Genomic DNA, 114066 nt, shown 5'->3' on the forward strand with positions numbered 1-114066 from the left:
AGCGGCAATCAAGAGCTTTCGTCCGCAAGCGGCCGAGTTACTTTCTTTTGGCAGCGCGCCAAAAGAAAGTAACCAAAGAAAAACGCTTGTTTAAGGTCACTAGCCACTAAGTCCAGCACCGGGCGCCGGGATGCGCCGTAAGGGGCCTCCTGCCCCTACGGCGCACGCGCGCATCCATGCGCGCGCCCTCCGGGTCTTCGGGGCACGGGCTTCGCGTGGGGTTGCGTCAAAGCGAATGGCAACGGCAACGACAACGACAACAGCAAAAGCAAAATCGTTTCCGCTTTCGCTGGAACGCCGAACGGGAAAATTCGCGACTTTTCCCTCCTCCATAAAAAAGCCCCTCGCCACTATCCCTGTGGCGAGAGGCCAAATCCTGAATCCCCTGGCGCAGGCAAGGCCCGCGCCGGCCGCGCGCTTACAACGCCGCCCCGCCAAACTTGTGCGTGTACTGCACGAACACCTGACGCCCCAGCGCATCGAACCAGGACACGTCGTAATACGGATAGCTGGTGTAGGTCGCGTCCTTCGGCGGCATCTTGTCGAACAGGTTGGTCACCGACACCGACAGCTGGTTGTGGTCGGTGAAGCGGTACTGCAGCGACAGGTTGTAGCGATAGGTCGCGCCGATCCACGGGCTGCCGCCCTCTTCGGGATCGTAGGCCTCGTTGTAGGAGTCGTAGTTGGGCAGCTTGCCCAGGCGCTCGCCGTGCACGGTCGCGGTCCAGCGGTCGCGCTCCCAGCTCACGCTCGCGCTGGCCTTGCTGCGCGGCAGGTCGAAGCCGCTGTTGATCGCGAACTGGTCCTCGACCCGGTCGCCGGCGTACTGCTGGCTCTCGTGCTCGCGCACCCAGCTGTAGTTGCCGCTGAAGCGGAACACGCCGACCGCGGTCTCCCAGCGCCAGCGCGCGGTGAAGTCGACGCCGTTGGTGCGCTCGCGGGCGATATTGATCGGGTTGACGTAGGTGCCGTACAGGCGGCCGTCGGCGCTGCGCACCACCCGCGCCAGCGCATCCACGCAGGTCGGCGAATTCGCGCTGACCGGGGTGCCGTCGGGGCGCTGGCCCAGGCGGCAGTCGGCTTCGTCCTGCAGCACGCTGTCGGCGCGCAGGTCCTGGACCTGGTGGCGCAGGTCGATGTCGTAGTAGTCCAGCGAGAAGTCCAGGTTCGCCAGCGGCGACCAGACCACGCCGGCGGTCCACGAGGTGCTGGTTTCCGGATCGAGCTTGCGGTTGCCGCGCCGGGTGACGATCAGGTTCTCGTCGGAATAGCCGCAGTCGGCGTAGTCGACGCCCGGCTCTTCGCTGCGGCAGCGGTAGTAGTCGATCGCCGCCGATTCGCTGTTGCCTTCGCCGGCGAACACGTAGTGCAGGTCCGGCGCGCGGAACGCGGTGCCGTAGGAGCCGCGCAGCAGCAGCGTGTCCAGCGGCCGCCATTCCAGGCCGGCGCTGTAGGTGAACTTGTCGATGCTGCCGCCGCCGTAACGGTATTGGTCGTAGCGGCCGGCGACGCTGAGGTTCAGGCGCTCCAGCAACGGCAGGCGCAGTTCGCCGGCGGCGGCCCAGCGGTCGCGGCTGCCGCGGCCGTCGGAGTCGCGCCAGCTGTAGTAGTAGTACTGCGTGGCCAGCGGGTCCGGGCGCAGGTTGTAGCTCTGGTTGCCCGCCTCGATGGTGCCGGCGAAACCGGCCGCGCCGGCCGGCATCTGGAACAGCTCGGTGTTGGTGAAGGTCAGCGACAGCGTGTCGGTGCGCGACTTGGGCTGGTACACGGTACGCGCGGCGATCGAGTCGTACTCGGCGCGGCTCAGCGGCCGGTACAGGCGCGCGGGATCGGCGTCGAAGATCGGGTAGCCGTCCTCGTCGCTGCCCAGCTGCGGGCCGAGGAACAGCGCGTTGGCCTTGGACGCGACGATCTGCGGCCAGCTGATCGTGGACTGGTACTGCGAATGGCTCAGCGCGGTTTCCCAGTCCCAGTTCGCGCCCAGCCGGCCCTTGAAGCCGGTGGTCAGGCTGAAGGTCTTCTGCCGGGTGCGGATGTCGCCGTTGTTCAGCCCGCCCATTTCCTCGGGCGTGAACTGGCGCTGCCAGTATTCGAGCTGGTCGGTGGCGCGGTTGAAGAAATAGCCGCTCTCGTCGCCGTCGGGCCGCTGGTAGACCCATTGGGTCACGTCGCGGAACATCGACAGTTCGTGGTAGCCCAGCTGCAGGTCGGCGAACCATTCCACGTCGTTGTCGAAGCGGTAGCTCAGCGAACCGTAGGCGTTGAGCCCGCGGCGCTTGCTGAGGATGGTGCCGTAGCCGATCGAGCGGTCGCTGCCGCAGTAGTAGCCGTCCTCGCCGTCGACGCCGTAGCCGGGGCGCGAGGCGCGGTAGGTGTTGCCGCCGTTGAGCGCGGCGACGCCGTCGCAGGCGCCTTCCGGGTCGAGGTACTCGTCGTACCAGTTGGTGCGCAGGAAGGTCCGGCGCGGCGCGCGGCTGCCCGCGGTCGGGCCGTCCAGGGTCGAGTCCTGGCGCGCGCGATCGAAGGCCCACAGCGGGTTCTGCACCACGATCTCGGCGCCGTAGATCGCGGTGAAGCGGTCGTTGCTGTAGCCGCTGGAGACGCTCAGGTCGAACGACTCGGCGCCGCCGCGGGTGGCGTCGCCCATGCGCACGTCGACGGTGGTGCCGTCGGCCTGCTTCTTGAGGATGAAGTTGACCACGCCGGAGATCGCGTCGGAGCCGTAGATGGCCGAGGCGCTGCCGGTCAGGATCTCGATCCGCTCGACCATGCCCAGCGGGATGTTGGAGATGTCGGTGAAGTTGCTGCGGCCCTTGAACGGCATCGGGAAGTCGGCGATGCGGCGGCCGTTGACCAGCACCAGGGTGTGGTTGGGGCCGAGGCCGCGCAGGTCGACCTGCTGCGCGCCGGGCGAGAAGTCGGCGCCGCTGGCGGACTGCTGGCTCTGGGTCTCGCCGCCGTTCTGGGTCATCGCCCGCAGCACGTCGGGCACGGTGGTGAAGCCGTTGGCCTTGATCTCCTGCGCGGTCATCACCGTGACCGGCGCCGGGCCCTCGATCTGCGCGCGCGGGATGCGCGAGCCGGTGACCTGGATGGTCTCCAGGTCGGTCGCCACCGGCGGTTCCGGCGAGGCGCCGCCGCTGGTGGCCTGCGCCCGCGGCGCGGTCGCCGCGGGCGCGGCCGCGGCGGCGTCGCGGACGATGACCAGGCCGCCGGACGGGTCGCGGCGGGCGACGAAGCCGCTGCCGCGCAGCAGCCGGTCGAGCGCGTCGCCGGCCGACAGGGTGCCGCTGACGCCGCCGGTGCGCAGGCCGCGCACCTGGTCGGCGGAGTAGACGAACTGGGCGCCGGACTGGCGCGCCAGCGCGTCCAGCGCGGCCGACAGGTCGCCGGCGGGAATGTCGACCCGCGCCGGCGCCCCCTGCGCCTGGGCGGACAAGGCGGCCGAACAGGCCAGCGCCAACAGCAGCACACGCACACCACGCACAGCTCGCACCATTGGATTCCCCTCTCCCCATCGACGCTCGTACGGCGCCGTTGTGTATGTCAGACGAACGAAGTCGGCAAATCCCGCACGCGGCGGCGGATGGACCGGGGCTGCGGGGCCGCGTAGTCTGCCCGGCTTTTTGTGGGAGGGCCTTCAGGCCCGAAGCTTTTCGCTCCGACGCAGCGATCCGGCCGCAGGCGCCGGGCCGTCAGGCCTGAGGCTTTCGGGTGGCTCGGCCGCGAGCCGGCGCAAGAGCGTGGGCCTGAAGGCCCTCCCACCACGGCCGGTCCACGACTGCGGCCGCCGGGCCCCGCCTCAGCGGCTGTGCAGCACGATCCGGTCCGGCAACCGCTCCGCCCGCACCGGCATCGCCTGTTCCAGCAAGCCGACGAACATCTCCGCGTTCGACCAGCGGAAATTCCCGCCCACGCGCAGCTCGCCCGCGGCGGTGTCGGCGATCACCAGCTTGCGCGCGCTGTAGCGGTTGAACTCGGCCGCCGCCTGCGCCAGCGGGGTGTCGCGGAACACCAGGAAACCGTGGCGCCAGTCGACGTAGCGCTCGGCCTCCTCGACCGCCACGCTGCGCACCAGCACGCCGTTGGGCCCGGCCAGGGCGATGCTGCCGGCCGGCAGCAGCGTGGTCGGCTGCGGGTGGCCGCCGACCGGCTCGGACTCCAGCCGGACCGTGCCCTCGGTGACCACCACGCGCAGCTCGGCGCCGTCGCGGCGGACCGCGAAATGGGTGCCCACCGCGACCACCCGGCGCGCGCCGGCCTCGACCGCGAACGGGCGGCTTGGGTCCTTGGCGACATCGAAGAAGGCCTCGCCCTGGGCCAGCTCGACCCGGCGCCGCGCGCCCGACAGCGCCACCTCGATCCGGCTGTCGCTGCTGAGGGTCGCGCGCGAGCCATCGGCCAGCGCCACTTCGTCGGTGCGGCCCAGCGCGGTGCGGTAGCTGGCGCGCTCGGTCGCGCCGTAATGCAGCCAGCCCCAGCCCAGCCCGACCGCCAACGCGGCGACTGCGGCGGCGGCGGCGAACGGCCAGCGCGACGCCCGCGCCGGTTCGCGCCGCGGCTGGAACCTCAGCGCCTGCGCGCGCAGCGGCGCTACGGCGGCGCGCTCGCGCTGCGCATCGTCCTCGTCGTCCGCGCCATCGCCCGCGGTCGCCGCGCGCGGCGGCGCGACCCGGTCCCACGCGGCGCGCGCGGGCACGCCGCCTTCGCCCGCGGCCAGGGCCTGCAGGCGCCCGGCCTGCCGCCACGCGGCCTGCAGGCGCACGAACGCGACCCGGTGCGCGGTCGCGCGCGCCAGCCAGGCGTCGAGTTCGGCCTGCGCGGCCGCCGGCCAATCGCCGCTGTCGCGACGGGCCAGCCACTGCGCGGCGGTGTGTTCAATCTCCCTGCTTCCTGCCATGTCCGTCCTGTCCGTGCGTACCCTCGTCCGTCGCGGCCGGCCGCGCCGCCTCGCGCCGCGCCCGGCCTTGCGCACCCGCCCCGTCCGCCTGCGCCTCGCCGCCGAAGTAGTGCTCGGCCAGCAGGCGCATGCCCTTGGCGATCTGCTTCTCCACGGTCTTCTCGGTAATGCCCATGCGCTGCGCCACCTGTTTCTGCGGCAGTTCCTCGACCCGGCGCAGCCATACCGCCTCGCGGCAACGCTGCGGCAGGCGGTCGAAGGCCTCGGCCAGGCGGCGCAGGTTCTGGCGCGCGCCCAGCCGGCGCTCGGGCGAGCACTCGTCTATTAGGACGTTCAAGGACTCGAAATCACCCACCGGCTCGATCGACACCACCCGGCCGCGGCGCAGCCGGTCGGTCATCAGGTGGCGCGCGGTGGCGAACAGGAACGGCTTGGGCTGGTGCGGGCGGGCCTTGCCGGCCGCCTCGTAGACGCGCACGTAGACTTCCTGGCGCAGGTCGTGGATCTCGTCCGGATGCGGCCACACCCGCCGCAGGTACTGCACCAGCGCCGCCTCGTGCACCAGGATGTCGGCGGCGAACCACGCGTCCAGATCGGTGTCCATGCGCGGACATTAGCCCAGCCCCGCGCGCGGCGCACCCGTCGCGCCCACGGCGATCGTCGATGGGGGATCGCGCCGCCCTGCTTCGTCGTGATGTAAAGATCCCGATTCGGAGAGCGTGCGATGCGCAGTTCGTCGATGTGGTCCCTGTCCGCGTTGCGGCGCAAGACGCTGGCGGGGCTGTGGCTGGCCGTGGGCCTGGCCTGCGCCAGCCTGGGCGCGCACGCGCAGGCGCCCGCCGCCGGCGCCGATCCGGCCCAGCGCGACGGCTATCGCTATTACCAGATCGGCCGACTCGACGCGCCGCGCCCGCAGCCGACCCGCGCCGGGCTGATGCTGGTCGGCGGCGGCGACTGGCCGCGCGAGGCGTTCGCCTGGATGGTCGAGCGCGCCGGCCACGGCCGCATCGTGATCCTGCGCGCCTCCGGCACGGTCGAGGCGCAGAACGAATTCTTCGACGACATCGGCGGCATCACCGGCGCGCAGACCCTGGTGTTCCAGGACCGCCGCGCCGCCAGCGACCCGCAGGTGCTGGAGATCGTCCGCCAGGCCGACGGCATCTTCATCGCCGGCGGCGACCAGTCGCGCTACGTGCGCTTCTGGAAGGACACGCCGCTGGCGCGCGCGCTCGACGCGCACGTGCGCGCGGGCAAGCCGATCGGCGGCACCAGCGCGGGGCTGGCGATTCTGGGCGCGTATGCCTACGGCGCGATGGACGGCGGCAGCGTGGTCTCGCAGACCGCGCTCGACGATCCGGCCGGGCCGAAGCTGACCATGGTCGACGACTTCCTGCACCTGCCGTACCTGCACAACGTCGTCACCGACAGCCACTTCGGCAAGCGCCAGCGCCTGGGCCGGCTGATCGCGTTCCTGGCGCGGCTGTCGAAGGAACACGGCCGCGACGACCTGGTCGGCCTGGGCGTGGACGAATACACCGCGCTGTGCATCGACGCGCACGGCGAAGGCAGCGTGTTCAGCGGCAACGGCGGCAAGGTCTGGCTGGTCAAGCCGCGCCAGCCGGCGCGGGTGTTCGCGCAGGGCGAGCCGCTGAGCCAGCGCGCGGTGCCGGTGATCGGCATCGGCGAGGGCAGCGCCTTGCGCATGCGCGATTTCAAGGTCGAGCGGCCGGCGTTCGTCGAGCTTTATGATGTCGAATCCGGGCAGCTGATCCTGCGCGAGGACCCCGCCGACGGCGACGCCGCGCGCGAGGGCCTGCGGCTGCCGAACCTGTCCTATGGAGCCGATGATGACGAACTCGTTGCGCCGTAAGCTGCACCTGCAATTGCGCCGCGCCTGCGGCGCGGCGCTGCTCGGAACGATGGCGCTGGCGCCCGCCTGGGCCGCCGAGGCGGCCAAGCCCGCCGCGCCCCGGCCGGTGCTGGTGATCCACGGCGGCGCCGGGGTCGAGCGCGCCGGCCTCAGCGAACAGGACCAGAAAGACGCGCGCGCGGCGCTGGAAAGCGCGCTGCGCGCCGGCCACGCCGCGCTCGCCGCCGGCAAGCCGGCGCTGGATGCGGTGACCGCGGCGATCGTGGTGCTGGAAGACGCGCCGATGTTCAACGCCGGGCGCGGCGCGGTGTTCACCCACGACGGCAAGAACGAACTCGACTCGGCGGTGATGGACGGCGCCAGCGGCCGCGCCGGCGCGGTCGCCGGCGTGCACCGGGTCAAGAACCCGATCGCGCTGGCGCGGGCGGTGATGGAGAAGTCCAAGCACGTGATGCTGGTCGGCGACGGCGCCGAAGTCTTCGCCAAGCAGGCCGGCGTGACCCTGGTCGATCCGTCCTACTTCCGCACCGACAAGCGCTGGCAGCAGTTGCAGAAGGCGCTCAAGGAAGAAGCGTCCGGCCAGGCCCATGAAGACCTCGAAACCGCCAAGCACTTCGGTACCGTCGGCGCGGTCGCGCTCGACGCCCAGGGCCGTCTCGCCGCCGGCACCTCCACCGGCGGCATGACCAACAAGCGCTACGGCCGGGTCGGCGACTCGCCTATCATCGGCGCCGGCACCTACGCCGACGCGCGCTGCGCGGTGTCGGGCACCGGCTGGGGCGAGTACTACATCCGCGCGGTGGCCGCGCACGAGATCTGCGCGCGCATGCGCTACGCCGGCCAGAGCGTGCGCGAGGCCGCCTCCGGGGTGATCGACCGCGACATCCCCGCCGCCGGCGGCGACGGCGGCGCGATCGTGCTCGGCGCCAACGGCGACTTCGCCCTGCCGTTCAACACCGAAGGCATGTACCGCGGCTGGATCGGCGCCGACGGCGTGCCGCACGTGGCGCTGTTCAAGGACGAAAAGCTGACCGAGCCGGCGGCGCGCTGAGCCGCGACGCCGCGGATGCGACGCGACCGGCTGTTCCGCGGTCGCGGCTCGCGGCGCTCCCGCAGGCAGTGCGCGCGACTCGCGTCGCTGCTGGCGAGCGTCTCGCCCGTTTCGACACAGCCGCGATTCCCGCTGCAGGAGCGACGCAAGTCGCGACCGCGACACCGCGGATGCGACCCGACCGGCCACCCCGCGGTCGCGGCTCGCGCCGCTCCTACAGGGAGCATCCGCCGCTTGCATCGCAGCCGGAAAACGCACCGCGCGCGGTGACGCAACCGCGATCCCCACGGTAGGAGCTGCGCAAGCCGCGACCGCGACGCCGCAGCTACGACGCAACCCCGACAGCCTCAGCGATTGGCCATGCGCAACTGGTTGACCATCACCTGCAGCTTGTCGCGCGGCATCTCGTTGATGTAGTCGATCGCCGCCTGACCTTCCAGCGGACGGCCCGCGCCGATGCGGTCGTCGCGCGCGGCCTGCATGATCAACGGCACGGTCGGGATCGACAGGTAGTACTCGTCCTCGCCCTGGTCGCTGAGCACCGCCGCGGCGTCGGCGTCGAAGCCGGCGTTCTGCAGGAACTTCATCGAGCCCTCGACCTTGCCCTGCTTGTCGCGGTAGTCGCCGAGCGCGGACTGGCCGAACACCGACACGCCGATCATCACCGAGCCGACCAGCGCGCCGACCGGGCCGGTCGACACCGCCATGATCACGGTGCCGGTCGCGCCCAGGCCGTACAGGCCGGCTTCCACGCCCTTGAGCGGGCGATCCGACAGCAGCGCGTCGACCAGCTTGGCCACGTCGCCCACCGCCGAAACCACGCCGAGCACCTTGTTGACGTTCTCGAAGCGCTTGAGCCCGCTTTCCAGCGCTTCCATCGCCGCCGGCGAGTTGCGGTCGACCGCCTGCGCGGCCGGGTTGGTCAGCAGGTCGCGCGCGTCCTTGACCAGGCCGGCGGCGTCGCCGAACGCGGCGATCTGGTTGGCCCAGGTCGGATCGTCGATGGCGTCGGCGGTGGACTTGCCGAAGGCCAGGCCGGCCGCGGCCACGCCGAGCGCGCGGAAGGTGATGCCGGCCGGCTGCTTGGCGCCGAAGCCTTCGATGCCCTGCAATTCGGTGTGGAACTTGTTGAGCTGGCTCGCCATCGCCTGCGTGTCGCCGGCCGGCACGTCGAGCAGCTTCTCCAACTCGCCGATCGCGCGGCGGTATTGTTCGGCGTCGGCGCCGAGCGCGCCGGAGTACTGCCGGCTCATCGCCTCCAGCCGGGTCTTGCCGTCGGCGACGCTGGCCGGGTTGTCCGGATCGACGCCGGCGAACACGTTCATCGCGTTCTGGTTGATCGCCTGGCTGGCGAGCCGCTTGAGGTACTCGGCGCCTTCCTTGGAGACCTTGGTCGCATCGAACAGCGCCGCGGTCGAGTCGGCGTTCTCGCCGACCAGGAAGCGATCGTCGCTGCCGGCGGCCAAGCCGAAGGCCTGCAGGGTGTCGTCGTCGTTGGCGATGGACTTGATCTTGTCCATCAGCTCCGGACGGGTCGCCTTGACCTGCGCCGGCAGCGCGTTCAAGCCGCCCAGCGTTTCCTGCAGCAGGCGCCCGTCGGCGGCGAGATCCTTCTCCAGCTTCTGGTACTTGGCCAGCCAGTCCGGATCGTCCTTGCCCTTGGCGGCGAGGTAGTCGTTGACTGCCTTGTTCAACTTGTCCGGCGGCAGGCCTTCGGAATACTTCAGCAGGCGCGCCAGTTCGCCCATCATCTCCTTGTACTGGCCCAGGTTGCCCTCGATGCGCTGCTGCAGCAGCTCCGCGCCGTGGCTCACGCCGCCCAGGAAGACCCCGGCCAGTTCGTTCTCGCCCTTGCCCTGCAACTGCCGGGCCATCTCCAGCGCCAATCCGGGACCGACGCCGTCGCGTATCGCATTGGAGATGTTCTCGGAGAACGGATACCCCTGCCCGCGCCAGTCGCCGGAATGGCCGACGTAACTGGCGGCGAGGTCCGAACGCAGCCGCGGGCCGTCGCCGGTGTCGCCGAGCGATTCGTACACCCGCGCCATGTTGGCGTAGGAGGTGGCTTCGCCGAACTTGTTGCCGCCGGCGTACATCGGCTTGACCTCGGTGATGCGCAGCACCGTATCGATGTTCTGGGTGACCACGGCCTGCGCCAGCGCCGGCGGCAAGCCGTCGGTCAGTTCGGCCAGGCGCCGCGAGGACTCGTTGGCCGGGCCCATCAGCGCCTTGGGATCGCCGCCGGAGTCCACGCCCTTGAACGGCTCGGCCACGTACGGCTCGATCTTCTCGTTGATCAGCTTGCCCAGCTCGACGCTGGTCGACAGCCGCTGCTGCGCCTCGGGCGAGATCTTCGACCACTGGTCCTTGAGGATGCTGACCACCGCCTTCGGATCGCCGGCGTTGGCCACCATCACCGTGAACTCGACTTCGTGATCGATGCGGATGTCCTTGCTGACCGCCTCGATGCCGGCGCGCGCGGCCGGGTTGTCGGCGTAGCGCCCGGCGATGCTGAGGCCGTAGCCGTCGATGGTCTTGGCGTCGTAGACCGCGCCGGTCGGGCGGGCGGCGAACTCGGCCTGGTAGCGCGACTGCATCTCGGCCTGGACCGCGGCCTTGAGCTCGGCGCGGGTCTGCGGCGTGGAGTGCGCGGCGTCGGCCTGCGCCGCGGTATCGACCCGTTGCACCTCGGGCGACTTGTCGGTCTTGGCGGGCGCCTGCTGGGTGTAGGCGACGGTCTGCGCCTGGGCGCCGTCGTGCTCGGCCGGCGGCAGCTCGATCTGAGTGTCGGGGTACAACGCCTCCCAGTTGAGCACCTGCGGGTTGGCGTCCTTGATCTGCTGCTCGTAAATCTCCTGCGGCACCGCGCCGCGATACTGCGCGGCGATCTGCGGCAGGGTCTCGTCGCGGGCGATGGTGTGCACCGGCGGGACCGGCTTGGGCTGCGTGGCCAGTTGCTGGACGGTGCGCGCGACCGAATCGATGAAGCTGAAAAGGGACATGGCGGGGGCCTTGGGATTCAACCCGCAGACCGTAGCACCGCGGCCGTCGGGGCGATGCCTGGGGGCGGCCCCAGGGGACGGAAAACGCGGGCGCAAACGGTCCTGAACGCGGCCGGCGGTCGCACCGAAAACCTCGCCATGGCGCGCGCTTGGCGTCGCGCGCAACGCAGCGATGGGGAATCGCAGGATCGGCACAAGCGGCCAGTGTCGGGCGTATGTGCGCGGCGCGGGTTCGCGGTCGGGGCGAGGGCGGGCGCGACTCGGCGGCGGCGAGCGAGCGGGTGCGTGCGGGGCGATCGCGTGCGCGCGGTTGCGCGGCGGTGTGCGGTGTCGCGGCGCGGCTTGCGCCGCTCCTACAGGGGCTTCGGGTGGGCGGTCAGGGCTTGCGCGACAGGCGGCGCGCGGTGGCGGGGCCGTTCAATTCGCGCAACGCGTTCTTGCCGTTCCAGCGCGGCGCGGCCTGCGCGGACGCGGCCAGCCGCGTCGCCGTGCGCAGCCCGGCGGCGTGCAGCGCGGCATTGCGCTTGCCGATCGAACGCAGCGCCCAGTTGACCGCTTTCTTGACGAAGTTGCGCTCGTCGAAGGCATAGGCCTCGACCAGTTCCAGGCCATGCAGGAACTCGGCGTCGCTGGCCTGTTTGTCGTGCACGCTCTTGCTCGCCAGCAGCGCGAACGCGGCGCGACGCACGAACTCGTCCTCGCGTCGCGCCCATTGCTCGATCTTGCGCCAGGCCAGCGGGCTGCGGTCGAACAGGGCGAAGCAGACCGTGTCGCACACCGCCCAGTTGTCGAAATCGCGCGCCCAGCGGTCCATCTGCGCGGCGCTCACCGCGGCCGGGTCGTCGAGGTAGGCGGCCAGCAGGCGCGCTTCGTACCAGGCGCTGTTCCACAAGGCGTCGGCCAGCGCGTGGTCGCGCCCCAGGCGCTTGGCGACGGCCTGGATCTTGACCATCGGCACGCCGAAGGCGCGCTCGTTGGGAATCGCGAAACGGGCCATGCCGTCGCGGTAGTCGGCGCTGGCGTCGGCGCGCAGCGCGTCCAAGGCCTGGGCCAGCCGCTGCGGCAAGGGCAAGGCGGCGAATGCGGCTTGCGCGGCCTTGCGTTCGCTGGCCGGGGCGAGCGGCTTGGTCGCAGCTTTCTTCGCAGCGGCTTTCTTGGCGACGGTTTTCTTCGCCGCCGCCTTCTTGCCCGCGGTGCGCGTTATCGCATCGGTGGTAGCGGTTCGGGCCACGGCGGCCTCCCGGTGGGGCACGGCCGCAACGAGGAGCCGCGGCGCCAATGTATCCATCGGCGCCGCGGCCCGCTATCGATTACCGCTTATGCGTTGCGGATCAGGCCTTCGCGCCCGGCTCCGGCTTGGGCGGCAGCATCAGGCTGGCCGCGATCGAGCTGCCGATGATGACCGCCACGCCCAACAGCGAGACCAGGATCGGGATCTTGTACAGGTCGATCAGCAGCATCTTCGCGCCGATGAACACCAGTACCGCGGCCAGACCGTACGGCAGCAGGTGGAAGCGGTCGGCCATGCCCTGCAGCAGGAAGAACATCGCGCGCAGGCCCAGCACCGCGAACACGTTCGAGGTCAGCACGATGAACGGATCGGCGGTGATGGCGAAGATCGCCGGGATCGAGTCGACCGCGAAGATCACGTCGGTCACGCCGATCAGCGCGATCACCGCGAACAGCGGGGTGAACCAGCGCTTGCCGTCGCGCATGATCGACAGCTTGCTGTCGTGGTAGTCGTCGGTCAGGCGCAGGTGGCCGCGCATCCACTTGAGCATCGGGTTCTGCTCCAGGTCCGGACTCTTGCCGGCGGCCATCAGCATCTTGATGCCGGTGAACACCAGGAACGCGCCGAACACGTACAGCACCCAGTGGAACTTGGCCAGCAGCAGCGCGCCGGCGAAGATCAGCACCGAGCGCAGCACGATCGCGCCGAGGATGCCGATCACCAGCACGCGCTGGCGCTGCTCCTCGGGCACGGCGAAGTAAGAGAACAGCATCAGGAACACGAAGATGTTGTCGACCGCGAGCGATTTCTCGACCAAGTAGCCGGTCAGGAATTCCAGGCCGATGCGGTTGCCGACTTCGGCGCCGGATTCGCGGCTCACGTACCACCACAGCGCCGCATTGAACGCCAGCGCCAGGGCGATCCAGCCCACGCTCCACCACGCCGCTTCCTTGAACGTGACCTTGTGCGGCCCGCCGTGGCGCATCAGCACCAGATCGACGAGCAGCGCGACGACGACGAAGGCGGCGAACGCGCCCCACAGCATCGGACTGCCGATGGTTTCCATTTGATTCTCCCGCAAGACGTTGGGGGCGCAAGCGCGCCGGTTTCGAGGCCGCGGGCCGCGAAGCGTCGTCCGGAGGGAATTCGGGAGACGTGCCTTCGCCGCTACGGCGAAGGTCTTGCTCGTATCCGGCCGACCGTTCGGCGGTCCGGACACCTGTCGCACCGGGGCGGTGAGCCCGTAATGACGGCGACGACAGCGGGAGCTACTCCCCTTCTGGCGGGGAAGATACCACGCTTGCCGCTGAACTGCCGTTCAGGCGGGCTGTTGGTGGGAGGGCCTTCAGGCCCGAGGCTTTTGTCTCAGGTCACGCTGATCTGAAACAAGAGCCTCAGGCCTGAAGGCCCTGCCACAAGCGCTCAGCCGCCGCGGTACACCGCCACCGTCGCGATCCGCGCCGGCGCATAGCTGTGTTCGACCACCAGCCGCAGCCGCCGCGCCCGCACCGGGTCGAACCGTTCCAGGCGCTTGCAGCCGATGGTCGTGCCCCAGGCCACGGTCTTCCAGCCGCCGTCGCGCCAGGCCTCGAAGCGATGGTTGGCGACGTGCTGGCCTTCGGCCACGGCTTCCTGCAGGCACAGCAGGTCGAACTCGATCGCATCGTCGAGTTCGAACTCCAGCCAGGCCTCGCCCGCGTCGGCCTGCCAGTACGAATCCGCGTCGCCGTCGAGCACGCGCGCGGGCGCCGCGCCGCCGCTGGCGCGCACGCGCGCGCCGGCCAGCCGGTTGCCGCCGGCGAACAGCGCCGCGCGCTTGCGGCCGAACTCGGCGAGGCGGGCGACGTCGGTCTCGTGGAAGCGCCCCGCGCGCGTCGGCGGCACGTTGAGCAACAGCTTGCTGTTGCGCCCCACCGAACTGCAGTACAGGTCGATGAGGTTGTCGGCGCTGCGCACCTTGGCGTCCTCGGCCGCGTGCCAGAACCAGCCGGGCCGGATCGACACGTCGGTTTCGCCCGGCCGCCACGTGCTGCCGTGCGGATCGCCCTGTTGCAGCGCTTCGCCGACCCAGGGCCGGTCGAAACCCGGATACGGCACCCGCGCCGGGTCCACCGTCGCCCAGCAGGTGCTGCCGGCGACGCCGCGCTCGTTGCCGATCCAGCGCACGTCGGGGCCGGCGTCGGAGAAGATCACCGCGTCGGGCTGCAGCGCGCGCACGGTGCGATGGATGCGCGGCCAGTCGTAGGCCTGGCGCCGCCCGTTCGGGCCTTCGCCGTTGGCGCCGTCGAACCACACCTCTACCACCGGGCCGTAATCGGTCAGCAATTCGGTGAGCTGGGCGATATAGACATCGTCGTAGGCGCGGCCGCTGCCGTAGCGCGGCTCGTGCCGGTCCCACGGCGACAGATAGAAGCCCACGCCGAGGCCTTCGCCGCGGCAGGCCTCGACGAACTCGCGCACCACGTCGCCGCGGCCGTCGCGCCACGGGCTGCTGCGCACGCTGTGCGCGGTGGTCGCGCTCGGCCACAGGCAGAAGCCGTCGTGGTGCTTGGCGGTGAGGATCAGGCTGCGGAAACCGCCGGCCTTGGCCGCGCGCGCCCACTGCCGCGCGTCGAGATCGGTCGGCGCGAACACGCGCGGGTCTTCGTCGCCCTCGCCCCATTCGCGGTCGGTGTAGGTGTTGACGGTGTAGTGCACGAACAGCGCGAGTTCCTCGCGCTGCCACGCCAGTTGCTGCGGCGTCGGCCGCGGCCGCGCGGCGGCCGGCGTTGCGGCGTCGGCGGCGGGCGCGCCCAGCGCGAGTGCCGGACTGGAAAGCGCGCAGGCGGAACTGGCGAGCAGGAAGCGGCGACGGTCCATGGCGATGCGAAGGCGGCGGCGACCTCGGCAGTCTAGTGGCGATCGCCGGCCGCGCCACGCTGCGCCGCGATTGTCGCGCTTTGGATTTGTTTGGACATTTCGCACGCGCATCGCGCCGCGCGCAATCCGAAAGCAGCGCCGGGCGCGTCGCGCCGAAACGAAAGCGCGCGACGCCGCCGCAGTTGACCGCATCGCACGCGGTCTGCTGGGATGCGCTGGCCCGCTTCGAGGAGAACGTCGATGACGCCGCCGCACGCCGCACCTCCTGCCCGCCCGATCGCCGCGCGCGCGCTCCTCGCGGGCCTGGCTTTCGCCTGCCTGACCGCGCTCGCCGGCCTCGCCCACGCCGCCACGCCGGCCGCGTCCGTGCCCAAGCCCGCGGTCGCCGCGCCGACCGAATCGCAGGCCGCGTTCGACGCGCGCATGCAGTGGTGGCGCGAAGCGCGCTTCGGTTTGTTCGTGCACTGGGGCCTGTACTCCGGCGCGGCCGGGCGCTGGAACGGCGAGCCGGTGAAGGGCTCGGCCGAATGGATCCAGCGCAACGCGCACGTGCCCACCGACGAATACGCGCGGCAGATGCTGCCGCTGTTCAAGCCCAAGCCCGGCTTCGCCCGCGAATGGGCGAAGCTGGCCAAACAGGCCGGCGCCAAGTACCTGGTGTTCACCAGCAAGCATCACGAAGGCTTCGCCCTGCACGACAGCGCGGTCAGCGACTTCGACGCCAAGGACGCCACCGGCCGCGACCTGGTGCGTGAGATCGTCGATGCCGCGCGCGCCGAAGGCCTCAAGGTCGGGCTGTACCACTCGGTCATCGACTGGCATCACCCCGCCTATCCGTACCGCGACTTCGCCCGCCTCGAACATCCGCTGCCGCATCCGCTGGAAAAGGCCGGCGACAAGCAGGACCCGGACTACGCCCAACGCGCGAACCTGCGCCAATACCAGGACTTCCTGCAGGCGCAGGTGCGCGAACTGGTCGAGCGTTACGGCCCGATCGACGTGCTGTGGTGGGACTATTCCAATCCCGGCGCCGAAGGCGAAACCTGGCGCGCGCAGGAACTGATGGCGATGGTGCGCAAGGACCAGCCCGGCATCGTCATGAACAACCGTCTGTACCGTTCGCTCGGCTACGACGATCCGCAGGGCAGCCTGCAATGGTTCGACCGCGCCCACGGCGACTTCACCACGCCCGAGCAGGCCATCCCCGCGCGCGGCGTGCCCGGCGTGGACTGGGAAGCGTGCATGACCATGAACGGCACCTGGGGCTACAGCGCGCTGGACACCCAGTGGAAGTCCACGCGCGAGTTGCTGCGCGACCTGGTCGACACCGCGAGCAAGGGCGGCAACCTGCTGCTCAACATCGGCCCGATGGCCGACGGCAGCGTGCCGCAGGCCAGCGTCGAACGGCTGCGGCAGATCGGCGCGTGGCTGCAGCGCAACGGCGCATCGATCTACGCCACCGGCGCCAACCCGTTCGGCGAAGTGGCCTGGGGCCGCATCACCGCCAAGCGCACGCCCGCCGGCGAGCGGCTGTACCTGCACGTATTCGAACGACCGTCCGACGGCGCGCTGCGGCTGCGCGCGCCGGGGCGATGGACGGCGCGCCTGCTCGACGGCGGCGCGGCCGTGCGCGTGCGCCGCGACGGCGAGGAACTGGTCGTCGCAGCGCCGCAGACCCCGGCCGATACGATCGACACGGTGATCGAACTGGTTCCGGCGAAATCCTGAGGGCGGCCGGGCCAAAACCCGTTCATCAAACTGATCGGCGCCGGCCGAGGCGGCTGCCGCAACGGGTAATGCTTCTGCCGCGCCGGGTCAGTTTGTCATGCCGCGTCACGGGTATACCGGTGCGCATCACAGTTCATGTGGACCGAATCGAAAAAATACCCTTGTTTTTTCGCTATTTTTCGTGATTTTTCATCACGTCGTCTTTACGTAATGCCCTCGTAAATAGCAAGGACGTCAGGGGGCGTCATTCATGAAGAACATCGAGGTATTCAGCATCGCCACCGCGCGCATCTGCGCGACGGCGCTCGAGCAGCATCCCGTCGTAGCCCGTTTCAACGCCGAGGAATCGGCGCGTCATCTGCCGGGCCTGGACCCGTCCAACCGCGAAGCCATGGCCCAGGCGGTGCTCGCCTGCGGCGCGACCTTCGAATGGCTGCTCGACGAGGGCTACGTGCGCAGCACCGCCTGCGTCAAGGAATCGTTGAACGGAGTCGCGTTCGTGCACGTGGCGCTGCGCTACCGCCTCACCGAGAAGGGCCTGGCCATCCTCGGCGCGCACGCCAGCAGCAGCGACGAAGCCAAGACCATCGGCGAGCGCCTGATCGCCGCGGTCAAGCTCGGCGGCGCCGAGCGCATCAAGGAATCGGTCAAGCTGATGATCGGCGCCGGTGCGGGCACCCATGCCGCGCGTCCGGCGTTGCAGGCCGCCGGCTGATCCAGGCCCGCTGATGCGAGGCGCTTGCCGGCGCCTCGCGACCGCCGTCGACGAAGACGCCCGCGCGATGCGCGGGCGTCTTCGTCTGCCTGTGCGCCGCAGTGCCGGCGCCGATCGCGGCGACGGCGCGGCGGAAGATTACGGCGTGTAAGTCAGGATCAGCTGCGGCGCGTTCGCGCCCTCGCGCGAGGACCAGTCCACGCCGTCGCTGGAGCTCGACGCCAGTACCACGCCGTTGTTGGCGACCGCACCGGAGGCCCAGTTCTTGACCAACTGCAGGCCGGCGGCGTTGAGCGCGATGGACTGCGCGCCGGTCGCGTTGGGCACCACCGAACCGATCTTGGCGCCCAGGCCCACGCCGCTGTAGCTGGCGTTGGCTTCGGTCCACGCCGCGCCGGCGGCGTACAAGTCGTAGGTGCCGGCGGAGCGGTCGCTGACCTGCAGCTTCACCTGCGCGCCGGTGAGGGTCTTGCCGGCCGCGGCGGACACGTCCCAGCCCATCAGCCCGCGCAGCACCTGGCCGCCGTCGCTGCCGTCGGCGTAGAGGGTGGCGCTGTTGTCGCGGCTGCCGCCGGACTTCACCGTCACGTCGCGCACGCTGTTGAGGGTCAGCGTCTGGCTCGGCGGATTGCCGTTGCCCTTGTTGCAGGTGCCGGTGAAGTGGTCGCTGTAGCTGCTGCCGGCGCGCGGCACGAAGTCGCCGGTGTAGCCGCTCGCGGTGAGGGTCAGCTTGAGCACGCCGAAGGTGCTGTCGTTGCTGGCTTCCAGCAGCGCGTGGCTGCCGCTGATGCCGTAGAACGCGCGGCCGCCGGTGCCGACCAGCACCTGGCGGATGCCGTCGCTGGCCGCGGCCTTGTCGGGATTCATCTTGCCGTAGCGCTGGTAGTTGTGGTCGTGGCCGACCAGCACCAGGTCGGCCTTGGCCGCATACAGCGCGTCCCAGAACGGCTTGACCTGGCTGTAGCCGGAGTAGCTGCCGCGGCTGAGCAGCGGATGGTGGAAATAGGCCGCGGTGCAGGGCTTGGTGTTGGCGGCGAGGTCGGACTTGAGCCAGTCGATCTGGGTCTGCGCGACGGTGCCGCCGCTCATGGTGTTGAGGGCGATGAAGTGCCAGTCGCCGACGTCCCAGCTGTAGTAGCCCTTGCTGCGGTCGCCGGCCGGGCCGGTCTGGTTGCCGCTGCCGTTGAAGTAGTCGAAGTAACCCTTGGCGCCGGTGGTGCTGTAGTCGTGGTTGCCCGGCGACGGGCTGGTCAGCGCCTTGAAGCGGCCCCAGGTCGGCGCGTAGCGGTTGTTGTATTCGCTCAGGGTGCCGCTGTTGTAGGCGTTGTCGCCGGCGGTGAACACCGCGGTGGGGTTGATCGAGACGATCAGGTCCGAGGTGCCCTGGCAGGCGTTGCCGCTGGTGTCGCAGATGTCGCCGGCGCCGGCCACCACCACCGTGGCCTTGTCCAGCGCGACGGCGCTGTAGTCGTAGCGGTCGAGCTGGAAGGCGCTGTCGGGCTGGCTGAAGTAGGGCTGGATGTCGACGCATTCGCCGCGCAGCGCGCGGGTGGTGAAGCTGCGCTGGTTCCAGTGCTTGCCTTCGAACACCAGCTTGTCGCCGCCGCTGCTGGTCAGCACCAGCGAGTCGTAGCCCGCCAGCTTGAGCTGCTTGAAGCCGACCCGCAGCCACTTGGCCCCGGCCTCGCAGACGCGGTCGGCGGCGCCGGCCTTGGCCAGCGGCGTGCCGCGCAGCGCGGAGGCAGCCACCGGCTTGCTGTAGGTGGCGTCTTCCGACAGCTGCAGGGTGCGCTGGGCGGCGTGCGCCGGCGCCAGCGCGGCGGCGCCGAGCAGGGCGGTGGCGAGGGCGGCGCACAACGGCGCGCGCGGGGCGATGAGGGTCACTGGCTGTCTCCGGCGGTGGAGTTGGCTGAAGGCGGGCATCGCGGTCGATGACCGCGATGGCTGCGGAGTTTGGCCGGAAAACTGCTACACGATTGCGACGCAATGCGCGGCTGTGCGGCGGTTGTCGCGGTGTGCGTCACAACTTTCGTACTTGTACCAAGCAGCGATGGCGCGGTGGGCGGAGCGAAGAGCGTCGGGACTGAAGTCCCTCCCACAACGGCAACGTTTGCTTATCGATGTCACCCGCAGCGGCTCATGCCGGCCCTTGTGGGAGGGCTTCAGTCCCGACGCTCTTCGTCCACCGGGCTGCGTCCTCACTCGTCGTGCGTCGGCGTCCCCTGCTCCGCGATCTCCAGCAGTTCCACCTCGAACGCCAACACCGAATTCGGCTCGATCTGCCCGGCCAGGCCGCGCTCGCCATAGGCCAGCGCCGGCGGCATCCAGAACCGGTACTTCGCGCCGGGCGCCATCAGCTGCACGCCTTCGGTCCAGCCCGGCATCACCTGGGCGAGCACGAACTCGGCGGGGTGGTCGGTGTCGTAGGTGCTCTCGAACTTGCGCCCGTCGACCAGGCTGCCGACGTAGTTCACCCGCACCGTGTCGCTGGCCTTCGGATGCTCGCCCTTGCCTTGCCTGACCACTTGGTATTGCAGGCCCGATGCGGTGGTCTTCACCCCTTCGGCCTTCGCGTTGCGGGCCAGGAACGCCCGGCCCGCGTCGAGGTTGCGCGCGGCCACGGCCTTGACTTCCTCATCGTGCTTGTCGCGCAGGTGCGCGCTGAAGCCGTCGCGGATGCGCTTGGTTTCGCTCTCGTCGAACAGCGAGGCGCGGCCGGCCTGGGCGTCGCGGATCGCGCGCAGCACCAGGTCGGGATCGAGTTCGCCGCGGATCGGTTCGACGCTGCGGGCGAAGTCGCGGCCGACCACGTAGCTGATCTTCGCCCGCTCGCTGGCCACGTCCGCCGCCGCCAGCGGCGCCGGCGCGGCGGCGCCGGGCTTCGGCCCGCCGCTGGGCGTGCAGGCGACCAGGGCGGCGGCGAGCGCGAGCGACAGCGCGGACAGGACGAGCAGGGAACGCGGCATGGCGGAACTCCGGAAGTGCGGAAGAATGAGGCGGACGGTGCGCAAGGATCAGTCGGCGACGGCGAAGGTCAGCATCATCCCCATGTCCTCGTGCTCGAGGTTGTGGCAATGGAGCATGTAGCGCTGCACGCCCTGGAACGGCTGCGAGAAGTCGATGGCCAGGCGCACGATCTCGCCGGGCCACACCACCACGGTGTCGCTCCAGCCCAGGTCCTGCGCGGTCAAGCCGTTGGGCGCGACCTGGCGGCCGCGGATGTCCGGCGGGCTGATCGCGCGCGAGACCACGCGGAACTGGAAACCGTGCAGGTGCATCGGGTGCGGCATGCTGGTCATGCTGTTGCGGATCTCCCACACCTCGCGGGTGCCGCGCTTCACCGTGAACGCCGGTTCGTGGCCGCTGAGATGGAAGTTCCAGTCGTTGATGAACCAGCGGCCCTGTTCGTCCATGCGCAGGCGCAGCGCGCGCACCGGCCAGCCGGCGGTGTCCGGCGGCGCCGGCACGGACGACATCGCATCGAGCGAAGGCAATTGGGCCGGCGGGCGCTCGGTCGCGCACTCGATCACCCGCAGCTCCATCAGCTCCAGCGGCTCGCCCATCGCCACCGCGCCGGGATGGTCGCCCATCGGATCGGGCGCGAACGCGCCGGACTCGTCCTCGTTCTCCATCGCCACATAGTCCAGGCTGCGCAGCACCGCCTTGGCGCCGGGCGCGAGCGCGCCGAAGTCGACCAGCACGTCGGCGCGCTGGGCCGGCGCCAGGAACAGGTCGTCGATCGGCCAGGCGCGTTCGAGCAGGCCGCCGTCGCTGCCGACCAGCAGCATCGGCAGCGGCTTGTCGTCGTGCAGGAAGCACGGCCGCAGCATCCGCGCGTTGCACACGTTGGCGAGGCGGAAGCGATACCAGGCCGGGATCACGTCGAGGTACGGCTCCGGCGTCCAGTTGACCAGCACGCGGTTGCCGATCCAGTCGTCGGCGCCGTCCTTGTAGACGATGGCGTTGCGCGTATCGACCTGCTTGTCGGCGATCATCAGCGGCAGGTCGCGCTCGCCCCAGCGCAGGCCCAGGCGCTGGCGCAGCGCGAGTTCTTCCTCGTCCTCGACCAACAGCAACCCGGCCAGCCCGCGCTGCAGCTGCGCGCCGGTGCGGCCGTGCGGATGGGCGTGGTACCAGTACAAACCGGCGCGGTTGTCCACGCGCAGGCGATAGCGGCGGCTGGCGCCGGCGGCGACCGGATGCAGGCCGCTGCCGTCGTTGGCCTCGTCCACGTGCAGGCCGTGCCAGTGCACGGTGGTGTCTTCCTCCAGGCGGTTGCGCAGGCCGACGTCGATGCTGTCGCCGCGGCGCACGCGCAGCAGCGGGTTGACGGTCGCTTCGCCCGCGGCGGTGCGCGCCGCATAGGCCCACAGCGCGGTGGCGGCGCCGGGGAACAGGTTCAACCGGGTCGCCTGCGCGCTCAGCTCCAGCGGCGCGCGCAGGTCGATCTCGGCCATCGGGCCGGCGCTGCCGGGCAGGCGCAGCGGCTGCACGAAGCGCGCATCCGGCGGCAGCGATTGCAGGTCCGGCAGCGGCGCGAGGCTGTGGCCGTGGCCGCCGGTGTAGCGCCACATCGCGATCGGCCCGGCCACGGTCGCGGCGCCGCCGACGGTCAAACCGATGAGGAAGCGGCGGCGTTGCGGATCGGTCATCGGCGGCGGGCGTCGGCGGGCGGGAGTCGGTGCCGCCCGCGGCGGCGGGCGACCCGCCATGATGTTCGCGGCCCGTGGCAATTGCTTTGCGCAACGCCAGGATTTTGTGCGATACCGATCATGGTTCGGCGATGCCGTCGCGCCGCGCGCACGCCGGATGCAGGCCCGGTGCGGGCGACGCCGCCCGCGCGGGCCGATCGCTCAGATCGAATCGTCCAGCCGCGCCTGCCAGACGCGGTCGCCCATTTCGTGTTCTTCCACCCCGGCGAAGAAGTCCTCGCCGAGACGGCCGTAGTCGGGTTCCTGCTCGCCGCGCCAGTCCAGGAACTTGGGCCGGTGCACGGCGAAGCCGAGCGGATGGGCGGCGTTGCGGTAGGGCACGGCCAACGTCAGCGCGCCCTCGCCGGCGAAATCGCGCACGCTCAGGATCAGCGCGTCGGTGCGGCCCGAGGGCAGGGTCAGGAAACCGTCGTGGACCAGCACCGCATGCCGCGCGCCGTCGGGGTTTTCCGCCAGCCGCGCGCGCGCTTCGGCCACCGCGTCTTCCATCTGCTCGCCGGCGTAGCGCACCATCTTGCGCTCGCCGTCGGGGTCCTCGAAGGCGTAGAGGGGGATCAGGTCCTCGCCATCGGCCACGCACCACACGCCATGGGCGGCGAAGAAGCCGGCCAGTCGGATTGCTTGCTGCACTTGCGTCCCCTCGGTGCGTCTCGGCAGCCCCCTGCGGCGCCAATGTAGCAGGAGCGAGCGGCGAACAAAGCGCCGCGCGACGAGGACGAAGCGCCGCCCTGCGCGCTACGTTCGCTCACCCTTGCGCAGCGGTTTCGCGCCGCGCCACCAAGGTCCCCGCCTCGCGCAACCGACGCAGGAAATAGCCCGGTTCGATCAACAGGTCCGGCGTGTACAACCCCGGCGCCGGCGCCGCGGCGCCGTCCAGGCCGAGCAGGCGCTCAGCGCCCAGGGCGATGCCGAGCGCGGTCAGCGGCGCCTGGCCCTGCGGGTGCACCAGTTCGTGGCGGATGCGCACGCGACGGCCGTGCATGTCCTCGCCCTCCAGTTCGATCGCGATCTCGGTCGAGAACGCCTCGCCGCGGCGGCGGCTGGCGGTTTCGCCCAGGGCCAGGTCGAGCCGGATCGAATGCGCGCCGGTGGCCGCGGCCAGGCTGACCACGTCCATCGGCGAATAGGCCTGCGCCGGCACCGGCGTGCCGTCGACGCTGACGCCGACGCTGGCGGCGTCCTCGCCGCGCACCCAGCGCCAGCGGCCGCGTTCGAGGATCTGCGCGGCGGCGGCGCTGGTCAGGCGTTCGTAATCGGCGGCCGCGGCCGGACCGCCCATGTCGTGTTCGTCGAGCAGGGCGAACAGGCCGATGCGATCGACCCGGCGCCAGCCCGCGGCGAAATGCAGCGCCGGCAGGGTGGCCGCGCCGGCGAGCCAGTGGCTGGCCAGCAGCACCGGCGAGCGGCCGGGATGGCGCAGGTGCAAGCTGACTTCCGGCGCGATCTCGAACGAGCCGCTGGAGGTGCTGAGGTAAGGCAGGCGGCGATCCAACGCGTACTTCAGGGTGTTGAGCGTGTCGTCCTTGACGAATACCACCACCGCGCTGAAGCGCGCGTCGGCCGGCAGGCCGAGGTCTTCGCGCTGCAGGTCCACCGTCAGCGCGCCGGCGCCGCCGACCTGGGCGGCGACCGCCTCGGCGCGCGCGCGGTCGCGGCCGGCGATCGCCAGCGGCAGGCGCGGATGCAGCCGGCGCAGCGCCTGCGCACCCTGCGCGCCGACCACGCCGGAGCCGCCGACGATCAGCACCGGCGCGAGCGCCGCCGCATCGGAAGCAACGGGAGACGGAACGGAAGCAGCAGAAGAAACCGTGGCAACGTTCATGATCGCGATCCGGTGATCATCGCGCCCGCGCCGCGCCCCGATGGCGCCGACACAAGCTACGATTGGTAAGTTACCTATAGTAAGATACAATCCCCGCACCGCTGTCAAGCGCGCTCCTCTTCCGCACGGGCCGACCGATGACCACCGCTCCCGCCAAACGCATGTCCAAGGCCGACCGGCGCGAACAATTGCTGGAGACGGCGATGACGATGGTGCGCGAGCAAGGCACCGACGCGCTGAGCCTGGGCGCGCTGGCCGAGCGCGCCGGGGTCAGCAAGCCGATCGCCTACGAACACTTCGGCACCCGCTCGGGCCTGCTGATCGCGCTGTACCGGCGCATCGACGAACGCCAGGCCGCGACCGCGGCGCAGGACTTCGCGCGCACGCCCAAGCGCCTGGGCGACGTGGCCCGGCTGATGGGCGCCAGCTACATGAGCTGCTTCCGCACCGCCGGCCCGGAATGCCACGCGATCTTCGCCGCGCTCAAGGGCGACGAGGAAATGGAGCGGGTGCAGAGCGAACTCACCGCGGCCTACGTCGAGTTCTATCGCGGCCTGCTCGCGCCGTACGCGAAAGTCGGCGACGACGAACTGCAGCGGCGCTGCGTCGCCATCGTCGGCGCGGGCGAAGCGCTGTCGCGCGAGATGACCCACGGCCGCATCATCGAGTCCGATGCGGCGGCGACGCTGGCGGCCTTGATCGAGGCGACGGTGGCGCGCGCCTGAGCGCGCGATTCGTTCGCGCATCCGGCCGTGGAAGCTGCGACCGCGAAACCGCAGCTACGCCGCAAACGCGATGTCGCCGTCGCCGCTCGCGCAATCGCTGACGCGGGCTAGCGGCGGTTCAGTGGCAACCGCCGCCGCCACCGCCCCCACCATCGCCGCCGCCGCAATCGCCGCCGCTGCCGCCATCGCCGCCGCCATGGCAGCCGCCGCTGGAATCGCTGTCGCAATGCGCGTTGCCGCTGCCGCCGCTATCCACCGTCGCGCCGAAGTGCGCCCAGAACGCGGCGCCCTCGCCCGCCGGTCCGCGGCGCGCACCGTGCGAGGCGGCGACGACCCGCACCCGCATCCGCGCCGGCACCGGTATCTGCGCCTGGGTCGCCAACAGCGCCCAGACCGCGCCGAACACCGGCAACAGCCACACCCCTGCGATCAACGTGCACCGCACACGCGGCCGCAACCGCCGGCAACGCCACGCCTTGCGCGTGACGAGCGCGTTGGCTATCGCCAGCAGCGCAAGTCCTGTCCATGCAACCGCGTCCATGTCCGCATCCTGTCGTCGCTTGCCGCGGATCGTGGACGAAGCCGCGGTGCGCTTGCGTAAACGATTCGATAAAAACCCCGCTTCCGGCGGTTCCGTCGCGTGTGAATTCCAGCAGCGCAACGTCGCGCCCGCGACCGCCAGCGATCCGATGCCGGCCAGCGCCGCGATGCGCGAACGCCATCGGCGACGCCCGGCCTCGACCGTCGCGCGGACATCGGCGCGACGGCGCGCAGCGCGGCGCTGAAACCCTGTAACAGCCCCGACTGAACCGGTTCCGGCGAATCGCCATCGCCGCCGCGCCGCGGGGTTGACCCGGCCGCGATCGGCGAGGATCATGCGCCCCGCACGATTCCCTTCCGCCCGCCAGAGGCCCCCCTTGGACAGTCGATCTAGACCTTCGCTGCAGCGCATGCGCTGACGGATCGCTCCAGGTCTGGGATGTCCCAGGTCGGCTCCGTTCGCGCAGAACGAAGCCGAGTCGCACGTAACCCATCATCGATGCCCTGCCCGCTCCGCGCGGTGCGGGCGCGCGCTCGTATTCCCATCGCACTGCAGTCAAAACCCAGACCGCTTCCGGGTGGCCGCTGGCGTTTCCGTTCGTCCGGAGCGCGCCGATGCCCTTCCGTTTCGCCCTGTTTTGCTTCGTTGCGGCGCTGTGGCTGCACGCCGGCGCCGCGCGCGCCGGCGCCAGCCTGTACGTCGACGACGCCGCCACCGTCGAGCGCGGCCGTTGCCAGCTCGAAAGCTGGCTGCGCATCGCCGCGCCTGCGCGCGAACTGAGCTTCGCCCCGGCCTGCGACCTGGCCGGCACCGAATTCGGTCTGAGCCATAGCGACTACGCCGCGCCGCACGCGCCGGCCGCGCAGGGCCTGAGCGCCAAGCGCGTGCTGCACGCCTCCGCGCACGGCTGGGCCGTGGCCGCCTCGCTCGGCGCCGGCTGGAGCAGCGGCCGCTACGACGGCTGGAACGTCAACCTGCCGCTGACCGCCGGCCCCGATCCGGCCGGCCCGCGCCTGTGGCATTTCAACCTGGGCTGGAACCAACCGCGCCGCGGCCGCGCGCGCCTCACCGGCGGCGTCGGCCTGGAGCAGGCGCTGGCCGCGGACTGGACCGCGCTGGCCGAGCTGTACGCCGATCCGCACGGCGACCTCGGCGGCCAACTCGGCCTGCGCCGCGCGCTCGGCGCCGACGCCAGCCTCGACCTGTTGCTCGGCGACCGCGCGCGCGACCCGCGCGGCCCCTGGCTGACCCTGGGCTTCAACCTCGCGCTGCGTTGAACGCGGCGCGCTCACGCACGGTCCCAGCGACCGCAAGGAGCACACCATGACCTTGCTGCACTTCCCCGCCCACCGCGCCCGCCCGCAACCGGGCCAGGCGCCGTACCGCGCCCTCGCGCCGGCGCTGCGCCTGGCCTGCGCGCAATTGCGCGAACGCGAAGCCGCCGCGCCGGCGCGCGGCCCGCTGCTGGCGACGTGGCGGCGTTCGCCGCACAGCGGGCGCCTGGAATGCCGGTGGACCCGCGCCGGCGCGGCCGAGGAACCGCCGGGACGAGAGCGCATCGACCGCCGCCACCGCCGCGATCCCGACGATCGCCGCCCCGACCGCCGCGCGCACCGCGCCGCGCATCCGCTCCGCCGTTCCGAGGCCCGCCCCGATGTCCCGTCCCTTCCTGCAACTCCCGCCGGCGCTGCTGCGCGCGCGCTGGTGGCCCAACGCCTATGACCTGATCGCCTTCGCCCTGCTCGCCGCCGCCGCGGTGGCGCTGGCGCACGCGGCGATGGAAACCCGCGCGCCGCTGGCGGCGCTCGACGCCGCGCCGGTCTCGCTGGACCCGGCGCGCCTGCCCGACTACGCGCTGCGCACCACGCTGCGCATGTTCGCGGCGATGCTGGCCTCGCTGCTGTTCACCTTCACCGTCGCCACCTGGGCGGCCAAGAGCCGGCGCGCCGAACGCCTGATCGTGCCGGCGCTGGACATCCTGCAGTCGGTGCCGGTGCTGGGCTTCCTGAGCTTCACCGTGGCCGCGTTCCTGGGCCTGTTCCCGGGCCGCCAGCTCGGCGCCGAATGCGCGGCGGTGTTCGCCATCTTCACCAGCCAGGCCTGGAACATGGCGTTCTCGTTCTACCAATCGCTGCGCACCTTGCCGCGCGACCTGGACGAAGTCGCGCGCGGCTTCGGCCTGAGCGCGTGGCAGCGGTTCTGGCGGCTGGAGGCGCCGTTCGCGATGCCGGGGCTGGTGTGGAACGCGATGATGTCGATGTCCGGCGGCTGGTTCTTCATCGTCGCCTCCGAGGCGATCAGCGTCGGCCGCACCACCATCGCCCTGCCCGGCGTGGGTTCGTACCTGGCGCTGGCGATCGCGCGCGAGGACTTCGTCGCGGTCGGCTGGGCGGTGGCGGCGATGGCGGCGGTGATCGTGCTGTGCGATCAACTGGTGTTCCGGCCGGTGGTGGCCTGGGCCGACAAGTTCCGCAGCGAGCAGACCGCCGGCCAGCAGCGTCCGCGTTCGTGGATGTACGAACTGGTCCGCCGCACCCGCGCCGGCAAGCGCGCGCTGCGGCCGCTGGCGTGGCTGTGGCAACGCGCGCTGTGCTTGCGGCTGCGGCCGCGCGCGCCGGTGGCCGCAGCGGGCGCGGACGCGACGCCGTCGCCGTGGACCGACCGCCTGTGGCTGGCCGCCTTGCTGCTCGCCGCCGCGGCCGGCGCCTGGTTCGCGCTCGACTACACGCGCCAGCACCTGGCCCTGGACGACCTGCGCGCCGCGTTCGGCGGCGGCCTGGCGACGCTGCTGCGGGTGGCCGTGCTGATCGCCATCGCCAGCGCGATCTGGGTGCCGGTCGGGGTGTGGATCGGCCTGCGGCCGCGCTGGGCGCAACGCCTGCAACCGTTGGCGCAGTTGCTCGCGGCGTTCCCGGCCAACGTGCTGTTCCCGGTGGCGGTGATCGCGATCTTCGCCACCGGCGCGAACCCGGACGTGTGGCTGTCGCCGCTGATGGTGCTGGGCACGCAGTGGTACATCCTGTTCAACGTCATCGCCGGCGCCAGTGCGGTGCCGACCGACCTGCGCGAAGCGGCCAGCGTGTACCGGCTGCGCTCGTGGACGTGGTGGCGGCGCGCGATCGGGCCGGCGGTGTTCCCCTACTACGTCACCGGCGCGCTGACCGCCTCGGGCGGTTCGTGGAACGCCAGCATCGTCGCCGAACTGGTCTCCTGGGGCGACAAGCGGGTGCAGGCCTACGGCCTGGGTTCCTACATCGCCCGCGCCACCGAGGCCGGCGACTTCCCGCGCATCGTCCTGGGCGTGGCGGTGATGTCGCTGTTCGTCACCGCCTTCAACCGCGCCCTGTGGCGCCCGCTGTACGCCTACGCCGAACGCCGCCTGCGCCTGGATTGAACGCGCGCCCGTCCGCATACCGAATCGAAGGAGCTCCCTCATGACCCTGCACACCTGCCTGCGCCCGCTGATCGACGTGCGCGGCCTCAGCCAGCACTACCCCAAGGCCGGCAGCGAACCGCTGCGCGTGCTCGACCACGTCGACCTGCAACTGCGCCCCGGCGAGATCGTCGGCCTGCTCGGCCGCTCCGGCTCGGGCAAGTCCACCCTGCTGCGCGCCATCGCCGGGCTGATCCGGCCCAGCGCCGGCGAGGTCGAGTTCCTCGGCACGCCGCTGAGCCGCGCGCCGGCCGACATCGCCATGGTGTTCCAGAGCTTCGCCCTGTTCCCGTGGCTGACCGTGCTGCAGAACGTCGAACTGGGCCTGGAAGCGCGCGGCGTGGCGCCGGCGCAGCGGCGTCCGCGCGCGCTGGCGGCGATCGACCTGATCGGCCTGGACGGCTACGAGAGCGCCTACCCGAAGGAACTGTCCGGCGGCATGCGCCAGCGCGTCGGCCTGGCCCGCGCGCTGGTGGTCGAGCCCAAAGTGTTGCTGATGGACGAGCCGTTCTGCGCGCTCGACGTGCTGACCGCGCAGACCCTGCGCTCGGACCTGCTCGACCTGTGGGCCGAGCGGCGCATGCCGATCGAGGCGATCTTGATGGTGACCCACAACATCGAGGAGGCGGTGCTGATGTGCGACCGCATCCTGATCTTCGGCTCGCATCCGGGGCGGGTGGTCGACGAGATCCAAGTGACGCTGGCGCAGCCGCGCGATCGCTTCGACCCGGCGTTCCGCGACCTGGTCGATGCCATCTACGAGCGCATGACCGGCTCGGCGCATCCGGGTTCGAGCGCGCGCGGCGGGCTGGCGATGGAGTTGCCGCCGGTGTCGAGCAACCTGATCGCCGGCCTGATCGAAGCCGTGGCCGAACCGCCCTACCGCGGCCACGCCGACCTGCCGGCGCTGGCGGCGCAACTGCAGCTGGAGGTCGACGAACTGTTCCCCATCGCCGAAAGCCTGCAGCTGCTCGGCCTGGCCGAACTCGGCGACGGCGACCTGCGCCTGAGCGAGACCGGCGTGCGCTTCGCCGCGCTCGATACCGACGCGCGCAAGCGCCTGTTCGCGCGCCAGCTGGCCGCGCACGTGCCGCTGGCCGCGCACATCCGCCGGGTGCTGGACGAGCGCGCCGCGCACCAGGCGCCGGCGCGGCGCTTCCGCGACGAACTCGAAGACCACATGTCGCCCGGCTACGCCGCCGCGACCGTGCGCGCGGTCACCTCGTGGGCACGCTATGCAGAGTATTTCGCTTACGACGAGGCGGCGGACCGGTTCAGCCTGGACAACCCGGGTTGAATTCGCGCGAGCTGCCATAAAAGCGTCGGGGCCGAAGCCCCTCCCACAACAGCCTTCATCCGCCGCCGCCAAACTTTGCTGGGAAGGCTTTCAGCGCTCTTGTGGGAGGGCCTTCAGGCCCGACGCCCTGCGCTCGGACACGACGATCTTCCAGCCCCCTCCCCCGGAGCCGCCATGCGCTTCCTGCACACCTTCCAGCTGCTGCCGTTCCTCGACACCGTCGCCAGCCTGCTCGCCGCCTTCGTCCTGGGCACCCTGATCGGCGCCGAGCGCCAGTACCGCCAGCGCACCGCCGGCCTGCGCACCAACGTGCTGGTCGCGGTCGGCGCGGCCGCGTTCGTCGACTTAGGGATGCGCCTGGCCGGCAGCGTCGAGGCGGTGCGGGTGATTTCCTACGTGGTCTCCGGCATCGGCTTCCTCGGCGCCGGCGTGATCATGAAGGAAGGCATGAACGTGCGCGGCCTCAACACCGCCGCGACTCTATGGTGCTCGGCCGCGGTCGGCGCCTGCACCGGCGCGGACATGATCGCCGAAGGCGCGTTGCTGACCGCGTTCGTGATCGCCGGCAACACTTTGCTGCGGCCGCTGGTCAACGCGATCAACCGGGTGCCGATCGACGAACGGGTGTCGGAGGCGACCTACGAGGTGCGGCTGAGCACGGCGCCGGAATCGGCGCCGGCGGCGCGCGAGTGGCTGGTCGATCACCTGGAGGCGGCGAATTACCCGGTCGGCGACGTGGACGTGGACGAGCACGGCGAAACCGCGACGCAGATCGTCGCGACCCTGGTCAGCACCGCGGTGGTCGCGGCCGAGCTGGACGCGGTGGTGGAACGATTGCGGCGCCTGCCGGGGGTGATGCACGCGACCTGGGAGTCGAGCACGCGCGATTGAGGGAGGACAGCGACCGGAGCGGAAAGCGTCGGGCCTGAAGGCCCTCCCACAACAGCTGCCGGCATCCTCGCGCGTTGCGGCGGCTATTGTGGGAGGGCCTCCAGGCCCGACGCTCTTCGCTCAGCCACCCGCGCCCCGCGCACCGAGCCCCTCGCGCAAGCGCACGAACTGCGGCCGCTGCCGCAGCGGCACATACAACGCATCGTCCACTTCCTCTCGCGCCCACACCGGATTGGCCGAGGCGAACACGCCCAGGTACTCCAGCGCCCGCTCGTCTTCGCCCAGTTGCATCGCCAGCCGCGCCGCGCGCCGCCAGATCCGGTCCCACTGATGGCTCAGGCGCAAGGCTTCGCTGCGCTGCGCCCGCGCCGCGGCCGCATCGCCGCGGCGCGCCGCGCGTTCGGCGCCCAGCATCGCCTGGTGGGCGTGGAACTGATCGTCGAGCCGCGCCAAGTCGGCGACCGGATCGGCGGCGCCGTCGACGCGCAGGTCGATGTCCTGGAAACCGCCCGCCACCGTCGCCACCCGCAGCGCCGCCGACATCGCGCCGATTCGCTGCCCGCCGGCGCGCTGGCCCGCGCGCAACGCGGCCATCAGCCGCTCGGACAGGTCGCCGCGGCCGCCGCGGTAGGCCTCCGCCATCGCCTCCAGCACCTCGGCCGAGGCCAGTCCGTTGCCCTGCACCGCGAAGCCCTCGCCGCTGCGCGCGCCGGCCCAGGCCGACGCCTGCGCGGCAGCGCCGGTATGCGTCGCCGCGCGACCGCGCGCATCGACCAGGCCGACCTGGCGTTCGCCGATATCGCCGCCGTCGAAGCCGCCGTCCTCCTCGAGCAGGCGCCGCAGCGCATCCGCGGGCGCGACGCCCCGCGCCAGCAGCGCCAGGCCCTTGGGGCCGTACTGCGGGTTGGTCTCGAACTGGGTCGCCACGGCGCCGACCTTCGCCTGTGCGTAGATCACGCTCGCGCCGACGGCGAGGTTGTGGGTCGCGACCGCCGCACCGCAGTCGCCCGCGGCATCGCAGGCGACGATCGAATAGGTGGCGCGGGCCGGCGCGCAACACAGCGCGCAGACCAGGGCGGCGACGACGGCGGCGTGGCGAAGGCGCGGCAGCATGGCGACTCCTGTCGGTGGCGGTGCGGGACTACCGGTGCGGGCGCCGTGCCGGCGTCATCCGCATTCGGCGGCGCGTTTGAGCAGGAACTCGCGCTCGCGCCCGTTGCGGGTCAGGCCCGCGGCGCGCTCGAACTCCGCGCGCGCTTCCGCGCGCCGGCCGAGCTTGAACAACAGGTCGCCGCGCACGCTCGGCAGCAGGTGGTACTGCTTCATCGACGGCTCCTGCATCAATGCATCGACCAGCGGCAGCGCCGCTTCCGGACCGAACGCCATCGATACCGCGACCGCGCGGTTGAGCTCCACCACCGGCGAGGGCGTGCGCGCGGCCAGGCGCTGGTACAACTGGGCGATGCGCGCCCACGGCGTGTCCGCCGCGGTCGCCGCGCGCGCGTGGCAGGCGGCGATCGCGGCCTGCAGCACGTAGGGGCCGTCGGAGCCGCCGAGCTGCACCGCGCGTTCCAGCGCGGCCAGCCCGCGCTGGATCTGCAGCCGGTCCCAGCGCGCGCGGTCCTGGTCGAGCAACAGGATCGGCTGGCCGTCCGGACCGGTGCGCGCCTTCGCGCGCGAGGCCTGGATCTCCATCAGCGCGACCAGGCCGAACACTTCGGCCTCCATCGGCATCAGCCCGGCCAGGATCCGGCCCAGGCGCAGCGCGTCCTCGCACAGGTTCGGCCGCATCCAGTCGTCGCCGGCGGTGGCCGAATAGCCTTCGTTGAACACCAGGTAGATCACTTCCAGCACCGAGGACACGCGCTGCGCCAATTCTTCGCCGCGCGGCACTTCGAACGGCACCTGCGCGTCGGCCAGGGTGCGCTTGGCGCGCACGATGCGCTGGGCGATGGTCGGCTCCGCGGCGAGGAAGGCGCGCGCGATCTCGTCGGTGGTCAGGCCGCCGAGCAGGCGCAGGGTCAGCGCGACCCGCGCCTCGGTCGACAGCACCGGGTGGCAGGAGATGAACACCAGCCGCAACAGGTCGTCGCCGATGTCGTCGTCGAGCTTGTCGAAGAACTTGTCCTCGGCGTCGTCGAGGTCGGATTCGAGTTCGTAGCCGATCTGCTCGTGCTTGCGGTCGAGCAGCTTGCGCCGCCGCAGCCGGTCGATGGCGCGGTTCTTCGCGGTCTGCATCAGCCACGCGCCCGGGTTGTCGGGCACGCCGGTCTGCGGCCACTTTTCCAGCGCGACCACCAGCGCGTCCTGGGCCAGTTCCTCGGCCAGGCCGACGTCGCGGACCATGCGGGTGAGCCCGGCGATGAGCTTGGCCGATTCGATGCGCCAGACGGCGTCGATGGCGCGGTGGGTGTCGGTGGCCGTCATGGCGAGGGATGACACCACCTCGCGCGGCCGCTCGCAAGGGCCGGCGGCCCGCGCGAGCGCGCGGGGCCGGTGTTTCCGCCTGGATCGCGACGACGCGACGCGGCCGCCGGGGCGAGGCGGACAAGACTCGCCGGCCGCGGCGTCGGCGGCCACGCCTGCGCTCACCGCTGCGCGCGCTCGTCGCCGTCCACGCAGCCCATCGCCTGCACGCAGTTGACCATCCACGGCACCCCGAAGCGATCGGTGAGGATGCCGTAGGCCAGCGCCCAGAACGTCTCCTGCAGCGGCATCTCGATCTTGCCGCCCTGCGCCAGCGCCTTGAAGATGCGCGCGGCGTCGTCGGGATCGTTGAGGCTCAAGGTGACGTGCGCGCCCTTGACGCCCTGGTAGGGGTACTGCTCGGTCGCATCGGTGCCCATCAGCATGAAGCCGTCGAGTTCGTAGCAGCCGTGCATGATCTTCTCGCGCTCGGCGGCGGCCAGCCCTTCGCAGCCCGGGTTGTCGCCGAACGGCATCAGCGCGTGGATCTTGCCGCCGAGGATCTGCTGGTAGGTCTCGAACGCTTCGCGGCAGTCGCCGTCGAAGGACAGGTAGGTGTTGAGTTGCATGGTGGCGGTTCCTCTGGAGGGATGGGGAAGGCGCGCTCGCGGCGGGGTCCGTGTCGCGCTTTCGACAAGACGACGAACCTGCGCCGGGCGAATCGACAAGGGCCGGCGTTTTTTTCGGGTCTGCAACTTTGTGGGAGGGCCTTCAGGCCCGATGCGTTTGTTTCGGATCGTGGCGATCCGACCGAAAAGCGTCGGGCCTGAAGGCCCTCCCACAGGGGCGGCGCCGGTGTGCGCCCCACCGCAGGCCCTGCGGCGGATCAATGGCGGCCGGCGACCTGCGCGCGCAGCCGTTCCTCGGACGCCTGCAACTCCGGCGTCAACGCCGCGCCGAAGTCGGCCGCGTCGAACACCCGGCGGATCTCGATCTGCGCTTGCGCGCCGTCCGGGTTGGGCACGCGCTTGACCCACTCCACTGCTTCTTCCAGCGAGCGCGCCTGGATCAGCCAGAAGCCGGCGACCAGCTCGCCGGGCGCATCGAACGGCCCGTCCGCGACCCGCCGCGCGCGGCCATCGAAATACACCCGCGCGCCGCGCGCGCTCGGATGCAGGCCCTCGCCGGCCAGCAGCACGCCGGCCCGCACCAGTTCTTCGTTGTAGGCGCCCATCGCGGCCAGCAGCTCGGTGCCGGGCATGACCCCGGCCTCGCTGTCGGGCGTTGCCTTGACGATCAGCATGAATTTCATGGTCGTGGTCCTCGTCGCGGCCGGCGGAGCGCCGGCCTCGACGGGACGACGAACCGGGGCGGCGGGGATCGACACGGGGCGTGCGGCGAGGCGGCGCGGCCTCGCCCAGCCCCTGAGTTGGAAACCATCGAGGCGCCGATGTTCGCGGGCGTGGCGGCACTGATGGGGCAGGAGCTTCAGCCCCGACGCCTTCCGCTCAGAACCCGGCGAGCCTGCCCAAGAGCATGGAGCCTGAAGACCCTGCCACCGCAGTCGGCCTCCAAGACAAGAAAAGGCCCGCCCCGCGAACGCGGAGCGGGCCGGAACAGCCCGAAACGGCTGGAGAACGGCTACTGGAGGGTGGGCCGATGGGTTCGCCCGCTAGCGGGCGGATGGGTTACTGGAAGTCGTATTTGACCCCCACGGTGAAGTAGCGGCCGATGGCGCCGCTGGAATGCATCGGGTTGTAGTTGATCGCGCCGTAGGTCAGCGGATCCAGCGGCGCGATCTTGTCGGTCACGTTCTGCACCGAGCCGAACACTTCCACGCCGTCCTTGGCGCGCCAGCGCCCGGACAGGTCGAAGGTGGTGAACGACGGGATCCGGCAGCCGTTGCCCGGCGCCGGGGTGCCGTCGGCGTAGCGGCTGGCGCAGGCGTTGCCTTCGGCGGTGACGTTCTTGAAGTCGGCGATGTAGTTGGCCACGCCGCTGAGCGAGAAGTTGCCGATCTCCCAGGTCGCGCCGAGGTTGATCTTGTCCTTCGGCGTGCCGATGCAATTGGTCACGTCGCAGTTGCCGTGGGTGCCGGCGTACTCGAACGTGGTGCCGTCCTCTTCCTCGCGCTCGTAGGTGCTGATGTGGCTCCACTGCAGGTCGAGGTTGAGCTTGCCGTAGCCGCCCAGTTCGATGCCCTGGCGCACGTCCAGGTCGATGCCGCGCACCGTGGTCGAGGCCGAGTTGACGTAGGCGGCCTGCGCGGCCAGCAGGGTGCCGGAGTTGGGCACGCCCGGCAGGTTGTTGTCGCTGCGCACCACGCGGCCGGCGGCCACCGCGGCCGAGGTCGTCTCGACGTTGATCTCGTTGCTGCGCTTGATCTCCCAACCGTCGAGGGTGATGGTGGTGTTGCTGGTCGGCTCGAACACCAGGCCCAGGGTGTAGCTCTTGGATTCCTCGGCCTTGAGGTCGGGATTGGGGCTGGTGATCACCGCGATCTGGATGTCGCAATCGCGCACGCTCGCGCCCGCCGCCGGGTTGCCGCCGGGGCAGCGCACCGGGTCGGCCGCGGCGGTGAAGCCGGCCAGGCCGCCCTTGCCGGATTCGGCCGGGTTCGGCGCGCGGAAGCCTTCGGCGTAGGTCGCGCGCAGCGCCAGTTGCTGCAGCGGCTTCCACTTGATGCCGACCTTCGGCGTGGTCGCGCTGTCGCCGCCCTTGTAGCTGTCGTAGCGCACCGCGGCCGACAGCTCCAGGCTCTCCAGCACCGGCGCCACCATCTCGGCGTAGGCCGCGGCGACTTCCTGGGTGCCGCGATAGGCCGAGTAGCCCAGGCCGATGATGTCGCCGGTGTCGGTGTAGGTCTGCGGATCGAGCTGGGCCTTCTGCCGGCGCCATTCCGCGCCGAAGGCGATGCCGAGCGAGCCGCCCTTGAGTTCGGCCAGCGAGCGCGAGCCCTTGATGTCGAACAGGTCCAGCGTGGTCTTGCCGTCGGCGTGGATGGTCGGCGAGATGTAGTCGTACAGCGCCTGCGAATTGAGGTTCGCGTTCTGGCCGATCCGCCACCAGCCGCCGGGGCCGGTGCCGTTGGTGAGCGCGTCGCGCACCGCGCTGTAGCGCAGGTAGCCGTCGCGGGTGTTGGTCAGCTCGCTTTCCGAATGCAGGTAGGCCGCATCCAGGTCCCAACCGCCGGCGGTGCCCTTGACCCCGGCCAGGATGCGGCTGAATTCGCTGTCGCTGCGGATGATGCGCGGGCCGACGTCGAACGCCGAATAGCGCAGGTTCACCGCCTGGCCCGGGAACGGGTTGTCGGGATGGTTCGGCCCCAGCACCACCGCGCCGTCGCCGGAATCGGCGTTGACCGGGCCGCCCGGGTAGCCCCACGCGCCGGACGCGCTGTTGGGCGTGTTGTGGAAGGTGCTCTTCTTGCGCGAATAGCCGGCCTCGACATAGGCCTCGAAGTTGTCCGACAGCGCGAAGGTGCCGCGGCCGAACAGGTTCACGTACTTCTCTTCCGGCGCCAGGCTGTTGAACTGACCCGACTGCCACAGGCAGCCGCCGTTGGGGTCCTGCGGCGTGATCGGCGAGAACTGCGCGCAGCCCGGCAGCGACTGGAACTGGCCGGTGACGGGATTGCGCACGCTGCCGGTCGGCGACGGCGACGCGTCGTCGCCGAGGATGAAGCCGTTCATGAAGCGCTTGGTCTGGCTGTAGCCCCAGCGGCGCGCGTCGCCGGTACCGATCCACTTGCGGTCGCGGCGGTCGGCGACGCGGATCTCGTCGGTCTGGCCGCCTTCGATGTTGAAGTAGACGTTGTAGCGATCGTCGTTGAGGCTGCCGAAGCCGAACGTCGCCGAGGCCTTGGCCATCTGGCCGTCGCCTTCGCCGGACACGCCGTAGCTGCTGCGCACCGACACGCCCTTGAATTCCTTGCGCAGGATGATGTTGACCACGCCGGCGATGGCGTCGGAACCGTAGATCGCCGAGGCGCCGTCCTTGAGGATCTCCACGCGCTCGACCGCGTCCATCGGGATCACGCTGAGGTCGGTGAACACCTTCTGGCCGTCGTCGGCCAGGCCGTACGGCGCCATGCGCCGGCCGTTGAGCAGCACCAGCGTGGAACCCGCGCCGAGCCCGCGCAGCGATACGCCGCTGCCGCCGGAGGCGAAGCCGGTGCCGTAGGTGCGCGGCACCGAGCCGGCGCCGTCGGAGGTCAGGGTCTGCAGGTACTCGGCCAGGGTCGCCTTGCCGCTGCGGTCGATCTCCTGGCGGGTGATCGACTGCACCGGCGATGCGGTCTCCATGTCGCCGCGGCTGATGTTGGAGCCGGTGACCTCGATGCGGTCGAGCGTGGTGGTCTGCGCGGCGTTGGCGTCCTGCGCCTGCGCCGCGGCCGGCGCGAGGCTGGCGACGGCGGCGGCGAACAGCGCGCGGCGGATCGCCTTGTTCAAGGGCGCGCGGCTGAAAGTGGCGTGCGGCATGGGCGGCTGGCTCCTGTGAGTGGATTGCCTGGGAATGTGCTGCGAAGGACGACGGCAGCGTCGAAAACTTCAGCGAGCGCCGTTGTGCGCATCGAGCGCGAAGGCCGCGCGCGGACATCGCGAACGATGGCTCGCGTTTGCGCGATCGCGTGAGGTAGTGATCGCCGCGCGGCGCGCGGCGTGGAGTCCCCGGATGAGTCGATGCATTCGTTCAGGCGTGTGTGGCGACGCGGCGCACTCCCTCGGCGCGTGGGAGACGCGTGCAGCGACGTTAATACGCGGCGTGCGCGCGGTACTTCGACGCAGTTCCGTTTAGCGCGGACAAAACTTTGCGGAGTATGGCCAACGGATGCCCGGCGACGCGTGCGGCGGCCTTCGCGGTGACGACGACGCTGCGAGGTTTGCTAGCGCGCTGCACGCGGCGGTTCGCGTTCTTGCGCAACGCGCGTGCGCAGGTTTGTGCGGGTGCGTCATCGGCGGTTACCGAATCGGCAAAATGGCGCGGTTTCGTCGCCGGTGCCCAGAGTTCGAGCTTCGGGCCGCGATGCTTCGCTGCGATCGCGGCGGGCCGGGACAAGAGCGTCGGGCCTGAAGGCCCTCCCACAACAGCGCGCTTCGTGCCGACACGCACCGACGATGTGGCGGTTTGCGCAGCCTGCGTTCGCAAGCACGCCGGATGCGAGATAGAAGCGGCGGCTGTTGTGGGAGGGGCTTCAGCCCCGACGCTCTTGTGCCAGGTCGCCGCGAACCCGAACCAGCGCAGCCATCGCGGATAGCCTCGCGCAGCGCGCGATCAGGCGACGCTGCGCGATCGCTTGCGGCTCGCCGGCGACGCGGCAGGCGCCGCGACGGCGGACGCCGCCGCCGACAAAGCCACCGTGGTCTTGATCGCACTGGCCAACGGACTCGGCAGGCCGCAGCACGGCGCGCGCGCGGGCAGCGCGGCGATGCCGCTCGCCGCCGCGGGCCGCCTGCGCGCGGGCCGGCCGGCGTCAGCCATGCGCGCGCTCCGCCCTGGCGCGCAGGCGCGCGGCCGCGGCAGGTTCAGGCCGGCGGATCGTCATGGCTCGCCCCGGGCGCGGCCTGCAGTTGGGTCAGGTAATCGTCCAGCCGCTGCAGGCGCTCGTCCCACAACTGGCGGTATTCGTCGAGCCAGCCGGACACCTCGCGCAGGCGCGCGGTCTCCAGCCGGCACGGGCGCCACTGCGCGCTGCGCCCGCGCGCGACCAAACCCGCGCGTTCGAGCACTTTGATGTGTTTGGAGATCGCCGGCAGGCTCATCTCGAACGGCTCGGCCAGTTCGGTCACGCCGGCCTCGCCGCTGGCGAGGCGGGCCAGGATCGCGCGCCGGGTCGGGTCGGCGAGGGCGGCGAAGGTGGTGCTGAGCGAGTCGGCAGGCATAACTGAACCAGAAGGTTAAATAACGCCGTTAGTGGATGCCTGGCGCGCGCAGGGTGTCAAGCCGGCCGTGATGGCGCCGTCAGCCGGCGACCTGCCGGCCGCCTCTGAATCGTTCAGTTAATTCATGAATGACCGCGGCCCAGCTGACTCACGGAAACTCACTTCATCACATAATAATTGTGACGATGTTCGCACTAATGGAGAGGCGCTGAGTCGGCCGCACGTCCCGTTAGTCGTTTCCTGCCAGGACCTGCGTCGCCCATGAAGCCTTTCCACTCCAACGCGATCCCAGCAGCCGCGCGGCCCCCGCGTGTCGGCGCCGGCGTGGGCCTGGAGGCCGGCGCATGCGCATAGGCCTGGACTACCGCGCCGCGACCCTGGCGCCGGACAGCGGTCCGGCCCGCCAGGTGCTGGCGCTGGAACGCGCGCTGCGGCGCCGGCCCGGCACCGAGACGGTGCTGTTCACCCAGGCCCCGCTCGATCATCCCCACCGCGCCATCGCGGTCGCCGCCGACCTGCCCGCGGCCGCGCCGGCGGGCGCCGGCGCGGGCCTGCGCCGGCGCTGGCGTTTCGAGGCCGGCTTCCTGCCCGCGGCGCTGCGCGCCGAACAGGTCGACGTCTACATCGCCGCGGCCGAGGGCGGCCTGCCGGTGTGGCGCAAGCCGGCATCGGTGCGCCAGGTGCTGCTGCTGCACGACCTGTTCAAGCTGACCCTGCGCCGGCCGAAGTCCTCGCCGCTGCGCGCGCTGGCCAGGCGCATGCTCGACGAGGCCGCGATCGGCCATTCCATCGCCGGCGCCGACGCGATCTGGACGCCGTCGCGCTATACCACCGCCGAGTGCGGCCGGTTGTATCCGGCGCATGCGCACAAGCTCTACGTGCTGCCCGATGCGCTGGCGCCGATGCCGGCGCCGGCCGAGCGCAGCCGCCTGGGCCAGCCGTTGCCGCCGCGCTACTGGCTGCTGGTCGGCACGCGCGAGCCGCGCCGCAACGCCGACCTGTTCCTGCGCGCCTGGCTGGACGCGCGCCGCCAGCACTACGACACCCCCGACCTGGTCGTGGTCGGCTCGCCCGCCGACGTGCCGGCGGAGCTGCAACGGCTCAACGGCGTGCACTGGTTCGAACAGGTCGCCGACGACGAACTGGCGCGGCTGTACTACGACGCCGAACGGCTGTGGCAACCCTCCTACGCCGAGGGCTTCGGCCTGCCGGTGCTGGAGGCGCTGGCGGCCGGCACGCCGGTGGCGGTGGCCGAGGGCGGCGCGCTGGAGGAAGTGGCGCCGGTCGACATGCCGCGCTTCGACCCGCACGACCGCCCGCAACTGGCCCAGCTGATGATCCGGCTCAGCCGCGAATCGGTGGTCGGCAACGCCGAGCAACGCCGTGCGTTCGCCCAGCGCTTCGCGCCCAACGCCTACGCCGCGCGCGTGGCCGCGCTGCTCGAGGAACTGCTCAAGCGCAACGACAAGTGAGTGTGGCCGATGCGGCCGGCATAAGGGCCGCGACGCGCGCGCGGCCTGCGCGCCTGTCCGTGCGCCCGCGACGCGCGCTTCACTCGTAGGGCGCGTGCTCCAGCCCCTGCGCGGCGATGATGCGGTTGATGTGCGAAACCACGCGGCAGCGGTCGTCGCGCGGGGTCACCGTCAGCAGGCGTTCGATCAGGCTGTCCACGCGCGGCCAGAACACCGCATCGTCGCTCCAATGGCGCCGCCACAGCGGCAACGCCGCGGTGAGCTGGCACAGGTCGCCGTCGAGTTCGGCGCGGGTTCGATGCATCGATTGGCTCCCCTGGCAACGGCGGGACCGGCCCGCCCTTGGTGATGCACGCGCGGCCGAAGCCGCCGCGGTGGTGGTGGACATTCCGCCGCCGCCGGGGGATGCGGGACGGATCGGAGGGACGCCGTGCGGCTGCGATCCCCATCGCAGGCCGTCGACCTCCCGACACTCTTATGTACGAACGCAGTGCGGACCCCCGGCCCCACCTTCGTTCACCAAAAATATACTGGAAAGGTGGAATTCGTCACATTGCAGGTGCAGCAAATGTGGCGCTGGGCTGGGGATGCCGCCGAGCGGAAGGTGGGCGACACGCGCACGCACAGGCCACAGGCATGGCCGCGCCCGCCGCGGTTTCCCGCACCGCACCGTTCCACCCACGCCGCATTGACCTGAAGCAAGCTTGAGGTCCCACCCTGGCGGCCACATTTACGACCCGGTCCGCGCGCATGAAATCGACGTCCCTGCTGCTTTCTCCCGAGCGCCCCGGCGGCGCCGCGTCCGGCGGCCCGGCGCACGTCCAGGCCGCGGCGACCGATTGGCGCGCGGTCGCCGCGGTGTTCGGCGCGGGGCTGATCGCCGCACTGCAGGTCGGCAAGACCGCCATCGCCCTGCCCGCGCTGCGCGCCGACCTCGGCCTGGACCTGCGCGCCGGCGGTTGGCTGATGGCGGTGTTCGGCCTGCTCGGCCTGTTCGCCAGCGTGCCGGCCGGGGCGCTGGTGGCGCGGCTGGGCGACCGTCGCCTGCAGGTCGCCGGGTTGGCGGCGATGGCGCTGGGCAGCGCGCTCGGCAGCCAGGCCCACAGCCTGGCGGCGTTGATGGCCACCCGCGTACTCGAGGGCGCCGGCTTCCTGCTGTTCGCGGTGGCCGGCGCGAGCGTGCTGCAGCGGCTGTCGCAGGCGCGCGACCGCGCGGTGGTGTTCGCGATCTGGAGTTGCTACATGCCCGCCGGCATGGCCCTGGCGCTGGCCACCGGCGCCGCCCTGGACGGCTGGCGCGGCTACTGGGAACTCAACGCGCTGCTGTGCGCGGCGGCGGCGCTGGCCTTGCATTGGGCGGTGCGCGCGCCGTCGGCGCAGGCCGCGCGCGCCGCGGCCGCGCGGCCGTGGCGGGCGATCGTCGCCGACGCGCGGGCGGTGGCCGGCGCGCGCGGCCCGTTGCTGCTGGCGCTGGCGTTCGCGCTGTACGCGCTGCAGTTCTATGCGCTGCTGAGCTTCCTGCCGACCTTGCTGATGCAGCGCATGCAGGTCGACGCCGCCGGCGCCGGCTTGCTCAGCGGCGCGGCGATCGGCGCCAACGTGCTCGGCAACCTCGCCGCCGGCGCGCTGCTGCGCCGCGGCGCGCGGCGCTGGCGCCTGATCGCGATCGCCAGCGCGACGATGGGCGCGGCCGCCGCGGCGGTGTTCGCGTTGGCGCTGCCGGCGACCGTCGCCTACGGCCTGTGCGTGCTGTTCGCGCTGGCCGGCGGGTTGTTGCCGGCCTCCACGATCGGCGGCGCGGCCGAGCTGGAACGCGATCCGGGCCGGATCGCGATCGCGGTCGGCCTGTTGATGCAGGGCAGCTACCTGGGCCAGGTGATCGGCCCGTCGTTGTTCGGCAGCGTGGTCCAGGCGGCCGGCTGGCCGGCGGCGGCCTGGCCGGTGGGGCTGGCGGCGCTCGGTGCGGTGGCGGCGGCGGTGGCGCTGCGCGGTTCGTTCGCGGCGGAGGGTGGGCGCGGTTGAGGGTTTGGGAGCGGGATGCTCCTGTGTGCAGTCGCGTATCCGACTGTAGGAGCGGCGCGAGCCGCGACCGCGCCAATACAACTACGACGAAAACTTCACCGTTACTGCGATGGCGCGGTCGCGGCTTGCGCCGCTCCTACAGAGGGCGTGCCGCGGTGGGGTCGGCCTTTGCGTGTGCGTACGCGTGACGACAAGCGAAGATCCAAAGCTTCCGTCCGCAAGCGGCCGGTCACTTTCTTTGTCTTAAGCCACAAAGAAAGTAACCAAAGAAAAGGCATTGCTGTTTCGGATCAAGAGCCACTATGGCTCACAGCGGCGCGGGGCCGCGCCATAAGGGACATCCTGTCCCATGGCGCGCGCGCGCATCCATGCGCGCGCCCTCCGGGGCTTCGGGTCGTGTGCTTTGCGTGGGGTTGCGTCCGAGCAAACAGCAACGGCAACGGCAACGGCAACGGCAAAAAGATTCCGGCTTGGGCCGGACTCGCGGCGATTCGAGTTGGCAAAAATCCGGCGAATGTCTGAGCCAGCTCGGATCAGGATCGGTTGAAGTTCCTGTGTCGGCGATGCTTCCGCAGGGTCAGGCCGCGGCCGCTTCGCTCGCCGCTGGCGCCGGCGCGCGGCGGCGGATCAGGCCGTCGCGCAGGCGCAGGAACGGCCGCTCCACCGCGTAGTGCAGCAACGCGCCGCCGGCCAGCGCGGCGCCGGCATACGCGCCCAGCGCCAGCAGCGGCCGCGTTTGCAGCGCTTCGCCGAATGTCCCGGCCATCAGCGCGAACATGCCTTTGTGCACCAGATACAGGCTGAAGGACGCCGCCGCCAGCCAACGCGCGCCGGGCACGCGCAGGCGCCCGGTCCAGCGTTGTTCGCACGCGCCGGCGGCGACCAGCAGCGCCATCGCCAGCGAGATGAGCGGGAAGCCGAACACCGAGGCGTCGAACCCCAGGCGCTCGCGCGAGATCCAGATCGCCGCCGCCAGCACCGCCACGCCGGCCAGCGCGAGCCAGCCCGAGCGCCGCATCATCGCCGCCCACGCGCGCGGCCGGTACGCGCGCAGCGCCGCCAGCGCCACGCCGAACAACAGCCCGTCCAGGCGCATCCAGGTCGGGTAGTAGATGCGTTCGACCCAATGGTTGGCGTTGTCGTCCAGCCCGTTCCACACCCAGGCGCGCAACGCGATGCCGGCCAGCGCCAGCGCGAGCACCGCCGCGATGCCTTTCCACAGCGCCGGCCGCCGCGTCAGCGCGATCGCCAGCAGCGGGAACAGCAGGTAGAAGTGCTCTTCCACGCACAGCGACCAAGCGTGCGAGAACGCCTTGTTGCGTTCGTAGTCGATCAGCAGGTTCAAGGTGAAGGTGAAGAACTGCCAGCCCGATTCCAGCCCCGGCCTCTCGCGAAACGCCGGCCACAGCAGGTACAGCGCCAGCACGACCCAGAACGCCGGCAGCACGCGCAACGCGCGGCGCAGGTAGAAATCGCGGAAATCCAGCCGGCGCCCTTCGCTCAGCGGACGCAGCACCTGCCAGCCGATCAGGTAGCCGCTGAGGGCGAAGAACAGGTCCACGCCCATCCAGCCCACTTGCGACATCGGCATCCACGGCGAGCCCAGGCCCTGGCCGGCGGCGTGGAAGAACATCACCCAAACGATCGCGATCGCGCGCAGCAGATCGAGGCCGGGCAGTCGGCTCATCTTGGTTCCTGGTGTGTGGGAGCGTTGCGGAAGTCGGTGCCGCGTTCGCCTGGCGACATTGCATCGTGGACAGCGAACGCGGACACAGTGTGCGCGCGGGCACGGCGCGCAACAAGACGAAATGCGCGCGCAACGCGGCTGCGTTGCCACGTTTGCGCAGTCGAACGCGCGCGCATCGGGCGCGCTGCAAACAAGGCTTTCGGCGCATGCAAGAATCTTTTGTGGGAGCGCGGTTGCGTCGCGATTTTTTCGTCGATGCGTCGATGCGTCGATGCGACGTTCGCGCCAGACGTTCGCGCGATCCGCGCAACCGGCGCAGCGCTCCGCGCCGCGGCCGCGACGCAAGATCGGCCACGCCGACCTAGGGCCGTCCCGAGGATGCCGCCCCCGCGCTGCGGCGGTAACGTCGCGACAACGTCCCAGCGGCAACGGGCGATCGCGCGTGCGGGTGCGGCCATGTCCATCGACTTCCCGAGCAATCCCCTGGGCAACCTGCTGTCGGGCCTGGGCGGCGGCGCCTCCGGACTGCCCGGCGGCCTGCCGTTGCTGGGCGGGAACGGCCCCGGCATCCCCGGCATGCCGACGGCGCCCGGGGAAGGCGACAACGACCCGCAATCGCCGCGCCTGCCGTCCACCAACCTGCCCGGCTCCAACGGCCACGGGCCCGGGGGCGTGCCGGGTACGCCCGGCACGCCGGGGCTGCCCGGCGGCGGCCTGGGCAACACGCCGGTCGGCACCGCGCCGGCACCGGGCAGCAACGCGCCGCCGATCAATCCCGACAACCCGCTCAGCCGCATGCTGCAGGGCGCCTCGCCGAGCGCCTACAACAACGGCTTCGGCAACGGCGCAGCGGCGACCCAGTACCCGGCGCCGACCCTGTCCGAGCGCGCGTTCAACGCCGCCCAGTACGCGCTGCTCGATCGCGGCGCGGTGCCGGCCGCGGCCGGTTCGGCCGCCAGCGCCGGCGCGCAGGGCCAGTCGCTGCCGGCCTCGGTCGGCGGCGCGCTGCCCGGCGGCAGCAGCGCCGGCGGCGCAGCCGCGGGCGCGGCCGCCCACGGCGCCGCCACCAGCGCCTCGCTCGGCGCCGCGCCGGCCTCGACCCTGGCCGCGGTCACCGTCGCCCCCAACGCCATCGCCGGCTCGCCGGCCGCGGCAGCGCTGTCGCAGGACGCGCTGATCGCCCAGCAAGCCTTGCTCGCGCGCCTGCCCGCCGGCGCCCACGCGGCGGCCGGCAACACCGCCGCGGCCGCCGCGCCGCCGCCGACGGAAACCGCAGCGGCCTTGCCGGCGGTCAGCGCCAACACCGCCAACAACGACCCGCGCAACCTACCGGCCGCGTTCAACGAGCGCGCCGTGCAACAGCGCGGCGACGGCCTGAATTCGCCGGTCTACACCGGCGACACCGCGGCCCGGCGCGCGCCGGGCCGCGGCCGTGTCGCCGGCGCCACCCTGACCCACTGGCTGTGGCGTTTCGGCCGCGGCGGCACCCACCGCCCCAGCCACGACGACAGCCCCGAAGTCGAAGCGGTGCGCGCGCTGCAATGGCTGTTCTGGGTGCTGACCGTGGTCGCCTACGTCTGCCTGGCGATGGCGGTGGTCCTGCTGCTGCCCGGCGGCAGCTTCGACAGCCAGCGGATCCAGACCGGCGGCAGCGGCGCGGCCCTGGCGCTGGGCGTCGCGGTCGCCGCCGGCGCGTGGTGGCTGGGGCGGCGGATCAACAAACGCCGCTGAACCCGGCGGCGCGGGCGCAAGCCGCGCCGCACCAGCGACGCGGCGCCCATGCGCAGCGCGGCCTCAGCGCCGCGCGCTCAGGCCCTGGCCGCCGACCAACTCATAGCGGCGCAGGTCCAGCCCCTGGCGCTCGACCTCGCGGCGCACGCGCTCGCCCAGCGACACCAGGTCGTTGCGCGCGCCGGTCTGCCGGTAGACCTCGTACGTCACCCCGTGGCGCATCGCCGCATACGCCAGGCGTTCGGCCAGTTCCTGTTTCTGCGCGTCGCTGAGCGTGCGCAGCCCGGGGCTGGCGAGCAAGGCGCGGCGCAGTTGCTTGCGCAAGCCGGCTTCGCCGCCGGGCACGTCCTTGGCGTTGCGGTCGTTGGCGACTTCCCAGGCCATCGCCAGATACGCGGCGGCGACGTCGCCGAGGTCGTCGCGCGCGTAGCCGTAGCGCAGCAACAGCGCATCGAAGCGCTCGCGCATCTGCGCCGGCGTCATCGACAGGCCTTTCAGCGCGACGCCGGCCTGTTCGCCCTGCACCCGCGCGCTCAGCGCCGGATCGCGGCGGAAGCGCAGCGCCGAGTCCGGCGCGGCGGCGGCGGCCGTGGCGCCGCGCGCGAGCGCGCCCAGCGATTGCGACCACACGCTGCTGGCCGCGACCTTGCCCGGCGCGGCCTGCGCGCGGCCGGCGTTGAGCGCGCCTTGTTCGGCCGACAACACATTGCCGGTGTGGACTTGATGCTGGTGCATCAGCACCGCCTGTCCGGCGGCGTCGAACTGGGCCTGCGCCGGCAGGGCCAGGGCGGCGCAGACCGCGGCGACGGCGAGCACGATCGCGCGCGCGCCGCGACGGCGAACCGGGGCCGATCGCATCGGCGAAATTCGACGTACCAAGCCCTGGGTCCACACGCCTCGCGCCCAGCGGCCGATCCGCGCGCTGCAGGCCCGCTCCATCCGCACCGGCGCCGATCCGGCCCGGTCCGCGTTCGCTCGATCGCGCATCGCACACCTCCTCGGGCCCGCCGCGTCGCAGCGCGTCGCCGCGGGCGCAAAAACGAAGAACGCCAAGCGGCAAGCTTGGCGTTCTTCGGGGGCGGCGCAAGCCGCCCAGCGCACACTTCCGGGCTTGCGCGCGAGCGTCGCGCGCGGGCCGTTCAGCGCTTGCTGATTTCCTTCAGGCCGTTGCCGATGGAATCGAGCGCGCTCTTGATGGCGTTGCTCTCGATACCGAAGATCTGGCTCTGGGTCTGGAAGTCGGTCATCGCGCGCATGTATTCCTTGGACTGCTGCTCGCCGCTCTTCGGGTCGAGGGTTTCCTTGTAGTTCTCGACCATGCGGTTCTTGGCGTCCATCATCGCGTTGACGCGGTCGCCGAGGATGTCGCCGAGCGCGGCGGCCAGCACCTCGAACCAGGAACCGCCCTTGGCGGCCTTGACGCCGCTGGTGCTGCGAGCTTCGCCCGAGGCGATGCGCTCGTTGGTCATGGAAATGCCGAGATCGGAGGTGGACATTTCGTTGCTCCCTGTGGGTTCGTTGGTCCGCCGGAAGGCGGATCGGATCAGTTCGGTTCGGATGGTGTCGATCGGGTTCCGGCGCCGGCCCGCCGGGGGGCGAGCGTCCGTCCGGCGGTGCGGTTACGGCTTACGTCCGCATTCTCCATGCCCGCCGGCGCGCCGTAAGTCGGGGCGTGCCCTAGCTAGGGTTGACCCCAGGGTCAGCCCCAGGGGCCGGGCTTGCGCGCCGCGGCGACCTTGCCGATCTGCGGCGGCAGGCCCTGCACCACCTGCACCGCGGCGCTGGCGCCGCGGCTGCGCTTGATCTGGCCGATCTGCTCGTGCAGCCAGGCATGCGCCGCGGCTTCGCCGTCGCGCGCCAGCCGGCGCACGAACTCCTCGCCCAGGTCGCGGGCCTCGCTGTCCTGGCCGCCGAAGGCCTGGTCGAACTTGCCCAGCAGCGCCTCCTGTTCGGCCTGGCCCAGGCCCAGCTCGGCCACGCTGTCGGCCCAGGCCTGGCGGTCGAACCCGCGGCCGCCGGCCTCTGCGTTGTCGAACGCGTCGCGGAAGTGCTGGATCAGGAAGTCGCGGTCGGCGGCGTCCAGGTTCGGCTGCTCTCGCAACGAGGCCTCCAGCTGGTCGATGAACTGGCGGCCGTCGGCGGCGGTGTTGGCTTGGGATGACATGGGGCGATGCGCTCCTGCAGGTTTGTCCATAAAGGGCTGGGCGCGGCGGCGGCCTGGCGGTTCGCCGAACGGCGAGGCCGGCGGGCCGCGCTCAGTCGTGGAAGTGCGGATCGATGCTGAGCGGGCCGAGGTTGCGCTCGGCGAAGCGGCGCATCAGCTCGGGCCCGGCCTCGCGGATCGCGTCGTAGCTGGAACGCGAGCGCGAATCGGCGCGCAGTTGCCAGCCCTCGGCGGTCTTGCTCAGCAGCAGGTCGGTGCCCGGCAGGGTCTGGTCGGACAGGCGCAGCAGCACCTGGCCGTCGCCGCCGTCGGTGCCGTCGCCGCTGACCGCGAGCTGGCGCACGTGGCGCTCCACAAGCTCGGCGAAGGCGGCGGCATTGGAAGTCGGCGCCGGCGCCTGCATCGGCGCGGCCTGGTCGGCGCGCATGGCCTGCTGCGCCAGCCACAGGCCGGACTGCTCGGAGGACTGCCCGTCGCCGCCGCCGCGGTCGAAGCCGACCGAATAGCGCTGCTCGTCGCGCGACTTCTGCTCGACCCCGTGCTGCCGCGCCTGGCCCTGGGCGGCCTGGTTCTGCGCGCCCTGGTCCTGCGCGTACTGGTTGCGGCCGCGCTCCAGCGCGTTCTGCTGGCGCCCGCGCAGCGCCTGCGCGGCGGCATCGCCGGCGGCGTACTGGCCGTCCTCGGGCTGGGCGCCGAGGGTCTGTTCGCCCTTCTGGCCCACCGCCTGGCGCTGCTGCATGAGTTCGCGGAACTGGTCGACCGATTCGGCCGGCGCGGACTGGCGCGCGGCGCGCTGGCGGTCGGACAACTGCGCTTCCTGGGCGAGCTGTTGGGCGCGCTTGGCGTCTTCGTTCGCGGAGCTGTTGCGGATCGTGCTCATGGCGACCTCAGAAGGGAGAGTTGTGGTGGGTGGAGCGCTGGTGCGCGGCCAACAGCAGGTCGGCCGACTGCGCTTCCTCGCGGCGCTGGGCGATCGCGCCTTGTTCCTTGCGCCACACGTCGCGGCGTTTTTCCAGCGCCTCCAGCCGCGACTTGGCGCGGAAGAAGGCCTTGCGCGCCTCGTCCAGCGCGGCCTCGGCCTCGCGCAGCTTGCCCTGGGCGTCGGCCAGGCGCTGGCGCGCGGCGTCGGCCAGTTCGGCCAGATGGTCGATGTGCGACTCGCGCTGGGCCATCGCCATCGCCCAGGGCACGCCCGCCGGCGGCGGATCGAGCAGGCGCAGGCGCTGGCCGGCGCGCTCCTGGTTCAGCGCGACGATCTCGCCTTCGATCGCGGTGCAGGCCTCGCGCCGCGCCTGCACCTGCGCCTGGCGCTCCATCACCAGCGCGCGCGCGGTCTCCACGCGGTGTTCGCGCAGTTGCAGCAACGTGGCCAGGGGGAAGCGTTGCTTGTTCATCCGAACAACCTGCGCAGCGCGTCGATGGATTGCTTGTAGTCGGCCAGGTCGTTGGACGATTGCTTGAGCAGCTTGCGGATCGGCTCGATCTTCTCGATCGCGATGTCGGCATCGGCATCGGTGCCGCGCTTGTATTCGCCCAGCTGCAGCAGCAGCTCGATGTCCTGGTGCTTGGCCAGGTACTTGCGCAGTTGGCCGGCGGCGCGCTGGTGGGCCTCGTCGGTGACCCGCGGCATGGTCCGGCTCAGGCTCACCAGCACGTCGATGGCCGGGTAGTGGTAGGCCGCGGCGAGCTTGCGCGAAAGCACGATGTGGCCGTCGAGGATCGAACGCACTTCCTCGGCGACCGGGTCGTCGCCGTCCTCGCCTTCCATCAGCACGGTGTAGAACGCGGTGATTGAGCCCTTGTCGTTGTTGCCGGCGCGCTCGAACAGGCGCGGCATCTGGCTGAACACCGACGGCGGGAAGCCGCGCCGCGCCGGCGGTTCGCCGATGGCGAGGCCGACGTCGCGCAGGGCGCGGGCGAAGCGGGTGACCGAATCCACCAGCAGCATCACCCGCTTGCCGCGGTCGCGGAAATACTCGGCGATGGCGGTGGCGACCCAGGCCGCGCGGCTGCGTTCCAGCGCCGGGCGGTCGGAGGTGGCGACGACGATGATCGATTTCTTGAGCCCTTCCTCGCCGAGATTGTCGTGGATGAACTCGTTGACCTCGCGGCCGCGCTCGCCGACCAGGGCGATCACGTTGACGTCGGCGTCGCCGCCGCGCGCGAGCATGCCCAGCAGGGTGCTCTTGCCGCCGCCGGCGACGGCGAAGATGCCCAGGCGCTGGCCGACGCCGGCGGTGATGACGGTGTCGAGCGCGCGCACGCCGGTGGCGAAGGGACGGTCGATCAGTTGCCGCGCCAGCGGATTGGGCGAGGCGGCGTAGATCGGCATCTGCACGGTCGGGCCGAAGCCGCCGCGGCCGTCGATGGCGTCGCCGTTGGCGTCGAGGATGCGGCCGAGCAGGCCCTCGCCGCAGCGCACCGACGCCTGCCGGCCGGTGGCGATCACTTCGGTGTCGTGGGCGACGCCGTCGAGCGCGCCCAGCGGCGTCAGCAGGGTGTACTGGCGCGACACCCCGACCACTTCGGCGGCGAGGCGGAAATTGCGGTCGCGCGGGCTGCGCAGTTCGCACAGCTCGCCGATCATCGCCTTCAGGCCGGTGGCGCGGATCATCGTGCCGTAGGCCTCGGCGACCTTGCCCACGCGCACCACGCTGGGCACGCGCGCGAGCGCGGCGATCAACGGATCGATCTGCACCGGCGCGGGCGCCGGCTGCAGCACGGTGCGCGGCAGGCTGCCGTTCATCGCGCGCCCCCGCGCGTCGCGGCGCGCGCGTGGCTGCGCACGGCGAGCGGCGCGCACGCGCTCATCCGCCGTGCTCCGCGCCGTATTCGGCGCCCGACAACGCGATCCGGATCGCCTCGATCTGCTGGGCCACGCCGGCGCGCACTTCGCCGACTTCCGACACCACCACGCAGCTGAGCTTGTCCAGGCTTTCGTCGTCGACCAGTTCGATCACGCCCACCACCGGATGCGCCTGGCGCACCAGGCCCAGGCCCTGGGCCACTTCCTCGCGCACGCTGGGGTGCACGCGGATCAGCAGGAACTGTTCGGCCTGCGCGGCCTCCACCGCCTGCATGACCAGCGGCGGCACCACCGCGCGCGCGTCGAACTCGGGCGAGATCCGCGCCACGATCGCGCAGGCCAGCTCGGTCACGCGGCTGCCGGCGTCGGCCAGCACCCGCGCGCGGCGCTCGTTGAGGTCGGCCAGCTGCTGCGCCATCTGCTGCTGCGCGCGCGCCAGGCCCTCGGCGAAGCCGGCGGCATAGCCGGCCTCGCGCGCCTGCTTGATCTCTTCGCCGGCCTCGTCGTAGAGCGCGTTGACCCGGGCCAGGGTCTGGTCCATCTCGACCACCTGGCTCCACTGCTGCGCCGGCACCACGGTGCCGGCCAGCGCGCGCTCGAACTGCTTGCGCTCGAACACCGCCACCGTGCCCGCGGCGCGGCCGAGGTCGCGCCGCGCGCCCAGGTCGGCGACGTTGCTCGCGCCGGCGGCGGACGGGGCTTCGTGGCGGAGCGGATCGGCGGGCATGGCGGTTCCGGGTTGGAGACAAAAGTAAGGCGCGCGCTCAGGCGCTCAGCGGGCGCGCGCCGTGATGGGTGTGCAGCCGCTCGACCACGTCCGGCGGCAGGTGCGCGACCAGCGCCGGCGCCTCGTCGTGCAGCGCGCGCGGCAGCAGCAGGCGCGTCCAGTCGGCCAGGCCGGGGTCGCGGCGCTCGGCCCACAGCCGCAGTTCGGCGCGGCCGCGCAGGTCGAGCAAGGCGTACAGCGGCGCGTCGTCGGCCGCGCGCAAGGCGCGGTCGAGGCTATCGCCCAGTTGCAGGGCCAGCTGGTTCTGCACCTTGCCGTCCCAGACCTGGCTGTCGAGCGCGAGCAGGTAGGCGTTGTCGAGCGCCTGCTTGAGCCGGCGCACCGGCTCGCGCCGCACTTCGGCGCGGATCGCCGGGGCGTAGGCCAGCGCGCCCAGGTCGCGCACCAGCCGCTCGACCCGCGCGCGCGGCCAGCGCAGCGCGGCGGCGGCGAAACCCGCGCCCGGCTGCGGCGCCAGCAACGCCGGCGCGGCCTCGGCGGCGAGCCAGGCGCCGAGCAGGCGGCGGCCGATCGCGCTCTCGCGCCCGGCCGCCAGCAGTTCCGGGGCGATGCGCTCGTCCTCGCCGCGTCCGTGCCAGCTGGCATCGGTCTCGGCCAGGACCGCGCGCAGCGCCGCGGCGCTCATCCGTTCCACACTCCGCCGCGGGCGTTGCTCTGCGGCGGCGGCTGCGACGGCGGGAAGAAGCGCGAGCGCAGGCGGCCGAAGAAGAACGCCACGATCGCCAACAGCACCAGCACGCCGGCGCCGATGATCACCGCGCTCAGGTCGATCGAGCCGATCACCGCGTTGAGCGGGCCGGCGGCCTGGTGCACCTTCGGCGGCGACTGCACGGTGAAGAACTTCACCGTGACCTTGTTGACGTCGTCCAGGCCCTCGACGCTGTCCTTCACGAACACCTTGATGTCGGTCTCGCGGTCGCGCAGGCTCTGGCCGGGCCGCTCGAAGATCAGCACCGAGGCCGAGGAATCCTGGACGTTGCCGCCGAGCGGATCGCGGTCGGGCAAGGCGATGTGCACGCGCGCCTCGACCACGCCGTCGATGCGGGTCAGGGTGCGCGAGAGTTCCTGCGACAGGCCGTAGAGATAGCGCGCCTTTTCCTCCAGCGCCGAGGAGGCGAAGCCTTCCTTCTTGAACACCTCGCCCAGCGAGCGGTACTGCGCGCGCGGCAGTCCGCGCGAGTTGAGCACCTGCATCGCGTAGGGGATGTCGCCGCGGTTGACCATGACCTCCCAGCCGGTCTTGCTCGGCGAGGGGTCCTTCTCGGCGGGAATGCCCGCATCGAGCAACGCCGCCATCAGTTCGTTGGCCTGCTGCTCGTCGAGCTGGCTGTACAGCGGCGTGCGCGTACACCCCACGATCAGCAGGCAGGCCAGCAGGGCCGCCAGAATTCTTCCCGCCTTGAAGCCGGCCGCATTGAAGCCGGCTGCATTGAAGCCTGACGCCCTACCCATGCATCCCCCGTGGTGTGGTGTGCCTTGCGTTGTTACGACTGCTGGCGGAACAGCTGCTGGATGCCGTCGGACGTGCGGTTGGCGACGTTCGAGGTCAGCTGCGAGGTGAACATGAACTGGTGGCACTTCATGGTCATCTGGATCATCTCGCCCGGGGTCAGTTCGGCGGCGTTGGCCGAAATGCTCTGGCTGGCCTGGCCGATGCTCTCGGCGCCGCCGTTGAGGTTGTCCAGCGCCGCCAGCACCGCGCGGGTGCCCTGCGACGGTTCGGCCGCGCCGGCCTGGGCGACGCCGCCGGCCTGGACGCCGCCGGCGGCACCCGGCGCCGAGCCGCGGTCGAACGCGGCGGCGAACTCGCGGATGTCGTAGGCGGAGGCCTGCGGCGACTGCGCCGGCGAGGCGGCGGCCGGTTGCGCGGCTTCGGCCGCGACTTGAATGGCTTCGATCATGAACCTGTCTCCTGCAACGGTAGGTTCGACAGCATTGGGTCGGTGCGCCTGCGCAACCGGACGGGCTTACGGCGCCAGCGCCGCCGCGATGGCCGCAGACGCCCGGACACGGGGTTCCGGGCGCCGCGACGGCAGGCGGCAGACGTCGGGCCGCGCGCCGGTCAGTTCTTCGACGCCAGCTTCTCGATGCCCTGGGCGACCGAGTTGATCGAGGTCGAGGCGCTGTTGGAGATGAACTGCATGCGCAGGCTTTCCGAGGTCAGCGAGATCATGCTCGACGGCGTGTCGTTGCCGCCGCCGATCGAACCCGACAGCTCGGTGATGCGCGAGGCCTGCGCGTCCATGGTCGAGCCCCAGGCCTTGGCCATGGCGGCGTACCAGCTGTTGCTGCCGCCCGCGCCGCCGCCGGCCGCGATCCCGCCGCCCGCGCCGCCACCGGCCGAGCGCGAGCCCTTGCCGTTGCCGATGGCGTCGTTCTTGTTGACGTCGGCGATGAAGGTGCCGACCAAGCCGGCGCTACCGCCGGCACCGTTGATTGCGTTGTTGCTCATGACGTCTCTCCTGCTCGTTTGCGGCCGGGCCGCGCAATGGCGTGGAACAACGGATGGCACCGAAAACTTGTCGCGAAACTTGACGCCTATCGCAATTCTTCAGGTCTCAGCGGGCGATGGGTGCAAGGTGCCGAGGTTGGATTAGATCGGCGCCGCGCGGGTGAAACCAGCTAGTGCTGACCCTGGGGTCGCCCTGTTCATTGTCGGTTCCCCGGCCGCGGCGGCGCTTCGGCGACGGTCGGGCGCGCGCTCGCGGACGGCTTGGCTGAGGCGGACGGCGCGGCGGTGTTGGCCGCCTGCGGCGCGGCCGGCGCGGGCGCCGATGCCGGGCCCGCGGGCGCGGCCGCCGTGGCCGCGGCATCCGCCGCCGGCGCCGCGCCGCTGGCCAGGGCCAGCTCTTCGGCCGTCAGCGGCTGCGCCTTGATCTGTTCGGTCACGCCGGTGACCTTGTTCAACGCCCAGGCCTTGTCGCCGATCGCGATCAGGTCGCGTCCGTCGGGCAGGGTGTCGCCGACCGCGTAGTCGGCGCCGTCGATGTCGGTCACGTGCGGGCTGTCGCCGCGCACGATCTTGACGATCCGGGTCGGCGGCGGCGGCGTGGCGGGCTTGGCCGGCTCGGCCGTGGCCACGGCCGGGCCCGCGGGCGCGTGGCTCTCGTCGAGGTTGCGCGGGATCACCCGGCGCACGCCGTTGACGTCCTGCATCGCGCGCGAGGCGATCGCGCGCTGGAACTGGGTCGGGTCGGCGAAGCGGCCGCTGACCTCGACATCGCCGTTGCCCAAATAGCGGGTCTGCACCGCCAGGCCCTGGCTGCGCAGCACTTCGCGCACGTCGGCGGCGATGTCGTCGCCGGTGCGCAGCTCCAGCCGCGCGTCCACCTCATCGGTGGCCAGGCGCTTGCGGATCGTTTCGCGCGTGGCCGCGTCCTTGACCGTGCCCGACAGCACCAGGGTGCCGTCCGGGCTTTCGCTCACGCGGCCGCCGGCGATGGAGAATTCCTTGATCAGCGGCTGCGCCAGTTCGACCGGCGAGGGCTTCTTCTCGAAGCCCGGCATCACCGCCGCGGCGATCGCCACCGACACCAGCGACAGCGCGGCGAGGCCGGCGATCAGCGGCAGGTGGCGCATCGAGGTCTTGGCCGGGCGCACCGCGTCGGCGAGGTTGGGCAGCATCGTCGCCCAGGCCGGGTCTTCGGCCGCGCCGACCGCGAACGAGGCGCCGCCCAGGTCGACCCGCTGCATCGGGCCCAGCTCGGCCGGGTCGCCGGGGTTGAGGGTCTGGCCTTCGATCCGCAGCGGCGCGTCCAGCGCGCGCAGCGAGACCGTGCCGCCCATGCGGGTCAGGAAGGCGTGGCGCGGGGCGACGTTGGGATCGGACAGGACGATGTCGCAATCGCCGCTGCTGCCGATCAGCACCGTCTCCTGCGCCGACAGCGGACGGCTGCCGCCGGTGTGCAGGCCGCAGACGATGCGCAGCACGCTGACCGCGGGCGCGGCGATGCGGATGCCGTCGCCGGCGCGCGGCTGCGACGAGGGCGCATCGGCGGCGCGCGGCTCGCCCGCCTCGCCGGCGGCGCCCTCGGGCGTGGAATGTTCGTCGTGGGACATCATCGTGGCGACTCCTGTTCAGACGCCGCCGCCGAAGGCGGGGCGCGCGGCCGGGACGCGCGATACGCGCGGGCCGATCGGCCGATGAATGGGGGAAAGGACGCGCTCCGCGCTGTGCATGCTCATTCTCCTCAGGCGTTGACCTGGCCTGCCTGCACGATCCGCAGATCGGGCGCGAGTTCCTGGTAGGACAACACCGGCAATTCGAAGAAATCGATCTCCAGCAGCTTGCGCAGGTGGCGGCGAACGTCCAGTGAACACAGCAGCACCGGCTTTATGCCTTCGCCCTGTCGCGCCAGGTGCGAGCGCACTTCCGCGCCCAGGCGCCCGGCCAGTTCCGGCGAGATCGCCAACTGGGTGGCGCCGCCGGCCACGCGCACCGACTGGCGCAGGCGGTCCTCCAGTTCCGGATGGATCAGCAGCACCTGCATGGTGCGTTCGCCGTCGGCGTAGCGGTCGGCGATTTCGCGCTTGAGCGCGACCCGCACGTATTCGGTCAGCAGCACCACGTCCTTCTCGCGCCCGCCGACGTCGGTGATCGCCTCGAACGCGTCGCGCAGGTTGCGGATCGGCACGCCCTCCTCGACCAGCCGGCGCAGCACGTCGGCCACGCGCTGCGGCGCGACCACGCGCAGCATTTCCTTGACCAGGTCCGGATAGTCGCGCTGCATGCGCCCGAACAGGTTGGAGGCTTCCTGGATGCCGATGAAGCTGCCCAGGCGCCGCTCCAGCGCGGCGCGGCAATGCTCGGTCACCGTGCCCAGGCCGTCGCGGATGCCGTCGCCGGCCTGGCCGGTCCATTCGCCGGCCAGCGGCGGGAAGAAGCCGGGCAGCTTGGGCGCGTTGGCGTCGCCGGCGCGGGCCGGACGGAACTGCGCGTTCGCCGCCAGCCGGCCGAAGGCCAGGCGCGCGCCGAACGCGGTCAGGCGATAGCCGCCCAGGCCGTCGTCGCCGTCGAGATCGGCGGAGATCTTCAGCGCCGGCACCGGCAGCGGCACGCCGTATTCGTCGCGCAGGCGCCGCGCGACCTCGACGATGCGCGTGCGCGCGGCGTGCTCGCCGAACGCGGCCGCCAGCGACGGCGCCAGTTCCAGCTGCAACGGCGCCGGCGGCGCGATCTCGTCCTCGTTGGCCGCCTTCTCCTCGGCCGGGCGCTCGCCCTCGGGCACCTTGAACGCGCGCCGCAGCACCGGGTGATCGTGGCGATAGCGCCAGGCGGCGAAGCCCAGCAGCACGATCGACAGCATCAGGAACACCAGCTTGGGGAAGCCCGGCACGAACATCATCCCGAACGCCAGGCAGCCGGTGATCAGCAGCACCCGCGGCTGGCCCGAGACCTGGCGGGTGATCGACTCGCCCAGGTGGCGGTCGTCCTCGTCGCCGGCGGTGCGGGTCACCACCAGGCCGGCGGCGATGGTCGCCAGGATGGCCGGGATCTGCGAGACCAGGCCGTCGCCGATGGTCAGGATCGAATAGGTGTGGGTGGCGTCGCCGAGCGGCATGCCCTTCTGCAGCACACCGATGGCCAGGCCGCCGAGCAGGTTGATGATGATGATGACGATGCCGGCGATGGCGTCGCCCTTCACGAACTTCATCGCGCCGTCGAGGCTGCCGTGCAGCTGGCTTTCCACCTCCAGCAGGCGGCGCTTCTTCTTGGCCTCGTCCTTGTCGATCAGGCCGGCGCGCAGGTCCGAGTCGATCGACAGCTGCTTGCCGGGCATCGCGTCCAGGGTGAAGCGCGCGGCGACCTCGGCCACGCGCTCGGCGCCCTTGGCGATGACGATGAACTGGACCACGGTGATGATCAGGAACACCACGAAGCCGACCACCAGATTGCCGCCGGCGACCAGGCTGCCGAAGGTCTCGACGATATGGCCGCCGTTGGCTTCGAGCAGGATCGAGCGGGTGATGGCGATCGACAGCGACAGCCGGAACAGCGTGGTCAGCAGCAGCACGCTGGGGAAGCTGGAGAACGCGACCGGGGTGGGGATGTACAGCGCGATCAGCAACAGGCCGAAGCCGATCGCGATGTTGATCGCCACCAGGGTGTCGATGATCGCCAGCGGCAGCGGCAGGATCATCACCCCGATGATCGTGACCGCGGCGAAGGCCAGGACCACGTCGCTGTAACCCGCGCGCCGACGCGGTTGCGCGCCGGAGGCGGTGGCCATCCAGGAAGTCAGCAGTCCACGCATTCGTTCGCCCCGAAAACCCTTAGGAAATCCCGCTCCCCGCGGGTGCGCGCCCGGCCGCGGCCGGCGCCAGGGCGACCGCCCCGCGCCGCGCACGCGATCCGCGCGCAACGCCCGTGCGATGGATCCGGCAGTCTGGAACGTCGAAGGCCGTCACTGCTTTGCCATGTATCCCTGAGCACCTACGCATGGCGCTGTCCTCGACACGATGCCGGTCCGGACGGCCGATACTAAGTGCAATTTGTCACCTGTTGTGTGAACGAGCCGGTTCCGCGCAAGCCGCGCACGAACTCACGCGCCCTTCATTGTGCGGCGCTAAATTTCGCCCGCATTCGTCGTTGTTTTTGTGAACCCGTGCGCACTTGCATCGACGCATTCGTCTAACGTAAGCGCGAAACGCTCACGATTCGCGCTCCGCGGGGGAGGTCGCGGACGAGGCGGGAACCACGGTCGCGGCAACGGTTGCCGATGCAACTTTCTGCTCGGCCGCGGTCGGTGCGGTCGCGCCCAGCGCAGCCGCCGCCGGTGCGATGTCGGCCGGATCCAGTTCGGCGATCAGGTTCAGCGAGTGACCGGCCACGCCGACCGCGAGCGCGCGGCCGCTGCGGGTGCGCAGCACCACGATCCGCTCGCGCGGGCCGATCGGCAGGATCTGCAGCACCGACAGCGGCGCATCGCGCGCGGTCAGGCCGTGGCGCTTGCGCAGGAAGTACAGCACCGCGACCAGGCCGCCGAGCACCACCGCCACCGGCAGCAGGATCGCGACAAATTCGAAGAACAGCGACGGCGGCTGCGCAGCGGCGGCCGGTGCGGCAGCCGCCGCAGGCTTCGCGGCCGGCGCGGCGGCTTGGGCCAACGCGGCCAGCGGCGCGAAAGCGGCGGCGAGGCACAGGCGAACGGCAGAACGCAGCAAGGGCAATATCGGCATGGCGATTGAGTGCGCAACCCGGTTCAAGAACGGACATAACGGACAAGCCGCCGCGCTGCGGCGGCAGCGGCGCGCGGCGACATACCCTAGCAGCCTCGCGCGGCTTCACGCCGCCGGGTCGCGGCGCGGGGGACGCTGAGGCATGGCCCGCCCGCGCTCCGCCGGTTCCCGCACGGTCGCTCCGACCGAACCCCAGCCCGATCCCAAGGCCGGGCCGGCGACCGCCGCCGCGCGCGAGGACGCCGGCCTGCTCGCCGCCGTGCCGTTCGCCTGCGCGGTGTTCGCCGCCGACGGCGCGCTGCGCGCGGCCAACGCGCGCTACCGCGCCGAATTCGGCGAACTGCCCGAGCACGCCGCACGCGAGGCGCTGCTCGCGCGCCTGCGCGGCGAGGCCCGCGACGGCGCGCGCCCGCGCGAGGTCCGCGCCCCGCACAGCGGCCGCTGGTATGCGCTGCACTGGGGCCGGGCCGAGCACGCCGGCGCGCCCGCCGACGTGCTCACCGCAGTCGACATCAGCGAACGCATCGAGACCCTGGCCTCGCACAAGAGCCGCCAGGAGAAGCTGCTGTTCACCTCGCGCATGATGTCGGTCGGCGAGATGGCCGCGACCCTCGCGCACGAGCTGAACCAACCGCTCGCGGCGATCATGAACTACGTGAACGGCAGTCTGCGCCTGGTCGAACAGGCCGGCGGCCCGGTCCAGGTCGAGCGCGCGCTGCAGGCCGCGCGGACCCAGGCCGAGCACGCCAGCGCGGTGATTTCGCGGGTGCGCGAGTTCGTCCGCGCGCGCGAGCCGCGGCGCGACGCGCACGAACTGGCGCGCATCGCCGAGACGGTGCTGGAGCTGCTGCGGCTGGAAGCCGAGCGCCTGGACCTGCGCATCGAACTGGGCCTGCCCGAGCCGCTGCCGCCGGTGTTCGCCGACCGGGTCATGGTCGAGCAGGTGTTGCTGAACCTGGTCAAGAACGCGATCGAGGCCATGCGCGAGATCGCCCCGGAGCGGCGCGAACTGCGCATCGACGCGCGCCTGAACCTGGACGAGCAAGTCGAGGTGCGGGTCTGCGACCGCGGCGCCGGCCTCAGCGCGGCCGAGCAGGACCAGCTGTTCTCGCCGTTCTTCACCACCAAGACCGACGGCCTCGGCATCGGCCTGGCGATCTGCCGCTCGATCATCGAATACCACGAGGGCCGGCTGTTCTTCGAGCCGCGCGAGGGCGGCGGCAGCGTGTTCGGGTTTACCTTGCCGCGTTACGAGGCGCGCGCTTGAGCCGCGCGCGCTACGCTGACCCCGAGTCCGCGCACTGCGCCCGGGGACACGACATGACAAAGATCACGACCGCTGGCGCCGAGCGCCGGGTTATATCGTGGCTCCCCGAGGGGCCGACGGCGTTGGTGCCCGGCGCCCGCTCTGCCTTCAGGACAGTTTCGCTCGTGAATTTCGCCCGCGCGCTCCGACCGGCCCTCCTGGCGTGCATCGCTGCGCTTTGTTGCGCCTGCGCGCCCGCGCGCTCCAACCCGCCACCGGCGCCCGAGGCGCTGGAGGACATCGTCGTCGCCGAACCCGCGGCGGCGGACGATATCGACTATGTCTTCAAAATGTCCTGCCTGGACTCGCCCAGCCTGCAGCGTCGGCACGTCGCGGTGGAAGGCTATGTCACCTCCGACAACACCCGCGAACAGCGCTCCGGTCTGAGCGCCCTGGTCATCGACGCAGTCGCCCTGGACGCGCTCGCCTTGCGCGAGATAAACCGCGAATTCCCGCCCGATGCGGTACAAGATCGCCCTTGGATGCGGTGCGATCGGGGCACGATCGAATTCACCGTGCCGTACAACAATGCCGACAAGCCCGGCAGAGTCCGGTTCAAGGTCGACGGCGACCGCCAGATCGAACTGGTTCCCTGAGGAAAGGATTCCCATGTCGACCGTCCCGCCTCCCATAGACCAAGACCGGATCGACGCCCTGGCGTCCGAGGTCACGCACCGGATCCTTTCGCAGCCCGATTACAAGCAAAACGAGTACGTCGCGGTCTTGTACCGCGACGACAGCGGAGAACTGAAGGCGACGCCCTTGTTCGGCACCGGCCACACCGACCGGGCGCCGTTGGGCCGAGCCTTGGCGGCGGCCGGCGGCAACGACCGCGTGGTGGGCGTGGTGCATAACCACCCACCGTCGATCGTGGCTACGGCGTCCGGCTCCGACCAAGACGAAGCCCGCGACATCAACAAATTGCCGTCGGACAACGACTGGGGCAGCGCGCGCAAGGTGTTCGGCGACCGCGACGACGTCACTTACTACCTGCTCGGCCCGGACATGGCGCTGCGCAAGTACGACTACCAGGACAATGCGGCCTGGGACCGCAAGAACGAACACGAACACCGCAACCGCAACCGCAGCCGGTTCGAAACGGGTCCCCAATTGCAAGTCGAGCCGGCGCCCGATCCGCGCGCGCCCGATCATCCGGACCACGCGCTTTACCGGCAGATCCTCGAAAAAACCCAGGAAGCGTACGAAAAGGCGGGCCGTCCGGCGGCCGAAGGCGAGCATGAACGCGTCGCCGCGAGCCTACTCGCGGAAACCAAGCGCGATCACCGCGGCCGGTTCGAGCGAGCCGACGCGGTGGTGTTCAGCGTCGATCCCCAGTCCGGGGAGGTCGGTCGCCGCATCTTCGCCGTGCAAGGCGACCCATCGGATCCGGCCAGTCTGCGCAGCGACGCGAAAACCGCGGATGCGGCCCGACAGCCGCTGGAGCAATCGTTCGACAAGGTCTACGACGCCAATCAACGCCTGTTCCTGCAACAGCACGAGCGCGGCGACTTGCTGCAAGTGCCCCAGCAACCCGCTGCGCCCGCGCCCGCGCCGGCGCGCTGAGCGCAGAGTCCTCGCGATATGTCCGCTCATCATCCAGCCGCTCCAACGATCCTCGCACCGCGCCGCGACCCGGCCTTGTCGCGCGCGCGCAGCACCGGAGGCCACGCGCCATGAGCGAAGCCCGCATCTACCTGGTCGACGACAACGACGGTTTCCGCGAGTCCACCGCCTGGCTGCTGGAAACGGCCGGGTTCGAGGTGCAGGCCTACGCGTCGGGGCCGGCGTTCCTGGACGCCTACGGCCACGAGCGCCACGGCGGCGGCGCGCAGTGCCTGGTCTCGGACATCCGCATGCCCCTGATGAGCGGGCTGCAGCTGCAGGAAGAGCTGCGCCGGCGCGGGATCGGCCTGCCGCTGGTGTTCGTCACCGCCCACGGCGACGTGCCGCTGGCGGTCGAGGCGATGCGCAAGGGCGCGGCCAACTTTTTGGAGAAGCCCTTCGGCGACGAGGCGCTGATCGAGGCGATCCGCGCCGCCGTGGCCCACGCCCGCAGCCATGCCGGCGGCGGCGAGGGCGGCGACGACCGCCTGGCCCGGCTGAGCCCGCGCGAGCGCCAGGTCATGGACCTGGTGGTCGCGAGCAAGCCCAACAAGATCATCGCCGACGTGCTCGGCATCAGCGTCAAGACCGTGGAACTGCATCGATCGAACATGATGAACAAACTCGGGGTACGCTCGCTGCCCGAACTGATGAAGGTGGCGCTGGGCCATGGTTGATACTCAGGCGGACGTTGCCGCGCCGGCGCGCGCCGGCGAAGACTTCGCCGCGCACGCGCGGCCGTTGCGCGGCAAGGTGCCGGCGCTGCCGCTGTGGCAGGCGCAGGCGCTGTGCGCGTTCTTCGGCGCGCCGCAGCGCTGGCCGCTGCGCGAAGGCGGCGGCTGGCTGGAGTTCTTCCGCGCCAGGCCGGTCGACGGCGAAACGGTGATGCTGGAAGGCGACGGCGCGCGGGTGCGGCTGCAGCTCGACAGCGGGCTGGCGCTGGACACCGACACCGGCCTGCACTGGAGCGGCTACCGCGGCCGCTCGCGCGTGCTGGCCTGGAGCCTGGCCCACGAATCGCAACTGATGAAGCTCAGCCAGGCGCTCGACGTGGCGCTGGTCCCGGTGGTCGACGACGGCGCCGCCTCGCTGCGCGAGCTGCAGGCGCACGGCGGCGACGAGGACGGGCTGTGGCTGGGTTTCCGCATCCTCGACGGCGCCGGCCAGGCGCGTTCGCGCGGCCACCTGCGGATTCCGCCGGGCTGGGTCGACCGGCTGCTGCTGCGCGCCGAACCGTTCGAGCGCGCGCGCGGCGACGGCGAGCAATACCGCGACTGGTCGCAACTGCCGGTGCCGGTGACGCTGAGCTGGGACGGCCCGAGCCTGCGCTACCCGCAATGGCGCCAACTGCGCGCCGGCGACGTGCTGGTGATCGGCAACTACCAACGTCCGCCGCCGGTGCGCGCGCTCGCGCCCGGGCTGGCCTGGCCGCTGGCGCCGGTCGCCGACGGCTGGCGCATCGACGGCCCGCCCCTGACCCTTTCCACGCACCAGGAGACATCTGCGATGAGCGATCCCGAATCCGCCGCCGACGCGCCGGAGGCCGCGACCGGGCCGGACGTGCCGGTCCGCCTGCAATTCGACCTGGGCCGGCTGGAATGCCGCTACGAGGACCTGGCCGGCTTCCAGCCCGGCTACGTGTTCGCCCTGCCCTCGCGGCTGGAAGGCGCCAACGTGGTGATCCGCGCCAATGGGCGCGATGCGGGCCGCGGCGAGATCGTCGCGGTCGGCGAAACCCTGGGCGTGCGCCTGCTCTCCTGGAGCTGAATCATGGATTTCAGTTCGTTCTCGCCGGCCCTGGTGCTGCTGACGGTGGTCAGCCTGGCGCTGGCGCCGTTCGTGGCGGTGATGGTGACGTCCTTCACCAAGATCGTGGTGGTGCTGAGCCTGCTGCGCAACGCGCTGGGGCTGCAGCAGGTGCCGCCGAACGTGGTCATCAACGGCCTGGCGATCGTGCTGTCGATCTATGTGATGTATCCGGTGATCCTGGAGACCCACGACGCGATCAACGCCAGCGCCAACGGCGGCGCGACGGTGTCGGCGACGCAGGGGCCGGCGGCGGCGAACGCGGCCGCGGCGCCGGGTGCGGCGTCGGCGCCGGGCGCTGCGGCGGCGCCTGCCGGCGCGGCCGCGCCGGCCGCCGGCAACGCGGCAGCGGCGGCCGCCAACGCCGCGGCGCCCGCAACGGCGGCGACGGCCGCTCCCGCCGCGACGGCGGCCGCCAACGCCCAAGCCGGCGCGCCGGCGGCGGCGGCGGCGGCGAAACGCCCGTCGCCGACGCCCTCGTCGGTGCTCGGCGGCAAGATGGACGCCGCCCGCCTGCTGCAGTTGATGGACGCCGGCAAGGAACCGCTGCGCAAGTTCCTGATCAAGCACTCCAGCGATGCTGAGCGCGCGTTCTTCATGCGCAGCGCCCAGCGCCTGCTGCCGCCGAACGCGCGCGCCGACATCGGCGTGGACGACTTCATCGTGGTGATCCCGGCCTTCACCGTCAGCGAACTCACCGCCGCGTTCCAGATCGGCTTCCTGATCTTCCTGCCGTTCCTGATCATCGACCTGGTGGTGTCGAACATCCTGCTCTCGCTGGGCATGATGATGCTCTCGCCGACCACCGTGTCGCTGCCGTTCAAGCTGCTGCTGTTCGTGCTGATCGGCGGCTGGGCCAAGCTGGTGCACGGCCTGGTGCTGACCTACGGCGGGTAGCGCGGGTCCGCAGCCCGGGGCCGGCGAACGCCCGCCCCCTGCGCTTCCCCTTCGCGCGCTCGCGTCCCCAATTCCCCAATAGCGAATCCCTGCTGCCATGGGCGACATGCTGGAACTGACCAAACAGGCCCTGTGGCTGACCCTGCTGCTGTCGGGTCCGCCGGTGCTGGCCGCGGCCGTGGTCGGCCTGGTGGTGGCCTTCATCCAGGCGGCGACGCAGTTGCAGGAGCAGACCTTCGCCTATGCGATCAAGTTCACCGTGATCGTGGTGACCCTGTTCGTCACCGCGTCGATGATCGGCGGCACCCTGTACACCTTCGCCGACCGCATCTTCCTCGACTTCCCCGGCATGATCCGGCACTGATGCGCGCGACGATGCGCGGCGCGGACACGATGCGATGACCCTGGACATCGACAGCGGCGGCAACCTGCTGCTCGCGCTCGGGCTGGTGCTGCCGCGCGTGCTCGGCGCGTTCATGATGCTGCCGCTGATCACCAACGAGAACATGCCGCCGCTGGTGCGCAACAGCTTCATGGTCTCGCTGGCGATCATCGCGATCCCGGTGGCGATGAACGGGGTGCCGCTGAACCAGCTCAACGCGCTGCAGTTCGCGCCGATCGTGCTCAAGGAGCTGTTCATCGGCGTGTCGATCGGCTTCGTGTTCGGCATGGTGTTCTGGGCGATCAGCGCCGCCGGCAACGTCATCGACACCCAGGTCGGCATGACCCTGGCGCAGGTGTTCGATCCGATCCAGGGCCACCAGGCCTCGCTACACGGCAATTTCCTGTCGCAGTTCGCGACCTGGCTGTTCATGGCCAGCGGCGCGTTCCTGGTGTTCCTCGACCTGCTGATGGCCAGCTATGCGATGTGGCCGGTGGTGTCGTTCTTCCCGACCCTGCACGCGGCCGGCATGGAACTGTTCGTCGGCCAGTTCAGCTACCTCACCACCGCGCTGCTGGTGCTGGCGGCGCCGGCGATGGTGGTGCTGCTGCTGATCGACCTGTCGTTCGGCCTGGTCAACCGCTTCGCCCCGCAGCTCAACGTGTTCACCATCACCATGCCGATCAAGGCCTGGCTGGCGACCTGGATCGTGCTGCTGATGCTGGGGGTGTACGTGGAGATCGTGCTGGAACGCATCTCCGGCAACCGCGGCTTGATCGAGGCCTTGAACAAGGCCTTCGGCGGGGCGTAGCGGGAATGCTTCGTGTAGGAGCGGCGCGAGCCGCGACTGCGAAAACGCAACTACGTCGAAGCTTTCGCAATCGTTGCGTTTTCGCGGTCGCGGCTCGCGCCGCTCCTACAAGGGCTTGCGTCAGCGCGGCTCGTCGTCCAGCGGCGGCGGCAGTTCCGGCGCGCTGTCGTCGCCGTCGCGCAGGCGGCGCACGCCTTCGGCCCAATGCAGGACCTCGGCCACGGCCTCGAAGAACTCGTTGCCGATGTATTCGTCCAGCGCCACCCGTTCGTGCAGGCCGCGCGCCAGTTCGATGTTCTGCAGGATCGGCACGCCGGCCTCGACCGCGGCGGCCTTGATCGCCTCGGCCATGTAGCCCTCGCCCTTGGCCACCACCATCGGCAGGTCGGTGATGCCGTGCTCGTACTGCAGGGCGATGGCGATGTGGGTGGGGTTGGTCACGACGACGTTGGATTGGCGGACGGCGTTGAGCATGTTCTGCTGCGACCATTCCTGATGCAACTGCCGGCGCCGGCTCTTCACGTGCGGGTCGCCCTCGTTCTCCTTGACCTCCTGCTGGATGTCGCGCCGGCTCATGCGCAACTGCTTGAGGTAGGAGAACTTCTGGTACCACACGTCGATGGCGGAGACGAAGAAGAACACGAAGATCGTCCACACCACGATCCGCACCAGCCCGTGCCAGATGCCCGAGCCCATCGCCTCCGGCGGCGCGTACGGCAGCAGCATCAGCTGGGCCAGCATCTTGTAGATCACGAACACGCCGATCCCGACCAGGGCCGCGCTCTTGATGATCGACTTGACCAGCTCGACCAGGTTGTCCATCGAGAACATCTTCTTGACGCCCTCGGCCGGATTCATCTTGTCGAGCTGGGGCTTGAGCTTGGCCAGCGACAGGACCGGGCCGACCTGCAGGAACTCGACCACCGCGCCGAGGAACACGGCCATCGCCAGCAGCGGCAGGGTCAGCCAGAGCAGGGTCTCGAAGGCGGAGCCGCCGACTTCGCGCAGGGCGTCGCCGAAGGGCTGGTTGATCGCCTTGAGGCTGGCCTCGAACAGGCGCACCAGCTTGAGCCGCATGAAGTCCATCATCAGCCAGCCGCACACCACCCAGCCCAGCACCAGCACGGTGCTGGTCAGCTCCTTGCTCTTGGCGACGTTGCCTTCCTTGCGCGCGTCGCGGATCTTTTTCTGGGTCGGCGGCTCGGTCTTGTCGGCGCCCTGGTCCTTCGCCATGCGCGGCCCTGCTGGGTGAAGGCCACCGAGGCTAGCACGCGGCGCACACGGCGAAAGTGGCGGGTGTCAGCAATCGCTGCGGGCGCTGCGACGGGCTCGGCGGGGCATGCCTGAATGCGCGCCGGGCACCCGACGTGCACCTAGGGTCGCCCCGAGTTGGCCCTGTCGCGGCCGCGGGGCTACATTGCGTCCATCCCCGAAACGGCGACCCGCCCACCCCGACCGCATGAGCAGCATCGGCCCCGATTCGCGCATCGACCGCGCTGGCCTCGACAGCCAGACGCTGGAAGCGCTGCGCGTCCGCGAGCCGGCCGCGCAGGGCGCGTCGTTGCCGGCGGCGGTCGCCGAGGCGGTTCCGGCGTATGCCCCGCCGGCGGTCGATCCGGGCGAGCAGATCCTCAATGCCGACGCCTGGCACGGCGTCGCGCCCGGCGAGCGCCAGCTGCCCGGCGACTCCCGGCTGGAGCACGAGTTGGGCCAGCTGGACCTGTCCGCCGCGGCCGACCGCGGCGCCGATGCGGTGCTGGATTCGCTGACGCTCTGAGGCGCGTCCGCCGCAGCGATCCCGCGCTGCCCGACCCGGCCGCGAGCGCGACCGAGCCCTCCCCGCATCGCTGGCGCCGGCCCGCTCGGCTAGGCTAGTGCCGCCCTTCGTTGCCGCCCGCCGCCCGTGACCGACGCCGATCCCTCGCCCGAAGCCCTGCGCGCCGCCGCCGACCGCCTGGTCTCGGCGCTGGCCGCGCACAGCGACCCGGAGTACCGGCTCAGCGTACTCAAGCGCGTGGTCCGCCGGCTCGGCGAGGACCGCTATCCCTTGTTCATCCGCCTGCTCGGCGTGGTCGCCGAGAGCGACGACGCGCGCGCCCAGCGCCTGCTCGCCGACACCTTCGGCACCGCGCTGCGGCGCATGGACCTGCCCGGCGGCGCGTTGAGCTCCTGGGGCGCGACCCGCCTGCCGGACGCGACCGGGCCGGTCGCGGTCAGCGCGCTGTCCGGTCATTTCTTCGGCGCCACCCCGCGACGGCTGCTCGGGCCGGTGGAGTACCTGACCGTGTGGCACCTGCAGCGCACCCAGCGCACCGCGCTCGGCGCCGACACGTTCCGCACCGCGCTGGCGCGGCTGATCGCCCTGCTCAACCGCAGCGAGGACGCGCGCACGCTGTATCCGCAGAAGCTCGCGGCCGATGCGCAGAACGAAATGGAAGGCGCCTACACCCGCGCCACCCGCGAACGCCTGCGCGCGCTCGCCGACGCCTGGCGCGCCGGGCGCTCGCCGGAAGAGGTGGCGCAGGCGGCGTTGGAGGTTGCGGATGCGCCGCTGCCGAGCGGGTGGGTGGTGCGCGATCTTTGATCGCTTGGGTCCTTCGCCCCACCCCTCTCCCGCAAGCGCGAGAACGGCTAGCCAAGCGCTTACGGCGAAATTGCGTCGTCGCCGAATCCAACGGAGCAAAGCCCCTCCCCCGCTTGCGGGAGCGGGCTCGGGGTGAGGGCGCCAGGCAAAAACGCCGCTGCGACACTGGGCCACATCCTTGCGCGCAACGCCGGTGCTGCAATGCAAGCCTCCCCGCACCGAAGCGATTGCGCATGCGCGACCATCCCGCCCTGCCCTCGCGCCGCCGCCTGCTCGCCGCGGCCGGCGCCGCCGCGCTGCTGAGCGCCTGCGGCGAACAGGAACCGAAACTGCGGCTGCACGGCATCGACCTGAGCCAGCGCCCCGGCTTCGGCGGCGATTTCCGCCTCAACGATCCCGATGGCCGCGAACGCACGCTGTCGGACTTCTACGGCCGCGCGGTGCTGCTGTTCTTCGGCTTCACCCTGTGTCCGGACGTATGCCCGACCGCGCTGACCCGCGCGGTGCAGATCCGCAAGCGGCTCGGCGCCGACGGCGCGCGGCTGCAGGTGTTGTTCGTGACCCTGGACCCGCAGCGCGACATACCGCAGGTGCTGAAGGCCTACACCCAGGCGTTCGACCCCAGCTTCATCGGCCTGAGCGGCAGCGAGCAACGCATCGCCGAAACCGCCAAGGCCTTCCGCGTGGTCTACGCCAAGGTCCCGACCGGCTCGACCTACACCATCGACCACTCCGCGCTGAGCTACGTCTACGACGCCCGCGGCCGGCTGCGCATGGCCTTGCGCCACGAGCAGAGCGCGGCCGAGTGCGTCGAGGACATCCGCCAGATCCTGTGAGGCCGCATATGCGTATCCCGCTTCGCCATTCGTCGCTGTTCGCCGCCGCGCTGCTGTGCGCGACGCCCGCCGTCGCCGCGGTGGCCGCGGCCGCACCCGCGCCGGCCGCGGTCGCCGTCGAGGCGCCGTGGGTGCGCGCGACCGTGGCCCGGCAACCGGCCACCGGCGCCTTCATGCGCCTGACCGCCGCGCGCGACCTGCGCCTGGTCGGCGCGCGCTCGCCGGCGGCCGAACAGGTGGAAGTGCATGAGATGGCGATGCAGGGACAGATGATGCGCATGCGCCAGGTCGCGGCGCTGGACTTGCCCAAAGGCCGAGCGGTCGCCCTGGCGCCGGGCGGCTACCACCTGATGCTGATCGGATTGAAACAGCCGCTGCGCGCCGGCGAGAGCGTGGCGCTGACCTTGATCTTCGAAGACGCTGCCGGCCAGCGCAGCGAGCAGTCGGTGCGAGCCGAGGTCCGCCCGCTGGCGACGCCGGCCTCGTGATCGCCCTGTAGGAGCGGCGCAAGCCGCGACCGCGACAACGCAATTACGACGAAACCTGCGCGATGGTTGCGTTGTCGCAGTCGCGGCTCGCGCCGCTCCTACGCAGGGCTGCGGCTACAGGCCGACGACGCTGCGCTCCGGCCCCGGGCGCTTGCCGAGCTTGCGCTGCAGCGAACGCCGGTGCATGCCGAGCAAGCGCGCCGTCGCCGAGATGTTGCCGCCGGTGTCGTTGAGCGCCTGCTGGATGTGCTCCCACTCCAGCCGGCGCAGCGGCATCATCGTGTCCGGCGCCTGCACCGGCAGCGGCGCCGCGTCGGGCGCATCGATGCCGATCGCGGCGAGGATCGCGCTGACGCTGGCCGGCTTGGGCAGGTAGTCGTCGGCGCCGCGCTTGATCGCATCGACCGCGGTGGCGACGCTGGCGTAGCCGGTGACCAGGACGATGCGCATGTCCGCACGCAGCTCGCGCAGCGGCCGGATCAGCTGCAGGCCCGAATCGGCGCCGAGCTTGAGATCGACCAGGGCGAACGACGGCGCCTGTTGCAGGGCGAGGTCCAGCGCCTGGCGCACGCTGCCGGCGGTGCGCGCCTCGATGCCGCGGCGGGCCAGGCTGCGTTGCAGCGTGGCGGCGTAGGTCTCGTCGTCGTCGACGATCAGGCCGGAGCCTGGCGTGCCGCCCAGAACGGCACGGGGGGACGTGGATGCGTTCATGCGCGGCATCCTACGCCCGCGGCCGCGCGGCGGGCGTGCGGCAAACTGCCACAGGACAAAGTGTCCATGCCTGTGGTTGGAAGGTTGCGGCGGGGGTGGAACCAAGGTCGCCGCGATCCGGGCGAACAGCATCGGGCCCGAAGGCCCTCCCACTTCGCTCCAAGACTCAAACGAAAGCAGTGCATCGACTTCGCTTTCGTTTCGCGCTGCCGCCCCCGCCAGAGCGGGAACGGCGTCGCGACGCGTGCGCGGATCGCAACGATCCGCGCCCCGCGCTCACTGCCGCTTGCAGTCCACCACCTTGTCCGCGTCGGTGCCGTAGGCGACTTCGTGCAGGACCAGCACCGTCCCCTTCGGCGCCTGCAGGCCGAACGGCGAGGCCAGCTTGCCCATGTCGCCGCCGGCCGCGCGCACGCACTTGAGCGGCACGCCGATGCGCTGCCACTGTCCCGGCGGCAGGCCGCGCAGGATCTCGCCGAACGCCAGCTTGGCCTCGCACTTGCTCCCGCACTGCGCGGTCAGCCAGGCCTCGCCCGCGCCGACCGACTCGGCCTTGAGCGTGATCAGCAACTGCACGTCGCCGTTGGTCTCGCGCACCAGTTCCACCGGCGCGTCGGCGATCAGCTCCAGCCGCGCCTCGCCCTTCCACTGCGCGCGCCAGGCGTCTTCCTGCGCCTTGTAGTCGACCGCGGTCACCGCCAGCGCGCCGTCGGCGCTGGCCAGCGGCGGCTTGGCCGCGTCGCGGGTCTGGCCCTGCGACGTCGCCCGCAGCAGCCAGCCGCGCGGCAGCGCGCCGCGACCGAGGAAGCTCATCGAGCGCTGGTCGAGATCCGGCGTGCCCGGGTCTTCCGACAGCGCGCCGACCTTGCCGCCCTTGCCGTAGCTGAGCCCATAGCCGAACGCGAACTGCGGCGAATAGTCCTTGTCGCCGACATTGGCCACCTGCACCGCGGTGCGCGGCCACGAATACGACAGCTTGCCCTTGAAGTCGTGCTGGACCTTGCCGTCGGCCTTGCGCAACAGCACGTCGGCGACGCCGCCGCCTTCCGAGCCCGGCAGCCACGCGGCGACGAAGGCGTCGGAGGCGTTGATCTCGCGGTTGGCCCACAGCGGCCGCCCCGACAGGAACACGCTCACCACCGGCACGCCCTCGGCCTTGAGCCGCTTGAGCGTATCTAGCTCGGGATTGCGGGTGCCGCGGAAGGTGGCGATGCGCAGGTCGCCCTGGAATTCGGCGTAGGGGTCTTCGCCATAGACGAAGATCGCCACATCGGGCTTGCTCGCGTAGCGGCCGTCCCGGGACAGCTCGGCCTGGCCGCCGGCGGCCTGGATCTGCTCGCGCAGGCCGGCCCAGATCGACTGCGCATGCGGGAAGTCGGACGGCTTGAGCCCGGTGCCCTGCCAGTTCAAGGTCCAGCCGCCGGCCTGCTTGGCGACGTTGTCGGCGCCGTCGCCGAGCACCAGGACGCGCGACTTGGGCGCGATCGGCAGCACGCCGCTGTCGTTCTTGAGCAGCACCAGCGACTCGCGCACGGCCTGGCGCGCGACCGCGCGATGCTCGGCGCTGCCGAGCAGCTCGAACTTGCCGCCGAGCGGGCGCTTGGACGGCGCGCCGGCCTCGAACAGGCCCAGGCGCAGCTTGACCCGCAGGATCCGGGTCACCGCGTCGTCGAGCCGGGCCATGCCGATCTGGCCGGCCTGGACCTGCTTGAGCGCGTTGTCGTAGTAACCGCGCCAGCTGTCGGGCGCCATCAGCATGTCGACGCCGGCGTTGAAGGCGGCCGCGCAGTCGTCGTTGGCGCAGCCCGGCAGCTGGCCGTGCGCGTTCCAGTCGCCGACCACGAAACCGTCGAAGCCCATCCGGCCTTTGAGCACCTCGGTCAGCAAAGCCTGGTTGCCGTGCATCTTGGCGCCGTTCCAGCTGGAGAACGAGGCCATCACCGTCTGCGCGCCGGCCTTCAGCGCGGGCGGATAGCCAGCGCCGTGGATCTCGCGCAGTTCTTGCTCGCTGATCTTGGCATCGCCCTGGTCGCGGCCCTCGGCGGTGCCGCCATCGGCGAGGAAATGCTTGGCCGAGGCGATCACGTGCGCGCCGTCGAGGAACTGCTTGCTGCCGAGCTTTCCCTGCAGGCCCTCGATCGCCGCCGCGGCGTAGCTGGCGACCAGCCTGGGGTCTTCCGAATACCCCTCGTAGGTGCGGCCCCAGCGGTCGTCGCGCGGCACCGTCAGGGTCGGCGCGAAGGTCCACTCCATGCCGGTGCTGCGCACTTCGGCGGCGGTGGCCTCGCCGATGCGGCGGATCAGCTCGGGATTGCGCGTCGCGCCCAGGCCGACGTTGTGCGGGAACAAGGTCGCGCCGATCAGGTTGTTGTGGCCGTGCACGGCGTCGATGCCGAAGATGATCGGGATCGCGACCTTGCCGTCGCTGGCGTCCATCGAGGCGTTGTAGAACTTGTCGGCGATGTCGAGCCATTCCTGCGGCGGCGCGGCGTAGTTGCCGCCCGGCTCGGAGATGCCGCCGGGTTCGGAATTGCCGCCGGCCAGCACCGAGCCGATGTGGTACTTGCGCACATCCTCGGGCGTGGCGGCGTTGATGTCGGCCTGCACGATCTGGCCGACCTTCTCCTCCACGCTCATCTTCGCCAGCAGCGCCTGGATGCGCGCTTCCAGCCCGGCGTCGCGCGGGATCGGCGGCTTCAGCGCCGGCCACTGCGCCGGATGCACGGCCGCGGCGTCCTGCGCCAGCGCCGGCGCGAGCGGCGCCAGCGCCAGCAGCAGCGCCCAGGCCAGCCGCCGCGGCCGCAGCGCGGCGGTTTGGATCGAGACAGCTACGGCGCCGCGGCGCGGGCGGGACGGCTGGTTCATGCATGACTCCTCAAGGCAGGGAAAAAGGACGCGGGGTTGTGGCCGGATCGGCATAAACCCCGCAAAACCACGTGGGTTCCGTCCGCGCGTTCTGGCAGAATGCGGCCAACACGCGACAAGGAAACAGACCGGTCATGCGGGTGCGCATCGAAGATGTGGCGGAGGAGGCGGGCGTGTCGATGAAGACCGTCTCGCGCGTGCTCAACCAGGAACCCAACGTCAGCGAGGAAACCCGCAAGCGTGTGGAAACCGCTGCGCGCAAGCTGCAGTACCGCCCGAACCCGTCGGCGCGCAGCCTCGCCGGGCAGCGTTCGTTCCTGGTCGCGCTGCTGTACGACAACCCGTCCAGCAACTACCTGATGGAAGTGCAGGCCGGCATGCTCGACGCCTGCAACAGCCAGCACTACAACCTGATGCTGGCGCCGGTGACCTACACCGACAAGAAGCTGGTGGCGCACGTGGACGAGATCGTGCAGCGCTCGCGCGCCGACGGCCTGGTGCTGACCCCGCCGCTGACCGACCACCCGGGGCTGATGAAGCGGCTCGGCCAGCTGGCCATTCCCTACGCCAACATCTCGCCCAAGCTGCGCGGCGAGCGCATCGGCGTGGTGCTCGACGAGGAACGCGCGGTGCGCGAGCTGATGGCGCACCTGGTCTCGCTCGGCCACCGCCGCATCGCCCACATCAAGGGCCACCCCGAGCACGGCGCCAGCCAGTGGCGCCTGAACGGCTACCGCGACGGCCTGGCCGCGGCCGGCATCGAGTTCGACCCGGAGCTGGTGGTGGAAGGCGACTTCCACTACGACACCGGCGCGATCTGCGCCCAGCGCCTGCTGCTGATGGACGACCCGCCGACCGCGATCTTCGCCGCCAACGACGACATGGCCGCCGGCACCATCCGCACCGCCAGCGAAATGGGCTTGTCGATCCCCGGCGACGTGTCGGTGTGCGGCTTCGACGACACCCCGATCTCGCGCCAGATCTATCCGCCGCTGACCACGGTGCGCCAGCCGACCCGCGAGATGGGCCGGCTCGCGACCCACGAACTGTTCAAGCGGATCAAGGCGCCCGACGCCGGCCAGCTGATCCTGGCACCGTACGAACTGCAGCTGCGCAAGTCGACCGGCCCGGTCGGCAAGCCGCGCGCGCGCCGGCGCTGAGGCGCGCGCGGCGCCGCAGGCTTCGGGCCTCGCTCGCGCCGGCGCCGTCACCAGAACGCGGCGTACAGCGCGATCAGGATCGCCAGCACCGCCAGCGCGGCCATGTTCCAGGCCGGCGCGGTGGCGTAGCTGACGCCGTCGTGGCGGATGCGGTCGCGCGCGGCCGGCGGCGCGGTCGCCAGCGACACCGCGGCCATCAGCGCGGCGGACAGCACGAACACCACGCCGATGCGGTTGACGAACGACATTTCGGTCCACACCACGTACTTGAACAGCGCCGACAGCAGGATTGAACCGGCCGCCGCCGCCAGCGCGCCGGCCTCGTTGGCGCGCTTCCAGAACAGCCCGAGCAGGAAGATCACCACGATGCCCGGGGTGAAGAAACCGGTGTATTCCTGGATGTACTGGAAGCCTTGGTCGAAGCTGCCCAGCAGCGGCCGCGCGGTGGCGATGGCGATCAGGATCGACACCGCCGCGGCGATGCGGCCGACCCGCACCAGCTGGCGCTCGCTCGCGTCGGTGCGGTGCTTGGCGTAGAAGTCCAGGGTGAAGATGGTCGCCACCGAATTGATCTTCGACGCCAGCGAGGCCACGATCGCCGCCACCAGCGCCGCGAACACCAGCCCGAGCACGCCGGGCGGCAGCAGCGCCATCATCGCCGGATAGGCGTCGTCGGAGCGCTTCAACTCCGGCGCCAGCATCACCGCGGCGATGCCCGGCAGCACCACGATCACCGGCAACACGATCTTCAGCGCCGCGGCGAACACGATGCCCTTCTGCGCTTCCTTGAGGTCCTTGGCCGCCAGCGCGCGCTGGATGATGTACTGGTTGAAACCCCAATAGCTCAGGTGCGCGATCCACAGGCCGCCGAGCAGCACGCCCAGGCCCGGCAGTTCCTTGTAGTGCGGATTGTCGGGCGACAGGATCATGTGGAAGTGATCCGGGTGCGCGGTCATCAGCTTGTTCCAGCCGGCCAGCACGCCCGCGCCGTCGCCGATCTTGCTCAGGGTCAACCCGGCCACCAACAGGCCGCCGAGCACCAGCAAGGTGACCTGCACGATGTCGGTCAACGCCACCGCCTTGAGCCCGCCGTACAGCTGGTACGCCAGCGCGAACAGGCCGAGCAAGGTCAGCGCCAGCATCTGGTCCATGCCGGTGACCTGGGCCACCGCGATCGAACCCAGCCACACGATCGAGGTCAGGTTGACGAACACGTACAGCCCGAGCCAGAACACCGCCATCAAGGTGCGGATGCGGTTGCCGTAACGCTCCTCCAGGAACTGCGGCATGGTGTAGATGCCGTTGCGCAGGAACACCGGCAGGAAGAACTTGCCGACCACCAGCAGCGTCGCCGCCGCCATCCACTCGTAGGACGCGATCGCCAGGCCCAGCGCGTAGCCCGAGCCGGACATGCCGATGATCTGCTCGGCGGAGATGTTGGCGGCGATCAGCGACGCGCCGATGGCCCACCACGGCAGCGCCTTGCCGGCGAGGAAATAATCCTTGGCGGTCTTCTCGTGCCCGCCCTTCTCGCGCGAGACCCACTGGGCGAGGACGAACACGCCGGCCAGGTAGGCCAGGACGATGGCGGTGTCGAGCAGGGAAAGTTTCATGCGGCTCCGTGGCGGGATTTCGCGGCTGCGTCCGTTCTACCCGCCGCGGTCGGGGCTGGCCATGGCTGGACGGCGGATCGGGGCAAGAATTCGATTGCAAAGGCATGGCGGGTGGGGCTGAGGCGCGGATGCGAAGCCGGGCCATGGCGCCGCGCAACCCGCCTATCGCCATTCCCGCGAACGCGGGAATCCAGCGCTCCACCGAAGCGGGGCGCTGAAGTCTCTGGATTGCCGCGCTCGCGGGAATGACGTGTGTGGGATGACGCTGAAGTCTCCCGGCTCCCTGCGCAACCGCGAACTGCTCGCGCACGCGCGGCAAGCGGCGCGACGACACCCCGCCACCCCGCCCGCACGCCGTGGGGGCGCGTGCGGATCGGAGCGGCGAGGCAGGGACGCTGTACGGTGGCCATCAGAAGTTCCAACGCACGCGCACGCCGTAGCTGCGCGCGTCGTTGAGGAATCGCGTGTTCACGCCCGAGCCGACCAAGGCCTTCTGCGACACGTCCTTGTTGGTCAGGTTGGCGCCCCACAGCTCGAAGCGCCAGGCGCCGTCGAGGGTGGTGTAGCCGGCGCCGGCGTTGATCTGGGTGAAGCCGTCCTGGCGGTCGGGAAAGCCCGCGGTGGCTGCGTCCTCGATCCGGTCCACCGTGCCGGCGGTGTCGCGCAGGAAGGTCACCGCGCGGTTGTTGTACTGGGTCAGGAAAAACGAAGAGCGGTACGCGGCGAGGATCTGCCAGTCGAAGCTGCCGCCGGGCACGTCGAAGGCCTGCTGCAGGCGCGCATTGAAGGTGAGCTTCGACGACAGCGGCAGCTCGTTGCCGGACAGGTCGATCTGCGAGGTGATGCCGCCGTTGCCGAAGTCCTGGCTGCGCACGTCGGCGACCACGCCGCGCTTGATCTTGGTCTGCAGGTACAGGGCGTTGAGGTCGAGGGTGAAGCCGCCGCCGAGGCGGAACCGTCCCTCGGCCTCGACGCCGTAGAGTTCGGACTTGCCGACGTTGCGGTTGACCAGGGCGAAGCCGGATGCCTCGCCGTCGGGATTGAACGCGATCACGCTCAGGTCCTGGAACACCTGGTCTTCGTAGTCGTAGTAGAAGCCCGACACGTTGAAGGTCGCCGGGCGGCCGAGGAACTCGAACGCGTTCTTGGAGCCGATTTCCAGCGCGGTCAGCTTCTCCGGCTTGTAGGTCTCCGGGATCGCGTTGACGTCGAAGCTGTCGTTGAAGCCGCCGGCCTTGTGGCCGGTGGAGACCGTCGCGTAGAACAGGTTGCGTTCGCTCAGGTCGTATTCCACGCCCACGCGCCAATCGGTGAACTCGAACGCGCTGGAGCCGTGCTGCGCCGCCGGCACGCCCAGGACGATGAAGCTGTGCTGGCCGTCGGCCGGGCAGTTCACCGTGTTGCCGCCGATGTCGGGGCGGTCGATGCAGGTGCCGTTCGGGCGGCTGCCGTCGACGATGCCGGCCAATTGCTGCTGCATCGTGTCGCGCGCGCCGGCGCGCAGGATGCCCTGCAACAGGAAGCGGGCGAGATCGGCGTTGCTGGTCAGGCCGGTGACGTCGAAGCTCGGCCGGTCGAGCAGCGCGGGCATGAAGCCTTCGGTGCCCAGGCGGGTCTGGAACACGCCGCCGTCGCCGCCCAGGCCCATCGTCCAGTTGCCGCCGATGCCGTCGCGCGATTTGCGCTCTTCGGTGTAGCGCAGGCCGCCCTTGACCCGGAAACGCTCGTTGACGTCGAAAGTGCCGTCGCCGTACACGGCCCAGGAACGGCCGTCGACGTCGGGCATGGTGAACTCGGTGCCCGAATAGAACGCGCCCTTGTCGGTCAGCGACATGAAACCGACCTGCTGCTTCTCGTGGAAATAAAAGCCGCCGGTGGTCCAGCGAAAACGCGCGTCGTCGTCGGAGGACAAGCGCAGTTCGTGGGTCTGCGACTGCGAGCGCGCCTGCAGGTAGTTGGTGCCGAAGTTGTCGTAGTCCACGCCGCCCCAACTCGCCGGCTCGCCCGGCGGGCGCTCGCGTAGGTCGCGGCCCGGCCAGCTGTTGCCGTCGGAGGCGGAGTTGATCTGGAAGTAGTCGACATCGCGATAGCTGCCGCTGTACTCCAGGTTGACCGCGCCGAAGTCGTAGCGCACCTGGCCCTGGAAGCCCCACAGCTTGTTGTCGACCTTGCCCTGCACGCCGCGGTACACCACCGCACGCAGATCGATGTCGTCCGGGTCGAAACCGGCCTGCGCGGCGCGGAACACGCCCGCGCCGGGATAGCCGGTGCCCCGTTCGCGGCCGACGTCGAGCATCGCGAACACCTGCAGTTTCTCGTCGGGTTCGTACAGGAACGACAGGCGCCCTGCGCTGTCGTCCTGGATGCCGGCCGGCTCGATGCGGTTCCACAGGCCGACGTTCCTGAAGCCGGCTTCCTTCTCGACGTGATAGCCGGAAAAGCGCAGCGCGGCGTAGTCGCCGAGCGGGAAGTTCAGCGCGGTCTCGTAGCCCGTCTGGTCGCGGTTGCCGGCTTCGCCCTGCACGTAGCCGCTGAATTCGCCGCCCAATTCGGGCTTCTTGGTGACGATGTTGAGCGTGCCGGCCAGCGCGTTGCGCCCGCGCAGGGTGCCTTGCGGGCCCTTGTTGATCTCCACGCGCTCCAGGTCGAAGAACATCCCGCCCAGGCCGCGCGGACGCGGGATGTAGGCACCGTTGATGTGCGGCGCCGCGCCGGGATCGCCGAGCTCGGTGTTGTTGGACGAACCCACGCCGCGGATGAAGACTTCGGTCGCGCCTTCCTGGTTGGCGATGCTCAAACCGGGCACGGCCACCTGCATCTGCCGCAGCTCGTTGTTGATGCCCAATCCGCGCAGGTCGTCCTGCGACAGCGCCTGGGCGGTGCCGGCGTACTTCTGCAGGCTCTGCGCGCGGCGCTCGACGGTGACGATGACCGAATCCAGGTCGGTGGCGCGCGCGCCGGCGGCCTGCGCCGGCGCGGCATCGGCTTGCGCGGGCGCGGCCTGCTGCGCGGCGGCGGTGCCCGCCAGCGCGGCCGCCACGAGGGCCAGGCTCAGGCGCGAACTACGGTGGACCACGCTCATCGGAATATCCCCTCCCGGCGCCGGCGGCGAGGCCGGTCGTGTGTCTGTCTTAGCGTTGGCGCGGCGCGGGCGCCCCCTGCAGCGGAGCCGGCCGAAAGATGCGGCCAGCTTTTAGCCCGGCTATGACAGCGCTGTCAACACAGCGGACACGATGTCGCAATGCAGCACGATTTCTTAGGAAATCGAACGGACGCGCGGGACAGGACGGATGTGCGGCGCTTGCGTGATGCGGGTCACGCGAATCGCGCGTTTTTGGACGATGCAGGCGGTTTCGGCGCGGGCGGGCGGTGCCTGGGCCTGGACCAAAGTCGCGCTTGCGCGTGCACGCGCGACCGGGCCGGAGCGCGTCGCGGCCGGGCGTATACGGCGCGCGATTGCGCACTGCATCACGGCGCTTGCGCAAGCCTCGGCGACGCCTGCGCGAGGGTGCGCGCGCGGGCCGGCGCGGGCCGGCGAAGACGAGAAAGCGGACCCCGGCCGAAGCCGGAGTCCGCAAGTCACAAGTCGCGATCGCCCCGCGCCGCGGCCGCGGTACGCGCAGCCGTTGCGCGCGGCGACGCGCTTACGGCGTGGCGTCGGTGGCCGCGTCGGCGTTGGCGATGCCGGTGCCGATGGTCGGGCTCTGCGGCGAGGCGAACGGCGAAGCGGTGTTCTTGATGATCTGCTCCACCTGCGCCGGGCTCAGGTCCGGGCTGGGCTTGGACTGCATCAGCGCGACGATGCCGGCCACGAACGGCGCCGCCATCGAGGTGCCGTTGTAGTTGACGTAGTTGAACGCGCCCGGCGTGGTGGCGCCGGCGTTGAGCGTGGACAGGATGCTCTGGCCGGGCGCGGCCACGTCGACCTTGGCGCCATAGTTGGAGAAGCTGGCGCGCACGCCGGCCGAGGTGGTGGCGCCGACGTTGATGACGTTGTTGCAGCTGGCCGGCTGGAAGCCCGACGCATCGGCGTTGCTGTTGCCGGCCGCGACCACCACCGTGGTGCCGGCGGCGACGGCCGAGTTGATCGCCAGCTGCATGGCCGAACTCGCCGAACACGCGCCGCCGCCGCCCAGGCTCATGTTGATCACCGTGGCCTTGTTGGCGCCGACCGCGGGCACGCCCGAGACGCTGCCGCCCGACGCCCAGGTGATCGCATCGGCGATGTCGGCCAGGGTGCCGCCGCAGCGGCCGAGCACGCGCGCGCTGAGGATCTGCGCCTGGAACGCGGTGCCGGCGATGCCGGCCGCGTTGTTGGTCACACCCGCGGCGATGCCGCTGACGTGGGTGCCGTGCCAGCTGGAATTGCGCGCCGGCTGGCCCAGGCCGCACTGGCCGGCGGTGCTCCAGTCGCCCGGATCGTGCGGATCGGCGTCGCGGCCGTTGCCGTCGTTGGCGGTGGCGGCGCTGGTGATGAAGTCGTAGCCCAGCGGCGTGGTGCGGTTGGCGAGCAGGTCGGGATGATCGGTGATGCCGGTATCGATCACCGCGATGATCTTGCCGCGGCCCTGGTAGCCGTTGTCCCAGGCGGTGTTGGCCTTGATCCCGTAGGGCCCGTTGAGCCCCCACTGCTGCGACCACAGCGGATCGTTCGGGGTCAACAGCGCCTGGAAGCGCGCGTTGGGCTCGACGAACTTCACCCGCGGGTCGGCGGCGATGCTCTTCATCAACGCCGCCGCTTCGACCACGTCGAGCGCGCGGTTGACCTCGACCAGCTCGGCGCCGGTGGAGATGGTGCGGGTGTGCTGGATCTTCAGGTCCTTGCGGCCGACCGAGGCCAGGGCGATGTCGAGATCGCGCTGGAACGCCGCGGCCTTGGGCGCGCCGGCGTCGTAGGTGACCAGGAAGCCGTCGACCGGCTCGTCGGCCTTCAGGCCGCTGAGGTCGACGCGGTCGGAGGCGAAGGCGGGCGCGGCGATGAGGCAGGCGACGGCGGCCGCCAGGGCGTGCCGGCGGAGGCGGAGCGTGGATTGCGAAGACATTGCGAAACTCCCGTGTTGTTTCGATGAGCCGCGATCTGCGGCGGAACCGTCCTGGTCCCTCTCGCGTGTCCAGCAGTGGAGACGTACGACGTTGCCTTACGCGAGCGCGTCCGGACGTGGTCTGCGGGCAGCGCTATGCCCGCGCACTGGAGCCTAGGGCGGAATATTTATTCGACAACCGCTAAACCACCTGCGGTCACATCGGCTTCGACGAAAACATCATGGATTGCGCATCGTCGCGGCTGGCGTTCGCATGAATGCGCAGCGCGCGTTTTCGCAACGCGATGAACGAATGCGACGCAGTTTGCGATGCGTCCGCGCGCGATTGGATTGCGGAAATCGGTTATCCAATCGGGAATGGTTGGCGACGTTTTTTGCCGCGCGAACGTACGTGCGCAAGGCTCGCTGCAGGACCTTTCGTGGTGCGCGGCGATGGCGTCGCTTGCGGTCGCGCGGGCGAGCCGAGAGCGAACGGGATCGTCGCGATCCTGCCTCGCTGTTGACGGCGTTGTTGCAGGGTCGCAGTCGTGGCTCGCGCTGTCGGATGCGCAGGCAGCCGAGCCGCCTGCAGGAACGGCGCGAGCCGCGAGCCACCGCAGCGACGAACGAACGCGCCCGCTCCCGAAGCCCGGACAACGGGTGCATTCCCCCGCAAAAGATCGCTCGTCCGGGCGCCCGCCTCCCACCCTCGACGCCCCGCCCGCGCAGGAGTAACTTCGACCCTGAGCGCATCGCCGCGGCCGCGGACCCCAGTCCGCACCAGAAGGAAGGATTCGACATGAACGCCGCTGCCCACACGCTCCTGCCCCTGCGGGCGGACGCCGCGTCGTCCGCCGTCGGCGCCATCGAACGGCCGCTGCCGGCCTGGCTCGGCGCGTGCGCGCTGATCCAAGGCTTTCTCGATGCGGCCGAATGCGCGGCGCTGATCGCCGCCGCCGAGAGCCGCGGTTTCGCCGGCGCCGGCGGCGACTATCCGCCGTCCTACCGCAACAACGACCGCCAGGTGCTCGACGATCCGGCGCTGGCGCAGCGCCTGTTCGAACGCCTGCGCGAGTACGCGCCGGCCGAGCTCACCGATGCCGACGGCGCGCGCTGGCGGCTGCGATCGCTCAACGAACGCCTGCGCCTGTGCCGCTACCGTCCGGGCCAGCGCTTCAACGTGCACCAGGACGGCGTGCACCACCGCGGCCCGGACCTGCGCAGCCGCCTGACCTTCATGATCTACCTCACCGACGGCGACGCCTTCGTCGGCGGCGACACCTTGTTCTACGCGCACGGCCCCGGCCGCGGCGGCGAGGCCGACGGTGCGCCGCTGGCGCGGGTGCGGCCGCGCGCGGGCGCGCTGATCCTGTTCGATCACGCGCTGTGGCATGCCGGCGAGGCGGTCGCCGCCGGGGTCAAGCACCTGCTGCGCAGCGACCTGATGTACCAGCGCATCGACGGCCATCGCGAACCCGCGCAGGCGGCGCGCGCCGATGCGCCGTTCGCGCCGGGCCACGACGGCTATGTGTGGACGCTGGCGCGCCTGCGCGACGGCCGCATCGCCAGCGCCGGGCGCGACGCGCAGGTGCGGCTGTGGTCCGGCGACGGACGCGAGCAAGCGCGGCTGCGCGGCCACGCGCAGTCGGTGCTGGGCCTGTGCGAATTGCCGGGCGCGCGGCTGGCGACCGTATCGCGCGACCGTGGCCTGCGGATCTGGAACCTCGCCGACGGGCGCTGCCTGCGCAGCGAAGTCGCGCACGATTCCGCGGCGCTGTGCCTGGCCCGGCTCGGCGACGGGCGCTTGGCCAGCGGCGCCGCCGACGGCCGCATCAGCGTGTGGCGCGACGACGGCGAGCCGCTGCACGGATGGGCCGCGCATGCGGGTTGGGTGTGGTCGCTGTGCGCGCTGGGCGGGTCGGGGCTGCTCAGCGCCAGCGAGGACGGCGAACTGGCCTGGTGGGACGCGCAGCGCGGCGAGCGCATCGCCCGCCTGCATTGCGGCGTTGCGTTGCGCAGCGTGGACGCCTGCACGGATACAGGCGATGCCTGGGTCGCGTTCGCCGGGGTGGACGGCCGCGTGCGCATCGCCCACGCGGCCGACGGTGGATTGCGTTGCGAGCGCGACTGGCCCGCGCACGACGCTGCGGTGCGGCGGGTGCGCTGGTTCGGCGACGGTCGCCTGGCCAGTTGCGGCGAGGACGGGCGGGTGCGGGTGTGGGACCGCGACGGGACGCTGCTGCACGAACGGCGGCACGACAACTTCGCCACCGATGCGTTGCTGCTCGACGACGGGCGCCTGCTCAGTTGCGGTTATGACAGGGTGTTGCGGACGGGTTGATCGGGTTTCGTCGCATCTGCAGTGTCGCGGTCGCGGCTCGCACCGCTCCTACAGGGGCTTCGCCCGGTTCGATTCCAATTGTAGGAGCGGCGCAAGCCGCGACCGCGACACCGCAACTACGCCGCGACCCAACGCCCACCATCGCCCCTCCCCCGCGCACGGGAGAGGGGCGCCCGCTCAGCTCTCGTACGCCGACTCGCCATGCGTGGTGATGTCCAGGCCCTCGCGCTCGGCCTCCTCGGCCACGCGCAGGCCGACCACCGCCTTGACGATCACGAACGCGACCACCGACACCAGCCCCGACCACACCACGGTGATCGCCACGCCCAGTGCCTGCACGCCGACCTGCGCGGCGATGCTGTCGTTGCCCGCGCCCAGGCCGAAGCCGCCCAGCGCCGGCGCGCTGAACACGCCGGTCAGCAGCGCGCCGATGATGCCGCCCAGGCCGTGCACGCCGAATACGTCGAGCGCGTCGTCGGCGCGCAACAGGCGCTTGAGCCCGTGCACGCCCCACACGCAGGCCGCGCCGGCGATCGCGCCGATGGCGATGGCGCCGAACGGGCCGACCGTACCGCAGGCCGGAGTGATCGCGACCAAGCCGGCGACCACGCCCGATGCGCCGCCGAGCATCGACGATTTGCCCTTGGCGATCTTCTCCACCAGGCTCCACGCCAGCGCCGCCGCGGCGGTGGCGAGCAAGGTGTTGAGGAACGCGAGCGCCGCGCCGGAGGTGGCCTCCAGGTTGGAGCCGGCGTTGAAGCCGAACCAGCCCACCCACAGCAGCGACGCGCCGATCATGGTGAAGGTCACGTTGTGCGGCTTGAGCGCTTCGCGTCCGTAGCCCACCCGCTTGCCGACGAAGTAGGCGCCGACCAGGCCGGCGACGCCGGCGTTGATGTGCACCACGGTGCCGCCGGCGAAGTCGATCGCGCCCTTGGCGAACAGGAAGCCGTCCGGCCCGTACCAGACCATGTGCGCGATCGGCAGGTAGGCGAAGGTGAACCAAATCGCCGCGAACAGCAGCACCGCGGCGAACTTGATCCGCTCGGCGAACGCGCCGACGATCAGCGCGCCGGTGATGCCGGCGAAGGTCGACTGGAACGCCACGAACACGTACTCGGGCAGCGCCACGCCGGCGGTGAACGTCGCCGCCAGCGAGTCCTTGTTTACGCCCTTGAGGAACAGTTTGTCGAAGGTGCCGATCCAGGCGTTGCCGCCGGCGAACGCCAACGAGTAGCCATAGCTGACCCACAACAGCACGATCAGCGAGAACACCGCCAGCACCTGCATCAGCACCGACAGCACGTTCTTGGAGCGCACCAGCCCGCCGTAGAACAGGGCCAGACCGGGCACGGTCATCAACAGCACCAGCAGGGTCGAGGTCAGCATCCAGGCCACGTCGCCCTTGTCGACCACGGGCTTGGCGGCTGCGGCCGCGGCCGCCGCCTCTTGCGCGTGGGCGGGGGCGAACGCCAGCAGCGCCGCCAGCGGCAGCGCGGCCCACAACATCGTCTTGCAGATCCGCTCGCGCGAGCGGTCGTCGAAACTCTTCGCGTATTTCATGGAGATTTCTCGCAGGCCGAAGTCAAGGGGCTCGTCGTCAAAGCGCGTCGTCGTCGAGTTCGCCGGTGCGGATGCGCACCGTGTTCTCCACCGGCACGACGATGATCTTTCCGTCGCCGACCTTGCCGGTGCGCGCGGCGTTCTGGATCGCCTCCAGCGCCGCGTCGAGCTGGGCGTCGGGCACGGCGCACTCGATCTTGAGCTTGGGCAGGAAGTCGACGACGTACTCGGCGCCGCGGTACAGCTCGGTGTGGCCCTTCTGTCGCCCGAAGCCCTTGACCTCGGTGACGGTGATGCCCGATACGCCGACTTCGGTGAGCGCTTCGCGCACTTCGTCGAGCTTGAACGGGCGGATGATCGCGATGATCAGTTTCATCTCAAGGCTCCTGGTAGCAAGCGGGTCGGCACGGCGTCAGAACGCCTTGCTCACGGTCACGGCGAAGGCGCTGTCGGCCAGGAAGTTGTCGTGGGCGTTGGTGTAGAGCGCTTTCTCGGCGTCGGTGTCGCTGTAGGCCGCGGCGACCGAGAACCCGTTGTCGAAGCTCTTGGTCACGCCCAGCTTCCAGTCGGTGTACTCGAACGCCCCGTTGCCTTCGATCCACTGCCTGCCGCCGTGCAGGTTCAGCGTCCAGCCCGGCTGGAAGGTCCAGTTGAGGTTGGCGTCGAGATAGCCCGAGCCGTCGGAATCGGCGTAGCCGAACAGGTCGGTGAGCGAGTACGAATACTTCAGCCCGATCGACACCGTCTCGCTCGCCGCGAGCGTGCCGCCCAGGTACGCCTCGGTGGTGTTGGGGCTATTGAAGCCGGACGGATAGCTGCCCGGGTAGTAGTAAGTCAGCACGCCGACGTCGTAGGAGAAGATCTCCCCGGCCTTGCCGCGATAGCCCAGGTAACCGTCGAGTTCCAGGCTGCTGGAGATGTCGTCGCCGACGACGACCGTGTCCGCCAGCCAGCTGACGTTGCTGCCCCAGGCGCCGGCGTAGAAGCCGTTGTCGTGGGCGTACTCGATGCCGGCCTGCAGCGCCGGCTTCTGGTTGGTCTGGGACACGCCGCGGAACAGATAGTCCGTGGTCAGCGCGACCGAGCCGCTGGTGCCGGCGAACGCCGGCGCCGTGGCGCAGGCGAGCGCCAGCGCGAGCAGGCCGCGGCGCGCGGCGCGGCCCTGGTGCGGAGCGTGTGCGGGCGTCGTCCTGACGCGGGACGCCGTGGTGGCGACGGCATCGATGGTGTGATCGCTGGTGTGAGACGACATGACGCAGGCTCCTCATAAGCGGTGGCCCCTCCCCGGTCATTGCTTCGCGAAGGAAGCGGTGGTGCGGGATGCGGCGGAACGCTTCGTCGTCGTTCTCGCCGTTTTTCGGAAACAAGCCGCCCCGCGGCGGACGTGGCCCGTCGTGCGCGTTCTCCTGGTTGAAGTCGGAATCGAAAGCCGCCCAAACGAACACGGCCCGAAGCGTTCGCTTCGGGCCGTGCGGGTTACAACGCCTTGCTCATGAACACGCTGTTGGGGTCGTCGCGATAGTCGGCGAACGGCCCGCAGTAGTCGAAGCCGTAACGCGCGTACAGGCTGCGCGCGGGCCCGAATCCATCCATCGAGCCGGTTTCCAGGCTCAGCCGCCGGTACTCACGGCGCGCGGCCTCGGCGAGGATGTGCTCGAGCATCGCCGCGGCCACGCCGCGCCGGCGGTGCGCGCCGGCGGTGCGCATCGACTTGATCTCGCCGTGCGCCGCATCCAGTTGCTTGAGCGCGCCGCAGCCGAGCAGTTCTTCGTCGTCCCACGCGCTCCAGAAGCTGATCTGCGGATGCTTGAGCGCGTCCAGGCCGAGCGCGTGGACGCTGTCCGGCGGCGACAGTTCGGCCATGCCTTGCAGGTGTTCGCGCAGCAGCGCGATCACTTCGGGACGGTCGAGCTGGCCTGCGCGGATCTGCATCGGTCGCCGCTCCTGCGTTTGCGAGGCAAAGTACATTCCGAAAGCGCCGGCGCGAGGCCGCCGCCCTGGGAGATTGGATCGTTGCGGATGCAGCGCGGCCGCGCGATGCGGCCGCGCCGCGGCGCCGTCAGACGGCGTAGTACATCTGGTATTCCAGCGGGTGGGTCGCGGCGCGGAACTTGGTCACTTCCTGCATCTTCAGCGCGATATAGCCGTCGATGAAGTCGTCGGTGAACACGCCGCCGGCCTTGAGGAAGTCGCGGTCCTTGTCCAGCGCTTCCAGGGCCTGGTCGAGCGAGTGGCACACGGTCGGGATGCCCTTCTCCTCTTCCGGCGGCAGGTCGTAGAGGTCCTTGTCGCTCGGCGCGCCCGGATCGATCTGGTTCTTGATGCCGTCCAGGCCGGCCATCATCAGCGCGGCGAAGGTCAGGTAGCCCGACTGGATCGGGTCGGGGAAGCGCATTTCGATGCGGCGCGCCTTCGGGTTGGCCACGTACGGGATGCGGCAGCTCGCCGAACGGTTGCGCGCCGAGTACGCCAGCATCACCGGCGCCTCATAACCCGGCACCAGGCGCTTGTAGCTGTTGGTGCCCGAGTTGGTGAAGGCGTTGATCGCGCGCGCGTGCTTGAACACGCCGCCGATGTACCACAGCGCCATCTGCGACAGGCCGCCGTAGCCGTCGCCGGAGAACAGGTTGACGCCGCCCTTGGCGAAGGATTGGTGCACGTGCATGCCGCTGCCGTTGTCGCCGACGATCGGCTTGGGCATGAAGGTCGCGGTCTTGCCGTTGCGGTGGGCGACGTTCTTGATGATGTACTTCATCGTCAGCAGTTCGTCGGCCTTGGCGACCAGCGAGTTGAACTTGGTGCCGATCTCGCACTGGCCGGCGTTGGCGACTTCGTGGTGGTGCACTTCCACCTCGATGCCGACCTGTTCCAGCGTCTTGCACATCTCGGCGCGGATGTCGTGCAGCGAGTCGAGCGGGGCGACCGGGAAATAGCCGCCCTTCACGCCCGGACGGTAGCCGCTGTTGCCGCCTTCGTATTCGCGGCCCGAGTTCCACGCGGCTTCTTCCGAATCGATGTGGAAGAAGGTGTGGCCCATGTCGTTGGCGTAGCGCACCGAGTCGAAGATGAAGAACTCGGGCTCGGGGCCGAAGAAGGCCTGGTCGGCGATGCCGCTGGACTTGAGGTAGGCCTCGGCGCGCTTGGCCACGCCGCGCGGATCGCGCGAGTAGGCCTGCATGGTGGCCGGGTCGAGGATGTCGCAGGTCAGCACCACGGTCGGATCGGCGGTGAACGGATCCAGGAACGCGGTCGAGGCGTCGGGCAGCAGGATCATGTCCGACTCGTTGATGCCCTTCCAGCCGCTGATCGAGGAACCGTCGAACATCTTGCCGTCTTCGAACAGCGCCGGCTCGACGATCGACTTGGGGAAGGTCACGTGGTGCTGCACGCCACGCATGTCGGTGAAGCGCAGATCGACGAATTCGACCTTGTGGTCCTTGATGAGCTTTTCGACGTGTTCGAGGGACATGGCTGGGATCCGGGATTGGGGAGTCGGGAATGGGGAAGCGGGCAACGCGGGGGCATGGAGCGCCTGCCAAGGAAGAAAGCAAGTCGCGTGCCAAGCGCTATGCTTACCCAAGTAATTGATTCAAAAGGATGATCGGCTAAGCAGTCCAGCCGAATGCACCAATATCGTGCAAACAAAACCCGCTTCGCACCAATTTGGGAAAAGGACCTTTCCGCTATTCTGACCGCCGGCCGCGGCCTCCCCCGACCGCGTCGCCGTGCGATTCCCGACTCCCTATTCCCGACTCCCGCCCCCCAATGACCGATCTGCTAGCCGCCCTTCTCCTGGGCATCATCGAAGGCATCACCGAATTCCTGCCGATCTCCAGCACCGGCCACCTGCTGATCGCCCAGCACTGGCTCGGCGCGCGCTCGGACCTGTTCAACATCTCGATCCAGGCCGGCGCGATCCTGGCGGTGGTGGCGATCTACTGGAAGCGCCTGTGGGGGCTGGCGGTCGGCTTCACCCAGCGCGACAACCTTGACTACCTGCTCAAGCTCGGGCTCGCCTTCGGCATCACCGGCGCGCTCGGCATCGTGGTCAAGAAGGCCGGCTTCACCCTGCCCGACCACGTCGCCCCGATCGCCTGGGCGCTGGTGCTGGGCGGCGTGTGGATGATCGCGGCCGAGCATTTCGCCGCCAAGCGCGCCGCCGCGCTCGGCGAGCGCAGCGACATCACCTGGACGGTCGCGACCCTGGTCGGCATCGCCCAGGTCGTGGCCGGCGTGTTCCCGGGCACCTCGCGCTCGGCGGCGACGATCTTCGTCGCCCTGCTCGCCGGCACCACCTCGCGCGCGGCGGCGACCGAGTTCGCGTTCCTGGTCGGCATCCCGACCATGTTCGCCGCCAGCGGCTATGAGCTGATGGGCGTGATCGGCACGCCGGCCGCGGCGCAGGAAGACTGGAGCGCGCTGGCGGTGGCCTTCGTCGCCTCGGCGGTGACCGCCTTCATCGCGGTCAAATGGCTGCTGCGCTACATCCAGAGCCACCGCTTCACCGCGTTCGCGATCTACCGTCTCGTGTTCGGCATCGCCCTGCTGTGGCTGATGCCGGCCGGCAGCTGAGGAATCCGCCATGCCCGATCCGCAACCACCGCACGCCGACGCCGCGCGCCTGGAGCAGGAACTGCTCGAAGACCAGGCGCTGTCCGCCGCCGAACGCTACGCCGCGTTCCTCGCCGCGGTCGCCGACAGCGGCCGCTTCTGGGTGGCCGAGTCGGGTGAGTACCTGCTGACCCTGTTCGACGGCGACGGCCAGGAACTGTTGCCGGCCTGGCCCTCGGCCGCGACCGCGCACGCCGCGCTGGCGCAGGCGCGCGCGCAATCGCCGAACCTCGCCGGCTACGCGCCGGCGCCGCGCGAACTGGCCGCCTGGCGCGAACGCGCCGCCGCGGCGATGGACGAGGCCGGCGTCGGCGTCGGCACGTTCCCGGACCTGGCGATGCAGTGCGCGGTGGTCGCGCCGGCGCAGTTGCTCGAACACCTCGACGCGGTGATCGCCGACGCCGGCGCGGCGGCGGACGAATCCGCCGACGCCGCGCCCGCGCTCGACCTCGCCCAGGCGCAACGCGCGCTGGCGCAGAAGTTCGCCAAGCCCAAGGGCGACTGAGCGCGCGGCCGCGCGCCGGCCAGCACAGACGCAGGCTCCATCCGTGTCGCCGCGGCCGCGGCGACTCTTCGATAATGCGAGCCTCATCGCATATCCCTGCCGGCGGAGCGCGCCGTCCTGCCTCAGGCTGGGCGCCCCGGTATGGAGATCGCCATGCGTCCGTTCCTGTCGCCCTTGCGCATCGCCGTGGCCGCCCTGGTGTTCGCGCTGCCGGTCGCCTATGCCGTGGCGGTGTACGCCAAGCCGGCCGGCTACCTCATCGATGAGTCGTCGGACCCGACGATCGTTCCGTTGCCGCGACGCGGCGCCAGCGTCGCCGACCTGAGCGAATACCGCTGGCAGGTGCAGCTGGCCACGCGCGCCGACGGCAACGCGCTGGCGTTGCTGCAGGCCGATGCGCTGGATCAGGTCTATCTGGAATTCGGTCCGCAACGCATGAGCTTCAGCGGCGGCGCCAACGAGATTTCGATGTACTACCGGATCGACGGCTCGCGCATCGCCTCTTTCGTTCCCACCCGGCTGGGCCTGCGCAAGAAGGGCGGCGGCTTCGTCTCGACCGCGGTCGGCACCCGGAGCGAGCGCCCGCTGGCGATGGACAAGCTGCTCTCCGATCACCTCGCGCCGCCGTTCGAACATTGGCTGGAAGGCAGCGGCGCGACCCAGCGCCTGCACCTGATCGGCGCCGACGGCACCCACTTCATCCTGCAGACCACGGATGCGGCCTATGGCGTCAAGGGCGAGCCCGTGACCCTGGAAGTCGCCGCGGGGCTGAAGCGGTGTTCGACCGGTTGCGGGCCGCTGAATCCGCCCACGCCCGACTGCCTGTCGGTGCGCGAGTTGCATTCGGCGAAGGGCAAACCGCAGACCGCGTCGGAATGGTTCACCCTGCCGCGGCACGCGTTGGACGGGCGGCGCCTGCAAGAAAACCAGCATCAGGTGCTGGAAGCGCGCCGCTACCCCAGCCTGGCCGGCAAGCAGTGCTCGGCCGGCATCTATGTCGTCGACTACGTGTCGCGCTACGAGGACATTCCCCAGGTCGAAAGCGACGGCCTCACGACCGCGACGAGCGCGCGCTGAGCCCGACCCGCGCCTGAACGCGCAAAACCCCACGCCGCGCGGCGCTGCGTTCATCTGTTTTTCGCGACTCACCCCGGATCATTGCGCCCATGAAAAACCAACGCCCCGTGTTCCTCGCCGCCGCGCTGTCCAGCGTCCTGCTCGCCGCCTGCGCCGCGCCCTCGACTTCCGCCGACAAGGGCGCCGACCCGGCCAAGCCCAAGGTCGATGCGACGATCAAGAACGACGCCGCGCCGGCCGCGCGCATCAACCTGCGCGGCTTCACCTGGAACCTCGACAGCGCCGTCGACGCCGCCGGCAAGCCGATCGCGCTGCTGCAGCGCGAAGGCAAGTACGGCCTGAAGCTGAGCTTCGTCGGCGACAACCTCGGCGTGTCCGGCGGCTGCAACCACGTCGGCGCCGGCTTCAAGCTCGACGGCGACCGCCTGCACGTCGGCGATTTCCGCACCACCCTGATGGCCTGCCAGGACGCGCGCCTGATGCAGATGGACAGCGCGATCGCCGAACAGCTCAAGGGCGATGTCGCCTACGCGGTCGAAGGCCAGCCGCCGAACCCGCGCCTGCTGCTGACCACCGCCGCCGGCGCCAAGCTCGTCCTCAGCGGCGAGCCGACCGCGGAAACCCGCTACGGCAGCGCCGGCACCACCGAGTTCCTGGAAGTGGACTCGCAGTTGCGCGAGTGCCCGCATCCGCTGATGCCCAACCACAAGTGCCTGTGGGTGCGCGAGCGCAAGTACGACGACAACGGCGTCGCGCTCAAGACCGCCGACGAGTGGCATTTCCTCTACCAGGACATCGAGGGCTACCAGCACGAGGCCGGCATCCGCAACGTGGTGCGGGTGAAGAAGTTCGACGTCAAGAACCCGCCGGCCGACGCGCCGTCGGTGGCCTACGTGCTCGACATGGTGGTCGAGAGCGAAGCGGTACCGGTGCCGAAGGCGAAGTAAGCGCGGCTCGCGCACAGGCGCGATCCAAACCCGAACGAAAAGCCCGGCCGCTCGCGCGGCCGGGCTTTTTTGTCTCGTGTCCGGTCACGTTGGTCCGCGAGATACTAGGCACACCTTGAGTGCTCGATGGACACATACATCTTCAGCGGGCCTTCCAATCTGCGCTCGACGTCTCGTTGTCCGTTCGATCGCGTTGACACCAGCAGCCTTGATGGGCCAATCAGGGTTGCATCGTTGGCATCGCTTGGCGCTAAGGCAATGGACGCAGCGGAAGAAGGAACCCACATGACACGCAACGCCATCGCCAAGACCCTGAGAGGTCCCGCCCGCCTTCGGATGACCCACTGGCCACTGCTGACGCTGGCCTTGGGTGCGCTGACGGCGTGCGCGCAGCCGCCGGGCGAGCCAGCGCCGACAGGCTCCGTTCCCTCCACCGCGGCTGTAGACGCTGCAGCCAAGGGCCAACAATCGGTCGGCTACGACGTTCAGGGGCTTGAGCGCCGGCTGGTGAACTTGCTCGTGCGGCTGGAGAGCTTCGACGACGTCCAACCCCGATCGGTGGCCAAGAGGTTCGAACTGAAGCTGCAACCAAGGGCCAAACAACCCCTCAGCCTGGAAGGCGTTGGGAAGCTGTCCAACGGCTGGGTGTTCAGCGTGTGGGCTTGGCAAAGCGAGCCCAACGCGCCGCCGCAGGCGCCGCTGCAGTTATTTTTTTACCCGGGCGGCGACGTCGACCCCGGCCTGTGGGTAGATCCCCCCTGCTTTGTAAACACCACCGGAATGCTCGCTCAGCTTCATGCCGCGGGCTACACGGTGCTGGATGAGCTCTCCAATTTCCCATTTCACTCGGTTCAACTTCGACGAACCACCTCCAAGGTCGACATCATCGCGCGCGTGGGGGACTACCAGATGCTGAGTGGCCCTTTGGAGGACACACGGTGTCTCCGCGATCTCACCGTGACCGTAAGGCCCGCGTCTTCGCCGCGGTGATGTGTTGGAAGCAGGCGGTTAAGGAAAACGGCGATGCGCAACCTTCCCCCCGAACTCGTTCCGCTGTTGAGCGGACTGCCGCCCGCCGCTAAAGCCGACGTGCGGGCCGCGATCGAAAGCTCCCCCTACCTGTCGTCGACCATGGTGGACGCAGCCCGGCAGAACCGCGTGAACCATATTGCGGTCACGACCACGCCCCACCAAAGCGGGCATTACGACGTCGTTGAGAAAACCATCTTCATCAGCGCGGACCAGTTCGCGGAAAAGAACGCTGGCGCGCGCGTCGACAACATCACCGCGACACTGGGGCACGAAGCCAGCCACGCCTATTTCAGCGGCCACCTCAACCAAGCGCTTCGGCGGCTCGACACGGAAACGGCCGACGCTATCCGCGATGCGGGTCCGGGTGGACGTGTCGATCTGACCGACCCATTCGAGCGTTACTTGCTGGCCGCGCGCGAAGGCTAGGCAGTGGCCGAGATCGGGGGCATGAACGCGCTCGCCAGCCGGGTGCGCGAACAAAACGGCGGCACGTTCGACCGCAAGGATTTTCTTGCGCGCGCGGACGCCACCACCCACTGCATCAGCCCCGGCAAAGGCGGCGCTCCGGCTTTCGCCCGCGACATCCGCATGAGCGACGACGGGCTCATCTACGCTGGCAGCGTCCCGCTCGTGGCGGACAAGCACAATCCGAACCCCAACCGCGAAGCCGTGGCGTTGTGCCACTTCGACCTGCCTCCCAAAGAGGCTAACCTGGGCCGCGCAGGCGGTTCGGACTACCAGAACTACTACGCGCCCCGCGCCATCACGTCTGCATCGCGCGTGCTCCAGGGCTGGTCAAACCCCGTGGAACCCTCACTCGACCTGGAGCGTTTGAAGCTCGACCCCATGCTGATCGAGCGCAACGGACTGAACCTCGGCGGGCCCGGCAAGGTCTTCAGCTTCATCGACACGAGCAAGGGCGGGATGCACTGGACGACCCTGCACAACACGAGGACCGAGCCCTCGACCGTCGCCCCCGACATAGCGCCTGAGCCACGCGCCTTGCGCGCGGACAGCCCAGGTCACCCGGACCACGCCGCCTTCGAGATGTTCCACCGCGCGGCCCAGGCCGACGGCCGCTGGAGCCAGGCCGAGGCCCGCAACCTCGCCGCAGCTGGCTTGGCGGCCGTGAAGGCCGATGCGATCGTTGGGGCAAACCTCACTGGGGTCGTGATCGGCAAGGCTGTGGACGGGGGCGCGAACCTGATCGGGTATGCCTCCCCGCACGGGCCGGCCGGGCCGCACCACCACTTGGCGATCGACGCCGGCAACGCCGCGCAAGCGCCCGCGGAGAAGAATCTGGACCGGGTGGAGCACCTCAACCGGCAACCAGCCCAGCAGCAGGCCCCATCGCCAACGCAGGGCCCGGATGAGCCGCTCCAGGGTGGCCCGAAGATGACCCTCTAAGACGCGGCAGCGGGCACCCGCCTTACCCCGCACCAACACGCACGTGGGTCTTTTGCGCGGCGTCAGCGCGACGCGACCACCGGCTGCGCGCGCACCACCAGGGTCTTGGGCAGGCGGTCGTGCCACGCGGTCGGGCGATCGGCCGGCGAGAACAGGATGGTGAACTGCTCGAACGGGATCAGCCGCGCGACGGTGCGCGCCAGCACCTGGCCCCAGCTCGGCGGCCGGCCCTGTTCGTCGACCACGCGGGTGTTGGTCACCAGCTTGCCCAGGGTGACGCCGAACATGCCTTCCATCGGCACGTAATAGACCAGCAGGACCAGCGCGGTCATGGCCAGGTCGCGCAAGGGGTCGGGCTGCTTGAGCGTTTCGATCACGCCCGGGTCGATCGCCGAGTAGACGCTGAGCCCGCAGAAGATCAGCGCCACGCAGGCGGTGCTGTCGATGAGGTAGTTGACCAGGCGCTGGATGCGGCTGGCCACGACCAGTTGCGCCGCGCGCTCGGCGCGGATCTGCGCCTGCGGCGCGGTGTAGGGATCGTGCGGTTCGTTCATGGCTGCACTCGTTGGATCACAGGGTTCGCGTCTGGCCGCCGTCGACGTCGACGATCGCGCCCTGCATGTAGCTGGCCGCGTCGGAGGCCAGGAAGGCGACCACGCGCGCGACTTCCTCGGGCGCGCCGAAGCGGGCGACGCCGAGCGTGCGCGCCAGTTCCGCGGCGGCGTCGGCCGGCGCCAGGCCGCGCTCGCGCGCGAGCGCGTCGACCCGGGCCTGGTTGCGTTCGGTGGCGATGGCGCTGGGGTTGACCGCGTTGACGCGCACGCCGTCGCGCACGCCGCGGTCGGCCAGCGACTTGGTCAGGTTCAGCAGCGCGGCGTTGACCGCGCCGCCGATGGCGAATTCGGCGCTGCCGGTGCGCCCGCCGATGCCGGCGATGTTGACGATGGCGCCGCCGCGTTGGGCCAGCGCCGGCCACGCCGCGCGGCACAGCCGCACCGCGCCGAAGAACTTCAGCGCGAAGCCGGCGTCCCAGTCGGCGTCGGCGAAGGCGAGGAAATCGCCGCGCGGGGTCGCACCGGCGTTGTTGACCAGCACGTCGAGGCGGCCGAAGCGCGCCTGCGCGGCCGCGACCGCGCGCGCGGCGGCGTCGGGCTCGGACAGGTCCGCCGGCAGCGCCAGCGCCGGGCCCGGCAACTGCGCGGCCAGCGCGTCCAGCGCCGCGCCCGAACGCGCCACCAGCGCCACCGCGCAGCCCGCCGCCGACAGTTCGCGCGCGATCGCCGCGCCGATGCCGCGGCTGGCGCCGCTGACCAAAGCCACCCGCATGCTCACCCCTCGACCACCGGGTTGAGCGAATAGGTCGCATAAATCGATGCCTGCCCCAGCACGTGCCCGTGCATCGCATTGAGCGCGTCGCCGGCGGTGAAGCGCGGTTCCAGCGGCAGCCGCTCGACGTCGAGCGCGTAGAGGCGGAAGAAATAACGGTGCAGGCGCAGGTCGTTGGGCGGCGGGAACGGGCCGTCGTAGCCGTACCAGTCGCCAGCCATGTCCGGATCGGAGGCGAACCAGCCGGTGTAGTCGTTCAGGCCCTGGCGCGCGCCGCGCGGGCCGGCCGGATCGCGCTTGCCGTGCGCGACCACGCCGTCGCTGCAGCTGCCGGCGGCGATCTCGCGCACCTCGGCGGGAATGTCGGCCATCACCCAGTGGATGAAGTCGCCGCGCACCTGGTGCTCGGGAATCTGCACGTCGGCGCGGCCGACCATCTCGGCCACGGTCGGCACGTCCGGGTCGATGCAGATCAGCACGAACGAGCGCGCGCCCGCGGGGACCTCGTCCCAGGCCAGGTGCGGATTACGGTTGGCGGCGAAGCCGAAGCCGTCGGCGCTGGCCTGGCCGGCGGCGAATTCGGCCGCCAGGCGCTGGCGGTGCTGGAAGCTGTTGCTACGGATCTGCATGGCGAACTCCTGGGGCGAGTCGGGTTCTCGGTGCGCCTGCCGCGGCGTGCGGGACGGCGCGCGGGCGCGGGTCGAAACGGTGCTGCGTCGGAACCGGGCCGCGCGCGGTGCCGGTCGGTCGCGGCGATGCGGGGCGGCGACGCCGCGTGGATGCAACGGCCATGATCGCATCGGCGCATGACCGCGACCGCCGCCGCGCATCGGCGGCGGCGGCGCGGCGCGCGCCTCAGCGCTCGGGATAGCCGAGCCGGCGCGCGACCGGGGCGAGCGCGGCGAAAGCCTCGTCCAGCGCGCCCCGGTACTCGCGCCAGCGGCCGTCGGCCATGCGCGGGCGCAGGCGGATGCCGGCCGGCAGTTGCACGTTCACGCGCAGAGTGTCGGCGAGCACCTGGGCGATCGCGGCCGGGTCTTCGCCGCTCTCGTCCAGGCGCAGCAGCCGGTGCGGGAACAGGTCGCCTTCGTGCAGCTCGGCGACTTGCTCCAGGCTCTGCGCCAGCCAGCGCGCGGCCGGCTCCGGCGCGCTCAGCGCGTACGGCGTCGGGCTGCCGTAGGCGAGCCAGTCCAGCAGCATGTCGCGCGGGTCGCGGATCGGGATCAGCAGGAACGCCTCGGGCAGGTACGGGCGCAGCGCGCGCAGCAGGGCGTTGTCCCACCACAGCAGCCAGTCGAACACCGGGCCTTCGGCGGCGCCGCGCGCGGGCAGCGCGGCGCGGTAGAGCTTGACCAGGAACGCCGGATCGAGGCTGCCGTTGAGCAATTCCTCGACCGTGCCGTAGCGCTGCATCGGGTCGGTCGGCGGCTGCGCGCCGAAGCGGTCGGCCAGCAGCGGCGCGCCGGCGGCGTTGAGCACGTTGGCGATGCGTTCCACCCGCGAGCCCGGCGCGCCCCACAGCATCAGCAGGCCGCGGCCGTTCTCCGGCACCGGCGCCAGCGCCGGCCAATCGCCGCCGCCGCGGCGGCTGATCGGGTTCAGCGGCAGGCGCTGGTCGGCGGCTTCGGCGTGCAGTTCGGCCCAGGTCGCGGCCGCGGCCTCGGGCTGGCCGGCCACGTCGAGGGTCTGGCCGAGCAGCTGGCGCAGTTCGCGCTTCACCGCCGGGTCGGCGGCCATGCCGATCAGGCGCTCGATGCGCTCGGCGGCGGCGTCGGGATCGCGCTCGGTCAGGCCGTGGACGATGCGCATCTCGGCGTTGGTGTCGCCCGGGCTCAGCTCGACGATGCGGTGGGCGATGGCCTCGGCCTGCTCGTGCTCGCCGCGGTGGTCGTGCACGGCGGCGCGCGCTTCCAGCGCGGCCAGGTGCTCGGGCATGGCCTCGCGCCAGCGTTCGATCACCGCCAGCGCCGAATCGTCGGCGAACGGCTCCAGCGCCAGCCGCGCGCGCCACAGGTGCGGCACCTGCGCATGCGCGGCCAGCGCGGTTTCCAGCGCCTGGCGCGCGTCGTCGAAGGCGCCGGCGCGGCGCCAGGCTTCCATGCTGAGGTCGAGCGTGCGCGGGTCGTGCGGGTATTCGGCGAACAGGCCCTGGGCGAGCTGCAGCGCGCGTTCGCTGCGGCCGGCGTCGAGTTCGAGTTCGGCGGCCCAGCGGCGCACGCCGAAATCGGCGCCAGCGCGGTCGGCCAGCGGCGCGATGCGCGCGGCGGCTTCCTGGAAGCGCGACTGGCGGCGCAGCAGGTCGGCGATCAGCAACTGCAGCGTGGGCTGGGCCGGATTGAGTTCGTCCAGGCGCGCGAAGCATTGTTCGGCGAAGGCGAGATGGTCCTTGGCCAGGTAGGCGAAGCCGAGCGCGTGCAGCACCTGCGGATCGTCCGGCGCGACCGCGGCGGCCTGGCTGAGCACGGCCAGGGCGCGGTCGGCGTCGCCGCGGCGCAGCGCCAGCATGCCCACCACCGCGCCCACGCGCGGATGGTCGGGGGCGATGCGCGCGGCGGTGCGGCCCAGCCGCTCGGCCTCGTCGAGGTCGCCGCGCAGCAGCGCCAGCTGCGCCTTGACGATGTAGGCGGGGAATTGGTTCGGGTCCAGGCCGATCGCCCGCGCCAGGGCGGCCTGGGCCTCATCGAGCTGGCGGCCGTCGAGCAGCGCGCCGGCGCGCTCCAGGTGCAGTTGCGCTTCTTCCGGCGCCAGGCCGATGGCGCGGTCGAGCGCGGCCACCGCAGCGTCGCGATCGCCGCCCAGGCGCAGCGCGGCGGCGTGCAGGCGGTGCGCGGTGGCGTCGTGGGGGTTGTCGCCGGCGAGCCGTTCGGCGGCGGCGATCGCCTCCGCCGCCGCGCCGCGGCGCAGGGCGTCGAGGGTGGTTTCGTACATGTGACGTACTTCGCGCTGGATTGGTGAGACGGGGATTGTAGGGGTGCGCGCCGGTTTGCGCGGCTTTGCCGGGTTGGGCCGCAACGCTGGGCGCTGGTGCGGCCGGGAGCGCGGGCGTCGGGGCGCGGCCGGTTGCGGCCGGCTCCGGTGGGCCGCGAGCGACGCGCACCGCGGCGTTCGCGGTCCGGCGCAGTGGCGCGGTCGCGGCTTGCGCCGCTCCTACACGGGCTTGGGCCGCGAGCGCTGCGCGCCCGGCTTCAGCCCGCCGCCAGCGCCGCCAGCCGGTCGGCGATCCAGCGCTCGGCGAAGCCGTCCAGCCGCGCGTTTTCCAGGAACCCGCAGTGCCCGCCCCACGGCGCCACTTCCAGACGCGAGTGCGGCGGCAACTGCAATTCGCCGAACGCGTCCAGCGGAATCACCGGATCGTCCGCGGCCATCAGGATGCTGGCCGGCACCTGCAACCGCGCCAGCCGCGGGCCGGCGATGGAATAGCCTTCGAAATAGCGGTCCAGGGTGCCGAAGTCGGTGTGCCGCTCGACCATCCACTGGGTCAGCGGGCGCATGCGCAGGCCCAGGGTGCGGTCGTCGAAGTCGTGCACGGACGGAAACAGGTTGCGCTTGCGCGCCAGCGAATCGCGCCACTTGCGCTCGAAGTACCACAGGTACATCGGCAGCCCGGTTTCCATCGAATCCATGGTCCGCGCCGGGTCCAGCACCGGGCACACCGCGACCGCGTGCGCCAGCGGCAGGCCGACTTCGCTGGCGCGCAGCGCCAGGCGCAGGGCGAAGTTGCCGCCGAGCGAGTAGCCGGCCACCGACAGCGGCCGCAGCGGGAAGCGCCGCGCCACTTCCTGCGCGGCCTGCACCACTTCCTCGAGCCGGTTGGAGTGGAACAGGCCTTCGTTGAGGTGGTGGGTGTCGCCGTGGTCGCGGAAGTTGAGCCGGAACACCTCGAACCCGCGGCCGAGCAGCTGCGCCGCGGTCAGGCGCATGTAGTTGGAATCGGCGCTGCCTTCCCAGCCGTGCAGCAACAGCACCAGCCCGTGCGGGCGCACGCCCGGCACGGCGCTGTGCAGGCCCTGCAGGCGCACGCCGCTGGCGGTTTCCAGCAGGTGGATCTCGGTGCGCGCGCCGGCCGCGGCCAGGCGCTGTTCGGCGGTGCGCCGGCGCAGCGGGCTGGAGCCGAGCACCGACTGCACATGGGCGTTGCGCAGCCAGCGCGGGGGCGCGTAGTCGGCGGCGGTCAGCATCGCCGCCTCAGCTCGCCATCGCCTCGACGATGCGCTGCCGCGCCAGTTCGGCGATACGGCGGCGGCCGTCGGCCTCGCCCGGACCGATCGGGGCGAGGAAATGCACTTCCGCCAGCCGCCCGGGCTCGCCGAGCAGGCGCAGGAAGTTGGCGAAGAAGCTTTCGCGGCCCTGGAACGCGACCACGGCCTGGGCGTCGCCGCGCTCGCCGTAGCGCAGCGCCACCGGCTGCACCGGCACGCCGGCCTCGACCGCGGCCATGAAGATGCGCGCGTGGAACGGGCCGATCTCGCGCCCGCCGCGGGTGCCGCCTTCGGGGAACACGCCGACCGAACGGCCCGCGCGCAGGCGCGCGAGCATCTCGTGCAGCACGCCGCCGAGCGATTCGGTGCTGCCGCGCGAATGGAAGATGGTGTGGCCGCGCGCGGCCAGCCAGCCGACCACCGGCCAGCCGGCGATCTCGCGCTTGGCGACGAAGCCCATCATGCGCTGGCTGTGCAGGATCTCGATGTCGACCCAGCTGACGTGGTTGGCGACGAACAGCGCCGCACCCGGCAGCGGCGTGCCGATCCGGCGCAGGCGGAAGCCGAACACGCGCATCAGCCCGGCCGACCAGGCCCGGATCACGCGGTGTTCCAGCGGGACCTCGCCCCAGGGGATGCGGGCGGTCGGCAGGGTGATCAGCAGCAGCACCAGCGGCAGGTGGACGAACACATGCCACAGCAGCAAGGGCGTACGGACCAGGTAACGCAGCGCACGCGCGGCCGACGCCCCGGTGGGCGCGACCGCGCCGGCGTGGGGAGGCGGCGCATTCATTGCGTGCACGATACCGAAGCGCCGCCGCAGCGGCCAGCGTCATTTGGCGGAACGCCGCGTCCGGCGAAGCCGGAGGCGGCGGCGTTGAAATTTCGACCGGATCGATACGGGAGGGCGTTCAGGCCCGCTGCTCTCGTTCCCGATCGCAGCGACCCGAGCGCACAGCGTCGTGCCCGAAGGCTCTCCCGCCGCAGCGAAAGCCGCGGCGGCCCTGGCTGGGCAGGGCCGGGCGGATTCAGCGGGTCTCGACCGCCGGCCGCGCCGCCGCGCCGGCCGCGCCGGACTCGCGCTGGCCGACCTTATGCCCGACCTTGGCGAAGAACAGGATGTACAGGTAGCACGGCACCATCAGCGCCAGGAACACCGCCTGGAAGTCGAAGTGCTGCTTCAGCACCGCGTACAGCTGCGGCACCACCGCGCCGCCGGCGATGCCCATGACCATGATCGCCGAGCCGGTCTCGGTGTGGCGGCCCAGGCCGCGGATGCCGAGCGGGAAGATCGCCGGCCACATCATCGCGTTGGCGAAGCCCAGCGCGGCCACGAACAGCACCGAGACGAAGCCGTGGGTGGCGAACGCGCCGATGCTCAGCGCCACGCCCAGCACCGCCGACCACGACAGGTAGCGCTCCTGCGAGATGAAGCGCGGGATCACGATCAGGCCGACGATGTAGCCGAGCAGCATGCCGCCCAGGGTGAAGGAGGTGAAGAACTTGGTCTTGTCCAACGGCAGGCCGAAGCTGTGGCCGTAAGTGCCGATGGCGTCACCGGCCATCACCTCCACGCCGACGTAGACGAAGATGCACAGCGCGCCGAGCCACAGGTGCGGATAGCCGAACAGGCTGCGGCCGGCGCCGCCGTTGCCGGCGCCGCTCTTGTTGACCTCTTCGCCGCGCAGTTCCGGCAGCGGCGAGAACAGCACGCCGACCGCGAGCACGGCGAGCACGCCGGCCATCAGCAGGTAGGGGCCGTGGATGCTCGAGGCGAACTGGTTCAACAGCTGTTCCTTGGTCGCCGGATCGGCGCCCTTGACCTGCTCGGCGAGGTCGCCCATGCCGTGCAGCACCAGGGTGCCGAGCACGATCGGCGCGAGGATGCCGGCGATCTTGTTGCAGATGCCCATCACCGCGATGCGCTGGGCGGCGCCCTCGATCGGGCCGAGGATGCTGATGTAGGGATTGACCGCGGTCTGCAGCACCGCCAGGCCCGCGCCGATCACGAACAGGCCGCCGAGCGCGCCGGGGTACCAGCGCTGGGTGGTGAACTCGCCGAACACCGCCGCGCCGATCGCCATCACCAGCAGGCCCAGGGCCATGCCGCGCTTCATCCCGGTGAAGCGCAGGATCGAGGAAGCCGGCAGGGCCAGGAAGAAGTACGACAGGTAGAAGGCCATCGGCACCAGGAACGCGCCGACCTCGTCCAGGTCGAAGGCGAGCTGGGCGAAGCCGATCAACGGGCCGTTGAGCCAGGTGACGAAGCCGAACACGAAGAACAGCGCGCCGATGATCCCGATCGACATGAGATAGCGCGGCGGCGCGCTGGCGTTTGCAACCGACATGAGACATCCCCTCCCAGGGCAGGCGGGAGACGCCCGCCGCGTGCGCCCTTGCTCCGGTTGACCGGCACGACAAGCGTTGGCCCAACGTTGTCACAAGTGCACGCGTCCTGCCAACCGGGACCGCCCGATTCGGCCGAAACCCGCGCCAGAACGTGATCTCCGGCGCGCGCCGGCATGTTGCGGCGCATCAATAAAAGCGCGGTCGCAGGCACGGTTTGCGCCCGTCGATGACGGTTTTGCGGAGTCTTGTTGACAACGTTGTCAAAGCGGGTGCAGTCTCGGCGCCGCCAAGGGGAACGCTCAAGGGCAGCCGTGGAGGGCGCATGCAGTGGGACGGGTCGTTGGAAACCGGGCAATCGCAGCCGCAGCGGCCGCACCACGGGCGCTCGCGCCGCATGAACGGCCGCAGCGACGCGGCGCGGACGCAGGTGCGCGCATGAGCGCGGCGCCGCGACTGAGCCCGGCCGCTTCGGCCGAGGCCGGCACCTTCATCGCCGCCGACGTCGGCGGCACCCACACCCGGGTCGGGCTGGTGCGTCCGGGCCAGGGCGGCGACACCGTCGCCGTGCTCGCCCACCGCAAGTACGTGTGCGCCGATTACCCGAGCCTGGCGCCGATCCTGGCCGAATTCATCGCCGGCAACGGCGTCGGCGTCGAGCGCGTGGTGATCGCCTGCGCCGGCGTCGTGCTCGAAGACCGCGTGGTCAACTCCAACCTGCCGTGGCCGATCTCGCTGTCGGAACTGCGCCGCGAGCTGGGCCTGCGCGAAGTGTTGTTCATCAACGATTTCCAGGCCAACGCCAACGCCGCCCAGTGCATGGCGCCGGAAGACTCGACCCTGCTCACCCCGGGCGTGCGCGACGCCGCGCCCGGCCCGGTGCTGGTGATCGGCCCGGGCACCGGCCTGGGCGCGGCGATCCGCATTCCCAACGGCCGCGGCACCGTGGTGCTGCCGACCGAAGCCGGCCACACCGCCTTCGCGCCGGGCAACGCACGCGAGGTCGACATGCTGCGGCTGGTGCAGCAGCGCGGCCACGACTACGTCAAGACCGAGCACTTCGTCTCCGGTCCGGGCCTGGTCAACCTGTACGAATCGCTGTGCACGCTGGCCGGCGCCGAGCCGTCGCTGCGCGCGCCGGCGGCGATCACCGAGGCCGCGCGCCGCGGCGAGGCGATCGCGCGCGAGGCGGTGCTGACCTTCTGCGCGCTGCTCGGCAGCGTGATCGGCGACCTGGTGGTGATCAGCGGCGCCAAGTCGGTGTTCATCGCCGGCGGCATCCTGCCGCAGCTCAAGGATTTCGTGCCCGACAGCCCGTTCCACGCGCGCATGCTCGACAAGGGCGTGATGCGGCCGGTGCTGGAGACCGTGCCGGTGCGGCTCATCGAGAACGAGCGCCTGGGCGTGATCGGCGCGGCCAGTTGGTACCTGGAACACGCGCGCGACGCCCACGGCGACGCGGCCCGTCCCATCGCGTAACCGCATCACCGTCGCGCGGCGCGCAGGCGCCGCGCGGCACAGGCAGCACACGCTCAGGCGCAAGGCCACGGCAGGCTCGCGGCCCTCGCACCGAAGGCGGCAGTACCGCAGCACGGCTCACCGCAGCACCGGTACCGGTCCACGGGCGGCATCGCCGCGACCGGCCGCAGCAGCACCGCACCGACCACCGCACGCACAAAGACAACCGGACTCGACGACGAACCGGCCACCGGACGATCGCCGAGCCATCACCGCCCGAGGGAGGAACAGTAATGAAAGCGCGCAAGACCCTTTTGTCCGCCAGCATCGTAGTGGCACTGAGCGTGGCTTCGGCCGCGGCGATGGCCCAGGACGCACCGGCCGCGTCGCAAGCCAAGGACCTCGACGCGGTCGTGGTCACCGGCATCCGCGCCAGCCTGGAGAAGTCGCTCGACACCAAGCGGGCCAACGTCACCGTGTCGGAGGCGATCACCGCCGAGGACATCGGCAAGTTCGCCAACACCAACGTCGCCGAAGCGATGTCGCAGATTCCCGGCGTGGTCCTGGACCGCCGCTTCGGCCAGGGCGAGCGCGTCAGCATCGACGGCACCGATCCCAGCCTCAACCTCAGCTTCCTCGACGGCCACCCGGTGGCGCAGTCGATCTGGCTGTACGGCGAGCAGCCCAACCGCGGCTTCGACTACACCCTGCTGGCGCCGGAAATCCTCGGCCGTCTGGAAGTGATCAAGTCCTCCGAAGCGCGCCTGACCGAGGGCAGCCTCGGCGGCACCGTGCTCATGCACACGCGCAAGCCGCTGGACATGGACGCCAACTCGATCGCCGGCTCGCTGAGCTTCAACTACAACGACCAGGGCGGCGACACCCGTCCCAGCGGCTCGTTCATGTACAGCTGGAAGAACGCCGAAGAGACCTTCGGCGTCAACTTCGCCGCGCAGCACTACGAGGAAACCGTCGACCGCCAGGGCGTGGAAGTGTTCGGCTACCAGAAGGCCAGCGCGTTCCCGAACCAGACCGGCGCGGCCGCGGGCATCGACGTGCCCAACTTCGTCAACGCCGCCTGGTTCCAGCAGACCCGCGAGCGCAACAGCGCCAACCTCAACCTGCAGTTCAAGCCGAGCGAGGAGCTGGAGTTCAACCTCAGCGGCTTGTTCATCCGCGAGAGCTTCGACAACTACAACCAGTCGTTCTACAACTTCCTGACCCAGCGTCCGGGCGCGGTCGACCGGCTGAGCACCAGCGGCAACGTCGCCACCGGCGGCCACAGCAACGCCAACCCGGTGTTCTACGACAACAACGTGCGCGTGTCCGAGCCCGAGACCAAGGGCCTGGACCTGACCGGCAAGTACCAGACCGACACGTGGGGCGTATCGGGCCAGATCGGCCACAGCAAGTCGGAGAACACGCTGGAGCAGTGGTTCATCGAACCGGTCTACACCGGCGGCTACAGCTTCGACCTCAAGCGCGGCCTGACCTTCGACAACCCGGCGGCCGCCAGCAACCCGGCCAACTGGGCCGGCGACGGCTTCATGGGCAACTACGGCGTCATCGACACCGAGACCAAGGACACCTACGGCCAGGTCGATTTCAACGTCCGCTTCGACAGCGTGCTCAACAACCTCAGCTTCGGCGCGCGCCGCGGCAAGCACGAGGAAGACTACCGCCAGAACGTCTACGTCGGCCTGCCGGTCGCCGACCTGGTCACCGTCGGCACGATCAACCCGGTCAGCCTGCGCGACCTCAATCCCGGTTCGGGCCGCCATGTCCAGGTCGGCCGCCAGAACGTGATCGACTACGTCAACCGCTACCGCGGCGCGCTGACGCCGGACCCGGCCAGCTTCCTCAACAACACCTTCAACATCGAGCAGACCAACACCGCCGCCTACGTCCAGGCCGACTTCGCCAGCGGCGGCTTCCGCGGCAACCTCGGCGTGCGCTACGTCGAGTCCAAGACCGACGGCGAGGGCTTCGCCTACGGCGGCACCCCGACCCTGACCGACCTCGACTCCAAGCGCGTGCGCAGCTCGAAGAAGGAAGACTTCGTGCTGCCGTCGTTGAACGTGGTCTACGACACCGGCGCCGACGTGCTGTTGCGCTTCGGCGCGGCCAAGGTCGTGGCCTGGGCGCCGTACAACCAGTTGGTGGGCAACACCTTCCTCAACGACAGCACCTTCACCGGCAGCGGCGGCAGCGCCAACCTCGACGCGTACGAATCCACCAACTACAGCCTGTCGGCCGAGTGGTACTTCGCCGAGCAGTCGGTGCTGGCGGCGTCGGTGTTCTACAAGGACATCGACAACTACATCACCAGCGAAGGCCGCATCGAGCGTCAGTTCAACTCCAACGCGACCACCGCGCCGGCGTTCTACCAGTCGCGCATCGTCGGCACCAACGGCTGCACCGCCGACGGCTTCTGCGACTACAGCATCATCCGCCCGCTCAACGCCGGCAAGGGCAAGGTCAAGGGCTTCACCGTCAGCTACCAGCAGCCGTTCGGCGACACCGGCTTCGGCCTGACCGCGAACTACACCTACGCCGACGGCGAAGGCGCCAACGGCACCGACCTGCCGTACCAGTCGCGCGATGCGGTGGCGATCAGCCCGTACTACGAGCGCGGTCCGTTCTCCGCCCGCGTCAGCTACAACTGGCGCAGCGACTACCTGGCCGGCGGTTACGTGGCCGGCGCGCCGCCGGCGAGCGTGGACGACTACGCCGAACTCGGCGCGAGCGTGGCCTGGAACATCGACGACCGCCTGACGGTCGCGCTGGAAGGCATGAACCTGCTCGACTCCGAGTACAAGCAGTACCTCGGCCGCGAAGAACTGGTCGCCCAGAGCTTCCACACCGGGCGCCGCTTCATGGCTTCGTTCCGCTTCAAGTTCTGATCGGCCGGCAAGGCGATCGATCGCTCGACCCGACAAGCCCGGCATTCGCGTGCCGGGCTTGTCGTTTTTGGCGCCGCCGAAACTTCGCCGTTCGCGCGGCCAGTCGCGCGAACGCACAAACACAACCCCGATCGGCGCGCCTGCGGCATGGTGTGCGGCCGAACGCCTCGTTCCGGAGTCCGTCCACGATGAAGCCCCGTCCCTTCGCCGCCCCGCCCGTCCGCACCGCTTTCGTCCACGCCGGCCTGGCCTGCGCGATGGTCGTCGCGCTCACCGCGTGCGAACGCAAGGCCACCGCCGAACCCGCCGCAGCGGACGTCGCGGCGCCGGCCGCGCAACCCGCCGCGCAACCGCGCGCCGCCCATCCCAGCGCGATCCTGCCGCGGCCGACCAGGTTCGTGCCGGGCCAGGGCGCGTTCGCGTTCGGCCCGCAGACCGCGATCCAGGTCGCCGCCGACCAGCCCGGCGCGCGCCGCGTCGGCGAGTTCCTGGCCCAGCGCGTGCTGGCCGTGCGCGGCTTCGCGCCGAAGCTGCGCGACCGCAGCGGCGATGCCAAGGGCGCGATCGCGCTGGCACTGGACCCGACCCTGCCGATCGGCGAGGAAGCCTATGTGCTCGACGTCGGCCAGGACGGCGCCAAGATCAGCGCGCGCAGCGAGGCCGGGCTGTTCTACGGCGCGGTCAGCCTGTGGCAGCTGGCCACCGCCGACGGCGCCCAGGGCGCGACCGCGATCGCCGCGCAGCGCATCGAGGACGCGCCGGCGTATCGCTGGCGCGGGCTGATGCTCGACGTCGCGCGCCATTTCCGCAGCGTCGATGAAGTCAAGGCGGTGCTCGACCAGATGGCGCTGCTCAAGCTCAACACCTTCCACTGGCACCTCACCGACGACCAGGGCTGGCGCATCGAGATCAAGAAGTACCCGCGCCTGGCCGAAGTCGGCGGCTGCCGCGTGCGCGCCGGCGCCAACGGCCGCGACGCCCAGGGCAAGACCGTGCAGTACTGCGGCTACTACACCCAGGAACAGATCCGCGACGTGGTCGCCTACGCCGCCGCGCGCCACATCACCGTGGTGCCGGAAATCGAGATGCCCGGCCATGCGCAAGCGGCGATCGCCGCCTATCCCGCGTTCGGCGTCGGCGACGTGCTCAAGCAGCCGCCGCCGGTGTCGCCGGACTGGGGCGTGCACACCTACCTGTTCAATCCCGAAGACCAGACCTTCGTGTTCCTCACCGGCATCCTCGACGAGGTGGTCGGGCTGTTCCCGTCGAAGTACATCCACATCGGCGGCGACGAGGCCGCCAAGGACCAGTGGAAGGCCTCGCCGACGGTCCAGGCCAAGATCAGGTCGCTGGGCCTGAAGGACGAAGCGGCGCTGCAGAGTTGGTTCGTCGGCCGCATCGGCGAGCACCTGCAGACGCGCGGACGGGTGCTGGTCGGCTGGGACGAGATCCTGGAAGGCGGCAAGCTGCCGGCCAGCGCCACGGTGATGTCCTGGCGCGGCGACGCGGGCGCGCTGGAGGCGACCCGCCAGGGCCACGACGTGATCCTCGCGCCCGACCGCAAGCTCTACCTGGACTACGCCCAGAGCGAGCGCGACGACGAGCCCAGCGGGCGTTTCCCGGTCGCCACCCTGCGCGCGTTCTACGAATTCCCGATGACCCCGCCCGGCATGGACGCGCAGCAGGCCGCGCACGTGATCGGCGCGCAAGGCAACCTGTGGGTCGAACACAAGCGCACCTTCGAACAGGTGCAGCTGGCGCTGCATCCGCGCCTGGACGCGCTGGCCGAGGTGGTGTGGTCGCCGGCGCAGGGCCGCGACTGGAACGACTTCCAGCGCCGCCTGGTGCCGCAGCTGGAACGCTACAAGACGCTCAAGGTCGGCTTCAGCGACGCGGCCTATGCGGTGGACTTCAAGGCCGAGCCCGCCGCCGCCGGCGCGCAGGTGACGCTGTCCAACCAGGCCGGCTTCGGCGAGATCCGCTACCGCACCGACGGCGGCGAGCCGGACGCGTCCTCGCCGGTGTACGCGCAGCCGCTGCAGGCCGCGCTGCCGCTGGACCTGGTCGCCACCGCGTTCTTCGACGGCCATGCGCTGTCGTCGCCGCGCCGGCTGCGCGCGCAGTCGGCGGCCGACCTCAGCGAACGCAGCAGCGCCGGGCTCAAGGCCTGCCGCGAAGGCTACAACCTGCGCCTGGAAGACGATGCGGCGCGCGACGGCCGCAGCGAGGGCGCGCGCGCGGCGCTGACGGTGAACCTGATCGACCCGTGCTGGATCTACCCCGGCGCCAAGCTCGACGGCGTCGCCACGCTGCGCGCCACGGTCGGGCAGGTGCCGTACAACTTCCAGCTGTGGCACGACACCGACCAGATCGTGACCCGCAAGGCGCAACCCGATGCGGCGCTGGAAGTGCGCCTGGACGACTGCAAGAGCGCGCCGATCGCGCGCCTGCCGCTGCAGCCGGCCCTGGCCAGCGACGGCCTGACCGTGCTGGAAGCGCCGCTGCCGAAGCTGTCGGGCAGCCACGACCTGTGCTTCGTGTTCGCCAGCGGCAAGCACGATCCGCTGTGGGCGCTGGATCGGGTGAGCCTGCGTCCGGCGCCGTGATCGCGCGCCGCGGCGGCGATGCGTAGCGGCATTCGGGGGACGTCCGTACGCGGGCGTCTCCTGTGCCGGCGTATGTGTCATGGGCGTGTCGCGCGTGGCAATAACCCATTTCAGACGCATGCCGCCATGCGCTTCGCCCCATTCGGGAAACAAAAATATGTGCCGATGTTCATGGAAACGTGCATTGAGCGGTTAGCATGTAGCCGCCCAAAGGGGGGATTCACGTTCATGTTCATCCGCAATCTGTTGCTGGCCTCGGCACTCGCCGCGGCCCTGGCCTCCGGCGCGGCCGGCGCGCAAAGCCTGTCCAAGCCCAACGAGTTCTATTTCGACGCCGACGCGCAGACCGCGCGGCCGGTGATCGCGGTGCGCGAAACCGGCGAGGCGGCGATGGACCGGCTGGCCAAGATCCTCGAACGCAAGCCGCACGCGCCGGCCGAGGCCGCGCAACTGGCGCACCTGGCGATGGAGGCCGGGCGCACCGAACTGGGCCGCCAGCTCTACGGCCGCGCCCTGCACGAGATCGACAGCGGCAGCGCGCAATGGCGCGCGATCCACTGGAACTACGCCTGGGACCTGTACCACGCCGGCGCCGCCGAAGACGCGTTCAAGGTCTTCGTGACCCTGCACAACGCGCGCGGCGTCAGCGCCAGCTGGATGCCGCCGACCTATGCGGTCGTGCTGTGGTCGCTGGGCCGCAAGGACGAAGCGCTGCAGTGGTACGCCGCGGCGGTGCGCACCGAGCCGGGCCAGTGGCGCGATACCTCGCGTTACGCCGAGCTGCTGCCGAACTGGCGCGAGTCCGATCGCGCGACCCTGGCCGAAGTGCACAAGGCCTGGGCGGCCAATCCGCCGGCCTGGCCCTGAGCGCGCGCTAAGCGCGCGGCTCCCCGGCGCCGTGCGCGGCGCCGGGCACGCCCGCGCCGGCGGCGCGCATCGCGGCGTTCGTCGGATCCGCGGGCCGCGTCCGTCCGGCCCGTCCGCACCCGCATCACAACGCGCGCGCGAACCGTATCGCAACCGCTGCGACCGTTCGTCGCCACGCTTCGCGTTCCTTCCCGTACACGGCTACAGTTCGGCCGTTCGCGGCCGCGCCCGCTGCCGGGTCCGGTCTGTCGCTGCGCCCGCAGCCGAGGATCGGATGTCGAAGTCGGCACTCAGCGTCCTGGTGGTCGAAGATCACGGCTTCCAGCGCCGCATGGCCCTGCGCCTGCTGGGCGAACTCGGCATCGCCCCCGCCCTGGAAGCCGCCGACGGCGCCAGCGCGCTGCGCGCCCTGCGCGAATACGCGCAGCGGCCCGGCGCCGGCCAGGTCGACCTGGTCCTGGTCGACCTCGACATGCCCGGCATGGACGGCATCGAATTCATCGACCACCTCGCCCACGAGCGCCTGGCGCGCGCGGTGCTGGTGGTCAGCGCGCTCGATCCGGCCCTGCTGCACAGCGTGCAGACCATGGCCCGGGTCAGCGGCCTGCGCGTGCTGGAGGCGGTGGCCAAGCCGCTGACCAAAGCCAAACTGGAAAATGCCCTGACCGCCCTGCGCCAACCCAAGGCCGACGAAGAACCCCCCGCCCCCCTCGAAATCACCGAAGCGCAAGCCCGCGCCGCGCTCGAATCGGGCCAGATCGAGCCCTGGTTCCAACTGCAGGTGGAACTGAACAACGGCCGCGCCGTCGGCGTGGAAGCGCTGGCGCGCTGGCGCCGCGGCGACGGCCGGGTGATCCTGCCGCAGCATTTCGTGCCGCTGCTGGAAGCCCAGGACCTGCTCGACGAACTCACCCAACGCATGCTCGCCCAGGCCTGCCGCTACAAACGCGGCTGGGACCGCGAGGGCCTGCGCCTGAGGCTGTCGGTCAACGTCTCCGCGTCCGCGCTCGACGACGCCGGCGCCGCCGACCGCTACCAGCGCATCGTGCGCGAGGCCGGCGTGGCCGCGGGCGAGGTCGTGCTGGAGCTGACCGAAAGCTCGCTGATGGCCGACGCCGCGCGCGGCCTGGCGGTGCTGGCGCGGCTGCGGCTGAAGGGCTTCGGCCTGTCGATCGACGACTTCGGCACCGGCTGGTCGTCGCTGTCGCAGCTCTCGCAGGTGCCGTTCACCGAGCTGAAGATCGACCAGGAGTTCGTCGCCGGCGCCAGCCACCAGCCGCGCAAGCGCGCGGTGGTCGAGGCCAGCCTGGACCTGGCGCGCAAGCTCGGCCTGGGCGTGGTGGCCGAGGGCGTGGAGACGGTCGAGGACTGGCAGATGCTGGCCGAACTGGGCTGCGCGACCGCGCAGGGCCGGCTGATCGGCGAGGCCGTGCCCGGCGCCGAACTGCGCGCCGCGCTCGGCCGCTGGCGCCGGCCCGAGCACTGAGCCGCATGTTCGCCTGGCTCGACCGCATCAGCATCCGCCGCCAGCTGTGGGGTTTGTTCGCGCTGTTCCTCGCCGCCGGCTCCAGCGTGCTGCTGCTCGACGAGTACGAACAGCACCGCGCCCGCGCCGCGCTGCAGACCCTGCAGGACGACTCGCTGAGCGGGCTGCGCCTGATCAAGACCATCTCCGACGCCTACGGCCTGGACGTGGTCGACACCACCTTCCGGGTGCGCAACGACCTGGTCGGCTGGGACGAGGGCGTGGGCCGGGTCGACCGCGCCCGCGCCCGCATCGACGGCGCCTGGCGCAAGCTCGACGCGCTGCCGCATTCGCCGCAGGAACAGCAGCAGCTCGCCGCCGCCGCGCAGGCGCGGCGCACCGCCGACGCCGCCGCGCAGGAACTGCGCGCGATCCTGCTGCGGCGCGACCTGCCGGCGCTGGGCCGCTTCGCCGACACCCGCCTGTACCCGGCGATCGACCCGCTGACCCAGCGCATGCAGAAGCTCTCCGACCTGGAGCTGATCCAGGCCGACGCGGTGGTGCGCGCCGACATCGCCCGCAGCGAACGCGTCAGCGCGCTGCGCGTGGCGGTGTCGCTGCTGGCGCTGGCGCTGGCGGCGCTGGTCGGCCGGCGCGTGCTGCGCAACGCCTCGCGCGGCATCGACCAGCTCACCTGGCTGGCGCGGCGCATGCGCGAGCACGACTACACCGCCGATCCGGGCGAGCTGCCGCCGGGCGAGCTCGGCGCGGTGATGCAGACCTTCCTGGACATGCGCCGCGACGTGCTCGGCTTCGAGACCGAGCTGACCGGCCAGCTGATCCGCAACGAGCGCACCCGCGCCGAACTGGAACGGCGCGAACGCTTCCAGGCCTCGCTGCTGGATTCGGCCCAGACCGCGATCATGGCGGTCGACGCGCAGGGCCGCTTCACCCTGGTCAACCCGTTCGCCGAACGCCTGCTCGGCCTGCGCGAGGCCGACGCGGTCGGGCGCATGCCGCTGCATTCGGTGTTCGAACGCCGCGCGCTGCAGGCGCTGGCCGGCGAACTGGGCGCGCGCCTGGGCCGGCCGGTGGCGGCCGACTGGACCGCGCTGCGCGAACTCGCGCGCGACCGCGCCGCGCCGCGCGAGACCCGCCTGCGCCACCGCGACGGCACCTGGGTGCCGGCGCTGGTCGCGGTCTCGGCCACCGGCGGCGGCGACGACGAACCGCCGGGCCTGCTGGTGGTCGCCGCCGACCTCAGCGCGCTCAAGCGGCTGGAACGCGAGCTGCGCGCCAGCGAGGCGCGCGCGCACGACGCCAGCCGGGCCAAGTCCTCGTTCCTGGCGGCGATGAGCCACGAGATCCGCACGCCGATGATCGGCGTCACCGGGATGGTCGAAGTGCTCGCGCATTCGCGCCTGGACCCGGGCCAGCGCCAGGCGCTGGAGGTGATCCAGCAGTCCTCGCACGCGCTGCTGCAGATCATCGGCGACATCCTCGACCTGTCGAAGATCGAGGCCGGCCGGCTGGAGCTGGCGCCGGCGCCGCTGGACCTGGCCGCGCTGGTGCGCGCCACCGCGGCCGGGTTCCTCGCCGCGGCGCGCGCGCGCGGGGTGGCGCTGGACTGCGAGATCGATCCGCGGGTGGCCGCGGCCTACCGCGGCGATGCGCTGCGGCTGCGGCAGATCCTCGGCAACTTCCTGTCCAACGCGGTCAAGTTCACCGAGCGCGGCCGGATCGAGGCGGCGCTGGAATTCGAAGCCGCGCTGGCGCCGGCCGCCGGCGAGGACGCGCCGCGCGACCGCCTGTGCCTGCGCGTGAGCGACACCGGCATCGGCATCGACCCGCAGCAACAGCAGCAATTGTTCCAGCCGTTCCAGCAAGCCGACGCCGACACCGCGCACCGCTACGGCGGCACCGGCCTGGGCCTGGCGATCTGCCGGCGCCTGGCCGAGCTGATGGGCGGACGGATCGAACTGGACAGCGAGCCGGGCGTGGGCACGACCTTGCGCCTGCGCCTGGAACTGGCGCGCGCCGAGGCCGTCGAGCTGGCCGTGGACGCCGACCCGGCGCTGCCCGCGCGCGCGCCGCCGGACCGCGAACGCGCCGCGCGCGAAGGCCGGCTGACGCTGCTGGTCGACGACCATCCGACCAACCGCCTGGTGCTGGCGCAGCAACTGGCCCTGGCCGGCTACGCCTGCGAGACCGCGGCCGGCGGCGAGGAAGCGCTGCAGCGCTGGCGCAGCGGCCGCTACGCCCTGGTCCTGACCGACCTGCGCATGCCCGGCCTGGACGGCTACGCGCTGGCGCGGGCGATCCGCGCCGAGCAGGCGCGCGCCGGCATCGGCGCCGGCGACCCGCGGCGCACGCCGATCCTGGCGCTGACCGCTTCGGCGTTGAAGGACGAAGCCGATG

The 114066-nt window shown here is 70.9% G+C and carries 94 protein-coding genes (1 of these 94 only partly in view); 40 read left to right on the plus strand and 54 right to left on the minus strand.

The features are described 5' to 3' along the window. Nucleotides 1-418 precede the first annotated feature (418 nt). The 3 genes from BLV01_RS13085 to BLV01_RS13095 form a co-directional block, all read right to left on the minus strand. The gene (locus tag BLV01_RS13085; protein ID WP_091800070.1) at nt 419-3499 is read right to left on the minus strand and encodes a TonB-dependent receptor; all 3081 of its coding nucleotides are present in this window, start codon (nt 3497-3499) and stop codon (nt 419-421) included. 303 nt (nt 3500-3802) lie between these two features. Next, complete coding sequence (locus BLV01_RS13090; RefSeq protein ID WP_091800073.1) at nt 3803-4900, minus strand: FecR family protein; 1098 nt, start codon at nt 4898-4900, stop codon at nt 3803-3805. Beyond that, nucleotides 4878-5504: an RNA polymerase sigma factor gene (locus BLV01_RS13095; protein ID WP_091800076.1), complete on the minus strand. Its 627-nt coding sequence runs from the start codon at nt 5502-5504 to the stop codon at nt 4878-4880. Before BLV01_RS13095 ends, BLV01_RS13090 begins: the two co-directional genes overlap by 23 nt. A gap of 135 nt (nt 5505-5639) precedes the next feature. Here BLV01_RS13095 and BLV01_RS13100 point away from each other — a divergent pair, with 135 nt between their 5' ends. Continuing rightward, entirely contained in the window at nt 5640-6770 is a 1131-nt protein-coding gene (locus BLV01_RS13100; protein ID WP_091800520.1) for a cyanophycinase, read from the plus strand. 49 nt (nt 6771-6819) lie between these two features. After that, on the plus strand, nt 6820-7821 hold the full coding sequence (locus BLV01_RS13105) for an isoaspartyl peptidase/L-asparaginase family protein (protein WP_091800523.1): 1002 nt from the start codon (nt 6820-6822) through the stop codon (nt 7819-7821). Nucleotides 7822-8168: 347 nt separating this feature from the next. On the opposite strand, the gene BLV01_RS13110 is transcribed toward BLV01_RS13105, so the two are convergent. From BLV01_RS13110 to BLV01_RS13125, 4 genes are all read right to left on the minus strand, one after another. Continuing rightward, the gene (locus BLV01_RS13110) at nt 8169-10823 is read right to left on the minus strand and encodes a hypothetical protein (RefSeq protein WP_091800079.1); all 2655 of its coding nucleotides are present in this window, start codon (nt 10821-10823) and stop codon (nt 8169-8171) included. 376 nt (nt 10824-11199) lie between these two features. Then, entirely contained in the window at nt 11200-12054 is an 855-nt protein-coding gene (locus BLV01_RS13115; protein WP_254782640.1) for a DNA alkylation repair protein, read from the minus strand. A 100-nt stretch (nt 12055-12154) separates the two neighbouring features. Beyond that, nucleotides 12155-13120 carry a TerC family protein gene (locus BLV01_RS13120; protein ID WP_091800085.1) on the minus strand — a complete coding sequence of 322 codons (966 nt, stop codon included), beginning with the start codon at nt 13118-13120 and terminating at the stop codon, nt 12155-12157. Nucleotides 13121-13476: 356 nt separating this feature from the next. After that, nucleotides 13477-14913 carry an alpha-L-fucosidase gene (locus tag BLV01_RS13125; protein WP_091800089.1) on the minus strand — a complete coding sequence of 479 codons (1437 nt, stop codon included), beginning with the start codon at nt 14911-14913 and terminating at the stop codon, nt 13477-13479. A gap of 240 nt (nt 14914-15153) precedes the next feature. On the opposite strand from BLV01_RS13125, the gene BLV01_RS13130 reads away from it, so the two are divergent. Next, entirely contained in the window at nt 15154-16641 is a 1488-nt protein-coding gene (locus tag BLV01_RS13130) for an alpha-L-fucosidase (RefSeq protein ID WP_175485926.1), read from the plus strand. A gap of 250 nt (nt 16642-16891) precedes the next feature. After that, nucleotides 16892-17356 carry a hypothetical protein gene (locus BLV01_RS13135; protein WP_091800095.1) on the plus strand — a complete coding sequence of 155 codons (465 nt, stop codon included), beginning with the start codon at nt 16892-16894 and terminating at the stop codon, nt 17354-17356. 138 nt (nt 17357-17494) lie between these two features. On the opposite strand, the gene BLV01_RS13140 is transcribed toward BLV01_RS13135, so the two are convergent. From BLV01_RS13140 to BLV01_RS13160, 5 genes are all read right to left on the minus strand, one after another. After that, complete coding sequence (locus BLV01_RS13140; RefSeq protein ID WP_139178674.1) at nt 17495-19240, minus strand: DNRLRE domain-containing protein; 1746 nt, start codon at nt 19238-19240, stop codon at nt 17495-17497. Between the two features lie 314 nt (nt 19241-19554). Continuing rightward, on the minus strand, nt 19555-20322 hold the full coding sequence (locus tag BLV01_RS13145) for an FKBP-type peptidyl-prolyl cis-trans isomerase (protein ID WP_091800101.1): 768 nt from the start codon (nt 20320-20322) through the stop codon (nt 19555-19557). A gap of 48 nt (nt 20323-20370) precedes the next feature. Further along, nucleotides 20371-22008: a multicopper oxidase family protein gene (locus BLV01_RS13150; RefSeq protein WP_175485928.1), complete on the minus strand. Its 1638-nt coding sequence runs from the start codon at nt 22006-22008 to the stop codon at nt 20371-20373. Nucleotides 22009-22209: 201 nt separating this feature from the next. Continuing rightward, nucleotides 22210-22698 (minus strand): hypothetical protein, encoded by a 489-nt coding sequence (locus tag BLV01_RS13155; RefSeq protein WP_139178675.1) that lies wholly within the window; start codon nt 22696-22698, stop codon nt 22210-22212. Nucleotides 22699-22813: 115 nt separating this feature from the next. Beyond that, nucleotides 22814-23890: a hypothetical protein gene (locus BLV01_RS13160; RefSeq protein ID WP_217633509.1), complete on the minus strand. Its 1077-nt coding sequence runs from the start codon at nt 23888-23890 to the stop codon at nt 22814-22816. A gap of 137 nt (nt 23891-24027) precedes the next feature. Between BLV01_RS13160 and BLV01_RS13165 the strand changes: the two genes are divergently transcribed. Beyond that, complete coding sequence (locus BLV01_RS13165) at nt 24028-24615, plus strand: TetR/AcrR family transcriptional regulator (protein WP_091800113.1); 588 nt, start codon at nt 24028-24030, stop codon at nt 24613-24615. A 118-nt stretch (nt 24616-24733) separates the two neighbouring features. On the opposite strand, the gene BLV01_RS25465 is transcribed toward BLV01_RS13165, so the two are convergent. Continuing rightward, the gene (locus BLV01_RS25465; RefSeq protein WP_139178676.1) at nt 24734-25492 is read right to left on the minus strand and encodes a hypothetical protein; all 759 of its coding nucleotides are present in this window, start codon (nt 25490-25492) and stop codon (nt 24734-24736) included. 278 nt (nt 25493-25770) lie between these two features. On the opposite strand from BLV01_RS25465, the gene BLV01_RS13175 reads away from it, so the two are divergent. The 5 genes from BLV01_RS13175 to BLV01_RS13195 all read left to right on the plus strand — a co-directional run bounded on the left by BLV01_RS13175 (nt 25771) and on the right by BLV01_RS13195 (nt 30777). Continuing rightward, nucleotides 25771-26433: a hypothetical protein gene (locus BLV01_RS13175; RefSeq protein WP_091800119.1), complete on the plus strand. Its 663-nt coding sequence runs from the start codon at nt 25771-25773 to the stop codon at nt 26431-26433. Between the two features lie 46 nt (nt 26434-26479). After that, nucleotides 26480-26878 (plus strand): hypothetical protein, encoded by a 399-nt coding sequence (locus tag BLV01_RS13180; RefSeq protein ID WP_091800123.1) that lies wholly within the window; start codon nt 26480-26482, stop codon nt 26876-26878. Next, complete coding sequence (locus tag BLV01_RS13185; RefSeq protein WP_091800126.1) at nt 26811-28550, plus strand: ABC transporter permease; 1740 nt, start codon at nt 26811-26813, stop codon at nt 28548-28550. The genes BLV01_RS13180 and BLV01_RS13185 overlap by 68 nt, the downstream gene beginning before the upstream one ends. Before the next feature lie 40 nt (nt 28551-28590). Next, nucleotides 28591-29886 (plus strand): ABC transporter ATP-binding protein, encoded by a 1296-nt coding sequence (locus tag BLV01_RS13190; RefSeq protein ID WP_091800129.1) that lies wholly within the window; start codon nt 28591-28593, stop codon nt 29884-29886. Nucleotides 29887-30060: 174 nt separating this feature from the next. Next, nucleotides 30061-30777, plus strand: coding sequence for an MgtC/SapB family protein (locus tag BLV01_RS13195; protein WP_091800132.1), 717 nt, complete (start codon nt 30061-30063; stop codon nt 30775-30777). A 120-nt stretch (nt 30778-30897) separates the two neighbouring features. Here the strand turns inward: BLV01_RS13195 and BLV01_RS13200 are convergent, their stop codons facing one another. The 7 genes from BLV01_RS13200 to BLV01_RS13230 all read right to left on the minus strand — a co-directional run bounded on the left by BLV01_RS13200 (nt 30898) and on the right by BLV01_RS13230 (nt 39065). Next, on the minus strand, nt 30898-31890 hold the full coding sequence (locus tag BLV01_RS13200) for a DUF1028 domain-containing protein (protein WP_091800135.1): 993 nt from the start codon (nt 31888-31890) through the stop codon (nt 30898-30900). 54 nt (nt 31891-31944) lie between these two features. Next, nucleotides 31945-33204, minus strand: coding sequence for an RNA polymerase sigma factor (locus BLV01_RS13205; RefSeq protein ID WP_091800138.1), 1260 nt, complete (start codon nt 33202-33204; stop codon nt 31945-31947). A 161-nt stretch (nt 33205-33365) separates the two neighbouring features. Beyond that, nucleotides 33366-33812 carry a VOC family protein gene (locus tag BLV01_RS13210; RefSeq protein WP_091800141.1) on the minus strand — a complete coding sequence of 149 codons (447 nt, stop codon included), beginning with the start codon at nt 33810-33812 and terminating at the stop codon, nt 33366-33368. Nucleotides 33813-34069: 257 nt separating this feature from the next. Further along, nucleotides 34070-34495, minus strand: coding sequence for a YciI family protein (locus BLV01_RS13215; protein ID WP_091800144.1), 426 nt, complete (start codon nt 34493-34495; stop codon nt 34070-34072). 376 nt (nt 34496-34871) lie between these two features. Beyond that, nucleotides 34872-37664: a TonB-dependent receptor gene (locus tag BLV01_RS13220; protein ID WP_091800147.1), complete on the minus strand. Its 2793-nt coding sequence runs from the start codon at nt 37662-37664 to the stop codon at nt 34872-34874. A 271-nt stretch (nt 37665-37935) separates the two neighbouring features. After that, nucleotides 37936-38241 (minus strand): hypothetical protein, encoded by a 306-nt coding sequence (locus BLV01_RS25470; protein ID WP_139178677.1) that lies wholly within the window; start codon nt 38239-38241, stop codon nt 37936-37938. 467 nt (nt 38242-38708) lie between these two features. Further along, nucleotides 38709-39065, minus strand: a complete 357-nt coding sequence (locus BLV01_RS13230; protein WP_091800153.1) for an ArsR/SmtB family transcription factor — start codon at nt 39063-39065, stop codon at nt 38709-38711. Between the two features lie 344 nt (nt 39066-39409). On the opposite strand from BLV01_RS13230, the gene BLV01_RS13235 reads away from it, so the two are divergent. Further along, entirely contained in the window at nt 39410-40537 is a 1128-nt protein-coding gene (locus tag BLV01_RS13235) for a glycosyltransferase family 4 protein (protein ID WP_091800158.1), read from the plus strand. A gap of 79 nt (nt 40538-40616) precedes the next feature. On the opposite strand, the gene BLV01_RS13240 is transcribed toward BLV01_RS13235, so the two are convergent. Then, nucleotides 40617-40841, minus strand: a complete 225-nt coding sequence (locus BLV01_RS13240) for a hypothetical protein (protein ID WP_057949550.1) — start codon at nt 40839-40841, stop codon at nt 40617-40619. Between the two features lie 446 nt (nt 40842-41287). Between BLV01_RS13240 and BLV01_RS13245 the strand changes: the two genes are divergently transcribed. After that, complete coding sequence (locus BLV01_RS13245) at nt 41288-42559, plus strand: MFS transporter (RefSeq protein WP_091800161.1); 1272 nt, start codon at nt 41288-41290, stop codon at nt 42557-42559. Between the two features lie 577 nt (nt 42560-43136). Here the strand turns inward: BLV01_RS13245 and BLV01_RS13250 are convergent. Beyond that, nucleotides 43137-44246, minus strand: a complete 1110-nt coding sequence (locus tag BLV01_RS13250) for an acyltransferase family protein (RefSeq protein ID WP_091800165.1) — start codon at nt 44244-44246, stop codon at nt 43137-43139. Between the two features lie 456 nt (nt 44247-44702). On the opposite strand from BLV01_RS13250, the gene BLV01_RS13255 reads away from it, so the two are divergent. Further along, nucleotides 44703-45977 (plus strand): hypothetical protein, encoded by a 1275-nt coding sequence (locus BLV01_RS13255; RefSeq protein ID WP_091800168.1) that lies wholly within the window; start codon nt 44703-44705, stop codon nt 45975-45977. Nucleotides 45978-46040: 63 nt separating this feature from the next. On the opposite strand, the gene BLV01_RS13260 is transcribed toward BLV01_RS13255, so the two are convergent. The 14 genes from BLV01_RS13260 to BLV01_RS13325 form a co-directional block, all read right to left on the minus strand. Beyond that, complete coding sequence (locus BLV01_RS13260; protein WP_139178678.1) at nt 46041-46793, minus strand: DUF6683 family protein; 753 nt, start codon at nt 46791-46793, stop codon at nt 46041-46043. 323 nt (nt 46794-47116) lie between these two features. Further along, nucleotides 47117-47473 (minus strand): hypothetical protein, encoded by a 357-nt coding sequence (locus tag BLV01_RS13265; protein ID WP_057949554.1) that lies wholly within the window; start codon nt 47471-47473, stop codon nt 47117-47119. Between the two features lie 203 nt (nt 47474-47676). Further along, nucleotides 47677-48141, minus strand: coding sequence for a hypothetical protein (locus BLV01_RS13270; protein ID WP_091800174.1), 465 nt, complete (start codon nt 48139-48141; stop codon nt 47677-47679). A gap of 91 nt (nt 48142-48232) precedes the next feature. Then, nucleotides 48233-49021 carry a hypothetical protein gene (locus BLV01_RS13275; RefSeq protein WP_091800177.1) on the minus strand — a complete coding sequence of 263 codons (789 nt, stop codon included), beginning with the start codon at nt 49019-49021 and terminating at the stop codon, nt 48233-48235. Between the two features lie 7 nt (nt 49022-49028). Next, complete coding sequence (locus BLV01_RS13280) at nt 49029-49535, minus strand: hypothetical protein (RefSeq protein ID WP_091800180.1); 507 nt, start codon at nt 49533-49535, stop codon at nt 49029-49031. Beyond that, complete coding sequence (locus BLV01_RS13285; protein WP_091800201.1) at nt 49532-50887, minus strand: FliI/YscN family ATPase; 1356 nt, start codon at nt 50885-50887, stop codon at nt 49532-49534. Before BLV01_RS13285 ends, BLV01_RS13280 begins: the two co-directional genes overlap by 4 nt. Before the next feature lie 61 nt (nt 50888-50948). Next, nucleotides 50949-51674 (minus strand): FliH/SctL family protein, encoded by a 726-nt coding sequence (locus BLV01_RS13290; RefSeq protein ID WP_091800204.1) that lies wholly within the window; start codon nt 51672-51674, stop codon nt 50949-50951. Between the two features lie 37 nt (nt 51675-51711). Further along, a complete protein-coding gene (locus BLV01_RS13295) occupies nt 51712-52359 on the minus strand; it encodes a hypothetical protein (RefSeq protein ID WP_091800207.1) in 648 nt (215 codons plus the stop codon). Beyond that, the gene (sctJ, locus tag BLV01_RS13300) at nt 52356-53186 is read right to left on the minus strand and encodes a type III secretion system inner membrane ring lipoprotein SctJ (protein ID WP_091800210.1); all 831 of its coding nucleotides are present in this window, start codon (nt 53184-53186) and stop codon (nt 52356-52358) included. The genes BLV01_RS13295 and sctJ overlap by 4 nt, the downstream gene beginning before the upstream one ends. Before the next feature lie 32 nt (nt 53187-53218). Beyond that, complete coding sequence (locus tag BLV01_RS13305) at nt 53219-53635, minus strand: hypothetical protein (protein ID WP_091800212.1); 417 nt, start codon at nt 53633-53635, stop codon at nt 53219-53221. A 161-nt stretch (nt 53636-53796) separates the two neighbouring features. Then, nucleotides 53797-54186 (minus strand): hypothetical protein, encoded by a 390-nt coding sequence (locus BLV01_RS13310; RefSeq protein ID WP_217633510.1) that lies wholly within the window; start codon nt 54184-54186, stop codon nt 53797-53799. Nucleotides 54187-54383: 197 nt separating this feature from the next. Next, on the minus strand, nt 54384-55796 hold the full coding sequence (locus BLV01_RS13315; protein WP_091800215.1) for an FHA domain-containing protein: 1413 nt from the start codon (nt 55794-55796) through the stop codon (nt 54384-54386). 128 nt (nt 55797-55924) lie between these two features. Further along, nucleotides 55925-57964, minus strand: coding sequence for a type III secretion system export apparatus subunit SctV (gene sctV, locus BLV01_RS13320; RefSeq protein WP_091800218.1), 2040 nt, complete (start codon nt 57962-57964; stop codon nt 55925-55927). 421 nt (nt 57965-58385) lie between these two features. After that, complete coding sequence (locus tag BLV01_RS13325) at nt 58386-58898, minus strand: flagellar biosynthetic protein FliO (RefSeq protein WP_175485930.1); 513 nt, start codon at nt 58896-58898, stop codon at nt 58386-58388. 157 nt (nt 58899-59055) lie between these two features. Between BLV01_RS13325 and BLV01_RS13330 the strand changes: the two genes are divergently transcribed. The 8 genes from BLV01_RS13330 to sctT all read left to right on the plus strand — a co-directional run bounded on the left by BLV01_RS13330 (nt 59056) and on the right by sctT (nt 65717). Next, on the plus strand, nt 59056-60180 hold the full coding sequence (locus tag BLV01_RS13330) for a sensor histidine kinase (protein ID WP_091800224.1): 1125 nt from the start codon (nt 59056-59058) through the stop codon (nt 60178-60180). 164 nt (nt 60181-60344) lie between these two features. Next, nucleotides 60345-60815: a hypothetical protein gene (locus BLV01_RS13335; RefSeq protein WP_091800227.1), complete on the plus strand. Its 471-nt coding sequence runs from the start codon at nt 60345-60347 to the stop codon at nt 60813-60815. A 13-nt stretch (nt 60816-60828) separates the two neighbouring features. Beyond that, nucleotides 60829-61782 (plus strand): XVIPCD domain-containing protein, encoded by a 954-nt coding sequence (locus tag BLV01_RS13340; protein ID WP_091800230.1) that lies wholly within the window; start codon nt 60829-60831, stop codon nt 61780-61782. Nucleotides 61783-61892: 110 nt separating this feature from the next. Then, the gene (locus tag BLV01_RS27110) at nt 61893-62498 is read left to right on the plus strand and encodes a response regulator transcription factor (RefSeq protein WP_091800233.1); all 606 of its coding nucleotides are present in this window, start codon (nt 61893-61895) and stop codon (nt 62496-62498) included. Then, nucleotides 62491-63588 carry a type III secretion system cytoplasmic ring protein SctQ gene (gene sctQ / locus BLV01_RS13350; RefSeq protein WP_091800236.1) on the plus strand — a complete coding sequence of 366 codons (1098 nt, stop codon included), beginning with the start codon at nt 62491-62493 and terminating at the stop codon, nt 63586-63588. The genes BLV01_RS27110 and sctQ overlap by 8 nt, the downstream gene beginning before the upstream one ends. 3 nt (nt 63589-63591) lie before the next feature. Further along, complete coding sequence (locus BLV01_RS27115) at nt 63592-64524, plus strand: EscR/YscR/HrcR family type III secretion system export apparatus protein (RefSeq protein WP_305791401.1); 933 nt, start codon at nt 63592-63594, stop codon at nt 64522-64524. A 97-nt stretch (nt 64525-64621) separates the two neighbouring features. Next, nucleotides 64622-64888: a type III secretion system export apparatus subunit SctS gene (sctS, locus tag BLV01_RS13365; protein ID WP_057949570.1), complete on the plus strand. Its 267-nt coding sequence runs from the start codon at nt 64622-64624 to the stop codon at nt 64886-64888. Between the two features lie 34 nt (nt 64889-64922). Beyond that, complete coding sequence (gene sctT / locus BLV01_RS13370) at nt 64923-65717, plus strand: type III secretion system export apparatus subunit SctT (protein ID WP_078997028.1); 795 nt, start codon at nt 64923-64925, stop codon at nt 65715-65717. 120 nt (nt 65718-65837) lie between these two features. Here the strand turns inward: sctT and sctU are convergent, their stop codons facing one another. Continuing rightward, nucleotides 65838-66950, minus strand: coding sequence for a type III secretion system export apparatus subunit SctU (gene sctU, locus BLV01_RS13375; protein WP_091800240.1), 1113 nt, complete (start codon nt 66948-66950; stop codon nt 65838-65840). A gap of 226 nt (nt 66951-67176) precedes the next feature. Here sctU and BLV01_RS13380 point away from each other — a divergent pair, with 226 nt between their 5' ends. The 4 genes from BLV01_RS13380 (at nt 67177) to BLV01_RS13395 (ending at nt 69625) form a co-directional block, all read left to right on the plus strand. After that, the gene (locus BLV01_RS13380) at nt 67177-67494 is read left to right on the plus strand and encodes a hypothetical protein (RefSeq protein ID WP_091800243.1); all 318 of its coding nucleotides are present in this window, start codon (nt 67177-67179) and stop codon (nt 67492-67494) included. Between the two features lie 126 nt (nt 67495-67620). Further along, nucleotides 67621-68301: a hypothetical protein gene (locus BLV01_RS13385; RefSeq protein ID WP_091800246.1), complete on the plus strand. Its 681-nt coding sequence runs from the start codon at nt 67621-67623 to the stop codon at nt 68299-68301. Nucleotides 68302-68534: 233 nt separating this feature from the next. Further along, a complete protein-coding gene (locus BLV01_RS13390; protein WP_091800249.1) occupies nt 68535-69137 on the plus strand; it encodes an SCO family protein in 603 nt (200 codons plus the stop codon). 8 nt (nt 69138-69145) lie between these two features. Beyond that, nucleotides 69146-69625 (plus strand): copper chaperone PCu(A)C, encoded by a 480-nt coding sequence (locus BLV01_RS13395; protein ID WP_091800252.1) that lies wholly within the window; start codon nt 69146-69148, stop codon nt 69623-69625. A gap of 114 nt (nt 69626-69739) precedes the next feature. Here the strand turns inward: BLV01_RS13395 and BLV01_RS13400 are convergent, their stop codons facing one another. Next, nucleotides 69740-70336, minus strand: coding sequence for a response regulator transcription factor (locus BLV01_RS13400; protein WP_091800254.1), 597 nt, complete (start codon nt 70334-70336; stop codon nt 69740-69742). Between the two features lie 276 nt (nt 70337-70612). Then, nucleotides 70613-73201 carry a glycoside hydrolase family 3 protein gene (locus BLV01_RS13405; protein WP_091800257.1) on the minus strand — a complete coding sequence of 863 codons (2589 nt, stop codon included), beginning with the start codon at nt 73199-73201 and terminating at the stop codon, nt 70613-70615. 134 nt (nt 73202-73335) lie between these two features. Between BLV01_RS13405 and BLV01_RS13410 the strand changes: the two genes are divergently transcribed. Then, nucleotides 73336-74361 carry a LacI family DNA-binding transcriptional regulator gene (locus tag BLV01_RS13410; protein WP_091800260.1) on the plus strand — a complete coding sequence of 342 codons (1026 nt, stop codon included), beginning with the start codon at nt 73336-73338 and terminating at the stop codon, nt 74359-74361. A gap of 47 nt (nt 74362-74408) precedes the next feature. Here BLV01_RS13410 and BLV01_RS13415 read toward each other — a convergent pair whose 3' ends face one another. The 3 genes from BLV01_RS13415 to BLV01_RS13425 all read right to left on the minus strand — a co-directional run bounded on the left by BLV01_RS13415 (nt 74409) and on the right by BLV01_RS13425 (nt 81016). Further along, complete coding sequence (locus BLV01_RS13415; RefSeq protein ID WP_091800262.1) at nt 74409-75974, minus strand: sodium/sugar symporter; 1566 nt, start codon at nt 75972-75974, stop codon at nt 74409-74411. 409 nt (nt 75975-76383) lie between these two features. Further along, nucleotides 76384-79056 carry a TonB-dependent receptor gene (locus tag BLV01_RS13420; RefSeq protein ID WP_091800264.1) on the minus strand — a complete coding sequence of 891 codons (2673 nt, stop codon included), beginning with the start codon at nt 79054-79056 and terminating at the stop codon, nt 76384-76386. Between the two features lie 562 nt (nt 79057-79618). After that, complete coding sequence (locus tag BLV01_RS13425) at nt 79619-81016, minus strand: S8 family peptidase (RefSeq protein WP_091800266.1); 1398 nt, start codon at nt 81014-81016, stop codon at nt 79619-79621. A 778-nt stretch (nt 81017-81794) separates the two neighbouring features. On the opposite strand from BLV01_RS13425, the gene BLV01_RS13430 reads away from it, so the two are divergent. Then, a complete protein-coding gene (locus BLV01_RS13430; protein WP_175485932.1) occupies nt 81795-83336 on the plus strand; it encodes a 2OG-Fe(II) oxygenase in 1542 nt (513 codons plus the stop codon). Between the two features lie 177 nt (nt 83337-83513). Here BLV01_RS13430 and BLV01_RS13435 read toward each other — a convergent pair whose 3' ends face one another. From BLV01_RS13435 to glnA, 5 genes are all read right to left on the minus strand, one after another. Then, nucleotides 83514-84845: an ammonium transporter gene (locus BLV01_RS13435; RefSeq protein ID WP_217633512.1), complete on the minus strand. Its 1332-nt coding sequence runs from the start codon at nt 84843-84845 to the stop codon at nt 83514-83516. 91 nt (nt 84846-84936) lie between these two features. Beyond that, the gene (locus BLV01_RS13440) at nt 84937-85275 is read right to left on the minus strand and encodes a P-II family nitrogen regulator (RefSeq protein ID WP_091800271.1); all 339 of its coding nucleotides are present in this window, start codon (nt 85273-85275) and stop codon (nt 84937-84939) included. Between the two features lie 36 nt (nt 85276-85311). After that, complete coding sequence (locus BLV01_RS13445) at nt 85312-86151, minus strand: TorF family putative porin (protein WP_091800273.1); 840 nt, start codon at nt 86149-86151, stop codon at nt 85312-85314. Between the two features lie 224 nt (nt 86152-86375). Beyond that, nucleotides 86376-86831, minus strand: coding sequence for a GNAT family N-acetyltransferase (locus BLV01_RS13450; protein WP_091800275.1), 456 nt, complete (start codon nt 86829-86831; stop codon nt 86376-86378). 127 nt (nt 86832-86958) lie between these two features. Continuing rightward, nucleotides 86959-88368, minus strand: coding sequence for a type I glutamate--ammonia ligase (gene glnA / locus BLV01_RS13455; protein ID WP_091800277.1), 1410 nt, complete (start codon nt 88366-88368; stop codon nt 86959-86961). 296 nt (nt 88369-88664) lie between these two features. On the opposite strand from glnA, the gene BLV01_RS13460 reads away from it, so the two are divergent. From BLV01_RS13460 to BLV01_RS13490, 7 genes are all read left to right on the plus strand, one after another. Next, nucleotides 88665-89471 (plus strand): undecaprenyl-diphosphate phosphatase, encoded by an 807-nt coding sequence (locus BLV01_RS13460; protein ID WP_091800278.1) that lies wholly within the window; start codon nt 88665-88667, stop codon nt 89469-89471. A gap of 10 nt (nt 89472-89481) precedes the next feature. Then, nucleotides 89482-90015 (plus strand): DUF2750 domain-containing protein, encoded by a 534-nt coding sequence (locus BLV01_RS13465; protein WP_091800280.1) that lies wholly within the window; start codon nt 89482-89484, stop codon nt 90013-90015. A 153-nt stretch (nt 90016-90168) separates the two neighbouring features. Next, nucleotides 90169-91092 carry a hypothetical protein gene (locus BLV01_RS13470; protein WP_139178679.1) on the plus strand — a complete coding sequence of 308 codons (924 nt, stop codon included), beginning with the start codon at nt 90169-90171 and terminating at the stop codon, nt 91090-91092. A gap of 89 nt (nt 91093-91181) precedes the next feature. Further along, entirely contained in the window at nt 91182-92039 is an 858-nt protein-coding gene (locus BLV01_RS13475; RefSeq protein ID WP_091800286.1) for an META and DUF4377 domain-containing protein, read from the plus strand. 285 nt (nt 92040-92324) lie between these two features. Further along, a complete protein-coding gene (locus BLV01_RS13480; RefSeq protein WP_139178680.1) occupies nt 92325-93029 on the plus strand; it encodes a hypothetical protein in 705 nt (234 codons plus the stop codon). Nucleotides 93030-93062: 33 nt separating this feature from the next. Further along, nucleotides 93063-93497: a hypothetical protein gene (locus BLV01_RS13485; protein WP_139178681.1), complete on the plus strand. Its 435-nt coding sequence runs from the start codon at nt 93063-93065 to the stop codon at nt 93495-93497. A gap of 21 nt (nt 93498-93518) precedes the next feature. Beyond that, nucleotides 93519-94478, plus strand: a complete 960-nt coding sequence (locus BLV01_RS13490) for a hypothetical protein (RefSeq protein ID WP_091800295.1) — start codon at nt 93519-93521, stop codon at nt 94476-94478. 62 nt (nt 94479-94540) lie between these two features. Here BLV01_RS13490 and BLV01_RS13495 read toward each other — a convergent pair whose 3' ends face one another. From BLV01_RS13495 to BLV01_RS13525, 7 genes are all read right to left on the minus strand, one after another. Next, complete coding sequence (locus BLV01_RS13495) at nt 94541-95032, minus strand: RDD family protein (RefSeq protein WP_091800298.1); 492 nt, start codon at nt 95030-95032, stop codon at nt 94541-94543. A gap of 16 nt (nt 95033-95048) precedes the next feature. Next, nucleotides 95049-95804 (minus strand): SDR family oxidoreductase, encoded by a 756-nt coding sequence (locus tag BLV01_RS13500; protein WP_091800301.1) that lies wholly within the window; start codon nt 95802-95804, stop codon nt 95049-95051. Nucleotides 95805-95806: 2 nt separating this feature from the next. Next, nucleotides 95807-96433 (minus strand): YbhB/YbcL family Raf kinase inhibitor-like protein, encoded by a 627-nt coding sequence (locus tag BLV01_RS13505; RefSeq protein WP_091800304.1) that lies wholly within the window; start codon nt 96431-96433, stop codon nt 95807-95809. A gap of 226 nt (nt 96434-96659) precedes the next feature. Further along, a complete protein-coding gene (locus tag BLV01_RS13510) occupies nt 96660-98732 on the minus strand; it encodes a tetratricopeptide repeat protein (protein ID WP_091800307.1) in 2073 nt (690 codons plus the stop codon). 257 nt (nt 98733-98989) lie between these two features. Then, a complete protein-coding gene (locus BLV01_RS13515; RefSeq protein WP_091800529.1) occupies nt 98990-99979 on the minus strand; it encodes a YheT family hydrolase in 990 nt (329 codons plus the stop codon). Between the two features lie 10 nt (nt 99980-99989). Continuing rightward, complete coding sequence (locus BLV01_RS13520) at nt 99990-100796, minus strand: lysophospholipid acyltransferase family protein (protein ID WP_091800310.1); 807 nt, start codon at nt 100794-100796, stop codon at nt 99990-99992. 235 nt (nt 100797-101031) lie between these two features. Further along, nucleotides 101032-102351: a sugar MFS transporter gene (locus BLV01_RS13525; RefSeq protein WP_091800313.1), complete on the minus strand. Its 1320-nt coding sequence runs from the start codon at nt 102349-102351 to the stop codon at nt 101032-101034. Nucleotides 102352-102787: 436 nt separating this feature from the next. On the opposite strand from BLV01_RS13525, the gene BLV01_RS13530 reads away from it, so the two are divergent. From BLV01_RS13530 to BLV01_RS13555, 6 genes are all read left to right on the plus strand, one after another. Further along, nucleotides 102788-103828 (plus strand): glucokinase, encoded by a 1041-nt coding sequence (locus BLV01_RS13530; RefSeq protein WP_091800316.1) that lies wholly within the window; start codon nt 102788-102790, stop codon nt 103826-103828. Between the two features lie 272 nt (nt 103829-104100). Then, nucleotides 104101-106710 (plus strand): TonB-dependent receptor, encoded by a 2610-nt coding sequence (locus tag BLV01_RS13535; protein WP_091800317.1) that lies wholly within the window; start codon nt 104101-104103, stop codon nt 106708-106710. 188 nt (nt 106711-106898) lie between these two features. Further along, nucleotides 106899-109316 (plus strand): family 20 glycosylhydrolase, encoded by a 2418-nt coding sequence (locus BLV01_RS13540; protein WP_091800320.1) that lies wholly within the window; start codon nt 106899-106901, stop codon nt 109314-109316. Nucleotides 109317-109544: 228 nt separating this feature from the next. Beyond that, nucleotides 109545-110183 (plus strand): tetratricopeptide repeat protein, encoded by a 639-nt coding sequence (locus BLV01_RS13545; RefSeq protein ID WP_091800323.1) that lies wholly within the window; start codon nt 109545-109547, stop codon nt 110181-110183. Nucleotides 110184-110457: 274 nt separating this feature from the next. Continuing rightward, complete coding sequence (locus tag BLV01_RS13550; RefSeq protein WP_091800326.1) at nt 110458-111669, plus strand: EAL domain-containing response regulator; 1212 nt, start codon at nt 110458-110460, stop codon at nt 111667-111669. 5 nt (nt 111670-111674) lie between these two features. Next, nucleotides 111675-114066, plus strand: partial view of an ATP-binding protein gene (locus BLV01_RS13555; RefSeq protein WP_091800329.1) — the 5' portion only. The gene runs 476 nt beyond the window's last position; only the first 2392 of its 2868 coding nucleotides appear in the window; its start codon is at nt 111675-111677; the stop codon falls past the right edge of the window.

Origin of the sequence: Lysobacter sp. yr284 (genome assembly GCF_900107375.1) — a bacterium.
GTDB lineage: Bacteria > Pseudomonadota > Gammaproteobacteria > Xanthomonadales > Xanthomonadaceae > Lysobacter.

What these genes read in the sequence shown, in the direction of transcription:
- BLV01_RS13085 (WP_091800070.1), bottom strand. Translation starts at nt 3,499, where the DNA reads ATGGTGCGAGCTGTGCGTGGTGTGCGTGTGCTGCTGTTGGCGCTGGCC.
- BLV01_RS13090 (WP_091800073.1), bottom strand. Translation starts at nt 4,900, where the DNA reads ATGGCAGGAAGCAGGGAGATTGAACACACCGCCGCGCAGTGGCTGGCC.
- BLV01_RS13095 (WP_091800076.1), bottom strand. Translation starts at nt 5,504, where the DNA reads ATGGACACCGATCTGGACGCGTGGTTCGCCGCCGACATCCTGGTGCAC.
- BLV01_RS13100 (WP_091800520.1), top strand. Translation starts at nt 5,640, where the DNA reads ATGTGGTCCCTGTCCGCGTTGCGGCGCAAGACGCTGGCGGGGCTGTGG.
- BLV01_RS13105 (WP_091800523.1), top strand. Translation starts at nt 6,820, where the DNA reads ATGGCGCTGGCGCCCGCCTGGGCCGCCGAGGCGGCCAAGCCCGCCGCG.
- BLV01_RS13110 (WP_091800079.1), bottom strand. Translation starts at nt 10,823, where the DNA reads ATGTCCCTTTTCAGCTTCATCGATTCGGTCGCGCGCACCGTCCAGCAA.
- BLV01_RS13120 (WP_091800085.1), bottom strand. Translation starts at nt 13,120, where the DNA reads ATGGAAACCATCGGCAGTCCGATGCTGTGGGGCGCGTTCGCCGCCTTC.
- BLV01_RS13125 (WP_091800089.1), bottom strand. Translation starts at nt 14,913, where the DNA reads ATGGACCGTCGCCGCTTCCTGCTCGCCAGTTCCGCCTGCGCGCTTTCC.
- BLV01_RS13130 (WP_175485926.1), top strand. Translation starts at nt 15,154, where the DNA reads ATGACGCCGCCGCACGCCGCACCTCCTGCCCGCCCGATCGCCGCGCGC.
- BLV01_RS13135 (WP_091800095.1), top strand. Translation starts at nt 16,892, where the DNA reads ATGAAGAACATCGAGGTATTCAGCATCGCCACCGCGCGCATCTGCGCG.
- BLV01_RS13145 (WP_091800101.1), bottom strand. Translation starts at nt 20,322, where the DNA reads ATGCCGCGTTCCCTGCTCGTCCTGTCCGCGCTGTCGCTCGCGCTCGCC.
- BLV01_RS13150 (WP_175485928.1), bottom strand. Translation starts at nt 22,008, where the DNA reads ATGACCGATCCGCAACGCCGCCGCTTCCTCATCGGTTTGACCGTCGGC.
- BLV01_RS13160 (WP_217633509.1), bottom strand. Translation starts at nt 23,890, where the DNA reads ATGAACGTTGCCACGGTTTCTTCTGCTGCTTCCGTTCCGTCTCCCGTT.
- BLV01_RS13165 (WP_091800113.1), top strand. Translation starts at nt 24,028, where the DNA reads ATGACCACCGCTCCCGCCAAACGCATGTCCAAGGCCGACCGGCGCGAA.
- BLV01_RS25465 (WP_139178676.1), bottom strand. Translation starts at nt 25,492, where the DNA reads ATGATCCTCGCCGATCGCGGCCGGGTCAACCCCGCGGCGCGGCGGCGA.
- BLV01_RS13175 (WP_091800119.1), top strand. Translation starts at nt 25,771, where the DNA reads ATGCCCTTCCGTTTCGCCCTGTTTTGCTTCGTTGCGGCGCTGTGGCTG.
- BLV01_RS13180 (WP_091800123.1), top strand. Translation starts at nt 26,480, where the DNA reads ATGACCTTGCTGCACTTCCCCGCCCACCGCGCCCGCCCGCAACCGGGC.
- BLV01_RS13185 (WP_091800126.1), top strand. Translation starts at nt 26,811, where the DNA reads ATGTCCCGTCCCTTCCTGCAACTCCCGCCGGCGCTGCTGCGCGCGCGC.
- BLV01_RS13190 (WP_091800129.1), top strand. Translation starts at nt 28,591, where the DNA reads ATGACCCTGCACACCTGCCTGCGCCCGCTGATCGACGTGCGCGGCCTC.
- BLV01_RS13195 (WP_091800132.1), top strand. Translation starts at nt 30,061, where the DNA reads ATGCGCTTCCTGCACACCTTCCAGCTGCTGCCGTTCCTCGACACCGTC.
- BLV01_RS13200 (WP_091800135.1), bottom strand. Translation starts at nt 31,890, where the DNA reads ATGCTGCCGCGCCTTCGCCACGCCGCCGTCGTCGCCGCCCTGGTCTGC.
- BLV01_RS13205 (WP_091800138.1), bottom strand. Translation starts at nt 33,204, where the DNA reads ATGACGGCCACCGACACCCACCGCGCCATCGACGCCGTCTGGCGCATC.
- BLV01_RS13210 (WP_091800141.1), bottom strand. Translation starts at nt 33,812, where the DNA reads ATGCAACTCAACACCTACCTGTCCTTCGACGGCGACTGCCGCGAAGCG.
- BLV01_RS13215 (WP_091800144.1), bottom strand. Translation starts at nt 34,495, where the DNA reads ATGAAATTCATGCTGATCGTCAAGGCAACGCCCGACAGCGAGGCCGGG.
- BLV01_RS13220 (WP_091800147.1), bottom strand. Translation starts at nt 37,664, where the DNA reads ATGCCGCACGCCACTTTCAGCCGCGCGCCCTTGAACAAGGCGATCCGC.
- BLV01_RS13230 (WP_091800153.1), bottom strand. Translation starts at nt 39,065, where the DNA reads ATGCCTGCCGACTCGCTCAGCACCACCTTCGCCGCCCTCGCCGACCCG.
- BLV01_RS13235 (WP_091800158.1), top strand. Translation starts at nt 39,410, where the DNA reads ATGCGCATAGGCCTGGACTACCGCGCCGCGACCCTGGCGCCGGACAGC.
- BLV01_RS13240 (WP_057949550.1), bottom strand. Translation starts at nt 40,841, where the DNA reads ATGCATCGAACCCGCGCCGAACTCGACGGCGACCTGTGCCAGCTCACC.
- BLV01_RS13245 (WP_091800161.1), top strand. Translation starts at nt 41,288, where the DNA reads ATGAAATCGACGTCCCTGCTGCTTTCTCCCGAGCGCCCCGGCGGCGCC.
- BLV01_RS13250 (WP_091800165.1), bottom strand. Translation starts at nt 44,246, where the DNA reads ATGAGCCGACTGCCCGGCCTCGATCTGCTGCGCGCGATCGCGATCGTT.
- BLV01_RS13255 (WP_091800168.1), top strand. Translation starts at nt 44,703, where the DNA reads ATGTCCATCGACTTCCCGAGCAATCCCCTGGGCAACCTGCTGTCGGGC.
- BLV01_RS13265 (WP_057949554.1), bottom strand. Translation starts at nt 47,473, where the DNA reads ATGTCCACCTCCGATCTCGGCATTTCCATGACCAACGAGCGCATCGCC.
- BLV01_RS13270 (WP_091800174.1), bottom strand. Translation starts at nt 48,141, where the DNA reads ATGTCATCCCAAGCCAACACCGCCGCCGACGGCCGCCAGTTCATCGAC.
- BLV01_RS13275 (WP_091800177.1), bottom strand. Translation starts at nt 49,021, where the DNA reads ATGAGCACGATCCGCAACAGCTCCGCGAACGAAGACGCCAAGCGCGCC.
- BLV01_RS13280 (WP_091800180.1), bottom strand. Translation starts at nt 49,535, where the DNA reads ATGAACAAGCAACGCTTCCCCCTGGCCACGTTGCTGCAACTGCGCGAA.
- BLV01_RS13285 (WP_091800201.1), bottom strand. Translation starts at nt 50,887, where the DNA reads ATGAACGGCAGCCTGCCGCGCACCGTGCTGCAGCCGGCGCCCGCGCCG.
- BLV01_RS13290 (WP_091800204.1), bottom strand. Translation starts at nt 51,674, where the DNA reads ATGCCCGCCGATCCGCTCCGCCACGAAGCCCCGTCCGCCGCCGGCGCG.
- BLV01_RS13295 (WP_091800207.1), bottom strand. Translation starts at nt 52,359, where the DNA reads ATGAGCGCCGCGGCGCTGCGCGCGGTCCTGGCCGAGACCGATGCCAGC.
- sctJ (WP_091800210.1), bottom strand. Translation starts at nt 53,186, where the DNA reads ATGGGTAGGGCGTCAGGCTTCAATGCAGCCGGCTTCAATGCGGCCGGC.
- BLV01_RS13305 (WP_091800212.1), bottom strand. Translation starts at nt 53,635, where the DNA reads ATGATCGAAGCCATTCAAGTCGCGGCCGAAGCCGCGCAACCGGCCGCC.
- BLV01_RS13310 (WP_217633510.1), bottom strand. Translation starts at nt 54,186, where the DNA reads ATGAGCAACAACGCAATCAACGGTGCCGGCGGTAGCGCCGGCTTGGTC.
- BLV01_RS13315 (WP_091800215.1), bottom strand. Translation starts at nt 55,796, where the DNA reads ATGATGTCCCACGACGAACATTCCACGCCCGAGGGCGCCGCCGGCGAG.
- sctV (WP_091800218.1), bottom strand. Translation starts at nt 57,964, where the DNA reads ATGGCCACCGCCTCCGGCGCGCAACCGCGTCGGCGCGCGGGTTACAGC.
- BLV01_RS13330 (WP_091800224.1), top strand. Translation starts at nt 59,056, where the DNA reads ATGGCCCGCCCGCGCTCCGCCGGTTCCCGCACGGTCGCTCCGACCGAA.
- BLV01_RS13340 (WP_091800230.1), top strand. Translation starts at nt 60,829, where the DNA reads ATGTCGACCGTCCCGCCTCCCATAGACCAAGACCGGATCGACGCCCTG.
- BLV01_RS27110 (WP_091800233.1), top strand. Translation starts at nt 61,893, where the DNA reads ATGAGCGAAGCCCGCATCTACCTGGTCGACGACAACGACGGTTTCCGC.
- sctQ (WP_091800236.1), top strand. Translation starts at nt 62,491, where the DNA reads ATGGTTGATACTCAGGCGGACGTTGCCGCGCCGGCGCGCGCCGGCGAA.
- BLV01_RS27115 (WP_305791401.1), top strand. Translation starts at nt 63,592, where the DNA reads ATGGATTTCAGTTCGTTCTCGCCGGCCCTGGTGCTGCTGACGGTGGTC.
- sctS (WP_057949570.1), top strand. Translation starts at nt 64,622, where the DNA reads ATGGGCGACATGCTGGAACTGACCAAACAGGCCCTGTGGCTGACCCTG.
- sctT (WP_078997028.1), top strand. Translation starts at nt 64,923, where the DNA reads ATGACCCTGGACATCGACAGCGGCGGCAACCTGCTGCTCGCGCTCGGG.
- sctU (WP_091800240.1), bottom strand. Translation starts at nt 66,950, where the DNA reads ATGGCGAAGGACCAGGGCGCCGACAAGACCGAGCCGCCGACCCAGAAA.
- BLV01_RS13380 (WP_091800243.1), top strand. Translation starts at nt 67,177, where the DNA reads ATGAGCAGCATCGGCCCCGATTCGCGCATCGACCGCGCTGGCCTCGAC.
- BLV01_RS13390 (WP_091800249.1), top strand. Translation starts at nt 68,535, where the DNA reads ATGCGCGACCATCCCGCCCTGCCCTCGCGCCGCCGCCTGCTCGCCGCG.
- BLV01_RS13395 (WP_091800252.1), top strand. Translation starts at nt 69,146, where the DNA reads ATGCGTATCCCGCTTCGCCATTCGTCGCTGTTCGCCGCCGCGCTGCTG.
- BLV01_RS13400 (WP_091800254.1), bottom strand. Translation starts at nt 70,336, where the DNA reads ATGAACGCATCCACGTCCCCCCGTGCCGTTCTGGGCGGCACGCCAGGC.
- BLV01_RS13405 (WP_091800257.1), bottom strand. Translation starts at nt 73,201, where the DNA reads ATGAACCAGCCGTCCCGCCCGCGCCGCGGCGCCGTAGCTGTCTCGATC.
- BLV01_RS13410 (WP_091800260.1), top strand. Translation starts at nt 73,336, where the DNA reads ATGCGGGTGCGCATCGAAGATGTGGCGGAGGAGGCGGGCGTGTCGATG.
- BLV01_RS13415 (WP_091800262.1), bottom strand. Translation starts at nt 75,974, where the DNA reads ATGAAACTTTCCCTGCTCGACACCGCCATCGTCCTGGCCTACCTGGCC.
- BLV01_RS13420 (WP_091800264.1), bottom strand. Translation starts at nt 79,056, where the DNA reads ATGAGCGTGGTCCACCGTAGTTCGCGCCTGAGCCTGGCCCTCGTGGCG.
- BLV01_RS13425 (WP_091800266.1), bottom strand. Translation starts at nt 81,016, where the DNA reads ATGTCTTCGCAATCCACGCTCCGCCTCCGCCGGCACGCCCTGGCGGCC.
- BLV01_RS13430 (WP_175485932.1), top strand. Translation starts at nt 81,795, where the DNA reads ATGAACGCCGCTGCCCACACGCTCCTGCCCCTGCGGGCGGACGCCGCG.
- BLV01_RS13435 (WP_217633512.1), bottom strand. Translation starts at nt 84,845, where the DNA reads ATGTTGTGGGCCGCGCTGCCGCTGGCGGCGCTGCTGGCGTTCGCCCCC.
- BLV01_RS13440 (WP_091800271.1), bottom strand. Translation starts at nt 85,275, where the DNA reads ATGAAACTGATCATCGCGATCATCCGCCCGTTCAAGCTCGACGAAGTG.
- BLV01_RS13445 (WP_091800273.1), bottom strand. Translation starts at nt 86,151, where the DNA reads ATGTCGTCTCACACCAGCGATCACACCATCGATGCCGTCGCCACCACG.
- BLV01_RS13450 (WP_091800275.1), bottom strand. Translation starts at nt 86,831, where the DNA reads ATGCAGATCCGCGCAGGCCAGCTCGACCGTCCCGAAGTGATCGCGCTG.
- glnA (WP_091800277.1), bottom strand. Translation starts at nt 88,368, where the DNA reads ATGTCCCTCGAACACGTCGAAAAGCTCATCAAGGACCACAAGGTCGAA.
- BLV01_RS13460 (WP_091800278.1), top strand. Translation starts at nt 88,665, where the DNA reads ATGACCGATCTGCTAGCCGCCCTTCTCCTGGGCATCATCGAAGGCATC.
- BLV01_RS13465 (WP_091800280.1), top strand. Translation starts at nt 89,482, where the DNA reads ATGCCCGATCCGCAACCACCGCACGCCGACGCCGCGCGCCTGGAGCAG.
- BLV01_RS13470 (WP_139178679.1), top strand. Translation starts at nt 90,169, where the DNA reads ATGCGTCCGTTCCTGTCGCCCTTGCGCATCGCCGTGGCCGCCCTGGTG.
- BLV01_RS13475 (WP_091800286.1), top strand. Translation starts at nt 91,182, where the DNA reads ATGAAAAACCAACGCCCCGTGTTCCTCGCCGCCGCGCTGTCCAGCGTC.
- BLV01_RS13480 (WP_139178680.1), top strand. Translation starts at nt 92,325, where the DNA reads ATGACACGCAACGCCATCGCCAAGACCCTGAGAGGTCCCGCCCGCCTT.
- BLV01_RS13485 (WP_139178681.1), top strand. Translation starts at nt 93,063, where the DNA reads ATGCGCAACCTTCCCCCCGAACTCGTTCCGCTGTTGAGCGGACTGCCG.
- BLV01_RS13490 (WP_091800295.1), top strand. Translation starts at nt 93,519, where the DNA reads ATGAACGCGCTCGCCAGCCGGGTGCGCGAACAAAACGGCGGCACGTTC.
- BLV01_RS13495 (WP_091800298.1), bottom strand. Translation starts at nt 95,032, where the DNA reads ATGAACGAACCGCACGATCCCTACACCGCGCCGCAGGCGCAGATCCGC.
- BLV01_RS13500 (WP_091800301.1), bottom strand. Translation starts at nt 95,804, where the DNA reads ATGCGGGTGGCTTTGGTCAGCGGCGCCAGCCGCGGCATCGGCGCGGCG.
- BLV01_RS13505 (WP_091800304.1), bottom strand. Translation starts at nt 96,433, where the DNA reads ATGCAGATCCGTAGCAACAGCTTCCAGCACCGCCAGCGCCTGGCGGCC.
- BLV01_RS13510 (WP_091800307.1), bottom strand. Translation starts at nt 98,732, where the DNA reads ATGTACGAAACCACCCTCGACGCCCTGCGCCGCGGCGCGGCGGCGGAG.
- BLV01_RS13520 (WP_091800310.1), bottom strand. Translation starts at nt 100,796, where the DNA reads ATGAATGCGCCGCCTCCCCACGCCGGCGCGGTCGCGCCCACCGGGGCG.
- BLV01_RS13525 (WP_091800313.1), bottom strand. Translation starts at nt 102,351, where the DNA reads ATGTCGGTTGCAAACGCCAGCGCGCCGCCGCGCTATCTCATGTCGATC.
- BLV01_RS13530 (WP_091800316.1), top strand. Translation starts at nt 102,788, where the DNA reads ATGAGCGCGGCGCCGCGACTGAGCCCGGCCGCTTCGGCCGAGGCCGGC.
- BLV01_RS13535 (WP_091800317.1), top strand. Translation starts at nt 104,101, where the DNA reads ATGAAAGCGCGCAAGACCCTTTTGTCCGCCAGCATCGTAGTGGCACTG.
- BLV01_RS13540 (WP_091800320.1), top strand. Translation starts at nt 106,899, where the DNA reads ATGAAGCCCCGTCCCTTCGCCGCCCCGCCCGTCCGCACCGCTTTCGTC.
- BLV01_RS13545 (WP_091800323.1), top strand. Translation starts at nt 109,545, where the DNA reads ATGTTCATCCGCAATCTGTTGCTGGCCTCGGCACTCGCCGCGGCCCTG.
- BLV01_RS13550 (WP_091800326.1), top strand. Translation starts at nt 110,458, where the DNA reads ATGTCGAAGTCGGCACTCAGCGTCCTGGTGGTCGAAGATCACGGCTTC.